This is a genomic window from Acinetobacter sp. 1294243, assembly GCF_000588015.1.
Taxonomy (GTDB): domain Bacteria; phylum Pseudomonadota; class Gammaproteobacteria; order Pseudomonadales; family Moraxellaceae; genus Acinetobacter; species Acinetobacter pittii.
Map to the genome: position 1 here is coordinate 1 of NZ_JFXG01000013.1, position 94,542 is coordinate 94,542.

A 94,542-nucleotide genomic window follows, 5' to 3' on the forward strand; every position below is an offset into this window, starting at 1 on the left:
AGAGAATTGAAGAACAACTTGTGTGGATTTTTACTGGTTGATTAATCGAAATAATTTTCATTGATTGATTGGTTTAAATTACTCGAAGTTTATTTGAGCGAAATTTAAGTCAGTAATTGATGAGCCAGAATTGGTACCTTGTCTTTAAATAAGGTACAAAATGATTTTAACTGAAGAGTTTGATCATGGCTCAGATTGAACGCTGGCGGCAGGCTTAACACATGCAAGTCGAGCGGAGAGAGGTAGCTTGCTACTGATCTTAGCGGCGGACGGGTGAGTAATGCTTAGGAATCTGCCTATTAGTGGGGGACAACATTTCGAAAGGAATGCTAATACCGCATACGTCCTACGGGAGAAAGCAGGGGATCTTCGGACCTTGCGCTAATAGATGAGCCTAAGTCGGATTAGCTAGTTGGTGGGGTAAAGGCCTACCAAGGCGACGATCTGTAGCGGGTCTGAGAGGATGATCCGCCACACTGGGACTGAGACACGGCCCAGACTCCTACGGGAGGCAGCAGTGGGGAATATTGGACAATGGGCGCAAGCCTGATCCAGCCATGCCGCGTGTGTGAAGAAGGCCTTATGGTTGTAAAGCACTTTAAGCGAGGAGGAGGCTACTTTAGTTAATACCTAGAGATAGTGGACGTTACTCGCAGAATAAGCACCGGCTAACTCTGTGCCAGCAGCCGCGGTAATACAGAGGGTGCAAGCGTTAATCGGATTTACTGGGCGTAAAGCGCGCGTAGGCGGCTAATTAAGTCAAATGTGAAATCCCCGAGCTTAACTTGGGAATTGCATTCGATACTGGTTAGCTAGAGTGTGGGAGAGGATGGTAGAATTCCAGGTGTAGCGGTGAAATGCGTAGAGATCTGGAGGAATACCGATGGCGAAGGCAGCCATCTGGCCTAACACTGACGCTGAGGTGCGAAAGCATGGGGAGCAAACAGGATTAGATACCCTGGTAGTCCATGCCGTAAACGATGTCTACTAGCCGTTGGGGCCTTTGAGGCTTTAGTGGCGCAGCTAACGCGATAAGTAGACCGCCTGGGGAGTACGGTCGCAAGACTAAAACTCAAATGAATTGACGGGGGCCCGCACAAGCGGTGGAGCATGTGGTTTAATTCGATGCAACGCGAAGAACCTTACCTGGCCTTGACATAGTAAGAACTTTCCAGAGATGGATTGGTGCCTTCGGGAACTTACATACAGGTGCTGCATGGCTGTCGTCAGCTCGTGTCGTGAGATGTTGGGTTAAGTCCCGCAACGAGCGCAACCCTTTTCCTTATTTGCCAGCGAGTAATGTCGGGAACTTTAAGGATACTGCCAGTGACAAACTGGAGGAAGGCGGGGACGACGTCAAGTCATCATGGCCCTTACGGCCAGGGCTACACACGTGCTACAATGGTCGGTACAAAGGGTTGCTACCTAGCGATAGGATGCTAATCTCAAAAAGCCGATCGTAGTCCGGATTGGAGTCTGCAACTCGACTCCATGAAGTCGGAATCGCTAGTAATCGCGGATCAGAATGCCGCGGTGAATACGTTCCCGGGCCTTGTACACACCGCCCGTCACACCATGGGAGTTTGTTGCACCAGAAGTAGCTAGCCTAACTGCAAAGAGGGCGGTTACCACGGTGTGGCCGATGACTGGGGTGAAGTCGTAACAAGGTAGCCGTAGGGGAACCTGCGGCTGGATCACCTCCTTAACGAAAGATTGACGATTGGTAAGAATCCACAACAAGTTGTTCTTCATAGATGTATCTGAGGGTCTGTAGCTCAGTTGGTTAGAGCACACGCTTGATAAGCGTGGGGTCACAAGTTCAAGTCTTGTCAGACCCACCATGACTTTGACTGGTTGAAGTTATAGATAAAAGATACATGACTGATGATGTAAGCTGGGGACTTAGCTTAGTTGGTAGAGCGCCTGCTTTGCACGCAGGAGGTCAGGAGTTCGACTCTCCTAGTCTCCACCAGAACTTAAGAGAAGTTCGGATTACAGAAATTAGTAAATAGAGATTTCGGTCTTGGTTTATTAACTTCTGTGATTTAAGTATCACGGTATTAAGCATGACCTGACGAAGGCGTGTTTATTCATTAACAGATTGGCAAAATTGAGTCTGAAATAAATTGTTCACTCAAGAGTTTAGATTAAGCAATTAATCTAGATGAATTGAGAACTAGCAAATTAACTGAATCAAGCGTTTTGGTATATGAATTTAGATTGAAGCTGTACAGTGTTTAAGTACACAAACAACAGATAGTAGCGATGAAGAATCGCACGGACAACACTCACTTGTAGGTGTTGACGACTGTTTGGGGTTGTATAGTCAAGTAATTAAGTGCATGTGGTGGATGCCTTGGCAGTCAGAGGCGATGAAAGACGTGATAGCCTGCGAAAAGCTCCGGGGAGGCGGCAAATATCCTTTGATCCGGAGATTTCTGAATGGGGGAACCCACCTACTTTAAGGTAGGTATTGCAACATGAATACATAGTGTTGCAAGGCGAACGAGGGGAAGTGAAACATCTCAGTACCCTTAGGAAAAGAAATCAATTGAGATTCCCTCAGTAGCGGCGAGCGAACGGGGATCAGCCCATTAAGTTATGTGTGTTTTAGTGGAACGCTCTGGGAAGTGCGAACGTAGAGGGTGATATTCCCGTACACGAAAGGGCACACATAATGATGACGAGTAGGGCGAGGCACGTGAAACCTTGTCTGAATATGGGGGGACCATCCTCCAAGGCTAAATACTCCTGACTGACCGATAGTGAACCAGTACCGTGAGGGAAAGGCGAAAAGAACCCCTGTGAGGGGAGTGAAATAGATCCTGAAACCGCATGCATACAAGCAGTGGGAGCACCTTCGTGGTGTGACTGCGTACCTTTTGTATAATGGGTCAGCGACTTATATTCAGTAGCGAGGTTAACCGTATAGGGGAGCCGTAGAGAAATCGAGTCTTAATAGGGCGTTTAGTTGCTGGGTATAGACCCGAAACCAGGCGATCTATCCATGAGCAGGTTGAAGGTTGGGTAACACTAACTGGAGGACCGAACCCACTGTCGTTGAAAAGCCAGGGGATGACTTGTGGATAGGGGTGAAAGGCTAATCAAGCCTGGTGATAGCTGGTTCTCCCCGAAAGCTATTTAGGTAGCGCCTCGGACGAATACCATAGGGGGTAGAGCACTGTTTCGGCTAGGGGGTCATCCCGACTTACCAAACCGATGCAAACTCCGAATACCTATGAGTACTATCCGGGAGACAGACTGCGGGTGCTAACGTCCGTAGTCAAGAGGAAAACAATCCAGACCGCCAGCTAAGGCCCCAAAATCATAGTTAAGTGGGAAACGATGTGGGAAGGCATAGACAGCTAGGAGGTTGGCTTAGAAGCAGCCACCCTTTAAAGAAAGCGTAATAGCTCACTAGTCGAGTCGGCCTGCGCGGAAGATGTAACGGGGCTAAAACTATGTGCCGAAGCTGCGGATTTGACATTAGTCAAGTGGTAGGGGAGCGTTCTGTAAGCCGATGAAGGTGTATTGAGAAGTATGCTGGAGGTATCAGAAGTGCGAATGCTGACGTGAGTAACGACAAAACGGGTGAAAAACCCGTTCGCCGAAAGACCAAGGGTTCCAGTCCAACGTTAATCGGGGCTGGGTGAGTCGACCCCTAAGGCGAGGCCGAAAGGCGTAGTCGATGGGAAATTGGTTAATATTCCAATACTTCTGTGTAATGCGATGAGAGGACGGAGAAGGTTAAGTCAGCCTGGCGTTGGTTGTCCAGGTGGAAGGATGTAGGTATGTATCTTAGGCAAATCCGGGGTACTCTATACTGAGATCCGATAGCAAGCTGTACTTGTACAGTGAAGTGGCTGATACCATGCTTCCAGGAAAAGTCTCTAAGCTTCAGTTACACAGGAATCGTACCCGAAACCGACACAGGTGGTCAGGTCGAGTAGACCAAGGCGCTTGAGAGAACTCTGCTGAAGGAACTAGGCAAAATGGTACCGTAACTTCGGGAGAAGGTACGCTGTTGTTGGTGATGGAACTTGCTTCCTGAGCTGACGACAGCCGCAGAAACCAGGCCGCTGCAACTGTTTATTAAAAACATAGCACTCTGCAAACACGAAAGTGGACGTATAGGGTGTGATGCCTGCCCGGTGCTGGAAGGTTAATTGATGGGGTTAGCGTAAGCGAAGCTCTTGATCGAAGCCCCAGTAAACGGCGGCCGTAACTATAACGGTCCTAAGGTAGCGAAATTCCTTGTCGGGTAAGTTCCGACCTGCACGAATGGCATAATGATGGCGGCGCTGTCTCCAGCAGAGGCTCAGTGAAATCGAAATCGCTGTGAAGATGCAGTGTACCCGCGGCTAGACGGAAAGACCCCGTGAACCTTTACTGCAGCTTGACACTGAACTTTGACCTTACTTGTGTAGGATAGGTGGGAGGCTTTGAAGTTGGAACGCTAGTTCCAATGGAGCCGTCCTTGAAATACCACCCTGGTAATGTTGAGGTTCTAACTCTGTCCCGTTATCCGGGACGAGGACCGTGTCTGGTGGGTAGTTTGACTGGGGCGGTCTCCTCCTAAAGAGTAACGGAGGAGTACGAAGGTGCGCTCAGCGTGGTCGGAAATCACGCGTAGAGTATAAAGGCAAAAGCGCGCTTAACTGCGAGACCCACAAGTCGAGCAGGTACGAAAGTAGGTCTTAGTGATCCGGTGGTTCTGTATGGAAGGGCCATCGCTCAACGGATAAAAGGTACTCTGGGGATAACAGGCTGATACCGCCCAAGAGTTCATATCGACGGCGGTGTTTGGCACCTCGATGTCGGCTCATCTCATCCTGGGGCTGAAGCAGGTCCCAAGGGTATGGCTGTTCGCCATTTAAAGAGGTACGCGAGCTGGGTTTAGAACGTCGTGAGACAGTTCGGTCCCTATCTACCGTGGGCGCTGGAAATTTGAGAGGATCTGCTCCTAGTACGAGAGGACCAGAGTGGACGAACCTCTGGTGTACCGGTTGTGACGCCAGTCGCATCGCCGGGTAGCTATGTTCGGAAGGGATAACCGCTGAAAGCATCTAAGCGGGAAGCCTACCTCAAGATAAGATTTCCCTAGGAATTTATTCCTCTAAAGAGCCGTTCGAGACTAGGACGTTGATAGGTTGGATGTGGAAGCATAGTGATATGTGAAGCTGACCAATACTAATTGCTCGTGAGGCTTGACTATACAACACCCAAGCAGTTGTATATGAAGCATCAATCGATTCATAAACATGCAAAGCAACTTGATTTAGTTATACTACTAGCTAAAATGAACAACGAAAAATCAGACCAATCAGCCCATCTGTAAAGATTTGGAAAACGCAACGTATCACACAGTGAATAAAACGAAGCAAGTATCCATACCAGTTGTGCTGGCGACCATAGCAAGAGTGAACCACCTGATCCCTTCCCGAACTCAGAAGTGAAACCTCTTAGCGCTGATGGTAGTGTGGGGTTACCCATGTGAGAGTAAGTCATCGCCAGCTCATTATTCTAAACACCCCCGTTCTAACGAATGGGGGTGTTTCTTTTATTGCCCGGAATTTATACCTATAATTCTTTATATGATTATAATGGAAGAAATTCATATCAAGTCTAATAAGGATATAACATGTCTACCGATCAACAATTCCCAACACCCAATAATTTAGGTATCGCAGTTTATTCAAATAATGCAGAAGCTATTGGTAATACTCCTTTAGTTCGTATCAACCGTTTAATTAAAACTGGTGCAACTGTATTAGCGAAAGTGGAAAGTCGTAATCCTGCCTTTTCTGTGAAATGCCGTATTGGGGCTGCACTTATTGCAGATGCAGAAAAAAGAGGTGTGTTGAAAGAAGGCATGCATATAGTTGAACCAACTAGTGGTAATACGGGGATTGCATTGGCTTTTGTTGCGGCGGCGAAGGGTTATCCAATTACTTTGACTATGCCAGCTAGCATGAGTCTTGAACGCAGAAAAGTATTAAAAGCTTTAGGTGCTAATTTAGTTCTAACTGAACCGGCGAAAGGGATGAAAGGTGCGGTTGATGAAGCGGTACGATTAGCAACTGAGCAGCCAGATGTTTATTTTTTGCCACAACAATTTGAAACCCCAGCCAATCCACAAATTCATGTGGACACAACTGGCCCAGAAATTTGGCAAGCAACAGGTGGGCAGGTTGATATTTTAGTTGCTGGCGTAGGTACTGGAGGTACGATAACTGGTATTTCTCGTTATTTTGAACAGGTCCAAAATAAGCCATTGTACTCAGTAGCAGTTGAACCTGCTGAGTCTCCAATTATTACTCAAACTAAAAGTGGTGAAAGTATTACGCCTGCACCCCATAAAATTCAGGGGATTGGTGCAAACTTTATTCCAAAAAATCTTGATTTAGATTTGGTTGATGAAGTCTTACCAGTGAATAGTGAAGAAGCAATTCAATGGGCGAGAAACTGTGCAACTCAAGAAGGTATTTTGGTAGGTATCTCAAGTGGAGCTGCCTTGGCTGCTGCAGCTAAAATTGCAGAGCGTCCTGAAAATGCTGGTAAAACAATAGTTGTTATTCTTCCTGATAGCGGAGAACGTTATTTATCTTCTGTTTTATTTGAAGGTTTATTTGACGAATAAAATTAACTATGTAAAAAAGCCCATTAATAGATGGGCTTTTTTTATTTGATCTGAATTTATAATGCACTTTTTAAAGTTTTCTGATGACGTTTCACAGATCGAGCATATTTTTTTGCTTTGTGTCGTGTCCAGAAGCTTCGCTCATATCCAGTTGGTCCCACATTATAATAAGCTGTTGCCTTGAACCAACTATCAGCTGACTGATAATAGTGATTTAAGATATAAGCACCACATTGAATATTAGTGGTTTCATCATATAAATTCCCCGCACAAGTTTGTTGCCAATAACTTGGAATAATTTGAGTTAAACCGACGGCGCCAGTAGGAGAGCGAGCATTACTATTGTAACTAGACTCTTGCCTGATGACTGCTGCGAGTAAAAGAGGGGGGACATTATATTGGTCAGCACTTTGAATAATCATTGGAGATAGCCGATTGGCTGTACTCGCTGGAACAGAATAAGCTTTTTGTAAGCCAGACGAGAGTTTATTGGAGCGCCAAGAAAATGAGCCACTATTCGGTCCTAAGCTTGTACACCCTGTCATTATTGTCATCAATGCAATAATAAAAAATTTGAGGCTAAGGCGGTGTAATTCTGATGGTTCAAAATGATCTTGAGCTAAAGATGAGGTAAGCAAAATACAAAACCAATAATCAAATTTCAAATGAAATGATGGTATTCAGCTGTACTTATCGGATCAATATAAGTTCTGTTGCTCAGCACATCTAGAAAGTAAGAATTTTGTATAATTAAAATGAAAAAACCCCGACATCCTGTCGAGGTTTCTTCGTATTCAGCTTTATGTAGTTAACTCCTGTCAACTACCGCTTCCTGCGTTCTTATTCTTCTTCAATGAGACATCCTGTCTCTCTATGATTTATATACTATGAAAAAATACTAAAGCTGAATATCCGCAAATCACCGCAAGTTTTGTACGTTTTAACTTACAGTCGTTTTTTTTCAACTTTCTTAGATATGATGTCGACTAATTTTTGGGCTATAGGAGCACAAATCAATACACTTGGGAAAGCTAATATCCATGCAATGATCCAAGCCGATAACCATAATGAAACGAAGTGATGATTTAGCCCTACAGCCTTGAAAGTTGAAATACCTGAAACTATAAAAGACATCATTCCTGATAAAATTAAGAGGAATAAAAGTTTCTGTGCTTTCATGGCCTTATATTCCTTGATAAGCATTTAAGGTCAATGCAAAATTTTCTCCAAATTGTTGAGCAGTTTTAATATCTCCTTCATCAAAACCATCTGCATTACTGCCATGTTCAGCTTGAGCCATTAAGCCTGACCATGAACCGAGACGGTTGGCTGCTTGCGTATAAGGAATGCCTTTGTGCTGTTCAGGCATGATTGGATTACCGACCCATAACATGCCGTGTTGCATACAAAAGGTGAAAATCGAAATTAACGTCGATTGTTTATCACCAGCAGGAAGGGAGGAAACGGTAAATCCAGCCGCTAATTTTCCTTTAAAACTTTGTTTTTTCCATAATGGACCAGTTGCATCCATGAGTTGTTTTAATTTGGAAGATACACCACCTAAATAAGTGGGGGAGCCCCAAATTAAGCCGTCATATTGGATAAGAATTTCTGGGCTGTTGATAATATCTTCGGCATTGAGTAAATCTGCTCTCATATTTTTATGGCTCAAAATACCAGTTTGAATTTGCTGAGCAATAAATTGGGTGTGACCTTGGCGACTATGGTAAATAATGGCAACAGTTTTCATGGAAATTTCCCTTTATTTAAATTTGAAATAGTTTTGCAGTGAGATATAAACCACAGCCAAAAACACTATGGTTCAGCAAACTTTTCAGACAGTTCAAAAAAGGATGAGGTGTTTTTGATGAGGCAAAACCACTACCCATAGCTGGTTGCATAATAAAAAAAGGAATGAGAACGGTGATCAAACCAAACAGTAGTGCTGAGTAAAACTGAGGGTGGTCGAGCCAAGTCGAACCTACAATGAAGAGAAAGCTCAATGCGAAGATAATCCCGACACTATAGTGAGCAATCCAGCCTAATAAATATTCCCCCTTTATTGGGGTACTTTTAGCAATAGATTGATGGACGAGTTTTCCTTGAAATATCCAGCCCACCCAACGTCCAAGAAAGGCAAAGTTTAAAGTCGGGGCCTTAAATATTTTTAGTATTAACAGCCATATATCCATAACGATGGTTGCACCAATACCAAGACATAAAGCTTGAAAGAACAGAGTGGATGTATTCATTTTTACACCTTGCTTTTATACGTATGAAACGTGATAAATTTATTGTGCAAATTAAAGTTCACTTGAAGTCAAGAGGGTATTATGGATATTGGTGAAGTCGCTAAGAAGGCAAAAGTCACAACGGCTACCCTACGCTTTTATGAAGAGAAAGGATTAATTAAATCGATAGGGCGGCAAGGCTTACGTCGACAATATGGCAAACAAGTAATTGATCAACTGGCATTAATTGCTTTAGGTCGTGCTGCAGGATTTTCTTTAAATGAAATTGCCACAATGTTTGGGCAAGATGGTAAGCCTGATCTTGACCGTCAAAAACTAAAAGATAAAGCTGAACAATTAGAGCAAATGGCAAAGCGATTGCATTTTATCAGCCAGGGATTAGAACACGCTGCTGTATGTCCTGCTGAAAATCATATGGAATGTCCAACTTTCCAAAAATTTTTAAAAGCAGCAATTGCTGGAGAATATCAGCCAACAAAACTTTAAGCAGTTTTTAGCGAAGAGGTCTAATTTTTGAAGTTGTATTAAATAGTTGGTCTTGTCATATTTTCGCCATAAAGATTTCATCTTTTTGAAGTAAAAACTTCATATAAGCTTGATTAAATTTGCTTAATTTTTTATCAACTGTATAAAACCATGAGCAAAAAAACATTAGCGGTATTATTATGCTGTGCCAGTTTAGGATTGGCGGCATGTAATGATGATAACGACCAAGAACAAACTTCACCTACTGAAAACGTTACCGAACCAACCTTAATTTCTTTTGCTAAATTACCTGTAGAAACTTATGCTGCTGGTCCAGACTCTGGTGCATATGTGAAAGGTGCAAATGGAATTTATCCTCCATTTAAAGGTCAACCTGTACAAGGCTTTTCTGCTGCATTAAAAAATGAAGATGGCAGTTATATGGCAATGGCCGATAACGGTTTTGGAACTCAAGATAATTCAGCAGACTTTTTACTTCGTATTTATAAAATAAAGCCTGATTTCAAAACTAAAGCTAAAGGCACGAGCCAAGTTACTGTACAAAGCTTTATCCAACTGCGTGATCCGAATAAATTAATTCCATTTAATATCATCAATGGTAATACACCTGAGCGTTTATTAACGGGCGCTGATTTTGACCCAGAGTCGATGCAGCGTACTAGTGACGGGACCTACTGGATTGGAGATGAGTTTGGGCCTTATTTACTTCATTTTTCAGCAAATGGTGTGTTATTAGATGCACCGATTGCTCTGCCAAATCCGTTACATCCGACTCAAGAATTACGTTCACCACAAAATCAGTTTAATAAAGCACAAATTAATTTTGTAGAACCTCTAGTTCAACAAAGTGGTGGTTTTGAAGGAATGGCGATTTCGCCAGATGGGCAGTATCTTTACCCTCTTATAGAAAAGCCAATTAAATCAATTCGAGAAACGGAAAGACAGTTGCTGATTTCGCAATTTGATGTGAAGAAAAAAGTGTATACAGGAAAATATTATTGGTTCCAGTTAGACAGCAAGGCAACCAATATTGGTGACTTCCAACTCTTTAATGATAAAGAAGGAATTATTATTGAACGTGATGCGACTCAGAACAATTTAGGTGGATATAAAAAATTAATCCGTATTAAATTGAATGAGTCAGGTCAGCTAGTAAGCCGTGAAGATTTAGTCGATTTAATTAAAATTGCTAACCCGAATTTGTTGTATGGCACAGCTAGAGCAGGGGATATTGGTACGGGGGAGGTTTTTGCTTTTCCATTTGAAACCATTGAAGATGTAATTATTGAAAATGGCACAACGCTGACGGTTTTCAATGATAATAATTTCCCTGGTTCGACAGGACGTAACGCAAAACTGGCTGACGATAACGAGATTATTCAAATTCGTTTGCCAAAAGCTTTGTTCTAAGCTCTATAAATAAAAATTAAAACTGCGGCGGATTTTGGTCCGCCGTATTTATTACAAGAATAAAATATTGAGTAAAGTTTAATCAAATTAATTTCTATATCGTTGTTTTCGCATGTTTTATAAACAGGGAAAATGAATGAAATTCATGTTAAAATGATCGGCTTTCATCTTTAGATGTCTCTCCTTCATCTGCTAGCCGAGATTCAAAAGCCATGTCTACCGCTTATACCATGCAAACTGCGCCAAAAGCGCTGTTTGATTACGACAAATATTGGGCGTCGTGTTTTGAACCAGCGCCATTTTTGCCGATGTCACGAGAAGAAATGGACCAACTCGGCTGGGATGCGTGTGACTTTATTTTAGTCTGTGGTGATGCTTATATTGACCATCCATCATTTGTATCAGGTGTGATTGGACGTGTGCTTGAGGCACAAGGTTTCCGTGTCGGAATTATTGCGCAGCCAGACTGGACCAATGTTGAAAGCTTCCGAGTTTTAGGTAAGCCAACAATTGCTTGGGGTGTAACCGCAGGTAATATGGATTCGATGATTAACCGTTATACGGCAGATCGTAAAATCCGTTCGGATGATGCATATTCTCCAAATAATGAACCAAATAAACGTCCAGACCGCGCAGCAACAGTTTATTGCCAACGTTGTCGAGAAGCATTCCCTGATGTACCTGTGTTATTAGGTGGTATTGAAGGCAGTTTACGCCGTATCGCACACTACGATTATTGGTCAGATAAAGTCCGTCGTTCGATTTTGATGGACTCAAAAGCTGATTTGCTGATGTATGGTAATGGTGAGCGTGCCATTATTGATGTAATGCATCGTTTGGCTAAAGGTGAGAAAATCCACGAGATTACAGATGTTCGTGGTACGGCATTTATTATTAATAAACATAACAAAGCATCAAAAGCAAAGTTTGTTGAAGTTGCGAGTAATGATGTAGATACGGTTGGGCGTGTTGATCCAATTATTAACCCATATGTCATGACAGAAGATATTGATGGCTGTGAGGTTGAAAAAGAAAAGGGTAACTCTTTAGCTCAGTATCAAAATTTCCAAAAAGAGATTGTTGCAAATCCCATTGTGCGTGAAGGCGACAAACTTGATGACGACACTCAAATCGTTCAATTAAAGCCAGCACCGTCAAAAGCAATTAAACACAAATTACCACCACGAGAGTTGGCGGTTATTCGCTTACCTTCTTTTGAAGAAGTGGCAAATGATCAAGTGCTTTATGCGCATGCAAACCGTATTTTGCACCTTGAAACCAACCCTGGTAATGCTCGTGCACTCGTTCAACGCCATGGTGAACGAGATGTGTGGATTAACCCGCCTCCAATTCCTCTAACTACGGAGGAAATGGATTATGTGTTTGATTTACCTTATGCACGTTTGCCACATCCTACTTATGGTGATGCGCGTTTCCCTGCATTTGATATGATCAAATTCTCGGTCAACATTATGCGTGGCTGTTTTGGCGGCTGTACATTCTGTTCGATTACAGAACATGAAGGTCGTATTATCCAAAACCGTTCGGAAGATTCGATCTTACGTGAGATTGAAAAAATCCGTGATACGGCACCAAACTTCACCGGTATTATTTCAGATTTAGGTGGCCCAACAGCAAACATGTACCGTTTGCACTGTAAAGATCCTGAAATTGAGAAAAACTGTCGTAAACCTTCTTGTGTATATCCGGGTGTTTGTCAAAACTTGCATACGGATCATGCACCTTTAGTACAGCTTTACCGTAAAGCGCGCGCAATTAAAGGTGTGAAGAAAATTCTGATTGGTTCTGGTCTGCGCTATGACCTTGCGGTACTCAACCCTGAATATGTAAAAGAACTAGTACAACACCATGTTGGTGGTTATTTAAAAATTGCTCCTGAACATACCGAACAAGGTCCGTTATCTAAGATGATGAAACCGGGTATTGGTACGTATGATCGTTTCAAACAAATGTTTGACCGTTTCAGTAAAGAAGCAGGGAAAGAGCAATATTTAATTCCTTACTTTATTGCTGCGCATCCGGGTACTTCAGATTATGACATGATGCACCTTGCAATTTGGTTGAAAAAGAATGGTTTCCGTGCCGATCAAGTACAGACGTTCTATCCATCGCCAATGGCAACTGCAACAACCATGTATTATTCGGGCAAAAACCCGCTTGCTAAAGTCGCTCGCTATACTGAAAAAGTTGATATTGTAAAAGGCGAGAAACGCCGTCGTCTGCATAAAGCATTCTTGCGTTATCATGATCCAAACAACTGGCCATTACTTCGTGAGGCCCTAAAAGAGATGGGGCGCGCAGATTTAATTGGTAATTCGAAGCAGCATTTAATTCCGACTTATCAGCCAAAAGGCACAGAAGGGGAATATAAGTCTGCTCGTAAGAAAAATTCGTCTGCAGCAGGTGATTCGGTTAAACGAAATAATCAGCAAACGAATAATCATTCGAATCAAAAGCGTCCACAAAAAGGACAGGTTCTAACGCAACATACTGGTTTACCTCCTCGTGAAACAGGTGAGAAAAGACCGTTTGGTGGGAAAAGTAAACCTAAATCTAAAGTTCGTGGATAATGATAAAACAGGCTCTTAAATAGAGCCTGTTTTGTTTTTTATGACTCTATTTAAATCGTATAATGAGATTTTCGAGGATTTAAAGTACAAAAAACGTAACGAATAATGATAAATAACCAAAATCTGACGAGCTGCACTTGATTGTTATTGATTCTATGATTATAAATAATGTGAGGGTGGCTAAATTTAAGCCAAGCTTGATAACTACAAGTGAAATTACTAAGTGAACCTTTTAAAAAACGGCTGTGTCGTTATCAATTAAAACAAAGTGTGATCTAGCAAAATCATTATAAAAAACTTAAAGGATTAGGCCCATGTATTATTTAATCACGATCTTATTATTATTTCTGGTTGTTGTTATGGCAGTGAAAAGTCTGTCACGAAGGCATCAACATGATAGTGCTTTAAAGCGCCGTGCAGTGTTAACTAGCCATGAGCAAATGACCTTAACCAGACTACAAACTGTTTTGCCCAAATTTACCGTATTAGCGCATGTATCTTTTGATGCACTTCTAACTACAAAATACGCGCATACACGTCGTAAATATCAAAATATGTCAGCTGATTTTGTTGTGCTTGATCAAAATTATCAGGTAATTGTAGTCGTTGTTCTAGGGGAAAACGGTTTACGCCGAGCGCATCAACAATATGAGCGTCGCCTATTACAATTGGCTGGCTATCGTGTGCTTCATTATAGTAGTGTGCCTGATTATCATGACTTAAGAAGAGACTTATTGAGTCCTGAATCAGAATTAGCAACTTTGCATGCGACACCCCAGCTAGAAAGAATGTCAAATGCTTTTGTGAAGCCTTAAAAATTCGACATTAGCGCAACTAATCTGAGAGCTCATTTAAGAATATCTTAATAAGATGCTGAAATTCAAAATTTTAAAATTACTAAAAAATTGAGCAATATCACCTAAGATATTGCTCAATTTTACATGGATTTATAATTATAAAAATTATGGAAGTACCGCAACAACCGTCATTTCTACAAGTACATCGGGTGCATAGAGTTTTGATTCTACACATGTACGTGCTGGTGGGTTCCCTTCGCTAATCCATCCATCCCAAACCGCATTCATTGCTGCATAATCTTTTTCAATATCTTTTAAAAAAATCATGACAGAAAGAATATGGGTTTTATCAGTTCCAGCTTCTGCCAATAGACGGTCAATATTATCTAAAGTTTGTTGAGTCTGCCCTGTGACATCTGCGCTTGTATCATCGGCGAGTTGCCCAGCTAGGTGTACCAAATTACCTGAAATCGCAACTTCGCAGTAGCGTGAAGTAACGTGTAAACGCTTTACCGTCATAAAAATGCTCTAAAGTGGCTTTATTTAATAGTTTTGATTTTATGAAGAGTTGCTAGGTCGGTGCAAGCAAGTAGAAAAGAATTTCAGTAGATTATTGTGAGGAAGGGATATCTAAGCCATGTATCAGAAGAGCCCTGCAATATTCGGATTTGGTCGTCACGCCAATCACAGGACGATATGCCGAAAGTAAAGGTTGCTTTGGCATGTTGCAAATACATGGGTAATGAATATGCGTTGATTAGGTTACTCTAAAGTTTGAGTAAAAGGGAGCCTATTTTGTTCAAAAGTTGCTCTTTCGGGTAAAAATTAATCAGTCACCAGAGGTTAAGTTGGAAGTCATCGGCTTGCGTTTGTAATTGATAAACGCCTATACCAATCAGGCGAAACTGGAAATGTTCGGGTATCTGCATTTCATTTAACAATAAAAATAAAACTTGGATTAGGTCCTGTAGCGACTGGATCGGTCTTTTAAAGCTTTTACTATGTTGTAGAGTCTGAAAATTCTTGAGTTTAAGTTTGATATTCACACCACGTGCATTGAGTTGCTTTTTCTCTAGGGTTTGCCAGACTTTTTCAGCTAATCCCTGCCAATAGGGCTGACATTGAGCCAAAGTAAAATCACTGTCAAAAGTGGTCTCTTTCGAAATTTGTTGGCGAGCTCTTTCAGCTTGAACAGGTCTATGGTCAATGCCCTGAGCATATAGATAGAGTTGTTGTCCATATTTACCAAAGTGGTGAACCAAAACAGCTTCTTCAATTTTTTGTAAGTCACCTAAAGTATGTAGCTGAAGCTGTTGTAATTTTTCCTGAGTGACTTTACCCACGCCTGGAATCTTTTTAAGCGGAAGGTCTTGAATAAAAGTAGCAACTTGCGAAGGTTTGATTACACATAAGCCATTAGGTTTGTTCCAATCCGAAGCAATTTTTGCAAAAAATTTATTTGGTGCTACCCCAGCCGATGCAGTAAGCCCAGTTAATCGAAAAATATCTTCCCGAATTTGCATGGCAACTTCAGTTGCACTCGCAATTTGTTTTAGATTTTCAGTGACATCCAAATAGGCTTCATCTAAAGATAAAGGTTCAATAAGTAGCGTATATTGCTGAAAGATTGAGTGAATTTGAGCGGAAACCGTACGGTATTTTTCAAAATTTGGTTCAATAATGACAACTTGAGGACATAGTTTTCTTGCCTGACTCATCGACATAGCAGAACGCAAACCAAATTCACGGGCAGGGTAGGAGGCAGCAGCAATCACAGCTCGCGGATGATGCGAAGAAATAACGACGGGAAGATGCTTTAGATCAGGACGCTCTCGCAATTCGACCGATGCATAAAAGGCATCCATATCGATATGAATGATTTTGCGCATATTATTGTGCTTTCACGATGCCTTGCTGCTGTAAAAAATGATGCCATTCTTTGACTGAACCCTCATAAACATTTAAGTCTACTGGTTTTGTCATGCCTTCAATTTTACCTTGATTACTATGCTGCCAAAAGAGCCATTTTCTTTTGTCTTTCAGCTCAGGTTTTCCTTCGTAATCTCTGACCCAAAGTGGTGTATTAGGGAAACTTCCTATTAATACAATGTGGTAAAAAGTTTTGGAAATATAAAAGATGGGCTGTTTGCCATAATGCTGTTTTAAGCGATCATGCATGATGCCTATTTCTTTAAGTAATTGTTCTTTGGTGTGCGCATTAATACAGTTACCGTCATATTCTAGATCGATAACAGGAGGAAGGGCATCGGCTTTGTTGGGTACAGTCGCAATAAAGTTATCCGCTTGTGTTTTTCCATCACGGCATAGACGATAAAAATGATAAGCACCTACATGAAACCCATGTTCACGTGCCTTGAGCCAGTTTTCCTGAAATTTTGAATCTTTGTAATCGCCGCCTTCGGTCGCTTTTAAATAGACGAATTGGAATTTTTCCGGTGATATTTTTTTCCAGTTAATATCACCTTGATGATGAGAAACATCGAACCCTTGCACCGGATAGTCCTGCGCAACTGCTTTTTGTTGATAGAACAGACCAAAATAAGCTAAGACTCCCATAACACAAGCTAAGCCAATTCCGATTAGGGTATTGTGCCGTGATGTGAAAAAAGTTTTAGCCAGTTTGCTCATTCAAAACTCGTTAAAATTTGAAGTCGACATCATAGCGTGATTCGCGAGCGAGAAACCATGCTAAAAATGCAACTGCTTATACAGGCGTATCCTTTGGAATTTGCCAGAAAATAAATGCAGTAATGACATTGATACAACCGAGGCAAATTAAAGTGACATGGAATGCAGTGGTTACATAAGCTGGGCCATAATAATTGGTAAATACGTTAATGAGTGTCCCTGCCAGTGCCACGCCAATACTCATTGATAGCATCATGATCATTGATAGAAAACTATTACCGCTACTTGCATCTTGTTGAGGCAAATCTTTCAAGGTCAATGTGTTCATGCCAACAAATTGCAGTGAATTTAATGTGCCAAATAAGAAAAAGTGTAAGGCTCTAAACCAAGTTGGAGTATCGACGGTCATGATTGCAAAAGAGGCAATACATAATCCAACAAGTGTTGTGTTGATGAGTAAAAAACGTCGATAGCCAATTTTCTGAATAATAGGTCTGACAATTGGCTTTGAAAATAATGAACCCAAGACCAAGGGAATCATCATTAAACCTGCAATAAAGGGTTCAAAACCAAAAGCAACTTGTAGCATGAGTGGTAAAACAAAAGGCAAAGCATTACCACCAAAGCGAGCAAAGAAATTACCTAAAATACCAATCGCATAAATTTTGTTTCTAAAGAGTCGGCTGCGGAATAATGCATTTTGATGAGTATGTGAATGATAGGCATACCAAAGTGTTGCGATTATTCCGACGACTAATAATGAAATGCTAAACCATTTTGAATATTCAGGTGAGGCTAGGTGTTCTATCCCTAAAGACCATCCAATCATGGCCACGACTAATAAGATAAAGCCACCCAAATCGAATGTTTTGACTGAGGGTTCTTTTACATTTGGCATGACTTTTAGTGTCATTAATATGCCAAGTATGCCCATAGGAATATTAATCAGGAAAATCCAATGCCAAGTTGCAACTTCAACTAACCAGCCACCTAAAGTTGGGCCCGCCAACGGTCCGAGTAAACCTGCAAGGCTCATTAGACTCATTGCAGCTAAAAATTGAGTTCGAGGAATAATTTTTAAAAGTGATAGTCGACCTACAGGAAGTAGTAAGGCGCCGCCCACACCTTGGATAACGCGGAAAAATAAGAGTTCATTGAGACTTTGTGAAAGTCCACATCCTAAAGAAGCCAGAGTAAAAATGACGATTGCCGACAAGAAAATACTTCTGACACCAAAGCGGTCTGCTAACCAGCCACTTAAAGGAATACAAGCGGCAACCGATAATACATAGGCCACCACTACGCTGTGCATGCGTAAAGGATCTTCATTGAGATGATGAGCCATTGCAGGAATAGCGGTATTTACAATCGTTGTGTCCAAGGCCTGCATAAAAAAGCCAATAGAAACCAAAAGAACGAGTAAGCGATATTCGGGTTGCAAGGCTTGGTGAGTCGGCGTGGCATTCATAACATTTAAAAATTAACGTTTTGATCTAGTGTAAAACAAATTGAATTTAAAAGAAGTAAGTCAATGTTGAATACCTCTTTACAAAATCTAAGTGCTTATGAAGGCAACGGTGAAAATAGTTAAAACAAAAAAAGCGGCAGAACCGCTTTTTTAAATAGAGTAGGGGGACAACTAGACAACAAATCTTTTTGGCATTTTTAAGTTTTTAATGACGTTATAAATTTGATCGACCTCTTCGCATACAATTAATTTAGCTCGGTGCTGAAGGGGAAGGAAACCTTCTTGAACTGCATGGTCTAATTGGGCGATCAATGCATTATAAAAGCCATTTACGTTATATAAAATCATCGGCTTTTGATGTTGGTTGAGTTGGCCCCAAGTGGCTATTTCCAATATTTCTTCAAATGTTCCTAGACCACCCGGTAACGCAATAAATGCACTTGCGCGCTCTGCCATCATGGCTTTGCGTTCGTGCATGGTTTCTACGACATGTAATTCAGTTAGTCCTGCATGTGCGACTTCATAATCAAGCATAAATTCAGGGATCACCCCGACAGCCTCTCCACCATTTGCGAGAACGCTATCTGCGACTTGTCCCATTAAACCGATACTTGCACCGCCATAGACTAAACCGAAGCCTTGTTCAGCAATTCCGTGAGCAAGTTCAATTGCTTTTTCTCGGTAGATTGGGTTATTTCCTGCACGTGAACCACAATATAATGCAATAAGAGGTTGTTTTGTTTTTACAGCTGTTATTGGTGAATCATTTACTGCCATTGTTAATACGCTATTCATTGCTTTATTTTCACCTTATCACGTTCATATTTCTTGTCTACACTAAGCAAAAGATATGACAACTTTATAAGCAGATTTATAAGAAAGATTCATGTTTTGTATGGGTTTGGTGAATGCTGGTTATGTACAAATAAAAATGATGAATTTATGTTAAATCTTGCCTATACTAAAAAATCGTTTAACAACATATGAACAAATATGGGTAGTGGTTGTAGTCGCTCCGTTTTAATTTCTTGTCTTAAAAAAACATTTTCCCCCCTTTGTATAGGCGCGCCTGTTGTGTTGCCAAATAAAGATAAAATTCAAACAACACAGGAGCAGGATCAATGATCTTTGAATGGATGTCTGATCCCTCTGCTTGGGTGGGTTTAGCAACTTTAATCGTTCTTGAAATTGTATTGGGGATCGATAACCTCGTTTTTATCGCAATCTTGGCTGAGAAATTGCCGCCCGAGCAACGAGCTAAAGCACGTATAGTCGGTTTGGTGCTCGCCTTGGGAATGCGTCTTATACTCTTAGCCTCGATTGCTTGGGTTGTGACACTAACTGAACCACTTTTCCATATTTTTGACCATCCTTTCTCTGGTCGTGATCTGATTTTGTTATTCGGTGGTGTGTTCTTATTATTTAAAGGCACCATGGAATTGCATGAACGGATGGAAGGAAAACAACTTCATAAAGAAGATAATCCTGTTCATGCTGCATTCTGGATGGTTATTGTCCAGATTGTTGTGCTTGATGCTGTATTCTCGTTAGACAGTGTGATTACAGCTGTAGGTATGGTGAAAGAGCTGTCAGTGATGATGGTTGCGGTTGTTATTGCTGTCGGAATCATGTTGTGGGCATCAAAACCACTCATGGACTTCGTCAATAAACATCCAACAGTTGTCATTCTGTGTCTTGGCTTCTTGATGATGATCGGTTTCTCTTTGGTGGTGGAAGGCTTTGGTTTCCATATTCCGAAGGGCTATTTATATGCTGCAATTGGCTTCTCGGTTTTGGTAGAAGTTATCAATCAGAGCATGCGTCGCAATCAGGAAAAGCTAGTTACCACTACAGATTTACGTTATCGCACTGCCTCTGCGGTTTTACGTATGTTAGGCAGTAAAAATAGTAGTTCTTCAGATACTCAATCTTCTGATAAAGAAGATGTATTAGCGACGCAAGCTTTTGCTGATGAAGTTTTTGACGAAGAAAATGGTGCTTATCACAGTGTGCTTGTACAAGGTGTGCTTGGTTTATCAGAGCGTCCTGTAAAATCTGTTATGACTCCACGCCCTGAACTTGAGTGGATTGACTTAGACGATGAACCTGAAGTTTTAAAAGAACGTTTAATGTCGATGACACATTCTCGTTTGATCGTTGCACGCGGTGAACTTGATAATATTGAGGGTATTGCACTTACGCATAAAGTTTTAAACAACTTTATTGAAACAGGTGTAATTGATTTCCAAAAGCATCTACGTGAACCTGTGATTGTGCATGAAAATGCTCAAGTGCTTATGGTGATGGAGCAATTGCGTCAAGCACCTTTACAAATGGCGATCGTATTAAATGAATATGGTTCCATCGAAGGTATCGCAACACCAATTGATATCTTAGAAGCGATTGCTGGTGAATTCCCTGATGAAGATGAGTTAGACGCTGCTGCTGAAAGCTTGGCAGACGGTTCATTAATGCTTGAAGGTTCAACTGATATTCGCCATGTATCACTTTTATTAGGTCGTGATCTCGTTGACGAAAGTGAACAGTATTCAACTTTATCGGGCTACCTGTTATTCCATTTAGGCCGTTTACCGGAAAATGGTGAAGCTGTTGAGGCAGACGGTTATCGCTTTGAAGTGATTACGATGGAAGGTCATAAAATTGAGAAAGTTCATATTGTTTCTATCGAGCAAGATGAATCAAAAGATTAAATGACGTTTTAAGTCTAGAAACATCATAAAATAGCTCAACTCTGAGCTATTTTTTATTTGAGAAACACCAAATGATCCAACAAACTTGTCCATGTGGAAAAGGCAGCTATACACAATGTTGTGAGCCTTTACATTTAGGCACAGCCAAAGCACTAACGGCAGAGCAGCTTATGCGTTCACGTTATAGCGCTTTTGCATTACAGCAAATCGATTATATTGTGCAAACGACTGCTTTAGGTCAGCAAACAGCACTAGATAAAGATGCCATCGCAGAGTGGAGCAAACAAAATCAATGGTTGGGTTTAGAGGTGGTTAATGCCAACGAAAAATTAGATAAAACCCACGCACAGGTTGAGTTTAAGGCTCACTATCATGATGGACAAAAAGCCCAAATTCATCATGAGGTTTCACATTTTGTTTATCACCAGCAAAAATGGTTTTTCCTCGACCCAACGGTCGATATGCACGTCACAATGAAACAACCTTGTATATGTGGTTCAGGAAAAAAATTTAAGCAATGCTGTGCACAATTTCTGTAAGTTTATCTTAAAATACGCCCACTGTTTGGCCTGAGGGAAAGGGCAATGTTACTCACCGTTATTTATATTATTGCGATTACTGCGGAAGCCATGACAGGTGCATTGTCTGCTGGTCGACGGAGTATGGACTGGTTCGGTGTCGTACTGATTGCCTGTGTGACTGCTTTAGGTGGTGGTTCGGTGCGAGATGTATTGCTTGGCCACTATCCTTTAACTTGGGTAAAACATCCGGAATACTTAGTTCTGACCTGTTGTGCTGCATTTGTCACGATTATTATTGCCAAATGGATGCGTCATTTACATAACATCTTTTTGGTGCTCGATGCATTAGGCTTGATTGGTTTTACGATCATTGGTTGTCAGATTGCCCTACAAATGGGACATGGTTTTGTCGTGTCGGCAGTAGCAGGGGTGTTGACTGGAGTATCTGGCGGTATTTTACGTGATATTTTATGTAACGATGTCCCGTTCGTTTTCCGCCGAGAACTCTATGCGAGTATCTCTTTTGTGGCAGTCATCTGTTACTGGGTTTGTCAGGATTTAGGATTAAGCCTAGAGTTAACAGTCATTTCAACTTTAATTTTTGGCTTTACCTTGCGTCTGATTGCGATCTATTTTGGCTTAGAAATGCCTAAATTTATTTATAAAGATGATGATGCAGAATCGGCTTCTTCAACTGACGAACATTAATCATGCAGAATTCGATGTGAGCATGATATAACAATTAAATATATTGTCTTGCTCACTTATTTTTTCCAGTAGAGTTTTTCCTATGGATCTGGTTTCACGTATACAAAATCTTCCAATTGGCAAATTTCACTACACATTACTGTGGGTGGTTGGTTTAGGTTGGATGTTTGATGCGATGGACACCGGTATCATTGCTTTTATCATGACAACGCTTGTTAAAGACTGGGCATTAACGCCAGCAGAAAGCGGTTGGATTGTAAGTATTGGTTTTGTAGGGATGGCTATTGGAGCTGTTTGCTCAGGAGCTTTAGCAGACCGCTTTGGCCGCAAGACAATATTTGCTATAACCATGGCGATCTATAGCATTGCGACTGCCTTATGTGCCTTTGCTCCAGACTTAAAGTGGTTATTAATTTTTCGTTTTATTGTTGGTCTTGGACTTGGTGGACAGTTACCCGTTGCAGTGACATTGGTGAGTGAATATATACCTGCACATGTACGTGGTCGTTTTATTGTCCTCCTCGAAAGTTTTTGGGGTTTAGGCTGGTTAGTTGCTGCACTCATTTCTTATTTTATTATTCCTAAATTTGGTTGGCACATTGCATTTCTTATGGGTGGCCTCCCACTGATTTATATTTTAGTAATTTGGAAAAAACTCCCTGAATCCATACCTTACCTGATTAACCGTGGACGTGTTGAAGAAGCACATGCATTGGTTCAAAAATTAGAAGCTCAAGCAGGCGTTCAAATTGTTCACCATATTGAAGTCGTGCCTGTAGCCATGCGACAAAAAGTCTCTTTTAAACAACTTTGGAGTGGTCAATTTGCTCGCAGAAGCTTAATGCTTTGGCTCATCTGGTTTGGAATTGTGTATTCCTACTACGGGATCTTTACGTGGCTGCCAAGTTTATTAGTGAAACAGGGCTATGACATCGTTAAATCTTTTGAATATGTTTTGCTTATGATTTTGGCGCAGCTACCAGGCTACTTGGCAGCGGCATGGTTTGTAGAGAGATTGGGTAGAAAAATTACACTCGCTGCATTTATCGGTTTTTGTGCCTTGTCTGCATATTTCTTTGGACAAGCCGACAGTGTAAACAGCATTATGTTTTGGGGTTGTCTCATGTCCTTCTTTAATTTGGGTGCATGGGGAGTGTTATATACCTATACACCAGAGCAATATCCAGCCAACATTCGGGCTTTTGGTTCGGGCTGGGCATCGGCAATGGGCCGTTTAGGTGGAATTTTGGCGCCGATAGTCGTCACTCATATGATGGTTTCCAAAAATGGGTTTAGCCATGTTTTTATGATGTTTACTATTGTTTTACTTTTGGTTGCAGCTGTAATTTTAATATTAGGTGAAGAAACCCAAGGTAAAAGACTAGAGTCGATAGGCCTCTAGTTTTGCCTAACTTTATAGCAAGTAACTAAAAATATAGAGAGATGAGACATAATTTGACGCTCAGGTGACAGAGTCCCTCTTGTGTCTGTAACATAGCCCACTTAGCATAAGACTCACTTAAAATAACGACTGATTTGGAAGATAAGCTGACTATGACCAGCCTTGCGCATCAAGCGACAGAAAACCGCTCTGTAGCCGAATTTACTGAACAGGCTTACCTGAATTATGCCATGTACGTCATTATGGACCGTGCATTGCCACATATCAGTGATGGCTTAAAACCTGTACAGCGCCGTATTGTCTACGCCATGAGCGAGTTGGGCTTAAAAAGCAGTGGTAAGCCAAAAAAATCGGCCCGTACTGTAGGTGACGTACTAGGTAAATATCATCCGCATGGTGATTCGGCATGTTATGAAGCCATGGTGTTGATGGCTCAGCCGTTTAGTTATCGCTATCCTTTGATTGAAGGTCAAGGGAACTGGGGTTCACCAGATGATCCTAAATCGTTTGCTGCGATGCGTTATACCGAGGCAAAACTTTCTGCCTACAGTGAGTTATTACTAAGTGAGTTAGGACAAGGCACGAGTGAATGGCAAGATAACTTTGACGGTTCATTAAAAGAACCGATTACCTTGCCAGCACGAGTTCCTAATATTCTGCTGAATGGTACAACTGGTATTGCGGTTGGTATGGCGACTGATATTCCGCCACATAATTTGCGTGAAGTGATTAAAGGAACAATTGCCTTAATTCGTAATCCGCAAACATCAGACGAGAAATTGGCTGAATATATTCCAGCGCCAGATTTACCAACCAAAGCTGAAATTATTACTCCGCCTGAAGAATTACTCAAAATCCAGACGACTGGACGTGGTAGTTACCGCATGCGAGCGGTTTATACCATCGAAAAAAATGAAATCGTGATTACCGAATTGCCGTATCAAGTATCGGGTTCTAAGGTGATCACTCAAATTGCCGACCAAATGCAGGCCAAAAAGCTACCATTAGTGGTGGATGTGCGTGACGAGTCGGATCATGAAAACCCAACACGACTCGTGATTGTACTTCGTTCTAACCGTATTGATGCTGAAGCGGTGATGAGCCACTTATTTGCTACTACCGATTTAGAATCAAGCTACCGCGTTAATTTAAACATGATTGGTGAGGATGGTCGTCCTCAGGTTAAGTCGATTCGACGTATCTTGCTTGAGTGGATTGAGATCCGTAAAAAAACGGTTACTCGCCGTTTGGAATATCATTTAAACCGAATTGAAAAACGCCTGCATATTTTGGCAGGCCTTTTAATTGCTTATCTCGATATTGATACAGTTATTCGTATTATTCGTGAAGAAGATCAGCCTAAACCTGTATTGATGGACCATTTCAAAATTGATGAGATACAAGCAGAAGCAATTTTAGAACTCAAGTTACGCCATTTAGCAAAACTTGAAGAGATGGAAATCCGTCAAGAACAGGATGAGCTCTCAGCAAAAGCAGCGATTATTCGTGAGCAATTAGAAAACCCAGAATCTTTAAAAAACCTGATTATTGGCGAATTAAAAGAAGACGCGAAAAAGTTTGGTGACGAACGCCGTTCTCCAATTGTTGCACGTGCTGAAGCTGTTCAAATTAGAGAACAAGATTTAATGCCGGCTGAAGCAGTAACAGTGGTTTTATCTGAAGCGGGATGGATTCGTGCTGCAAAAGGTGCAGATGTTGATGCAGAGAATTTAAACTATCGTGCTGGTGACCAATATTTAAGTCATGCGGTGGGTAAAACCAATCAACGAATTTATTTCCTCGATGAGACAGGGCGTAGTTATGCCTTGCCTATTAGCAGTCTGCCATCAGCAAGAGGTTTAGGCGAGCCATTAAGTTCAAAACTTGCTCCTGCAAGTGGAGTTGCGTTTATTCAGGTCTATTTAGATGATGAAGAGTCAGAACTTATTGCTGCTAGCTCATCAGGTTATGGTTTTAAAACTCAAGTCAAACAGTTAGATACCAATGCCAAGGCAGGGAAAAGCTTCTTGTCGGTACCTGAAAAGTCAAAAGCACTACCGTTAATATCTGCCCAAAACATGACACATTTGGCTGTACTCAGCTCAGCAGGTCGACTCTTGATTATTGATTTGTCAGAACTGCCAAATTTAAATAAGGGTAAAGGTAATAAGTTGATACAACTTGAAGCGAAAGAGCAGATTTTATCCATGACAACCCTGAACTTAGATGAAATAATTCAGGTGGTTGCAGGTCAACAACATCTAAAACTAAAAGGTGATGATCTACAGAAATACATGGGTAAACGAGCTTCAAAAGGTCACCTCTTACCACGTGGATATCAAAAAGCAAATAAACTGTTGATTCAGAGATAAAGCTAGCGTCGGGCAACATAAATACGCTATATATGGCAATAAGTTCAAGCAATGAACTGAACTTATTGGTATTGGATAACGATTAAAAGGACAGCAATTTGGAGTACGCAATTTGTACTCCATGCAAAAAATTTGGCAGGGTCAAATTGTCAAAACTTCTGTCTCATAATCTTGTTCGAAAGTGTCATGAATGTGCCAATAAGTTTTAAATATGTTCTGGCACCAAGAAGCTAAAGAATAGCTGGGGCATTGAATAACAGTTATTACTAAGGATTACGAATCGGAGATAATGGCATTATGGAAAAGATTTGGTTTGCAGAATACCAAAAAACAGGGATTCCAGAAACAGTAGCATTGCCTGCGGAAAATACCTCTCTTGTTGATATTTTTGAGAGTAATTTCCAAAAATTTGGTTCTCGTGATGCCTTTATCTTTATGGATAAAGCGATGTCATTTAACGAGTTGGAACTTGCAAGCCGTAAGTTCGCGACCTATTTGCAAAATTTGGGGTTAGCAAAGGGAACTCGTGTGGCAGTGATGATGCCAAACGTATTGCAATATCCTGTAGTTGCATTAGCTGTGTTACGTGCAGGCTTAGTATTAGTGAATGTAAACCCACTTTATACTGCGCGTGAGCTTGAGCATCAATTAAATGACTCGGGTTCAGAAGTACTCGTGATTATCGAAAACTTTGCCAGTGTTTACCAAAGCATTTTAGGTAAAACTCCTGTGAAGCATGTTGTAGTTGCGACAGTAGGAGATATGCTTGGTACGCTTAAAGGTACATTAGTAAATTTTGTATTACGTAAAGTACGTAAGCAAATTCCTGCTTGGAATATTCCAGGGTACGTTAAATTTAATACAGCATTAAATAAAGTAAGTCCGAGTAATTATAAGCGTCCAAATTTAACTTTAAGTGATACTGCCGTGCTTCAATATACGGGTGGTACTACAGGTGTTTCAAAAGGTGCGGAATTAACACATCTTAATTTGGTTGCCAACCTTTTACAGTGTGATGGTATCTTCCAAAGTAAATTTGGTGCAAATGATGGTGCTAAAGGCGACCGTATTGTTTGCGCATTACCGCTTTATCATATTTTTGCGTTCATGGTTTGCGCGATGTACGGTATGTATAAAGGTCAGGCAAATATCTTGATTCCGAACCCACGTGATTTACCAGCGGTAATTAATGAATTACGTAAATATCAGCCATCATTCTTCCCAGCAGTAAATACATTATTTAATGCTTTAGTAAACAATGAAGAATTTAAACAACTTGACCATAGCAATTTAAAAATGGCGATGGGCGGTGGTATGGCAGTTCTACCTTCTACAGCAGAAGCGTGGAAGAAGATTACTGGTACAACCATTATTGAAGGTTATGGTTTGTCTGAGACTTCTCCGGTAGCGACTGCAAACCCTCCTGCATCTACTGAATTTAGCGGCACTATTGGTATTCCGTTACCTTTAACTGAAGTTGCTATTTTAGATGATGACGGTAAAGAAGTTGCCTTAGGTGAGCAAGGTGAAATCTCTATTCGTGGTCCTCAAGTCATGAAAGGCTATTGGAAGCGTCCTGATGAGACTGCGAAAGTCATGACTGCAGACGGTTTCTTCCGTACTGGTGATATCGGCGTTATGGATAGCCGTGGATATACTAAAATTGTAGACCGTAAAAAAGATATGATTTTGGTTTCTGGCTTTAACGTTTATCCAAGCGAAATCGAAGAAGTTATTGCTAAACATCCAAAAGTATTGGAAGTTGCAGCAATTGGTGTTCCTGATGAAAAATCAGGTGAAGTGCCAAAACTCTTTATCGTGAAAAAAGATCAAAGCTTAACGACTGAAGAAATTTTGAACTTTGCTAAAGAAAACTTAACAGGTTATAAACGCCCTCGTTATGTTGAGTTTATGGATGAATTACCTAAATCAAACGTAGGCAAAATCTTACGTAAGGACTTACGTAAGCCAGCCTAAAAAGTTAATAAAAAAGCGCCTTAGGGCGCTTTTTTTGTTTTTACATTTTGTTGTGGCTTTTCATAAACCAGCGGTCTATGTAAGGACGACCAATTCCTACCATCCCAACAAAAACTAGCATTGTGCCCAATTGCAAACGCAAATGAGTTAAATCGAGCTGACCATAACTTAAATAATTATCTACTAGGCAATATAGGGTAATCACAATTAACCAATGCCATAAAGGAAGCCGTTTAATACCGACTGCAATAAAAGTAATTGTTAAAATAACAAAGGTGCCCAATGTCGATTGCCAATTTAGATTTGCACAAATCACACTCAATAAAAAAGCGACAATAGGAAATACGATTTTTAATATACGGTCTACCTGAAGCTGATTTTGTTTTTGCTTGTCTAAGACGTCAAACAATTCTTTTTGATCAGGTTGTTGCATACATGGCCCTATTAATCAGTGATGACAAGTGATTGCATAAAATTTCAGGTAAAAACGCAATGTTATGATAGCATGATCAACAGTATTTTCAGTGATGGATGGCACTATGCAGGGCATCAGCGGCATTATCTATATTATTTTAGTGGCATGTTTGCTGCCATACGCATTTACCGTAATTGCAAAATTTACAGGTGGTTTTCAGCCCGTCGATAATCAAAACCCAAGAGCTTTTTTGGCTAAAACAACAGGCCTTGCTGCTCGCGCTAATGCCGTACAACAAAATAGCTTTGAAAGCCTACCTTTATTCTTAACTGCTATTTTAATGGCTGAATATATGGTTGTTCCGGAATATTTTATTCTGAGATTAGGTTGGGCATATATTATTTTAAGAGTTATTTATGGTATTTGCTATTTAAGTAATTGGGCAACTTTGCGCTCGATTGTTTGGTTCTTATCTATATTGTGTCCAATCTTATTACTTGTGGTCACGATTAAACTGACTTGAGTGTCATTCTGTCATCATTCATATCAACTTTCGCGTGTGCCCATTGTATAATCGGCATCATTTTGATGATATCCACGCTATAATCGAGTGGATTTTACATCTGACTTCATAACGAAAGAGTATTGATATGAGTTACAGCAATATCCCAGCAGGTAAAGATGCGCCAAATGACATCTATGTCATTATTGAAATTCCTGCAAATGCAGCACCAATTAAATATGAAATCGATAAAGATTCTGATGCATTGTTCGTAGACCGTTTCATGGGTACAGCAATGTTCTATCCAGCGAACTATGGTTATGTTCCAAATACTTTGTCTGAAGATGGCGACCCATTAGACGTACTTGTTGTAACTCCTCATCCTGTTGCTGCTGGTTCAGTCATTCGTTGCCGTCCAGTGGGCAAATTAAATATGGAAGATGACGGTGGTATTGATGCGAAATTAATCGCTGTTCCACACGAAAAATTATCTCCACTTTATAAAGATGTGAAGGAATATACAGATCTTCCTCCGTTATTGATTAGCCAAGTTGAGCATTTCTTCAGTCACTATAAAGATTTAGAACCAGGTAAGTGGGTAAAAATCAGTGGTTGGGAAGGTGCTGATGTTGCTAAAGCCGAAGTATTAAAAGCAATTGAAGCTGCTAAATAAGCTTTAATTTATAAGCTCAGAATGTCTCAATTGATATTTTGAGCTTAATAAAAAACCTACATCTGTTACCAGACGTAGGTTTTTTTATGCTTGATAGATTTGTGAATTAGAATAATTTCACAGGAATATCAAGGAATAAACGCCATTCATTGGTATCACCAATGTACGCACCTTGGTATGAGTCGCTTGCACGATAATACGAGTTACGGATACGGAGGCTTGCATCTTTAGCGAAACCACTTTGAACTGTGTATTTCACTTGGTTAAAGAACTCACGTTCTTGAGCATCATCAGTTACATTTTTAACTTTGATGTCCCAACCATATACAAATGCAGTTGTCCAGTTTAGACCAGGTAATACACCTAATTTACCAAAATCGAGACTGTACTGGATTTGTGCAGATTTTTCATCATTACCGATGAAGTCAGACATGTAAGAGTTTGGCAAATAGATACTTTGGAAGCCGTCAGCATTTTGACCATAGTCATAACCAACATTACCGCTGTTTTGTTGGTAAGCAACCATGATGTTATGTGGGCCCGTATTATAAGCCGTAGAGATAGCCCAAATGTTATTTTGACGATTAGATAGATCATCAGTAGTTTGAGAATAAGTAAAAGCACCTTCATCAAACTTAGTATGATAACCGCTGAAATCATATGTTAATGAACTGTCATTCGCCAATGGCTGTTTAAAGTTCACATTTACATAATGGCGATCAAGCTTATTCTTGCTGTCTAAACCATAGTAAGATGCATTTAAATTATCATCAAACTTGTATTTAGCACCCCACACAATTGCACGATCAAGACCCTTACCATTTACGTCAGCATCGGTATTGATTTGATCAGACATTTGGTTTTTAGTAAATTTACCAGCAACAACTTCAAGATTCTTGATTTCATGGCTAGTTAATAAAGTACCTGTAAAATATTCAGGAACCATACGTCCAGTATTACTTGCAAGAACAGGTAGGTCGAGTACTTGAGTACCGTAACGTACTGTTGTATTCGAGAAACGTGCTTTAACGCTACCACCACCACGAGCCCAGTGATCATAAGCGGAGCCATCATTATGTAATGGGATCATTTGGTTACCGGCATTTTTATTTTCACCGATCTTAAATGAACCATCACCCACAGCGCCAACACCGAAACCAATAATACCAGGGGTAAAGCCAGAATCAATACTTACAATTGCTGATTGAGCAAATGAGCTAGTATCTTTTGCGCCCTGTTTTTTATCACGGTTGATGTAACCTGTACGGAAGAGAATAGAACCGTTCGCATCTTCAACAAATCCTTTTGCCTCACTTTGCTCGCTTGCCTGAGCTGAGGAAATTATTGCCGCAGAAATGAGAACTGCTAATGTAAGTTTTTGTGCTTTTAGCATATTTAAAGAACCTCATAAAAACGATAAATCCTGTGCCTTGTTATTGTTCAGGGCCTAGGATTTCCATCAATTGTATAAGTAATCTGTAAAAAAGATATATTTTTGTTCATTTTATTTTATATATGCTATGCAGGATTTGATTAATGTGGTAGGGGTTGTTTAATAAATTTATAATTCGTCTTTTATACTTAATCTATTGTTTAAAATAAAAAAAGTAATTTAATTTTTAGTGGATTTTTACCATTTATTTTGTATTTAAAGTTCAAAAAATAGTTGATTCTTGTGTTCATTTTTTACTCTTTTTTGTTGGATATGTTTACTTTTTAATCTTATTTTAAGTTTCTTTTTTCATCACTTTTATTTTTATACCCTTTAAATTGTTACTATATAACGTTATTTTAAAAATGGAATGTACAAAAATAGATCACTACAGGCGGATAACAAAATATGTTTAGATTGATCAAATTTAGTGCAATAAATTGCTTGTATTTTGTGCACTACTCTTTTTATCCATATTATTGCTTAAAAAAGACCCAAAATAGTACATCTACTTTAAACAAGTAATAAATAAACAAATCCAATGAGTAGAAATGCGCAATCACAGATCAATACAAGCATTGTCTTCCAGAAATTTACATACTTTTTATATCTCGCCTCTAAGATTAAATAGAAAATTTATGTGCAACAAATGAATACTTCACGCCTCGCTCATTAATTTCCGATAAGGGATTTTCGTATGTTTAGTATTTTTTATCGCATAAGAATTTTATTTTATCGCTATGTTTTTTATGGATATATTTTTATAAAAATTACCCAGAAATTTTATAATAAAGTGAGTTTGATCTCAAAATTAATGAAGAGAACTGATAGCAAATTCGTACTTGGCACAGCAATTGCTAAAGCTCAAGTAACACAATTTGTTTAATTCCTATAAATCGTGCGTTCATTGTGGGGGAGATCAAAATGATGAAATTTGCACTTAAGGCAGTAACTCTTGGTATCTTTGCAGCAGGGTCAACTATGGCTATGGCTGAAGATGCTCCATCTTTTTATGGAATCACGGCAACAGGTAGTGTGGCAGCGACCACAGACTACCGTTTCCGTGGTGTTACCCAATCGTCAAATAACCCAGCTATTCAAGGTGGGTTCACCTTTTCTCATAAGTCAGGTGCTTATGTTGCGCTTTGGGGGTCAAGCGTAGACTTTAATACACCTGGCGTTTCAACTGAAACCGATATCTCTTTAGGTTATACAAATACATTAAAATTGTCTGATACGCTTGCACCAACGTATGATGTGGGTGTAATTCATTATGGCTATATTGGTTCTGACTCAAAATTTACTAACCCATACAATGGTGATACTGGCTTCGACTTCACCGAATTTTACGGAAAATTAACGTTTGCAGACTCTTTATTTAAAGGTGATGCACTTAGTGTGGGCGTAAGCTATTCAGATGATTACTGGGGCCACTCTGATGAGTTCTGGTATTTCAACGTCGGTTATTCAGCACCAATTGCAGACACAGGATTTACTGGACTTGCTTCAGTTGGTTATAACAAACTCAAAAACAAAGACTCTTTACTTGTAGTTGCGGGTGGGCCAGGTGAAGACGATAGCTATATCGATTATAAAGTTGGTGTGAATTATAACATCTTGGGTATTATTGCTGAGCTAGATGTTGTTGGTACAGACATTAGTACTTCTGGTATGACTGATGCTGGTAAGAAACCTTATGACACGGGCTTGGTGTTTAGTTTAACTAAAACATTCTAAGTTTGAGTTTTAAAAAAGCGGGTGAGTAACCCGCTTTTTTTATTAGTTTTCTATTTCAGAAAGTAGCTGTTTTAACTGGTTAAGCTCAATATCCGTAGCTTTAGATAATGGCTTGCGTGGGAAGCCCGCAGAGACACCTTTTAGTTGTAAACCAGTTTTAATCGTTTTAGGTAAACCACCATTTACAATAAAGCGTAGTAAAGGAAGTTGCTGATAAAATGAATTTTGGGCTTGTTCTAACTCACCATTTTTTACATGTTCAATAAGCTGTTGAGGTCGTTGACCTAATAGGTTTGGTGCTGCTGTACACCAGCCGCTTGCTCCCGCACATAAAGCTTCTAAAGCTAGAGGGTTACACCCGTTATAAAATGGGAGTTCTCCTTTTGATAGCTCATAAATCTTATGCATGCGCTGAATATCACCGCTACTTTCTTTCACCATCGTAATATTTGCAATGCTATTAAACATATGCACGATTAATTCTGGAGACATATCAACACCGCTAGTCGCAGGGTTGTTATAAATCATAATTGGTAGTGTGGTCTCTTGGGCAATTGCTTGATAATATTCAAAAATATCTTGGTCTGTTAGCTTCCAATAAGATATAGGAATCACCATGAGTGCATCTGCACCGTAGCTTTGCGCGATTTGGGCTTTTTTAATGGCTTGATCAGTCGTGAGTTCTGAAATTCCAATAATGACAGGCACGCGTTTATTAATACTTTCAATTGAAGTTTTTGCGACTAAGCACCATTCATCCCATTCAAGATAAGCGCTTTCGCCTGTACTGCCTAAAGGCGCAATCGCATCGCAGCCATTTGCAATCAGCAAATCCAGCATTTGTTTCAAAACAGGAAGATTAATGGTGTTGTCATCAGAAAATGGGGTAACAGGGTAGCCAATAATGCCGTTTAGTTTCATGGTCGAAATCTCTTTTTAAATACAGTCAGAATGTTTTTTCAAAGCTTTACGTGCGTAGTAGGCAAAGTTCACTTTGTTACGTTTATCGATAGAAACCCAGTCATGAGCTTCTGTTGCTAAATCATGTGGGATCGGCTGGATTTGTCCGGCAGACATCGCTAGCAGTTGCAGTTGAGCTGCTCGTTCAATTAAAAGAGCCAAGTTGCAGGCTTCTTCAATGGTTTTTCCTGTAACCAGTTGGCCATGGTGAGACAATAAAACAGCACGGTTTTTACCCAGCGCAGAAGAAATCAAAATACCTTCTTCATTGCCCACAGGAACACCTGGCCAATGACCTACAAATGAGCAGTCTTCGTAAAGTGCGCAGACGTCCATTTGGGAAATCATAAGTGGAACCTGTAGCATCGATAGAGCCGCTACATGAGTCGGATGCGTATGGATAATGCAGTTCACTTCTGGATGTTCTTTATAAATCCATGTATGAAAACGATTAGCTGGGTTTGCCATTCCTTCTTGATTGATGGGTTCTAAATCTTGATTTACCTCAAGTAAATTTGAGGCAGTAATTTCATCAAAACCTAAACCAAAACGTTGGGTAATAAAGGACTCTTTATTTTCACTACGGCAGGGAATTTGGCCTGCTAAACCAGCATCATGGCCATGGTCAAATAAAATACGGCAAGTGAGTGCAAGCTTTTGACGATCAGTTAAATCTGAGTCACTAATCCACTTTTGCATATCTTGCTGTGCGTGTTGCATCAGGTCTTGTTTGTTTACAGCAGCAGTCTTCATCTCTTCTCCAGTCCAGTTGACCAAATTAAGTAGGTGAAGGCAGAATAGAAAATAGCTGGATGAATCAATACATCCAGTTTTTATAAGTTGTATGGTCCAGATGGGGTGGATATGCTAAGACCTTGGCAAGTACATTTTCGTATCGATGAAAGAGAAGAAAAAACGGTTTTTCTAAAACTGACTAACTTGATTAGTCAGGAAATTTTAAGTGGCCGTTTAGTGCAGGGGACTATGCTGCCAGGGTCTCGTAGCCTGTCAAAAGAACTAGGAATTAATCGAAAAACCGTACAAGCAGTCTATGAAGAATTAGAAGCACAAGGATGGCTTGTGACCCTTCCCCGGAAAGGCACATTTGTGGCGGATGTTTTGCCAGAAAAACAGCTTCAAATAGAGCCAGTATCTGAGCGAAAAGTTAATGATAAACCAATCACTCAAGAAGTGATTCAACGCCCACATAACGATGGTGTGCCAGATCCGAGGCTTATTCCCTACGAACTATTTTCGCGGGCATACCGGCATGCACTGATTAAAATTACGCAAAACCAGTACATGGGATATGGTGACCCACGAGGGATGGTTGAGCTAAGACAGGCTTTACAACAAATGTTGTCAATGGAATGTTTTATGAATGTTGCTGAAGATGAGATTTGTATTGTACGTGGTAGTCAAATGGGAATTTTTCTTGCCTCTCGAGCATTACCCAATCGGCAGGGAGTTATCGTTGTTGAAGAATTATATTATCCATCTGCTTTTAAAGCATTTCAGTCAAATGGCTTTCAAGTGGTTTCTGTTAAATTAGATGAACAAGGTATTGTCATTGACGACCTAGAACGGATTTTACAAGAGCACTCAGTTGCTGCCATTTATACAACTCCGCATCACCAATATCCTACAACTGTCACCATGGCCATGTCTCGCCGTCTTCAACTCTTAGAGCTTTCAAAAAAATGGGGGTTTTATATTATTGAAGACGACTATGACCACGAATTTCATTATGACAGCCGGCCTATGCCACCCTTAGCAAGTTTGCCTCATTCTGAATTGGTCATTCATGTGGGCTCATTATCAAAGGTCTTCGCACCCGGTATTCGCTTGGGATACGTCGTGGCATCGTCAATAATCATTCAATCGATTACAGAAGATATTCTATTGATTGATCGGCAAGGCAATAACATTACGGAACTTGCTTTAGCAGATTTAATGCAGCGAGGGGAAATCAAGCGGCATATCCGTAAAATGAAAAAAATATATCAACTACGCCGTGACCATGCCTTAGCTGAGTTCCATCGAGTTTTTGCTGAGACTGTTCAGATACAACCACCTGCAGGTGGAATGGCCTTATGGGCGAAATTCCAGAAAGCATTTACTCAAGATCAGCTTATAAAATTAAAAGAACTTAACATTGATACAGAGCATAAGTTTAAACAGGAAGAATGTACTAATCATTGTATCCGTTTTGGCTTTGCGGCTTTATCAGAGAAAGAAATTACTTGCTTAATTGAGACTTTAAATGGAGCTTTTAATAAAAGAACAGCGGACTCATAATCCGCTGTTTTATTTTAAGAAAGTTCACTCTAATTCATTTCTACATTTTTGAATCTCTGAGACAAAGGTAAGCAGAAAGGGAGTAATTTGTGACTTATATTTTTCGGTTTGTAGCATCTCGCTAATTTGTTCAGGAGATTTGCCGATGAGAGAAATCCTTAAAAATAAATCTTCAAAGAAATTGCTACTAACAGTCGACAATACTCTTCTTAAAGAAACTAGCATGTCGTCGCCGCGGCTAGATGCATGAACCAGAACAATAGGTATATCTATAATTTCGGTACGGGAAACCATCCAATCAATTGCATTCTTGAGACCATCTGGAATACAACGGATATATTCTGGACTTGAGATGATAATGCCATCTGCATCAGAAACAGATTTGATGAAATCTTCCACTACAGTAGGCGTTTTTTCTCCTTCATTATCTGGAGAAAAGACAGGCAGATTATTAATATGATCAAAAACTGTCAATTCAATGTCGGACGGTGCTATATCCTTCATTGCTATTAATAGAGCAGTATTTGTAGATTCTTTTCTTGCACTACCTGAGATAGCCAAAATTTTCATAGCATCCTCTTTACTTCTATTAATACATAGGGAGTAATAAATTCTCTTATTAATAACTTCTATAAATATTAAAAAAGCGGACTCATAATCCGCTGTTTTTATTTTAAGAATGATTGCCTCGATAAGAGAGCGCTTCTGTAAGATGAGGACTTTGGATCATCTCACTTTGCGCCAAATCGGCAATGGTACGAGCAACCCGTAAAACACGATGATAAGCACGAGCCGACAGATTCAAACGTTGTTGAGCCATTTCAATCATTCGTTGAGAAGTACTATCAAGTACAGCATATTGCTCAAGTTGTTTCGGTGAAAGTGCTTGATTTAAACAATCTTGTCTTTGCATTTGTTGTTCATAAGCATAAATCACACGCTGTCTTACAGCCGTAGAGTCTTCAGCAGGTGTTGGATCTTGCAGTTCCTGAGCTTTTAAAGGCGGTACATCAATATGTAAATCGATACGGTCAAGTAATGGTCCCGATATACGGTTTTGATAGCGCTTGATACTCTCTGGCGAACATTGGCAACGGCTGTCTTGATTAAACGCATAACCACATGGACAAGGGTTCATTGCTGCAATGAGCTGAAAGTTTGCAGGATAAGTAATTTGCCGAGCTGCACGTGAAATAATGATTTCTTTTGACTCAAGCGGCTGACGTAAGACCTCTAGAACTTTTCTATCAAACTCAGGGAGTTCATCTAAAAACAAAACGCCTAAATGAGATAAGGTAATTTCACCCGGTTTAGGATGCGAGCCGCCCCCAACTAGTGCAATGGCTGATGCTGTATGGTGGGGCGCGCGAAATGGACGCTGACCAAAGGTATGCGGTGTATTTGAAATAGAATAAATACTCGCGACTTCAAGCGTTTCCTGATTAGAAAGCGGTGGCAAAATTGAAGGAAGACGTGAAGCGAGTAAAGTCTTACCTGTACCTGGTGGTCCTTTAAAGAGCAGCGAGTGCCCGCCTGCGGCGGCAATTTCTAGTGCGCGACGTGGACGTAGCTGACCTTTTACATCTGCCAGATCAAATTTATAAGGCATTTGGTTTGAGGTCGTTGCAGGTTCAATCGAAGATAGTGATTTCATGCCCAAGAAATGATCACAAACTTCTTTTAAATGGCTCACTGGATAACATTCAAGATTCGGTAAATGGCTAATATCCTGACTGTTATCGAGAGGTAAAAGCATTTTATGCTTGGCCTGTTGACATGCCATTGCCAAAGTTAAAGTGCCTGACACTAGCCTTACATGGCCATCTAAAGCTAATTCACCAATTAATTCAAAATCTTCGGCGCAGTTTTCTGGGAGCTGGCCAGAAGCAATTAAAATACCTACAGCAATAGGTAAATCTAGACGTGAACCATCTTTGGGCAAATCTGCTGGTGCAAGATTAATGGTCAATCTTTTAGTTGGAAATTGAAATCCACTATTAATAATGGCTGAGCGAACCCGGTCTTTACTTTCTCTTACCGCCGCCTCTGCTAGGCCGACAATAGTAAGAGAAGGTAAACCTTGACTCACATGTACCTCAACTTCAATCAGAGGCGCATGTAAACCTAAAAGTCCCCGTGTATAAATTTTAGAAAAAGACATCTTATTGTTCCATTATGGTGCTTCATTTTTAATCGTTGTAAAGTATAAATGCGCTACGTTGGTGCTTATTTTTTATTCTTTAAAGTTTCTTCTAACAAACTTACTTGTTTTTGTAGCTCTTCTAAACGTTGATTGGCTGATTGAAGTGCAGTCTTTTGACGGTCGATCTCTTGTTTGGAAACAAGATCCAACTTTTCAACCGCTTCATTTAATAATGCACGTAAATTTTTTTCCAAATCTTTTTTAGGCTCATCAATTTGTTCCAGAATGGCCTGTAGCAAAGTTTCTAGCATGAAATATCCAAAGTGTTGTATTACCTTATGCTTTACAGTTTAACACTGCTTAAGCGCTGGATATAGGTTTCAATTTTTTTAGTGCAAATAGATCATTAAATCAGCATATAACACTACTGAAAATTCATTTTATTTTTGATAGCTCATCTACATCTTGCTCACTAAATAGGTTATAAAGAAAGTTCATGCAAAAGATTCATTTCCCTCAACCTTTGAAATATTGGCATGAAAATTGAACATAAAACCTTACTGGTGAAAAGAAGCCGAAGGAAACAAACATGAAGCTTGTAACTGCAATTGTAAAACCGTTTAAATTGGATGACGTGCGTGAAGCACTCTCTGACATTGGTGTACAAGGGATTACCGTAACTGAAGTTAAAGGTTTTGGTCGTCAAAAAGGGCATACTGAACTCTACCGGGGCGCGGAGTATGTGGTTGATTTCTTACCTAAAGTAAAAATCGAGATTGCGATTAGTGATGAAATGGTCGACGCAGTAATTGAATCAATTACACGTGTCGCAAGCACTGGAAAAATCGGCGATGGTAAGATTTTTGTGACTAACCTGGAACAAGTAATCCGTATTCGTACGGGTGAAACTGGACCGGATGCTGTCTAAATTGGCACAAAGCTTGCTGAGTAGAAAATAACTCGCAAATGAGGTTGGGGGACACGAATGAAAAAAATGCTTATGGCGCTCAGTCTATCAGGCGCTCTTTTGGGTGGTACTGCCGTTTGGGCAGAAGAAGCTGTAACAACGCCAACATCGGAAGTTGCGGCTGCATCAACATCTCCAGCTACTGCAACTACTGCAGAAGCACCAGTTGCTGAAACTCCAGCAGCTCCAGCACCGGCACCTACGCTTGATACAGGTGATACCTCTTGGATTTTAGTTTCAACCGCATTGGTTCTATTAATGACCATTCCGGGATTGGCATTATTCTACGGCGGTATGGTACGTAAAAAAAATGTACTCAGTACGATGATGTTCAGCCTTTCAGCTGCAATCTTGGTAAGTTTGCTGTGGGTGATTGCTGGTTACTCAATCGCGTTCTCTGGCACAGGTGCATTTTTTGGTGATTTGTCTAAAGCAATGCTAAACGGGGTAGCGTTTGATGCATTAAGTGGGACAATTCCTGAAAGTCTCTTTGTTATTTTCCAAATGACTTTTGCCATTATTACAGTGGCGATCCTTAGCGGTTCTATTGCAGACCGTATGAAATATTCAGCTTTCATGGTGTTTATTGCAGTTTGGGTGCTCGTTGTTTACGCACCAATTACCCACTGGGTGTGGGCTGCAGATGGCTGGTTATTTAAAGCAGGCGCATTAGATTTTGCTGGTGGTACAGTTGTACATATCAACTCAGGTGTTGCAGGTCTAGTTGCTGCTTACATGCTTGGAAAACGTATTGGCCTTGGCCGCGAATCTATGGCTCCGCATAACCTGACTTTAACTGTAGTGGGCGCAAGCTTACTTTGGGTGGGTTGGTTCGGCTTTAACGGTGGTAGTGCTCTAGGCGCTGGTGCTCGTGCAAGTATGGCAATTTTAGTGACTCAAGTTGCCGCTGCCGCTGCTGCATTCTCTTGGTTAGTTGTTGAACGTATGATCCGTGGTAAAGCATCTGTATTAGGCGGTGCTTCTGGTGCGGTAGCTGGCTTAGTTGTGATTACACCAGCAGCAGGTTTTGTTGGGGTAGGCGGTGCTTTAGTGATGGGCCTTATTGGTGGCGTAGTGTGCTTCTGGGGTATTACAGCACTTAAACGCTTACTTAAAGCCGATGATGCTTTGGATGCGTTTGGTTTGCATGCGGTAGGTGGTATTGTCGGTGCGATTTTAACTGGCGTATTCTACAGTGACGAAATTATTAAAGCAGCCAACGTTGCATTAGCTCCAACATTCGCTGGCCAATTATGGGTACAAGTTGAAGGCGTATTGGCAACCATGGTTTACAGCGGTATCGCGACTTTCGTTATTCTTAAAGTGATTGATCTTGTGATTGGTATTCGTGTTAATGCTGATGATGAACGCATGGGTCTGGATTTAAGCCAACATGGCGAACGTATCGAATAATTCGTAATATATTCCAATCAAAAAAACAGTCTTCGGACTGTTTTTTTGTCTTATAGAATGCTGGTTCTGTAAGTGTAGAAATTTTGCTACACTAGGTCAAAGTAATCGACCCTATAAATCCGCTATGCATTGTCCATTTTGCAACGCCGCAGATAGTAAAGTCATCGATTCACGTTTAGCCGCCGAAGGCTGTCAGATTCGTCGACGTCGTGAGTGTGTAAGTTGCGGTGAACGTTTTACCACTTTTGAAAGCTATGAAGTGGTAATGCCCCGTGTGATCAAATCGAATGGAAAAAATGAACCTTTCGATGAGGCCAAATTACGTCGTTCGTTAATGCATGCTTTGCAAAAACGTCCGGTCACACAAGAGCAGATCGAAACAGTTTTAAGTGATATCCAGTTGCAGATTCGCCGTTTAGGTGAGCGTGATGTGAAATCCAGAACGATTGGTGAGATTGTCATGCAATCTTTATTTGCACTTGACCACGTTGCCTATGTTCGTTTTGCTTCGGTTTATCAAGACTTTCAGGATGTTGAAGCGTTTCGCCGCCAAATTGAGCAAATGCAACAACGTGAGCACTAATCATTTGAGATTTTTATGTCTGAGTTAAAACAAGATCAATACTGGATGCAGCAAGCCATTGAACTTGCCAAACGAGGACTATATTCGACCAAGCCTAATCCAAATGTTGGTTGTGTGATTGTCAAAGATGATCAGTTAATTGGCCAAGGTTTTCATCCTAAAGCGGGTCAGCCACACGCAGAGGTTTTTGCCTTACGCGAAGCGGGTGAACATGCACAAGGTGCAACAGCTTACGTTACGCTTGAACCATGTGCACATTATGGCAGAACCCCTCCTTGTGCCGAAGCATTGGTAAAAGCCCAAGTTAAAAAAGTAGTGGTTGCTTGTCCTGATCCAAATCCATTGGTGGCGGGGAAGGGGGTTCAGATTTTGGAAAATGCCGGAATTGAAGTAGAAGTTGGCATTTGTGAAGATTTAGCATCAAAACTTAATCAAGGTTTTTTAAAGGCAATGTCTACAGGCATGCCTTATGTACGTTTAAAGGTAGCCTCAAGTTTAGATGGACGTACTGCAATGGCATCAGGTGAGTCGAAGTGGATTACCGGTTCGGCTGCACGCCAAGATGTACAACATTGGCGTGCCATTTCTGGAGCAGTGATTACAGGTATTGAAACTGTGATTGCAGATGATTGTCAGCTTAACGTGCGTTCACTCAATAATTTTGATATCGAGACAGTTGCTCAGCCAAAACGTGTCGTTTTAGATCGCCAAGGACGTTTACCACTTAACGCTAAGATCTTAGAAAATCCTGAAACTGTGATGGTAATGGGGCCGTATCGTCAAGAACTTGCTGATTTAGGCGTGATACAATTAGAAATTCAGCCTTTAAAAATGCTGTTACAGACCCTATCTAAGCAACATCAAATTTATGATGTGTTGGTTGAAGCTGGCGCAACATTGTCTACTGCCTTTTTGCAAGAAGGTTTGGTGGACGAATTGATCAGTTATATTGCCTCGACCTTATTGGGGAAAAGTGCAAGGGCCATGTTCAATGCAGAATTTGAATATATGGCAGAGCAACTTCGTTTTACACTTCTTGATGTGACACAAATTGATCAAGATATACGCTTAAGGTTAATCCCTACGCAAGAGAAAGTATGAATTCAGAGCCTTCGGTTTATCACAAACGTCGTCATGCAGCCCGTACGACAGACGAATATCTTTTCCATCAGCTTGTGCCGTACTTGGGTAACAAGCGCCGATTGCTCCATCTAATTTTAGAAGCCCTTGAAATTACAGGGACACTGAATAGCAAGAAAAAGAATCCACCGATTTTTGCCGATTTCTTTGCCGGCAGTGGCGTTGTATCTCGTTTAGCACGTCAAAATGGTTACCGAGTCATTGCAAACGACTGGGAACCTTATAGTCATGCTTTAAATCATGCGATTTTAGCCTGTGTAGATGCACCTGCTTTTAAAGAATTAGGTGGCTATCAAAAGGCAATCGATTATTTAAATCGCTTACCTGAAGTTAAAGGTTGGGTAACGCATAACCTTTGCCCACGTAACGATGATGTATACGATCCAACCCGTGACCGTTTATTCTTTAAACGCCGTAACGGTATGCGTATCGATGCAATTCGTCAGCAGATTGCAACATGGCAGGCACAAGGTGCAATTAATGATGTAGAGATGAGTGCTTTGCTTGCGCCATTGCTCTATTCAGCTAGTTTTGTCAGTAACACGAGTGGTGTATTTAAAAGCTTCCACCAAGGGTGGGGCGGACGTACTCAAACTGCGTTAGAACGAATTGAATCATTACTTTGGTTAACCCCGAGCCGTTTTTGTGAGATTGGTGATCGCAAACGTCCGGCTGCTGAAATGTGGTGTGTAGATTCACAACATCTAGCAAATCAAATGAGTGGTTTTGAGGTTGATGTTGCCTATCTCGATCCACCATATAACCAGCACGCATATAGTAGTAATTACCATGTTTTAAATGCATTAACTTTATGGGATCAGGTGGATTTACCTTCACCGGATACCAAAGGTTATAAGAGTGGTATTGATAGAGCATGGCGTAAAGAACGCCCAAGTCCATATAACTCTTCTAAACATGCAAAAGATGCGTATGAGAAATTACTTTCAACGATCAATGCACGCTATATTCTGACCAGCTATTCAACTGATGGTAATATCGAGCCGAAAGATTTACTTATGGCCAATCTGGAACGAGGCAAAGTGACCTTGTTAACACAAGATGTTCCGCGTTATCGAGTGAGTAAACAACGACAGTCTGAACGTGCACGGGTGCTTGAGTTTATTGTGATTACTGATACTCATGCTAAGTCAGGACCACCATTACGTCAGTTATTAGGCCAGCTTTACCACTTCGCCGAGCTAGGTGGTGTAGATACCTCAGGCAATAGTACACAGCTCGCACTTTGGTAAGCGCTGCAATTTAAGCAGTGTAAAAAGATTTGGAGATTGAGCCATGTTTACAGGCATCATTGAAAGTTTAGGTAAAGTTGAAAGCCTGCAAAGTGTAGGTGGTGATGTACGTCTACGTATTCAGACAGATCTGGATATGTCTGATGTACATTTGGGTGATTCGATTGCAACCAATGGTATTTGTCTTACAGTGATTGAATGGGGCGATAACTGGTACGCGGCAGATGTTTCTCGTGAAAGTTTAAATCGAACAACATTGGGTAACTGGAAAGTTGGGCAACGTGTCAATGTTGAAAAGGCAATGTTACCGACAACGCGCTTTGGCGGGCACATTGTAAGTGGTCACGTTGATGGCGTAGGTGAAATTACCGTAGTGCGTGAAGATGCTCGTTCAATCTATTATGAAGTTACAGCACCGACAGAACTTGCTAAATATTTGGCGGAAAAAGGTTCTGTAACCGTTGACGGAATTAGCTTAACGATTAACCACTTACGTGGAAATATTTTAAGCTTGAATTTGATTCCGCATACCGCAGAACGTACCAATATTGGAACATGGCAAGTAGGCAGTAAGGTCAACCTTGAAGTCGACGTGTTGGCGCGTTATATCGAACGTTTATTGCTAGGTGATAAAGCAGCTGAACAAAAAACTGAGTCAAATATTAGTATGGCTTTTTTAGCTGAAAATGGTTTTTTAAAATAAAAGCCAGATCATCAAAATAAAAAAACCGGACATATGTTCCGGTTTTTTTATTTTTAAAAATTAATGCTTGGTGAGTGTAACCGAATGTGTGCCAACCCATGGTTTAGTATGCTGAGTGCTTGTAATTGAAAACTCACCTTTTTCCGACGCTCGTGTCAGCAAGATTGAAAGCGAATTAAAGTCGTTATGACTCATATAAAGTTCTTGTGCTGAAAATGTCCATTGCTCACCCTGATTAAGCTGCTCAAGTTGCTTTGAAATCTGATGCGGAATGTCCATTTCTTACCCTCATTAATTATCTTAAAAACGCTACTTTCTATTCTCATAATCAATTGATCTACAAAAATAATATTTATGTCTATTTTGTGACATATAGGTGTCAGTTTTATGACAGAAGAAGTTTTACAACATTACTTCTCTATTTTTTCATCAGAAAACTTAGAGTTCTTTAAAATATATTCAATTTCTTCTTGAGCTGCCGAATGTAGTTTGGCTCGGAAAGCCGTTATAGACTCTTCAATTAAGTTTTCAGCTTCAAGTTCTAAACGAATGCGTAAACTTTCAAGCTCAGATAAGATTTGATCATCGGTGATACTAAGTTTTACGCCAGCAGAGTAATTGACGGCTGGGGTTTCAGGGTTTTTCTGATAACGTGCGGTTTGTTCTGCAACTTCTTGTTCTAAATGACTACGTAATGTCTGTAATGTTTCAGTTTGTTCATTAAACTTGCGAATTTCGTCTGCTTGCAACTCCGCAGCATAAGCAGCTTCTGATGCACGTTTATCAGCAAGTGCTTTTTCTAAAGCGAGTTGACGACGGATACGTGCTTGCTCAATAAGCTCTGCCTTAAGGTCCGCGTAAGCTTGTTCAATTTTTTGCTGTGATTCTAACTGCGCTTTTTCATCATTTAAAACCCAAAGCTGAATAGGGGTTTGTGGTTCTAATAGGTCGCAAATACGTGCCAGATCTTGTTGATAGGCATGACGGACAGCTTCAGGCGCATTTAACCATCTTTTTTTAAAATCTTGCCCGACATTTAATGCCACCATGCTTCTCCTTTGTTCAACAGTATTTACATTTTAGCGCGTTATAATTTAAAGGTCCGCGGTTCTATACCCAAACGGCGATACATTTTAAATTTTTCTCGGCCAATTTGCTTGGCTGTTTCATTATTTTCAACAATTTCTATAATGTGGCTAAAATGATCAACTTGTTCAAGTGCATGATTGTTAAAATTAAATACTAACAAGCCTTGTTCAAGCGGTTGTTTAGCCGAAATACATACAGCAGCTTCAGCTTGGTCAATGCCATGCGCAATGAAACTTGCAGGGTCGAAATCCCATAATCTTTCATCAAGAGTTTGTTGTAGCTGCACATCTGGGCAATACCACCAGATTTTAGGATGCTTCTGCAAAATCTTTCGGCATAAACGGCAAGCACTATCGACTTGCCGTTCTTCACTGGTTTCAAACAGATAAAAATTAACTTTAGCCATTCGTATTTACACGATTCGCTAAAAATTGCATGAGTAATGGTACTGGGCGACCTGTTGCACCTTTAGCTGGACCAGATAACCATGCTGTTCCTGCTACATCTAAATGAGCCCAACGGTACTCACGTGTAAAGCGCTCAAGGAAACATGCTGCCGTAATTGCACCGCCGTATGGACCGCCAATATTTGCAATATCAGCAAATGGTGAATCAAGTAATTCCTGATAATCCTCAATCACTGGCATACGCCATACACGGTCAAATGATTGCTCACCCGCTTGTTGAAGTTCAGCTGCTAAAGCATCATCTGGTGAGAACAAACCACTCAGTACTTTACCTAAAGCGACTACACATGCACCAGTTAATGTTGCGATATCAACCACAACTGCTGGATTGAAGCGTTTGATATAGGTCAATGTGTCGCACAGTACCAAACGACCTTCTGCATCGGTATTTAAAATTTCAACTGTTTGTCCGCTCATGGTTGTCACAATATCACCTGGGCGAGTTGCTTTACCTGATGGCATGTTTTCTGCAGCTGCAATTGCTCCAACGACATGAATAGGAAGTCTTGCCTCGCATAGCGCGCGAATAGTACCTAGTACAGAGGCTGCACCGCACATATCGAACTTCATTTCATCCATGCCTAGGCCTGGTTTTAAAGAAATACCGCCTGTATCAAAAGTAACGCCTTTACCAACAAGCACAACAGGCGCTTGATCGATTCCAGCTTGGTATTCGAGTGTTACGATACGACCCGGACGTTCAGATCCTTTGCTGACTGCAAGAAAAGCATACATACCTAAATCAGCCATTTGCTGTTCATTTAAGACAGTTACTTTGAGTAAGTCAGGGAATTCTGCAGCTAAAGCTAATGCTTGTTCTGCCAAATATTCAGGGAAGCAAATGTTACCTGGACGGTTTCCAAGGTCACGTGCATACGACTGACCAGATTGTACGGCATGCACTAAAGCCAGTTGTTTTTCATCGAGGCTCGTTGTTGAACTAATTAAATCAACCTGTTGTAACACAAATTCATTTTTTTTCGATTTAAACTCATCATAACCATAAGCTGCTTGAGTTAAGCTTAAAGCGAATAAATAATGGTATTCGACAGGTAACGCAGCAATATCAATTGCGATATGCTTAAATTTATTTTGTGTCGATTTGATAATGGTTTGGGCAAGTTTAGCGAGCTTAACCGCATGAAGTTCGGCTGTTTTTCCTAAGCCAAGTAATTGGCTATGAGGTTGATTTGAAACTTGCCCGAATAAAGGCAGAGTTTCATTGAAGTTGCCTTTGAATTGGGTGGCAGTAAGAACGCTTTCTAGGTTATTGATTTGATATGTGTTGATGTTGCTTTGTAGCTGTTCTGAATCAACTAAAACCCACAAAGATTCATTAGATGTCTGTTCGGGAAAAGTTGTATAAGTTGTAAATTTCATGGCTGCCGTGATTGCCTATAGAAAGTTATGTTGGATTAAAACATTGAAACACTTTCAAGCATAGCGTTGCAATGTGCGGTTTTATATTTTTAACATTCGGGTAAACTAGCACACGTCCCGATTAGCCTTTTGGAAGTATTACTTTGATTATTCGGCGTTATCTCGTCAAGCAAGTTGTCTCTACCTCATTGGTGGTCATTTCTTTACTGACCTTAATCATGATGGGTGGTCGTCTGATCAAATACTTTGGTGTGGCGGCGCAGGGGCGTTTAGATGCCAGTATCTTATTTAGCATCATTGGATATCGTTTACCTGAATTTCTAACACTCATTTTACCATTGGGTTTTTTCATTGGTTTAATGTTGGTGTTTGGTCGTTTATATGTTGACCATGAAATGGCTGTATTAAATGGTAGTGGTGTAAGCCGTCATCAATTAGCACGATTACTCATTCCAATGACGCTTGTTTATATGGTTTTTCAGTCTGTGCTTATGCTCTGGATGACGCCGTGGGGACTACGTGAGTTTGAAAAACTGACAACAACACAAGCTGTTCGGACAGGTTTCGATTTGGTTCGACCAAGAGAGTTTATTTCCTCTGGGCCATATACGATCTATGCAGGTTCATTGTCAGAAGACCGAAAGAATTTGAAGGATATTTTCTTTTATCAACGCGCTGCTAAAGAAGATAAGCCAGATGTTATGATTTTGGCAAAGGAAGCGACTCGTGTAGAAGTTGCAAATGATACCGCCAATGTCGTTGATCTGGTACAAGGTCGTCGCTATGAAATATTCCCGGGACAACCAAAATATACACAAGCAGAGTTTCAGTCTTATCGTCTACGTTTAGAAAATGACAAAGATGTTAAGTTTGAGAGTGGCGATGTAGAAGCACTATCAACAACAAAACTCTTTTCAAAAACGAATGATCCAGTCATCAGAAGTGAGTTGGGATGGCGTTTATTTGGGCCATTCACGATTGTTATTGCGTTAATGCTATCAGTGGCATTGTCTGAGGTGAGTCCACGACAGGGCCGTTATTACCGTCTTATTCCGGCGATTTTTATTTTTTCCAGTCTGATCGTATTAATGATTGCAATCAAGACTCGTATTAGTAAAGAAGAACTCGATATTTGGGCTTATCCTGCCGTGTTGGTTGTGTATGGCGTTGCTGCTGCCTTATTCTCACGAAAGCAGAAGTTGGGACCAAAAATCAAGAAACAGATCAAGCGAGTGAAATTATAATGTTAGCACGTCGAATAGTCGCCAAATATGTGACGAAAACCACTGCGCTTGCGATGTTTGGCACCACAGTTGTTTTGTCCATTCTTCAGGTCTTATTTACATATCTTGGCGAGTTGGGTGAGCTCAAACCAGACTATAACGCATGGCAAGCTCTCGTCTATGTTTTGTGGGGAGCTCCTCGCTATCTCTATGAAATTTTACCTATCTCTGCCTTGATTGGTGCTGTGATTGGACTAGGCTCATTGGCAACGAGTAGTGAACTCATTGTTATGCGTTCAGTGGGTGTTAGCTTATGGCGTATTGTTGGTTGGGTTATGCGCTCAGCTTTACTGCTTATTATTTTGTCGTTTGCTTTAAGTGAATGGGTTATTCCTTATACCAATGAAAAAGCACAAAGTGTTAAAAGCCATCGTTCAGTAGCTGCTTTAGGTGAAGTTAAAGGCTATTGGTCACGTGAAGGGCAGCGATTTATCTATATCGACTATGCTAACTCTCAAGGCAATTTAAGAGACATTCAAGTGGTCGACTTTGACCAGAACTATTACTTGCAATCATTAATTAATGCTCAGCAAGGACAGTTTATTAAAAATGGTCAATGGGCTTTGAAAAAAGCTGAACAAATGGACATTTTGGCGGCAGGCAATGCCATCAAAACTGACCATGAAGAACAATCACTTGCTTTAGCATTACAGCCTAAATATGTGCATATGGTGACTTTAGATCCTGAAGATTTATCGCCAAGCCAACTGATTAGCTTTATGCGTTATATGGATGAATATAGTCAGGTACCAAAGACTTACCAATTAGCTTTCTGGCAAAAAGTTGCTTCGCCATTTTCACTCATTGCATTAGTTCTAGTGGCGTGTTCTTTTATTTTTGGACCGTTACGCCAACAATCAATGGGTTTCCGTTTGGTGATCGCATTGTTTATTGGTTTGAGTTTCTATTATTTGCAAGATTTCTTGGGTTATGCGAGCTTGGTTTATTCCCCATCTCCAGCATGGTTCGTACTTGTGCCTATCTTGCTAATGTTTGGTGCCGGAAGTTATTTGCTTTACCGCGCTCGCTAGAAATAAGTGATATTTATGGTTTTCATCAATCGCGGATATTGGTGAAAGCCATAGGAATAAATAGAGTCTTGACCGAAAATTCGGTAAGATATTGTGACGAAATTGTAGACAAAAGAGAAATTGATTATGACGGATGCAACTGCTGGCAAGATCCCTCACGTTCTGGTCATTATGGATGGTGTTGGACACCGTGAAGCGATTGAAGATAATGCTTTTCTTGCAGCAAAAACACCAAATTTGGCGGCAATGAAAGCCAAGCATCCGAATAGTCTAATTTCTGGTTCAGGTGAAGATGTTGGATTGCCTGATGGGCAAATGGGGAACTCTGAAGTCGGCCATATGAATCTTGGCGCTGGCCGTGTGTTATATCAAGATTTTACCCGCATTACTAAAGATATCCGTACTGGTGACTTCTTTAAACATGAAGTGTTGATCGACGCTGTTGAAAAAGCCAAAGCTGCTGGCGGTGCTGTCCATATCATGGGGCTACTTTCAGAAGGTGGCGTCCATTCACATGAAGATCATATTGTGGCGATGTGTGAACTTGCATTAAAACGCGGTGCAAAAGTTTATTTGCATGCTTTCCTTGATGGTCGTGATACACCTCCACGTAGTGCTCAGCCGTCTTTAGAAAAATTAGATGCATTATTTGCTCAATATCCGGGCCAAGGCCGTATCGCAACCATGATTGGTCGCTACTTTGCAATGGACCGTGACAACCGTTGGGATCGCGTTGAGCAAGCTTATCGCTTGTTGACCGAAGGTGAAGCACTTCGTACTGCGCAAACAGCGGTTGAAGGGTTGGAATTGGCTTATGCAGCCAACGAAAATGATGAGTTTGTAAAAGCGACTCGTATTAGTGATATTGCTAAAGTTCAAGATGGTGATAGCGTTGTATTTATGAATTTCCGTGCTGACCGAGCTCGTGAAATTACTCGCGCATTTGTAGAGAAAGACTTTGCTGGTTTTGAACGTAAAGTTGTACCGAATCTTTCTAAATTTGTGATGTTAACGCGTTATCAGGCAAGCATTGATGCACCAGTTGCATATATGCCAGAAGCCCTTAAAAATTCATTGGGTGAGTATTTATCTTCTTTAGGTAAAACCCAGTTACGTATTGCTGAAACTGAAAAGTATGCGCATGTGACATTCTTCTTTAGTGGTGGCCGTGAAGATGAATATCCGGGTGAGAAACGTATTTTAATTCCGTCTCCAAACGTGGCGACATATGACCTTAAGCCTGAAATGAGTGCTTATGAAGTCACTGATGAGTTGGTTAAGGCAATTAATTCAGGTGAATACGACTTATTGGTTGTGAACTATGCAAATGGTGATATGGTCGGTCATACAGGTGTATTTGATGCTGCGGTTAAAGCAGTTGAAGCGGTTGATACTTGTTTAGGTCGTGTCTATGAGGCAGTTATGGCGAAAAAAGGCCATATGCTCATTACTGCTGACCATGGTAACGTTGAACAAATGCAAGACTATGAAAGTGGGCAAGTGCATACTCAACATACAACCGAGCTTGTGCCGTTTATCTATGTTGGTCCAACACAAGCAACAATTGCAGAAGGTGGTGTGCTTGCAGACGTAGCACCGACAATTCTCAATTTAATGCAGATTCCTGTTCCTGCCGAAATGCAAGGACGTAATCTGATTACACTATCTGCATAAGTTAAAGGTGATTGGATGCTGCAACACATTAAATATAAAAAACTTATTGTAAGTATGTTGCTGTGTTGCAGCCAATTTACCTTTGCAGCGCCAGTTGTAAAAGAAAAAATGTCACCTTTGCATTCGGATTCGGAAGAACCGGAACATAGCTATGCAGAGGTGCCGATCGAGTCGATTCAACAGTTTGTGCAAATCTATGGAATTGTTCGAGATAACTACGTTGATGTGAAATCTGACGATGCCTTGTTTCAACAAGCCATAAAAGGGTTAGTGAGTGGGTTAGATCGTTATTCGCGTTATTTATCGGCAGAAGAATATCGCCAACTGATTCAATACACAGAGGGTGATCTTGCATCAGTTGATTTTGCATTAAGCCCTGAATCACATGCTCATAAATGGATGATTCGTGATCTTAAAACCGGTTCTGATTCCTATAAATTAGGTTTGAGAAATGGTCAGACGATTCTCAAAATTGATAACCAAGATTTAAAAAATTTAAACCAAGATCAGGTGCTTGGACTACTTTACGGTTCTATAGGAAGTACACTTCAAGTACAAGCAGAAGAGCTAAACGGAAACATTAACTTAGTCCGTAATAAAAAAATAGAAACCGATATAGAACCTGTAATGTTACATAATCAGGTGCTCGTACTCAAAATTAGAGTATTCCAACAAGACACTGCTAATGAAATTAAAAGATTAATTGAAGAAAACAGTTCTCCACGTTTAAAGGCTGTTTTAATCGATTTGCGAAACAATCCGGGTGGGTTGTTATCGGCAGCAGTTGAGTCAGCAGATTTATTTTTAAATAACGGAATTATTGTTTCGACCAAAAGCCGTTCGGAAGGTAACCAGCAGTTTCAAGCTTTGCCCGGTAATGAATTCCAGAATATAAAACTGGGTATATTAATTAATCACCGCTCTGCATCGGCGGCAGAAGTTTTTACTGCGGCCATGAAAGAACACCAGCGTGCTTGGGTGATGGGTGAAAAAAGTTATGGAAAAGGTGTAGTACAAAAGCTATTTCCTTTGCCAAGTGGGGCGGCTCTACAGATGACGGTCTCTCATTACTACACGCCAAATGGCAATATGATTGAAGGTCAGGGTATTCAACCTAACCAGACCTATCCATTACCTGCAGAAATGAAAGAAGACGTATATTTAGAGCGCGTTGCAGATTTATTCCTAAAGAGGAAGTAATTTTTATACTTCCTCTCCCATTTCAGTATCTAAGCCAAACTTTTTTAGTCGATAGCGTAAAGAACGGAATGTCATTCCTAACTTTTTAGCCGCTAAAGTTCGATTCCAATGCGTCATGTTCAGAGCATTCAGTAAAATATCTTTTTCGATATTTTCTAAGTAGCGTTCTAAACCTTCCATTGGAAATTTTGGGTGAGTCTGAACAGCCGGTGTTTGATTTAGTTGTTTCGTTACGATTTGCGGGCTCACGCTACTGCCTCTAAGAGGAGGCGCTAAGTGTGTTAAATCAATGGACTCATCATCACTTAAAGTAATAGCCCGTTCAATCATATTTCTTAATTCACGAACATTACCCGGGAAGTCTTGCTGCAATAAGTAAGTCTCAGCGCTCGCCTTTAATTGCTTGCTTGAAATTCCCCATTCCGTACAAACCTTTTGAATAAAATGATTGGCCAATAGCAAAATATCTCCACCACGGTCACGTAGTGGCGGCAACATAATATCCATAACATGAATACGGAAAAATAAGTCCTGACGGAATTTACCTTGTTGAACTAATAAATCTAAGTCTTGGTGACTGGCACTGATTACTCGAAAATCAACATCAATTTCCTGATCTGAACCTACAGGGCGAATCTTTTTCTCTTGTACTGCCCGAAGCAATTTAACTTGCATACTTAAAGGCAATTCGGCAATTTCATCTAAAAATAAACTGCCACCGTGTGCTGATAAAATAAGACCTTGTTTATCTTGAGTCGCGCCAGTAAAGCTCCCTTTTTTATGCCCGAAAAGTTCACTTTCCATGAGCTCAGTTGGGATTGCTCCACAGTTAATTGCAATAAATGGTCCTTCACTGCGGTTGCTTAATCGGTGAATCAGATTAGCAACAACTTCTTTACCCGTACCAGACTCGCCTGTAACAAATACAGGAGCTTGGGAGCGGGCTATTTTTTTAATAGCTGTCCGTAAGTTTTGTATAGGTGGTGAACGCCCAATTAATAAGTCATTTTCTAATGTTGTTTCACCGAACTCATGCTCTGGTTTTGGCTGGTTGAGCGCCTTTTTTAACAATTGATCTAAGTGAATTTGGTTAATAGGTTTGCTGACAAAATCAAAAGCTCCCGCTTTTAATGCTGCAATTGCAATATCCATATTGCCGTATGCAGTTAAGACTGCAATGGGAGTGTATGGGTAAGTTTGAGAAACATGTTGAACCAATTCTAAACCACTACCGTCAGGTAGATTTAAATCGGTCAAGCATGCATCGTAATGAAACTGAGTAAAAAGCTGTTTGGCCTGTTCAACCCGATAAGCAAGATGTGTCTTAATCCCCATTCGTGCAAGAGTCATTTGCATTAACAGGCACAAATCTTCTTCATCGTCTACAAGCAAAACGAGTGGTTGCTGTTCTGCCATTTCCCCAAAAACCTAATAAAAAATCAATATATTATTGGGCATTCTATTCTGAAGCATGCCCCTTGTTTTTGCTCTACATAAGTGAGCTTTGCATGGTTTGCCTCACAAAAACTATGAGACAAATATAATCCTAAACCAGTTCCATTAATTTCGGTACTAAAAAATGGTTTAAATAATTGAGATATATCACGTTTTGAAACACCTTCACCGTAATCGATCACATCAATATAAATTTTATTTGTTTGTGAATGGATATTGATCAGAACATAGGGAGAGTCGGGTGCATTGTGGCGTAGAGCATTCCTAACAAGGTTAATGAGGACTTGTCTGAGTTGCTTTTCATCAAACAATAGCTTTAAGGATAAATCAGAACTTTTAAGCTGGATCGTATGTTTAACATCAGATAAATCTTCATCTAATAACGTTTTTATGAAGTCGTTTAATTCGATCTGGATTGGGTGCGTTCTTTCACTGCGGGCAAGTCCTAAGGTGTCTTGAACAATACTATCAATGCGTTTCGTTTGCTTACCAATCATATTGCGCAAAGTGTTTTGCTGTTCCGCATTACTATCTTTGAGTAATTCATTTGCTTGAACAATGGCCGCAAGAGGATTACGGATCTCATGGGCAATACTTGCTGAGAGTTGTCCTAAAGCGGCAAGTTTGAGTTGTTGAGCTTGCTGATTAATCTGCTGCGCATCTTGTAAGATGAGTAGTGTTAATGTTTGCTGTGGCACCAAAAGATGTTGCACTTTAATATTAATAGAATAAGCCGACAGTCGGGACTCAAAAATAAATCGATCACCTTCTTTTAGGTTATCAAACTTAAGAATTTCAAATAAGTCAGCATGCCATTTTGCTAAAGAATATTTTTCACTGGCAAATTGAGGTGGAATTCCTAAAAGAGAGCAGGCGGCTGGGTTACTTAAAACAATGTCATAGTTTTCATCTAGAACTAAATAGCCCTCTTCAATTTGTTCCAAGATATAACGGTTAATATTTTGTAGTTGATAGAGTTCTATTGATTGATGGAAAGTTAGTGCTTCAAGTAATTTAAAGCGCTGGACCGCAATTTGTCCGATTCCATGTACTACAAAAAACAAGAAGGCCAATAAGGCGCTATTACCAATCGTATTTAAATTATTGTAGTCAAATAAACTGCCAACGAAGCGTTGATAAATAACCGCAATGACTGCAAGTAATGTTATGAGCAAAGACATTCTTGCGCTAAGTAAAATGGCCGAAGTAAATATGGCAATCACATAGAGCAAGCTGAGTTGAAGATTTGGTTCACCTACAGAAAATGTAAGTAAACTCAGACAGATAATATCAACTACAAAAAATAAAATGAGCTGCCTTGTTGCCTGAGTTGAAATAAACTTAAAACATAAAAGTTGAAGAAGGCTTAAGAGCGAATAGCCGAGTAGTGTGTAAGAATATAAAGTGGGTTGTTGTAGACTATTGTCGATTTGAGCATCGGTTAAAACCAAAATAATATTCAGGCTAACCGCAATAATAAGGCGATATAAACCATACCACGTGCCCAAACGAAATATCGTATGGGACAAGGATGAGTTTACGGGAAATTGCATGTAAGTCTGATTAAGGTTTGATCAGACCGTAACGAATCGCGAGATGAGTTAGCTTAACATCACTATCAATGGCTAGCTTTTCAAAAATACGGTAGCGGTAAGTATTCACTGTTTTGACACTTACAAAAAGTTTGTCTGCAATTTCTTGAGCGCTAATACAATTTACAACCATCATTGCAACTTGCATTTCTCGTTCAGAGAGAGAATCAAAAGGTGATTGCTGTGTATCGGATAAATAAGAACTTGCTAATTGCTCCGCAATATCGGCACTAAAGTATTTGCCACCTTGCATCACTTTATTAATCGCCCGAACCATTTCGGTAATTGGAGCACCTTTGGTGATGTAACCTTTAGCTCCTGCTTTAAGCAAAAGAGAAGGGTAAGGTTCTTCTGCTAAGCCACTGACTGCAATCACTTTTGTATCTGGTGCGGTTTGTAGTAAACGGCGGGGTGTTTCTACGCCACCGATGCCAGGCATGTTGACATCAAGTAGAACAACTTGAGGATGTTTCTGACGAACAATAGCAATTGCTTCTTCACCCGATTCGGCTTGTCCAATGACCTCTACATCGGCATGATCTTCTAACATACGGCAGATACCTGTACGTACAAGTTCATGGTCATCCACAACTAAAACTGTAATCAAGAAGACCTCCTTTCTTTCAAAAAACAAGTTTTTTGTTACATAAAGCAAAATTAGCTTGCAATGGAATGACAAAATTAGCAATCCTATTCTTATATAGTGAGCGAATAGTTGTGCACAATTGTGTCGGTAAAAGCGTTATACCTTATCCCTCAAATGTAAGGCATAATTATAGTAAGCGCAAATGTGTATCACCCTGAGTCGAGTATTGTGCCGTGAAAAATTCTAAAAAGTCTTTAATGCATGTGCTAAGCATGTCTATTTTGCTTAGTTTGAGTTCAACAAGCTTTGCAGAACTCGTCAATAACCCGTCCTCAGGGAATAGTGGTACTGCAAGCTTAAATTGGTCAGCAGCGGATGCTAGTCAACTTTTAAATGATGAAGATGATGAACCAACTCCGCAAGGTTCAACATCTGTAACTACAACTTTGCGTGGCAGTAATGCGCCAAAAGTTATTAGCTCTACACCTAGAGTTGCTCCAATCCGTGATACGTCTGGTTACAATGCCCAGCCGAGTGTAAGTGCTCGAGCTGCACTTGTGATGGACGCGCAAACTGGTGAAGTGCTCTACAGTAAAAATACCAACGCTTCTGTACCAATTGCATCTATTACAAAAGTGATGACAGCGGTTGTAACGGCGGATGCCCGTTTAAACATGTCTGAAGAAATTACACTCGAGCAAATTGACTTTGCTGGTGCTGGTGGGAAAAATTCTAGCTCTACCTTACGTGTTGGCGACAAGATGAACCGTGCAGAAGTTCTTTTGTTTGCTTTAATGAAATCTGAGAACCCTGCAGCGGCTGCCTTAGCACGTACTTATCCAGGTGGTCGCCCTGCATTCGTAGCTGCAATGAATGCTAAAGCTCGTGCTTTGGGTATGAATTCGACTCACTATTATGAGTCAACTGGTTTAGATCCGCGTAATGTGTCTTCAGCACGTGACTTAGGAATTTTGGTAAGTACAGCTTCTCAATATGGCTTGATTCGTCAATTCTCAACCACACCGACTTATGATTTTAACTTGGGTTATCGCGTGTTGAAATCTAATAATACCAATGCTCTAGTGCGTAATGGTGGTTGGAATATTAACTTGTCTAAAACTGGATATATTAATGAAGCAGGTCGCTGTGTTGTAATGCACACGACTGTAAACTCACGTCCGGCAGTCATTGTATTACTGGGTGAACCAAGTACACAGGCACGTAATAATGATGCAACTAACTTATTGGGTTGGTTAAGTAATTTACCAAAACGTATTTAAATTCAATATTCTAAAAACGCTTCTATCAAGAAGCGTTTTTTTATAGCTATAAAAAAAGACATAAAAAAAACGGCTGTTTAAGACAGCCGTTTTTGAAAAATCAGATCTTACATATTAGATAAAATCGAATCTTTTACTTGGTCCATTGTTGCATCAATTGACAACATAACTGCATCAGCACATTGTTTGATTGCAGTGTCAGGATCTTTCAAGCCATTACCAGTTACTGTACATACAATTACAGAACCTTCAGCAATTTTACCCGCTTTAATATCACGAATCGCACCGCCGATAGAAGCAGCAGACGCTGGCTCAACAAATACACCTTCATACATAGAAAGTAAGCGTTGAGCTTCTAAAATTTCGCTGTCTTGAAGTTCATCAAACCAGCCTTTAGAGTCACGTACTACAGCTTTTGCATGGTTCCAGCTCTGTGGATTACCAATACGGATTGCAGTTGCAACAGTTTCAGGGCTTTCAACTGGAGCGCCACGTAAGAATGGAGCTGCGCCAGAAGCTTGGTAACCTACCATAGTTGGTAAACCTTCTGGTTTTGGACCAGTGAATTGATCAGTAGCAGCATCATAAATCACTTGTTCAAACTGATCAGCAGGCTGGTTTGCTACAGCTTCTGTATAGCCCATCCAGTGAGCTGTGATGTTACCTGCGTTACCTACAGGTAAGCAGTGGTAATCAGGTGCACGGCCTAAAGCTTCAACGATTTCATAAGCAATAGTCTTTTGACCTTGCAAACGGTAAGGGTTGATTGAGTTTACAATCGTTACAGGCGCTTGATCAGCGACTTCTTTTACAAGACGCATACCATCATCAAAGTTACCACGAATTTGCATAGTGATCGCACCATACATCATCGCTTGTGCCATTTTACCCATCGCAATTTTGCCTTCTGGAATCAAAACAAATGCTTTGATACCTGCACGTGCAGCATAGGCAGCAGCAGCAGCAGAAGTGTTACCAGTAGATGCACAGATAATCGCTTTAGAGCCTTCTTCAACCGCTTTGGTTACAGCCATGGTCATACCACGGTCTTTAAATGAACCAGTTGGGTTTAAGCCCTCGTATTTCACATAAATTTCAACATCTTTGCCAATAATACGTGGAATATTCTCAAGTTTAATGAGTGGGGTGTTGCCTTCACCCAGAGAGATAGCACGAGTAGTTGCCGAAACTGGCAAACGGTCACGATAACGATCTACAAGACCAGTATAACGATTGGCATTAGACATGATGGTGTTCCAATTAGAGGTGAAGCGGGAGAGGGAATCTTTCCCTCAACCTGATTAACTATCGAGCGATTCTAAACGAATTCTTACGATTTCGCCACGAATTGCAGGTAATGCTTGAATTTGTGCAAGAGCATCATCCATTTTTGATTCAACGATTGGATCGGTCAGAATCACGATTGGAATAAGGTCTTTTAAACGAGATTGTTGCATGATCGCATCAATACTAATTCCAGCGCGACTTAAGATGGTAGTTACATCTGCAAGTACGCCAGTTTGGTCTTCTGCATTTAAGCGGATGTAATAACCTGTGGTCATTTCTTCACGGCTTAAAATTGGCACATTGGTTAATGCTTCAAAAGCCAACTGAGGAATTGTGCCTGCACCGTCTTCGGTATAAGAGATGTCACGGACAATATCAATAACATCAGCAACAACCGCAGAAGCTGTAGGACCTGCGCCTGCACCCGCGCCGTAATAGAGTGTTGGACCTACGGCATTTGCCTGAACTAAAACAGCATTTTTAACGCCGTTTACATTCGCAATCAGCTGTTCATCTGGAATGAGTGTTGGGTGAACACGTAACTCAATACCTTTTTCAGCACGACGTGCAATACCGAGATGTTTAATGCGGAAACCAAGATCTTCTGCATATTTCACATCTTGTGCAGTGATTTTGCTGATACCTTCGGTATAAACCTTATCAAATTGAAGAGGAATACCAAACGCACAAGACGCTAAAATGGTAAGTTTATGCGCAGCATCGATACCTTCAACGTCAAAAGTTGGGTCTGCTTCTGCATAACCGAGTTCTTGAGCTTCTTTTAATACATCATCAAATGCACGACCTTTCTCACGCATTTCAGTCAGAATAAAGTTACCTGTACCATTAATAATACCTGCCAACCATTCGATATGGTTTGCAGCAAGACCTTCACGGATCACTTTAATAATTGGAATACCGCCAGCAACTGCTGCTTCATAAGCAATTTGCACAGCATTGTCTTCTGCTGCTTTAAATAATTCATTGCCATGTTCAGCGAGTAACGCTTTGTTTGCAGTCACGACTTGTTTGCCGTGTTTGATCGCTTCCATGATAACTTCGTAAGCAGGGTGGATCCCACCCATAACTTCTACAACTACATCAACGTCTGGTTGACGAACGATGTCAAGTAAATCGGCGCTTTGTTTAATCCCTTCCAATTCAAGATCTGGACGAGGGCGGCGTGTTCCAACGTGGGTAATTTGAATTTCTCGACCGGTGCGACGTTTAATTTCAGCGGCATTTTCTTGTAGTAGTTTAAGGGCTCCTCCACCTACGGTTCCTAGACCGAGTATTGCCAGGCGAACTGGTTTCACGTCACACTCCATTCATCATTTAATCATTTAGTTGAAGCTAGATCATAGCTAAAAAAAACGCCAGACTCTAGCGCTTTTAGTGCTTGTTCAATGAATTAGAGTGCGATGTTTGGAAAAGAAGAGTAGATCAGTCTTTAAACAGAGGTTGTTTAAATATTAATTATTGAAAAAACAAAGCGCTGCAATCAGAGCAGCGCTTTTTAAAAGAGATAGATGATTAATCATTCACCAGCTTAAAGGATGTTATTTATCCAGACGTTTAATTAATTCATCCGGTGTTAGGTATCCACCTAAGTACTCGCCATCAACATTGTAAATAGCTGGTGTTCCATTTACACCCATGTTTAAGCCAAGTTGATATTGTTCTCGAACAGGGCTTTTGCATTGAGCAGGTGGGATATTAATACCTTGTACTGCTTGATTAAATGCAGCTTTACGGTCTGCACTACACCATACAGCCTCCATAGTCGGCATAAACTGTTCACCGCGTGGCCAAGCGATATAGCGTACCTCAATACCTTTTTCATTAATTTCAGGTAAATGCTCATGTAATTTATGGCAATAAGGACAGCTTGCATCGGTAAACACATAAATCACATGTTTAGCCTTACCACCTTTAGCTGGGTAGACAATCAAATCTTCATTTTTTAAAGCAGCAAGATGCTTCTTGTTTTCTGAAGCTTGAAGATTATCGCCAATATTATGCAGTTCTTTACCGCCTAAACGAATGACATCACCTTGAATCAGGTATTTGCCATCACTGGTTGTATAAATCGACGTCATTCCTTCGAGATTTACCCAATATAAGTTAGGCACTTCAGTAGGCTTGATATCTAGAATTTTGGCGTTGATGTTTGCATTCTTAAATTGTTTTTGCAAAGTTTCAATTAAACGCTGTTTAGCATTGCGTTCAATGATGGTTGAAGCTTCCCCAGTAGCAGGTGCGGTCGCAGTGAGCGCATCTTCTTTTTGTGGTTTGTTTTCTTTAGAACAAGCACTGAATAACAGGCTAGAGGCCAACGCACAGGCAAGAAAAAGTTGAGATCGGGTAAAAGACATAGATAACCCTTATTTCATCAGTATTTATAGTCAGAAGCTGCTAAGCATAACAAAAAATCTAGTGTGTATTGTTAAAACTTTCTTAACCTTTGTGAACGAAATCAATTGATTGTTGGGTGTATTTAAAATAATAAGTTTTAAATTTTTTAACCTCTAGGATGATGTTTTTCATGCAATTGTTGCATTCTTACTTGTGCTACATGTGTATAAATTTGAGTAGTTGATAGGTCACTATGGCCCAGTAACATTTGCACTACGCGTAAATCGGCGCCGTGATTAAGCAGGTGTGTTGCAAAGGCGTGACGTAAGGTGTGAGGTGAGAGTTCAGCTTGAATATTGGCTTGAAGCGCGTAACGCTTAATGGCATACCAGAAGTTCTGACGGCTCATAATCCCGCCATGCTGAGTTAAAAAGAGGTAGTCGGTTGAACTTTTATAAAGTTGAGGTCGAGCATCCTGTAAGTAGCGTTCTACCCATTCACAAGCAAATTGCCCTAGCGGGACCAAACGCTCTTTATTACCTTTACCGGTAATTCTTAAATAACCTTGTTTTAAGTTAATAAGCTCTAGGCGTAAGTTCAGCAGTTCTGAAACACGTAAACCACATGCGTAAAGGACTTCAAACATGGCCCGATCACGTAAACCAAGTGCTGTATTAATGTCTGGAGCCTGAATCAGTGCTTCGACATCTTCCTCTGATAAATCTTTGGGTAAGGCTCTGCCAATTTTTGGAGAATGATGGGTTGCTACAGGATTATCGCTTCGTAATTTCTGTTCACGTAAAAATTTGTAAAACTGACGTAGGGCAGATAAGCAGCGGGCAATCGAGCGCGGGCTTTTTCCAACTTTAGTCAACTCAATCAAAACATCAGCGATATTATCACTTGTCCACTCTGGAAGAAGTGATTTTTTATGAAGTTCGCTGCATTGAATAAGGTCAGATAAATAAGCATTACGTGTATGTGGACTTACCGTCTGAGCAACGAGATAGTCACGAAAACCTTGTAAAAAGCTCAAATGTTCAGGAATTTGAACAGGGCTTGGAATACGCGGTTTTTTATTCAACATACACTACATCCTCTAAACCTTTGTACTTTAAAAGAAACTTTAAGGTTTGTCGATTAAACTGAATAAGAAGTGAAATTTAACCTTATTTGGTAATTATTCTCATTTATATGTATACTATTAAAAAAGGTTTAGGATCGGATGCGGTGCGTTTATCAGCTTTAAAAGTGAAGCAAGCGGCGACCATCACCAAAGTGAATCGGATAGAAGTAGAGTCCGAGCAGCAAGATTTGGTCGCAATTCGTTTGGAAAGTCTGGGCTTTGTACCGGGCACACGAGTGGAAGTGATTACCAAAGGTGTTTTTGGTGGTGATCCGATCTTGATCCAAATAGGCTTTACTCGTTTCGCTTTACGTAAAGCAGAAGCGGAAAAAATTGAAATTCAAGTAGAAGAAGGAGTACCCGCATGAGTGATGCGTTACGTATTGCCCTTGTGGGAAACCCTAACTGTGGTAAAACCTCTCTTTTTAACCATTTAACCGGAACTCGACAAAAAGTTGCAAACTATGCAGGCGTAACGGTCGAGCGTAAGGTTGGTCATTTTCAGTTGCCTTCAGGTCGAGCTGTGCGTGTACTTGATTTGCCGGGTACATATAGCCTTAATGCAACCAGTCCTGATGAAGTAATTACCCGTGATGTTTGCTTGGGTAAAATTGCAGAAGAAGGGCAGCAAGATGCCTTTTTATGTGTGGTTGATGCCACTAACTTAAAATTGCATTTAGGGCTAGTGCTCGAAATGATCGAGTTAGGTCGTCCGATTTTACTTGTACTGAATATGATGGATGAAGCGCGTCGTCGTGGCATCCAAATTAATACTCAAAAGTTGTCTCAACGTTTGGGCGTACCCGTTGTTGAAACAGTGGCTGTTCGTAATGCGGGTATTGAAAATCTATTACATGCCCTTGATCAAGAAAAATACAGTGTGCCACAAACTGAACTGAGTGGTTTAACTGGAACTCATCATCAAAAAATCGATATGATTTTTAAAGATGTGGTTCATTATGTTGATCAGGGAGATAAGCGTACTGATTTTCTAGATCGAATTTTCTTACATCCGGTTTTAGGCCTACTTAGCCTTGCCATCATGATGTTTATTGTGTTCCAAGCAGTGTTTGCATGGGCAGCTCCATTCATGGATGGTATTGAAGGCTTCTTCGGCTGGCTTGGGGAGGTAGTGGGAACTGTGATTACCCAACCACTACTGCATAGTTTGGTTGTTGACGGAATTATTGCAGGCGCGGGTGGCGTAGTTGTGTTCTTGCCACAAATTTTGATCTTGTTCTTCTTTATTTTAGTACTCGAAGAATCAGGCTATTTACCGCGTGCAGCATTCTTGCTTGATAAATTAATGTTCCAAGCTGGTTTAAGTGGCCGTGCCTTTATTCCTTTACTTTCGAGCTTTGCTTGTGCAGTACCGGGAATTATGGCAACGCGTAGTATTAGTGACCCTCGTGATCGTTTTACGACCATTATGGTTGCGCCTTTAATGACTTGTTCGGCACGTTTACCTGTCTATGCCTTGCTGATTGCTGCCTTCATTCCAGAGAAAATGGTCTGGGGTATTTTCAATCTACAAGGTTTGGTGCTTTTCGGTCTGTATATGGCTGGTATTGTGAGTGCGCTTTGTGTTTCATTTTTAATGAAATTCTTTCAAAAAGATAAGTCTCAACATGCTTTACTGCTAGAGCTACCAAGTTATCGTTTCCCTGATTTAAAAAGTGTGGGAATCGGTTTATTGGATCGTGCAAAGATCTTCTTGAAACGCGTCGGTGGAATCATTTTTGCGCTCTCTATTTTGCTTTGGTTCTTGTGTACTTTTCCGCAGCCACCAGAAGGGGCGACATTACCTGCCATAGATTATAGTTTTGCAGGTATGCTTGGGCATCTTATACAACCTTTATTTGCTCCAATTGGTTTTAACTGGCAAATCTGTATTGCTTTAATTCCAGCTATGGCAGCTCGTGAAGTGGTAGTTGCGGCATTAGGTACAGTTTATGCCCTGTCTGCAACAGATGATGATGCTGTGGCACAAGGTTTGTCACATCTGATTAGTGCAGATGGAACAGGTTGGTCTTTGGCAACAGGTTTATCGCTTTTAGTGTGGTTCATTTATGCTCCACATTGTTTGGCAACATTGGCAACGGTACGCCGTGAAACAGGTTCATGGAAACATGTTGCAGCTATGACTGCATATCTGTTTGGTTTAGCTTATTTTGCATCGTTTGTTACCTATCAAATTGCTTCCCACTATTGGGGCTAAGGCAATAAAGGAGGTTGTATATGGTTCAATATCTGATTATTGCGGTTTTAGTGATTTGGAGTGCTGTAGTTGTTTTTAAGAAAGTATTTCCGAAAACAGCAAATTTAGTCTTTTCTTCACTCTCTGCATTTTGCGAAAAGCAGGGTTGGGCAACTTTGGCAAAGTGGCTTAAACCGAAAATGACCTTTGGTTGTGCTGGCGGTTGTGGTTGTTCAAGCGAAGATAAACCTACGAATACAGTTCAAGAAATTAAGCCGATTAAATGGCAGTAGATTCAGTATTTCTTGTTTCGTTTAAAAAGCCATCATATTGATGGCTTTTTTACGCAATGACACAAAAAAAGATGAATAAAGTTCAAACTGAAAAAGCATTCAAAACAGCAAAGTGCTAACATTTTTGCCATTCTGTCGATTGATAAATTGTGGGGCAAAAATGTTAATACAACGTGGTGGGTTAAAAGTTGTAGCAGGCTTGGGAATATCAGGCGTTTCTGCTGTAAATTTCTTGCATGAACAAGGCTACCAAGTTGCAGTAACAGACTCTCGTCCCACGCCACCAGGGTATGATCAGATTCCGGCAGGAGTAAAGACAAGTTTCGGTCAACTTGATCAAGAATTATTATTACAAGCAGAAGAAATTATTTTAAGTCCAGGCCTTGCACCTCAATTACCGGAAATTCAGGCAGCTATTGCTAAGGGTATTTCTGTGGTAGGGGATATTCAATTATTACGCCGTGCAACCGATGTGCCTATTGTGGCTATTACTGGCTCTAATGCGAAAAGTACAGTAACGACTTTAATTGGCTTAATGGCTAAAGATGCGGGTAAGAAAGTTGCTGTAGGTGGCAATCTTGGACGCCCAGCTCTAGATTTATTAAAAGATCAACCTGAGTTAATTGTACTTGAGCTATCAAGTTTTCAGCTAGAAACCACGTCTCACTTAAATGCTGAAGTTGCTGTGGTTCTCAATATGAGTGAAGACCACTTAGATCGTCACGGCAATATGTTGGGTTACCATCAAGCAAAACACCGTATTTTCCAAGGCGTTAAAAAAGTAGTATTTAACCGTGATGATGCTTTAAGTCGTCCTCTTGTTCCAGATACCACGCCAATGCAAAGCTTTGGTTTAAATGCACCAGATTTAAATCAATATGGTGTTTTAAGAGATGGTGATGGCATGCTTTGGCTTGCGCGTGGTTTACAGCGTTTAATTAAAAGCTCAGATTTATATATTCAAGGCATGCATAATGTAGCAAATGCTTTAGCTTGTCTCGCATTAGGTGAGGCAATAGGCCTGCCTATGGAATCTATGCTTGAAACCTTAAAACAATTTAAAGGCTTAGAGCATCGCTGTGAATATGTAAAGACTGTGCATGATGTACGTTATTACAATGACTCTAAAGGCACTAACGTTGGCGCTACGCTTGCAGCGATTGATGGTTTAGGCGCTGCCATTGAAGTGAAAAAAGGTAAGGTTGCCTTGATTTTAGGTGGGCAAGGTAAAGGTCAGGATTTTGGCCCATTACGTTCTTCTATCGAAAAATATGCCAAAGTTGTGGTATTGATTGGTGAGGATGCTCCGGTTATTGAACAAGCAATTCAAGGTGCAACCAAAATTTTACATGCAGCAACGCTTAAAGAAGCTGTAGAGCTGTCTCAACGTGAAACTCAGGCCGAAGATGTGGTGTTGTTATCACCAGCATGTGCAAGTTTTGATATGTTTAAAAGTTATAATGACCGTGGTCAGCAGTTTGTTGCCTGCGTCAATTCGTTGGTTTAAAGAAAACATGATTAGGAATGTAGTATGGCAGGGTTAGCTCAGACCACAATCCAGAAAATCAATCATTGGTATGAACGGATATTGCCTAAATGGCCAGCGGAAGTGACGCCACGTAATGTCCTGATTTTCTGTGTCGTTGCATTATTGTGTATCGGTTCCGTGATGGTTGCATCTGCTTCGATGCCCTATGCTGAATATATGCATGAAAACCCGTTTCACTATGTGATTCGTCATGGTATTTCGATTGTCGCTGCGGGTGTGGTGGCTTATTTGACCTATCGAATATCACTAAATACGTGGTTTAAAAATACCTTCCCGCTGTGGTTATTAACTATGGTTCTGTTGCTTGCTGCTTTGGTGGTGGGTTCGGAAGTCAACGGTTCTACACGTTGGATTAAGATCGGTGGTTTTACCTTGCAGCCAACCGAGGTTGCCAAAGTCATGATGGCAATCTTTACCGCAGACTACGTTGTACGCCGTGCCAAAGAAGTTCGTACTCATTGGAAAGGCTTATTGCGTTTAAGTGGGGTTATGGCAATCACGGTTGGTTTAATTATTGCTGAGCCTGACTTGGGAGCAACTGTCGTTATTGTCATGATGATGGTTGGGGTGTTCTTTTTAGCGGGTGCGCCGCCAACTCAGTTCTTAATCATGCTTGGCGCGATTGTCACGGGTATCGTGTTTTTGATCTTATTTGAACCATACCGTTTCCAGCGTTTGATCTCGTTTACTGACCCATGGGCAGATCCATTAGGTGTAGGTTATCAGTTATCAAATGCACTAATGGCTTTTGGTCGTGGTGAATGGTTTGGTACAGGCTTAGGTCACAGTGTACAAAAACTATCTTATTTACCTGAAGCGCATACTGACTTTATGTTGGCAGTGCTAGGTGAAGAATTTGGTTTCGTGGGTATTTCTATTGTTATTGGCTTTTCTTTCTTGATGCTGGCATGTTGTATCAAAATTGGTCACCGTGCTTTGAAACATCATTACCTTCGTGCAGGCTATTTAGCTTACGGTATTAGTATTATTTTCTTGCTCCAGATTTTGGTAAATGCGGGCATGAATATGGGTTTAATGCCGACGAAAGGTTTGACTTTGCCATTCATTAGTTATGGTGGTACGTCTTTAATGATGTGTGCGGCGATGATTAGCTTAATCTTAAAGATTGATGCATCAACACAAGAAGTCAACCCAGAACGAGAAGAGTCAAACTTCTAATTGAGTATTTAGAAGTTTAAAAAGCCTGATTTGATATCGGGCTTTTTTATTATTTATAGATATGTTCCGCTGAGCTCTTGTCCATGAGGAATCAAATCAACATTCCATTGTGCTACAGCCTGTTTGAGCATCAATCTAGGTTGATCTAAATCAACGTTGGGTTGTCCCAAGGCCAGTATTGCTTTTTGAAGTAATTCAGGCGCTTTTGATAAATCGAGTGCTTGGGCTAGATTTTGTTTAGAGAGCTTTTGCCCTTGGCCATTCATTGCAAGGGGAAGGTGCATATAGCTTAGTTGAGGATAACCTAGAAGCTGACCTAACCAAATCTGACGTTCGGTGTTATCTAATAAGTCCGCGCCTCGAACGACATGGGTAATACCTTGTAGATAATCATCCACAACGACCGCAAGTTGATAGTTAATAATTCCATCACGGCGCTTAAGAACAAAATCTCCAAGATCATGTTGTAGATTGGAGCAATGACGTCCTTGTAATCGGTCATCAAAACAGATCTGCTGATCTTGAACTTTTACCCGAATCGCTTGACCTTGAAAATCAAGATTGAGATCGCGGCAAGTACCTGCATAGATTGCATTTGAACCAAGCATTTTGCGCGTACATTGACATGCATAGATAAGACCTTCTCTTTTGAGTTGGTCTAATACGCTTTCATAAATGTCTAAACGATTTTTTTGAAAGATGATCTCTGTATCGGGTTCGAACTGGAAGGCTTCAAGTGATGTGAGAATATGCTCTTCACTGCCGGGATAAATACGAGGAATATCTGTATCTTCGACACGAACTAGCCATTTGCCTTGATGGGCTTTTGCATCGCAATAGCTGGCAACAGCAGTAATGAGTGATCCAAAATGCAAAGGGCCGGTTGGCGATGGCGCAAACCGACCTGAGTATGAAAAGCTAGGCTTTTCTTGAGTAGCTACAGCGGTCATATTAACCGTTATTTTGCTTCTCTTTAATTTCTGCCAAAGTTTTGCAGTCAATACATAACGTTGCAGTTGGACGCGCTTCTAAACGACGTAAGCCGATTTCAATACCACACGTTTCACAGAAACCGTAGTCTTCATTCTTAATAGCTTCCATAGATTGTTCGATTTTACGAATTAACTTACGTTCACGGTCACGTGTACGTAATTCAATTGCAAATTCTTCTTCTTGGGTAGCACGGTCGTTTACATCTGGCAGTGCAGTTGATTCGTCTTGCATCGTATTTAAAGTACGATCAACTTCAGACATTAATTCAGCTTTCCATGCTTGCAGAATTTGTCGGAAATGCTCGAGCTGTCCTTCAGACATGTACTCTTCATTTTTCTTAGGTTGATAAGGTGCAATACCAAATAAACTTGCAGTTGTGCCTATGTCAGAAGTTTTAGGTTTCACTTTACGTGCACGTTTTGCAGAAGCTTTGTCACCTTCCACTACAACTTCTGTATGTTCATCCAAAACTTGGTTGTGGTTGTCATTCGCCATAATAGGGCATTCCTCATCATACACGTATTATCTATACGCAAAAAATATGGTGATATGCAAGTGTTTTTATAGAAAACCATCGATGGGATTTTCCCATCGGGTCGTCATCATATAGATTTTTCCTGCAAGATGATAGTCATTCCGACCCGTAAATATTTTCAAAACGTGTTTACCCCAGTCATAATTATATATAAGCATATAAGAAATAGGGCTAATAGCCTGAAATATCAGTGTTTATATGGCCTTGAAAATTTTCAAGACGGAAGACTTCGGTTTCAAAACTACCATCGTTTTTTAGACGAATGTAACGGTAGCCGGGAGCATTTTGATCTAAAGCAAAATCATTACTAAACGGTTTAAACTGCACACTTGTTGATGGAGTCGAGAAAAATTCGATCCCTTGCCAAGTGTTTATTGAGTCCTGATGAACATGCCCGCAGACTAAAGCTTTTACATTTTTAAATGGAGCCAAGGTAGTAAGCAAGGCATTAGAATTTTGTAACTTGTGATGATCAATCCATTTTGACTTCATGGCAAAAGGATGGTGATGACAAGCCAGCAAAATCGGGTTATCTGCATACTCTTCAAGTAAATTCGTTAAGCTGTCTAGCTGTTCTGCTGATAGATGTCCATCAATATGACCTTTTACCGCACTATTTAATAAAATAACTCGCCAGTTCCCTAAGCAAATAACTACAGGTTCCTGATGATTCTCTTTGTGCAATGGGAAATGATCAATATTGTCATGATTACCTAAGGTCTGAAAAAAGGGCAGCCCCAAGGTTTGCATATATTGAATATAACGGTTGTAGGTAATAGGCGTTGGTGCCTGAGCTAGGTCCCCAGTATGGATAATTGCATCAATTTCAGGATGTTTATTAAGTATCTGTTGAATAATGGCATGAAAGCTTTCTTCAGGATTCATACCCACAAATTCTAAATGCGGATACTCCAATAGGTGGGTATCGGTAATTTGTATAATGACATGGTCTTTTTGTGAAAGTGTTGAGACTTGAAAAGTCACCGTCCTACCTCTTCGGGTTTATTATCGTTTTGCTGTGTTGGGCCAGCCATTGTAATGCCATAATGACAGGAGCATTTCTTAAACGTCCGCTGTCGAGTAGAGTCTGGATTTCACAATAATTAAATAAGTGCAGTTGAATATTTTCCCCCTCATCATCTACGCCAAATACACCCCCTTCAGCGGGTAATGCAGTTTCAGCAACATAGAGATGGAATAACTCTGAGCAAGCACCAGCTGACGGGTAAAAGCTAAATAGATGCTCTAAATCTTGAACTTCGCAACCTGATTCTTCAAGGCTTTCGCGTCGAATGCAACTTTCTGGTGATTCATCACCATCTAACACGCCTGCAATTATTTCCAGCTGCCATGGGGATTGAGAGTCATCTAAAGCCCCAACACGGAACTGTTCAATCAGTGCAAACTGTTGTTTTTGATCGTTGTAGAGTAGTACACCAGCTGCTTCAGGCCGATGAACGAGTTCACGCTGCAATACATGAGTATATTCAGATTGATTAAATAGACGATGTCGAAGGCTGACTTTTTCAACTTGAATAAAACCACGGAATAGAGATTCACGTGATGTTACTTCGACATCTTCAGATGTATAACTTGGACGTTCAACAATACTCATGATTCGGTCAGGACGAAATCTATTTATTTCATCCTAACCGAGAATCAGGGCTAGGCAAGTGTTTTTTTTGAATATTTACACTTTATGATACAGTTTTTGACCTTGTTCCTGATAAACCTCTTTCATCGCTTTGAGGCCTTCTTCAACCTCTGAATCGTTATTGGTGAGGTTGTTGGCATAGTCACGTACATTCTGAGTGATTTTCATTGAACAGAATTTTGGACCACACATTGAGCAGAAGTGTGCAGATTTATGAGCTTCTTTTGGTAAGGTTTCATCGTGCATACTACGTGCTGTATCAGGGTCTAGACTTAGGTTGAACTGATCATCCCAACGGAATTCAAAACGAGCTTTTGATAAGGCATTATCACGTACCTGTGCACCTGGATGTCCTTTCGCAAGATCGGCAGCATGTGCTGCAAGCTTGTAGGTAATAATTCCGTCTTTAACATCTTTTTTGTTTGGTAGACCCAAATGCTCTTTCGGTGTGACATAGCAAAGCATTGCTGTGCCGTACCAACCAATCATGGCTGCACCAATTGCAGAGGTAATGTGGTCATAACCTGGAGCAATATCGGTCGTTAAAGGCCCAAGTGTATAGAATGGTGCTTCTTTACACACTTCTAGCTGAAGGTCCATGTTTTCTTTAATCATGTGCATTGGTACGTGACCAGGGCCTTCAATCATGACTTGAACATCATGTTCCCATGCACGGTGAGTCAGTTCACCTAATGTTTTAAGTTCGCTGAACTGTGCTTCATCATTTGCATCTTGAATACAACCCGGACGTAAACCATCACCTAAGCTAAATGAAACGTCATAAGCTTTCATGATTTCACAGATTTCATCGAAATGTGTGTACAAAAAGTTTTCTTCATGATGCGCTAGACACCACTGCGCCATGATCGAACCACCACGAGATACAATACCTGTTAAACGGTTTGCTGTAAGTGGTACATAGCGAAGTAATACACCTGCGTGAATAGTGAAGTAGTCAACACCTTGTTCAGCTTGTTCAATTAGTGTGTCTTTGAAGATTTCCCAAGTCAGGTCCTCTGCAACACCATCAACTTTTTCAAGTGCTTGATAGATTGGCACGGTGCCGATTGGAACAGGTGAGTTACGGATAATCCATTCACGTGTTTCATGGATATTTTTACCTGTAGACAAGTCCATAATGGTGTCGGCACCCCAACGGGTTGCCCAAGTCATTTTCGCAACCTCTTCGTCAATTGAAGAGCCAAGCGCTGAGTTACCAATATTGGCATTAATTTTAACCAAGAAATTACGACCAATAATCATTGGCTCAAGTTCTGGGTGGTTAATGTTGGCAGGAATGATCGCACGACCTTCAGCAACTTCTTGGCGAACAAATTCAGGTGTAATTTCTTTTAAGTTTTTTGCACCAAAATTCTGACCAGCATGTTGACGCATATCAACACCTTCACGCTGGCGTTGATTTTCACGAATTGCAATATATTCCATTTCAGGTGTGATGATACCTTGCTTGGCATAGTGCATTTGAGTGACATTTTTGCCTGCTTTAGCACGGCGTGGATTTTGAATATGGGCAAAACGAATATCAGCGGTACGAATGTCTTTTAAACGTTCCTGACCAAATTTTGAGGTCAAGCCAGAAAGTACGTCAGTATCGTTACGTTCTTCAATCCAGTTTTGGCGAACTGAAGGTAAACCTTTGTCTAAATCGATTTGAACATTTGGGTCGGTATAAACACCTGAAGTGTCATATACCATAACAGGAGGATTATGTTCACCGCCAAGACCGGTAGGCGTGTCGGTTAAAGAAATTTCCCGCATTGGAACCTGAATGTCAGGGCGAGAGCCTTCAATATAAACTTTTTTAGAAGCGGGTAAGATGCGAGTTAAATCTTTTGCATCTTGTTCATGTTGTGCTGAAATTTCAGCAGAAGAAAGATTCGTTAACTGGTTCATCACATGATCCTTATGAATAACATCAACGAATCAAGCACGACCAAAAACGATGGCGGATTTATCTTTGCTAGATAAATTTAAGGCTGTAAGTTTTCAGATGGCTTGATTCCTACGCAGGTCTTAACCTGATCAGGTTCAACGGTACTTGTGATCAAACTTGTGTTGCGATAACACGGAATTTACACAATCTCAGCGAGCTATTACTCGCGCTCCGTCAAGCGATTTAAAGACTAACATGTTTTAGGTTGGCTGGCATTGTCAATTTGTATCTATACAAACCGCATCCATATGGCAGTCACGATAGACTTCCGTGTTCCATGGCGAATCAAATTTTAAGAGCTGCTCAAGTTGTTCATGAGTCATCTGATAATTTGATTTTTTATCACCATTTTTATCAGTTAAATCTATTTTAAATTGCTTATTGCGCTCATCGATAGGCGTAGCAATAAACTTAAGAAACAGTTGAGCAGGTTTGGCTAAACTCGACTCATTTTGTGTAGAGAGAAACCGAATTTGCTGAAGCGCATCTTTATCAAACCATGTATTCGGTGCATATTCATCTGACACGGGCGTGTTGTCTAAGCCAAAGAAAATAAAATAACGATATTCATTAAATAGTAGTTTTGCATCATCAATAAAGTGGCTCTTTGGATACTTTTGAATAAACTTTTCCCAAAATAATGCGCGTTCAGTGAGCTCTTTCCATGAAATAGCCAACGCACCATCATTATAGAAAATATTTTGATTGTCTTTCGCCATACGAGTTAAAAACTCTTTTTGGTCCGCGGGTAAGGACTTAGAAAAAACGTCAACTAAATAGCTTGGCTGACGTCGATAGGTAAACATGCCCTCACCTTGATAGAGAAGTTCAATGTAGGCTTGGCCTTCATGTTGAAGTAAATATTGATCACGCGGGCTAAGTTGGTCGAAGAGTTTTTTCTGGGTTTGGATGACCTTTTTAAGGTCTTGTTTCTGTTCTAAAACGGCATAGCCAAATGCTTCAAAAGCTCTCCCTGTTTTTTCAGTGTAGTCTTGTTTAAGAAAACGTTGATACATCGCAGTTGAAGCATCAATAAGCTTAAGCTGCTCATCATTTTTTAAAGAGGGAACACAGCTTTTAAGCTTTTCATTAATTTGATTTAAATCTTCTATTTTGCTGTTTTGGTTGATTTTCTGCGTAGCAGCCATAATTTGTAAGCAACTGCTGTCTTGTTTTTGAGTAGCCTTTTGTTCAGTTGGTTTTTGCTCTTTAGATACAGCCTGATGTTGCTCTGATGTTTTATTACATCCAGCTAAAAGTAGTGCGCTGCACATACTCATCATTAGAACTTTTTTCATCATTGTTTTTTTATCAAAGTGAATATTGCTCAAATTATAACTCGGAAAAAGATTGCATCATTGTTAGAAATCTTTATTATTAGGTAGGTCGGTCTACTTAAATTAAAGCTATGAATGATAAAACAGCAAGACAGAAAATTCTCGATGCAGCAGCAACCTTGTTTTATAACGATGGCATTACTGCAACAGGAATCAATTCAGTTACGGCTAAAGCCGATGTCGCTAAGATGTCGCTTTATAATAATTTTTCTTCAAAAGGCGATCTTGTTGATGCCTATATTGCTGCACGCCATCAAGAGTGGCTCGATCTCTATCAAAAGCGTTTAGCAAAAACAAACACAGCTAAAGAAGCCATTTTGGCTGTGTTTGATGCCTATCAGGACCATGCAGAATTTGCCTACGAAAAAGGGTTTCGAGGCTGTGGGTTATTGAATGCTGCCGCAGAGTTTCCAGCGAATAGTGCAGGGCGTAGTTCTGTAAGGCAGCATAAAGAAGAAGTGGAAGGTATTGTTGCTGAGCATTTAAAAAAATTAATACCAGACTCACAGCGCGTTAACTATGTGGCCACGCAGCTTTCTTTTCTTTTAGAGGGTTCTATGGCACGAGCAGGTTTAGAAGGAAACAGTCGTCAACTTCTATTAGCAAAACAAATGGCAGAAGATATTTTAAATAGAGAATGCCTACATGATTAGCCTCATTAAAAATAGTAGCTATGGGGGCACAATTGCGATTTTGGTTGCTTCTGTTTTGTGGGGAACAACAGGTACGGCGGCAGCATTTGCACCGACACTTGGCCCACTCGCTATTGGTGCCGTAGCGATGGGCGGTGGAGGACTTTTACAAGCTTTGGTTGCATCACGAGCAATACGCGAAAACCGTCAGTTTATAAGGGAAAATCTTTCAATACTGCTTTTAGGGGTAGCGGCGGTTGGTATTTATCCTTTAGCTTTTTATTCCTCAATGCATTATGCGGGCATTACGATTGGCACCGTTGTTTCAATTGGTACCGCTCCATTAATAGCAGCAATTTTAGAGCGATTTTTTGACCGCAAAGCTTTATCGGCTATCTGGTTTCTAAGTTTTGTGTGCGGTGTGCTTGGTGTAAGTATGTTATCGATGGGGGAAAGTCATGCGATCCAAGAGAGTACAAATCAATGGAATAAATTCTTCGGTATTTTTCTTGGGCTTGTCGCAGCTACAACTTATTCACTTTATTCATGGGCCGCAAAAAGATTAATAGATCGGGGTGTTGCCTCTAAAGCTGCAATGGGCATGATTATGGGTGGTGGGGCAGTTATTTTGCTTCCTACTTTGTTGGTTACAGGTGGAGGGTTATTGCATAGCTCAACCAATTTACTTGTGGCTGGTTATATGATGCTGATTCCTATGTTTTTGGGTTATTTACTTTTCGGTTTTGGATTAAAAACAGTAAATGCCAGCAAAGCGACGACCTTAACTTTATTTGAACCTTTAGTGGCTGCGATTTTTGCCATCGTTTTGGTGGGTGAGCATGTTTCATGGCTGGGTTGGATAGGCATGTTGCTGATTTTTATTTGTATTTTAATCTTGTCAAAAACTAAGAACGCTTAAAAAACTAAAACTTTTAATGGCTTGAGTTTGATTTGAATTTTTCTTAGTCTTAAAGGCAAGTTTTATCGTTGATTTGAACAATGAAAATAAAATTAATGGTCGCTGTTGGCCTTTGGAGTTTTGCATCTTCGAGTTTTGCTCTAGATTTGGTTGAAGCTTATGAGCGCGCAAAACAAAATGACCCAACGTGGCAAGCCAATCAACAACAATATGAAGCAGATCAACTGAACTTAGGCTTAGCAACGGGGGCGTTATTACCTACTGTCACATTGTCTGGAAACATTACCCGTAATCGACAAACTGTAAAACGTTCAAACTTTCCGGGTGTTGATCAAGAAGGCCTGTCAGATGCTTTGGTAAGTAGTACGTCAACGACTCGACAAGCGACTCTCACTGCACGTCAGCCATTATTTCGAATGGATGCTTGGGAAGGTTATAAACAAGTTAAAACTTCGGTTGCACTTAGTGAAATCACTTTAAGGCTGCAAAAACAAGATCATGTTTTAAATGTGGCAGAAGCCTATTTTAATGTGTTGCGTCAGCAGGCTCTGAGTGTTGCATACTTACAAGAAGAAAAGGCTTTGCTTGAGCAGCTTAATATGATGAATGCCAAACTCAAAGAAGGTTTAGTGGCACGTAGTGATGTGAGTGAAGCAAATGCTCAATATCAAAATGCTAGAGCCAATCGTATTTCAACCAATGTTCAATTACTTTTAGCCCAAGAGCAGCTTTCTGAATATATCGGTTCTTATCAAGATAAACTCGCTGTACTGCGAAGTGATTTTAATTTTCAAAAGCCTTATCCAGCAGAGCTTAATGACTGGCTTTCTTTGGCACAGCAAAAAAACTTAAAGATCCAGCAAGCCCGTTTACAGCAAAAATATAGTGAAGACCAGCGCCGTGTCGAAAAGGCAGCACTTTATCCTCAAATAGATGCTGTGGCGAGCTATGGGTATACTAAACAAACACCAGAGACACTCATTTCGACTGACGGAAAATTTGATCAGGTCGGTGTAGAAATGAATTGGAATTTATTTAATGGTGGACGGACCCGAACATCAATTAAAAAAGCCACTGTAGAAGCCAGTAAAGCGCAGGCACAACTTGATGCAGCCATTCGCCGTGCCAATGTCGATGTGAAAAGTGCGTTTATGCAGGTCGACACAGATCAAGCCAAACTTGAAGCAAGAAAGGCTGCAATGGATTCATCTTCTTTGGTTTCTCAAGCTTCAAAAGCGAGTTATAACGAAGGCTTGAAAAGTATGGTTGATGTTTTATTGGCGCAGCGTAATGCTTTTTCTGCAAAACAGGATTATCTTAATGCTCAGTATGACTATTTATTGAATGTGCTTCGTTTAAAAGCTGCGGTAGGCCAGTTAGGCGAAAAAGATCTAGTCGAGCTTAATAGCTGGTTAACTTATCAGTAATTAAATGCTTTTATCTGAAATTTAATTTTGTCATAAAAACTTAATGATTGCTGTGTTTTAATGCTCAATCATTTTATTCCCGCGCCATCATGTTGGAGGCTTCCCTTGAGTCCGAGTAATCCGGTGTTAAGCCATCATATTTCTTCTCAATTTAATGAAGATTTGCAAGATGTAAACACAAAGTTTATGACCATGGGTGGCTTGGTCGAACAGCAGGTTGCAAATGCAATTCATTCTTTACTTGATACCGACGCAAATTTAGCGATTGATGTTCAATTTAAAGATAATGCAGTCAATCAATATGAACGTGATATTGATGAAGGCTTGACGTTGATTTTGGCGCGTCGTCATCCGGCAGCGATTGACTTACGTATGGTGATTGCCATGAGCAAAGCCAATACTGACCTTGAACGCATTGGTGATGAAGCAGCGAAAATTGCCCGTATTGCACAAAATCTGTGTGAAGAAGGTGGATCACCACGTGGCTACATGGAAACACGTCATATTGGTAATCAAGTTCGTGTCATGATTCATGATGCACTTGATGCTTTTGCACGTTTAGATGCAGATCAAGCTTTACGTGTACTTTTAGCTGATGCTGACATTGACCGTGAATATCAATCAGCAACACGTACATTAATGACTTATATGATTGAAGACCCGCGTCATATTGCTCGTGTAATTAATGTCATGTGGGTTTTACGTTCATTAGAGCGTATTGGCGATCATGCACGTAACATTGCTGAGCAAGTGATTTATATGGCGAAAGGCTTTGATGCTCGTCATACAAAAATTGAAGAAATTGAAGCCAAAGTCCACGAAAAGTAATCTTGAGCTGAAATATTTAAAGGCCTTGTTTAAAACAAGGCTTTTTTGTTTTTAAAAAATAATAGATAAAAAAATGTCCCGAACTTTGGGGGGAAGTTCAGGACAGAAAATCAAGTGCATAAACACGACAGGGATCGTGTTCTTCTTGCTATAGAGTGATATTAAGTTCTTCACCTTTTGATGTCATGTAGAGTCCTGTGCGCTCTATGTAAGGCTTTTTATGTTTGTGTAAGTTTCACGTAAAAAAAGGCGGATCTATGTATATAGACCCGCCTTTTTAATGATGAGTAAGCTAAAACAAACCGATTATTCTGGTTTCCAGCCTTCAGCTTTTTCTACGCTTTCATCATTATTGAAGAATTTCTCACGTTGTTCTTCCAGAAACTTTTTAGCTTCTGGTTCAAACACGTTTAAACGCTTTTCATTAATGAGCGTAGTTTGATGCTGTAACCATTCTTGCCATGCTTGTTTAGAAACATTTTCAAAAAAATCTTGGCCTTTAGCACCTGGGAAAGGAGCGAAGTCTAAACCTTCCATTTCCTTTTGATATTTACGGCAAAATACTTGGCGACTCATGTTTTATCCTTAAGCGTATAACTGTTCTAAACGTGTATGGGCACGCGCAATTGCAGCTTCAACCTGTTTTGGAGAAGTTCCACCAATATGATCACGAGCATTTACAGAAGCTTCTAGAGTTAAGGCTTTGTCAAACACATCTGCTGTAATTAAGTCAGAGAATTGCTGTAATTGCTCAAGTGTGAGTTCAGATAAGTCTTTTTCTTCCGCAACACCTAATGCAACAGCTTTACCTACAATTTCATGCGCATCACGGAACGCAACGCCTTTTTTCACTAAGTAGTCAGCAAGGTCAGTTGCAGTTGAGAATCCACGAAGAGCAGCTTCACGCATGATTTCAATATTTGGAACCAATGCAGGAATCATGTCTGCAAATGCCATGAGTGAACCACGAACCGTATCGATTGCATCAAATAAAGGTTCTTTGTCTTCTTGGTTATCTTTGTTGTATGCCAATGGTTGACCTTTCATGAGCGTAAGTAAGCTAATTAAGTCACCAAATACACGGCCAGATTTACCACGAATAAGTTCTGGAACATCCGGATTCTTCTTCTGTGGCATGATTGAAGAACCAGTACAGAAGCGGTCAGGAATATTCACAAATTTGAACTGTGCAGAAGTCCAAAGAATAAGCTCTTCTGACATACGTGATAAATGCATCATAATAAGTGCAGCCGCCGCATTAAATTCGATGGCAAAGTCACGGTCAGATACAGCATCAAGAGAGTTTTCAGATACAGCTTCAAAACCTAAAAGTTCTGCTGTATAAGCACGGTCAATCGGATAAGTTGTACCAGCAAGAGCAGCTGAACCAAGTGGCATGCGGTTAACACGTTTACGGCAGTCTTGAAGACGTTCAGTGTCACGTACTAACATTTCAAACCATGCTAACAAGTGATGACCAAAAGTCACAGGCTGAGCAGTTTGTAGGTGTGTAAAGCCTGGCATAATTGTATTTACATTTTTGGCAGCCAAGCCTAACAAGCCTTTTTGTAAACGTTCTAATAATTTTAAAATATCATCAATTTCGTCGCGCAGGTAAAGACGAATATCAGTTGCAACCTGATCGTTACGGCTACGGCCTGTGTGTAATTTTTTACCTGTAATGCCAATACGTTGAGTCAAACGTGATTCAATGTTCATGTGAACATCTTCAAGATCGATGCGCCACTCAAAGTTTCCAGCCTCAATTTCTGAGCGAATGGTGCTTAAACCTTCAATAATGTCATCGCGTTCTGCTTCTGTGAGTACGCCAACTTTCGCAAGCATGGTAGCATGCGCAATCGAACCAGCGATGTCTTGCTTATAAAAACGTTGGTCAAACTGAACAGAGGCGGTAAATTCGGCTACAAAAGCGTCCGTCGCTTCAGAAAAACGACCACCCCACATACCTGAGGTTTGGTCTGGGGTTACTGAATTAGGGGGATTTGAAGATGTGGTCATGGTGGCTCAGTAAAATAAAAAAGAGTATATCACTTGCCGAAGCTCAACAAACAAAGTTGTTTCCTACAGCATACCGAAATCAAAATTCCTCCTATTTTTTTACGAAAAGCGGGCGTTGGCAACACTTATTCGAATTAATTATCGCAAGTAATGTTTTGGCACTGGTTTTGGCATTGGCTGAAGCGCAGTCTTGGCAAGCCTTAAGCGGGGGAAGGCTTTTTCAATACATCGTTTTTATTAACTGGGTAATATTGTCCTTTTTTGCATTGGTTGAACGCTTTCAAGGTTTTTTTAGCAGCTTACGTCAAGAATTTGCTTTGGCTATTGGTTTTGTCATGCTGCAAAGTATTGTTGTTTTGACCACTTTAATCAGTAATTTTTTTCAGTTTAGTCTTTTAAATAAACATGCTTCTTTAACGCAGGACTGGAGTGTTTATTTTACCAATGTACCTTTATATCTAAGCTATGGAATATTACTCGGGGCTTTCTGCTTACGTTATTTATATGTCAGGGAACAATGGTTGCATCAGCAATATGCCGAGTTAAATGCCCGTATTCAGGCCATGCAAGCACGAATTCATCCTCACTTCTTATTTAATAGTTTAAATAATGTGGTGAGTTTAATTGCGATAGATCCAGATAAAGCAGAAAGCATGCTCATCAGTTTGTCGCGGTTATTTCGCGCGAGTTTCCAAGAATTAAAATTGGTGAGTCTGCATGAAGAAATCGAGCTGAGTAAACAATATTTAATGATTGAACAGGTCCGTTTGGGAGAACGTTTAAAAATAGACTGGAAGATCGAGCTTTCATCTGTGCAATTAAAACAGATCACTATTCCTTTATTGACATTACAACCCTTGTTAGAGAATAGTATTTTTCATGGGGTAGAACCAATGATGGGTAAAGCAACCATAGGGGTATTGGTTGAAATATTGCAAAATCAGGTCAGTATAGTCATTACCAACCCATATACAGACGATACAATAAATTCACGGAAAGGGCATGGAATCGCTCTTGAAAATGTTAAGCAGCGCCTGAAAGCGTATTATGGGAACACCGTTAGATTTCAGGTTTATAAAGGTGAAGCTTTATATACCACTATTATGAGCTATCAATATCAAACAAAATAATAAGTCAGTCAGAGTTAACCATAAAAAAATGGACCAAGTTAACGGTGACAAGGAGGATGAATGAAGGTGCTAATTTGTGATGATGAACCACTTGCAGTGGAGCGTTTATCACGTTTAGTTTCAAAGATGGGACATGAGGTTGTATCAACGGCTCATCATGGACAAGAGGCCTTGGAACAGGCACGGCTTCATCAACCGGATGTAATCTTACTTGATATTCAAATGCCAGGTATGAATGGGCTTGTCTGTGCAGAACAGTTAAGTCAGCTAAATCCTCGACCTGCGATTGTATTTTGTACCGCCTACGATCAGCATGCATTGGAAGCTTTTAAAGCTCAGGCTCAAGCATATCTTCTTAAACCGATTGATCCAGTTGAACTTGAGCAAGCTTTAGGTCAGTTAACCCAACTTACTCAAGCACAACTCAATGCATTACCGAATTCTGAGCTTTTACAAGATTTAAAAACACAGCGTCATCAAATTGCCGCAAAAACCTATCGCGGGGTTGAACTGATTCCTGTTGAAAATATCTATTACTTTTTAGCAGATCAGAAATATGTCACTGTGAGACATAAAAATGGCAGTGTATTAATAGATGAAACATTAAAAGAGCTTGAAACCGAATTTGCAGATCAGTTTATTCGTATTCATCGAAATGCATTGGTTGCAGTTGCATATTTAGATGGGCTGGAACTGATCAGTTCGGGTCAATATCAGGTTAGATTGCGAGGCCTTGATGAAAGACTTTCAGTGAGCCGTCGACATTTGTCTACGCTTAGAGAGCGAATTCATCAGCTCTAAATTTAAAAGAGTTATCTTGGACTTGCGAGATTTTACTTGCAATTTTAAGGGATCAAGTTAAGTTTAGGGTGTATTGTTTGACCAGCCCATGCTTGAATTTATGAAAACCTTGAAAATTGCTACACGACAAAGCCCACTTGCTCTTTGGCAGGCAGAACATATTCGTGCCCGTTTAGAGGAGCTTCACCCTGATTTAACGGTGGAACTGGTTAAATTTGTCACGCAGGGCGATAAAATTTTAGATACGCCTTTAGCAAAAATTGGGGGCAAAGGGCTGTTTGTTAAAGAATTAGAAGCAGCACTTTTAGATGGGCGTGCAGACTTAGCCGTACATTCAATGAAAGATGTCCCAATGGCTTTGCCTGAAGGTTTAACTTTAGCAGTAATTTGCGAACGTGAAGATCCGTTAGATGCTTTTGTTTCAAATCAGTTTGAAAAATTCGCTGATTTACCACAAGGTGCAAAAGTCGGTACATCAAGCTTGCGTCGAAAATCTCAGATTTTAAAACAACGTCCTGATTTGCAAATTATTGACTTGCGTGGAAATGTTGGCACACGTTTGGCGAAGCTAGATGAAGGTCAATACGATGCGATTATTCTGGCCAGTGCTGGTTTGAAGCGTTTAGGTTTGTCAGAACGTATCCGTCATTGTTTGACACCAGATATTAGTTTGCCTGCTGTGGGACAAGGTGCATTGGGTTTAGAGTGCCGTGCAGCTGACCAAGATGTATTGGCTTTAATTCAACCTTTATTACACGAAGAAACTGATGTTTGTGTACGTGCTGAACGTGCATTTAATGCCTATCTTGAAGGTGGTTGTCAGGTCCCAATTGCAGGTTATGCCACACTACAAAATGGTCAAATCCATATCGAAGGTCGTGTTGGAAGCCCTGATGGCCAAACATTATTACGTGCTGAACTAACAGATGAAGCCAATAATGCTCAGCAATTGGGTGAAAACCTTGCTCGAAACTTACTTGATCAAGGTGCTGGCGAGCTATTAAAGGCCCTCTACTAAACCATGTTGTTTATTAATACTCGACCTGATACGCGTGCAGCTGAATTAACAGAAGCTTTGCAAAATGAAGGTTATCAGGTTGAGTCTTTACCCCTTTTAGAGCTCGTTGCAAAACCCTTTTCTGAACACTTACTTCAGCTTTACCAACAGTTAATTAAGGCGCAAGCTGTTGTGGTCGTCAGCCCAACCGCTGTTGAAGTGGGTATGGAGTATTTAGTAAAAAGCGGTTTAAAAGTTAGCGATTTAAAGCATATTCAGTGGATTGCTGTAGGGCAAGCAACAGCCAATTGTCTAAACGAATATGGAATAGAAGCACATATCCCAGATGTTGAAACTTCTGAAGGAATGTTGAACCTACCTATTCTGCACAATATGCAACAGACGGGTAGTGTGGCTTTTTGGCGAGGAGAAGGTGGACGCCAATTTATGATGGAGACCTTGCAACAACAAGGAATTGAGATTTTAAATTTTGTTCTATATCATCGGCAATGCCCAGAAGCTTCATATTCTACATTCAAACATCTGACACAGAATTCAAATTATAATTTAAATAAATGGCTCGTCTTAATTACCAGTGAAGCGAGCTGGAAATATTGGTTAGAGCTTTGTTCAAAAAATAATGTACAACCTGATGGTGTATATCTGGTTTTAGGACCTCGTCTTTTTCAAATTGTTAAAGAGTATCGCGATCAGCAACAGGCTCATTTTCACATTATTCAACTTGAAAATTTATCGCCTTCGGGGATGATTCATCACATTCAGGCATTATAAGGATTCGTATGAGAAAACTTGTTTCTATCATCATTTTACTGGGCGTAGCTTGGTTGGCTAAGCTCAGTTACGATATGTGGCAAATTTCTCGTACTGTTCCCGAGCTTAAACAAAGTCTGCTGCAATCAGAACAGCACTATGCCAATTTAAATGATCAATTGGTTGCTTTACAGCGACAGTTGCAGAATCAACCCGTAAGTACAGGGAATAAAACGAGTTCAGTAGCTCAACCAGATGCTCCACCGACAGGTATTGCACCTACAGTTTTAATTAAACAAAAGTTAGATTTAATTCAATTTGCGATTGATCAGCAGCAGTTGATTTATGCAGTTGATCAATTAAATCAGTTACAGCAATCGCTTGTACACTATGAAATTGCTCCTGCATTGCAGCATAGCTTGAATCAATCGCTCGAGCAGGATAAACAGGCAGTTCAACAGTTCACTTTGGCTCAAAATCAACGTCATCAATTAATCGATGATTTATTACAGAACATTGATAAGAATATTCAACAAGCCTTAGCCCAGCCTAAACTTGAAATGGATCAATCCGAGACTGTGTCTTGGTGGGAAAAGTGGTTCCGTATAGAAAAAGTAGAAACGCCGTCTATTAATTTAATGAGTCGAAGCGTTGTGCTTAAAGAAGTGCAATTAAGATTGTTGATTGCCGAACAGGCACTCAATCAAGGAAAAATGACTGAGTATCAAAATGAGTTGCAATCTGTGATGCAAAAGTTAGATGAAATGCCTGATGCAACCAGTCAGCAGTTAAAAAAACGTATTGCTAAAGTGGCACATTTATCTGTGGTGCCAGTTCCTAAACTCTCTACACTTGGGCTAATCGGCTCATAAGGAGGATATATGAAACACCTCCTGTGGGTTTATTTCGTAATCAGCTTAATACTCTTTGCAGCCCTAGCTTTATTTAGTTATGGCTATGGAATGGGGTATGTCTATATTTACTGGCGACAATTGCAGCTGCAAACAAATGTCTGGGGATTAACTCTTACTTTTGTAGTGATGAGTTTTATTGCTCAACTCTTGTGGCTGTGGATTAAACGTTATTCATCTCGTGAACAAAGAAAAAGTGAAAACATCTTCCAGTTTAAAAACCTTCATCCCTATGAACAATTAGGTATTGTTTGGTTATTAGAAGCGGCCGAAGATCAACGTGTATTTATTGAACGTGTTTTTACTCAATCAGGGCTTTTAAAAAATATTATTGATGCCAAGTTTCTGGTTTTAAGTGGGGACTATCCAAAAGCATTGGCTGCTCTCGATCAATCACCACCGATGGCATTTGAATTGGCAGAGTTACAGCGAATTGAAATCTTTTTAGCCGAAAATGAAGCCGATCGTGCATTAACTCATCTCGAATTTTTATATCAACACCAGTTATCACCGTGGTTACAAGAAATAGAAACTGCTTACCAGCAAAGATTAACGGCTTTATGGGGGCAATTAGCGCTGCAACATCCATGGGTATATTTACGTTCTATGAAATACGGTTTGCTAGATGCAGAACACCGTGATTTATGGTTACAGCAGCTTCTTCAGCAATTTGACCAAGCGTCTATCGATGACTTACATGCCTTACAGCAACGTTATTTGGATTTAGAGTCTGAGATTCAAACTCGACCTTATAGCAGTAAGTTATTATGGCTAAAACTATTAGCACGTATGCCAGATATGAGCATGCAGCATGCGGCCTTAACGCTACATTTGTTAAAAGAGCAGTTTGACCCAGAAGTGTTTTATCTATGGTTTCAGCAACAGTTGCTTAAACAAGTTCCAGACTATGCCGATGTTGAAGAAAAAATTATTCAATTTGAAAATCAATATATGAATTTGCCAGTTTTAACCTTTGCAAAATGGCATGTCTATATGGCAACTGGACGTCAAACAGAAGCTGAAACATTATTATCATTATATCAAGATAATATTTTAATGAGCTATTTACGTATTAAGTCTACGCTTAAAGAAGATGACGTGTTAATCAAACAGTTAAATCTAATCTTTGAAAATGATGCAAATTTTTTAAAGTTTAAAATATGAGGTAAAAATGAAAGAACTGTCTGTCTACCCAATAATATATGAACAGAAAGTAGCGTGGGGAGATATGGACGCTTTCGGTCATGTCAATAATGTACAATATTATCGATATATTGAAAGCTCACGTATTTTATATATGGAAGCAATCAATATATTAACCCCACATTTATATACCGTTGTAGCTTCAAGCCAGTGTAAATATTTAAAGCCTGTTTTTTATCCTGACGTATTGAAAGTTGGTGTTCGCGTGGAAGAGCTCCGTAATAGCGCATTCCGTATGGCTTATATATTGTGGAGTGAAACCCAACAACAAATAGTCGCTACTGGTGAAGCTGTTATGGTATGCGTAGATAAATTAACAGAACGGAAATGTGAAATACCACAGGAAATAAAACAAAAAATTATTGAGCTAGAAAAATCAGTTGGGCATGACTTAATACATTTATCTTAAATAAATATTAATAAAATATATTTCATTTATAATTGGTAATGTAATTAAAAGGTAATTTTTTTGGTTATTCTGATGAACACGGCTTTCAAACTATTGCTTATTGAATAGATTATAAATAATATTGGTCTTGATTTTATGTTTTTAAATTTTGTCTGTATTATTTTGAATTGTCTGTAAGACTGGAGTATTTATTAATGAAACCGGATATCAGTGAATTATCTGTTGAAGAGTTAAAGCGCTTACAAGAAGAAGCAGAAGCTTTAATTGCAAGTAAAAAAGATCAAGCAATCGAAGATGCTTATAATCAAATTATCGAGATTGCTGAAAATGTAGGTTTCAGTGTTGAACAACTTCTTGAGTTTGGTGCTCAAAAACGTAAGAAAACAACTCGTAAATCTGTTGAGCCTCGTTACCGCAACAAAAACAATGCTGAAGAGACTTGGACTGGTCGCGGTAAACAACCACGCTGGTTAGTTGCTGAAATTGAAAAAGGCGCAAAACTTGAAGATTTCTTAATCTAATCAAATTGCCATTTTTAAAAGCCAAGCAAATTTGCTTGGCTTTTTTATTGATAAAAATATCTCAAAATTTTGCTATGAATATTATTTAAAAATTGAGTGTTTAAATTGCTCTTTAAATGAATTGTTGAGATCAAATGTGCATTTAGTTCATTGAGCGTCAAGTTTTCATGATTTTGTCATACGTTCAACTTATAGTCTTAATATCGAAGCCAAGCCTGATTGCTTGGTTTTTTTATATGAAGTGAATTGGCGATGTTGAAAAAGTATGCATAATGTCAGACTAGGGAGCTACTCTCAAAATAAGGACGATAATTTGCATGTTGGTAAGGCTGAATGAAGAAAAAGTCTAAGCAATGGAAGTGGTGGTTTTTTGCCCTCATTGCATTTTTAATTTTTATTATTTTACAGATCCCGGCGACGTGGCTTATTTCTAAATTTTCAAAGAATAATCAAACTCTACACAATGTAAGTGGAAATATCTGGCAAGGCCAAGCAGATTGGCGGCGTGGTACTTTGAGAGGCTCGATTCATTGGAAAACTAGACCTCTAGACCTGTTTTTATTGAGGTTCGCTGCTGATGTAGATATCCATAGTGGAAATACCCAATTATCTGGGGTAATGGGCTATGGTGTAGGGAAAAAAGTAATTGTAAAGGCTATGAATGGTCAGGTAGCACCTGAAACATTAAAACAAATTGTGAATTGGCAATGGCCTGCGAACAGCATTCAACTGAAAGATATTGAGTTTAATTATAAGAAAGAGCAGGGGTTCGCAGCAGTTGATGGTCAATTACATTGGGGTGGTGGTGCTTTAATTTATAATATTGGTGATCGTCAAGACCGTATGAATATGCCTTCTTTAAATGGGCAATTAACGGATCAGAATGGACAATTACAAGTTGATATACGTGATCAACGCAGTCAAAAAATGGCGAATCTTTTATTAGATGCCAACATGATGCTTGATGTACAGCTTACCCAAAGGTTATTACTGAATATCCCATCTTATGATGGAAAAGCTGGTTTAGATACGTTTGTCATTAGTTCTCGTCAACCCTTAATACAAGGGGGTAACTAATGAAAGTATGGATTGAAAAATTACAGCAATTACAGTGGCAAAAATTAGACCGGTTAAGTGTAGTTGTATTTGCCTTTTTGGTTTTATGGTTGTGTTGGAAATTAGCTTCATTATTTTGGTGGGTAATTGCTCCTCCTCAAATGATGCAGTTTGATCGAGTCGAGTTAGGATCACAGCAGCCGCAAACTCCTAACATTAGTAATTTTTCGCTTTTTAATGAACCTTCAGCCAATGCGGCTCAGGAAAATGTCAACCTAGAATTACAAGGCGTAATGCTGGGCTATCCGAACCGTTTTTCTTCGGCTGTTATTAAGCTAGATAATATTGCTGACCGATATCGTGTAGGAGAAACAATAGGTTCTACCTCTTATCAGTTAGTAGAAGTTTATTGGGATCATGTGATATTGCGTCAAGGTAATGGAAGTACTCGTGAACTCCAGTTTAAAGGTTTGCCAAATGGTTTGTATCAGCCTATGACACCAGATGCCTCACAGCCAACTGCTACTGCGCCTCAATCATCGGCACCTGTTAATACGGCTCAAGAGGCGTTAGGACAGGCCATTCAGCAAATGCAAGGCAACCGTGAACAATATCTACGTGACATGGGTGTTAGTGGGAACTCCAGTGAGGGTTTTGAAGTTACAGAACGTACACCCACTGCGCTTCGAAATAAGTTAGGTTTAAGGCCGGGTGATCGGATTGTTTCTTTAAACGGTCAAACGGTTGGGCAGGGACAAACGGATGTGCAGTTACTTGAACAGGCTCGCCGAGCTGGGCAAGTGAAAATAGAAATAAAACGTGGTGATCAAGTGATGACCATACAACAAAATTTTTAGTGATAACACGTCACCATAAGAGTTAGGAATTATCGCAAGTTATGGCTTTATTGAATCATCAACGTCCACTTTGGGCATTACTTGCAGCAGCCCCATTGATTGCGACAGTGAGCAGCAGCGTCTATGCCCAAACATGGAAGATCAATTTACGTGATGCTGACTTAACTGCTTTTATTAATGAAGTGGCAGACATTACGGGTAAAAACTTTGCAGTAGATCCACGAGTGCGTGGTAACGTCACAGTAATATCGAATAAACCCCTCAATAAAAATGAAGTTTACGACCTATTCCTTGGGGTCTTAAATGTGAATGGGGTAGTGGCAATTCCTTCGGGTAACACTATTAAGCTGGTTCCAGATAGCAATGTTAAAAATTCGGGAATTCCTTACGACTCGCGAAATAAATTGCGTGGTGATCAGATTGTTACCCGAGTCATTTGGCTTGAAAATACCAATCCTAATGATTTAATTCCAGCACTTCGTCCATTAATGCCGCAATTTGCACATATGGCTGCAATTGCAGGGACTAATGCACTGATTGTTTCGGACCGTGCGGCAAATATTTATCAACTTGAAAATATTATTCGTAATCTAGATGGTACTGGCCAGAATGATATTGAGGCAATAAACCTTCAATCGAGCCAAGCGGAAGAAATCATTACTCAACTTGAGGCCATGAGTGCTACGGGAGCATCTAAAGATTTTAATGGTGCACGTATCCGTATTATTGCAGACAATCGAACCAATCGTATTTTAGTTAAGGGTGATCCTGAAACGCGTAAGCGTATTCGCCACATGATTGAAATGCTGGATGTGCCTTCGGCCGACCGTTTAGGTGGTTTAAAAGTTTTTCGATTGAAATATGCAAGTGCAAAAAATTTATCTGAGATTTTGCAAGGCCTCGTAACAGGACAAGCTGTTTCTTCGTCAAATAGTAATAACAGTTCTTCTAATTCATCGAATCCGATCAATAATTTGATGGGTAATAACCAGAATTCCAGTTCAAATACCTCTGGTTCAAATGGTAGTTCAATTTCTACGCCATCTATTAATTTAAATGGTAATTCGAACAATAATAATCAGAACAGTATCTCTAGCTTTAGCCAAAATGGGGTAAGCATTATTGCGGATAATGCCCAAAACTCGTTAGTGGTTAAGGCAGATCCTCAATTAATGCGCGAAATTGAATCTGCTATTCAGCAGCTTGATGTTCGTCGTCAGCAAGTTCTGATTGAAGCTGCGATTATTGAGGTTTCAGGTAAAGATGCCGATCAATTAGGGGTGCAATGGGCACTTGGTGACATTAATAGTGGTATTGGTCTAATTAACTTTACCAATGCAGGTTCAAGTCTGGCTTCATTGGCAGCAGGTTACTTAACTGGCGGTGCTTCTGGTTTGGGAAGTGCAATTGGAGCCGGTAGTTCAATTGCATTAGGGAAGTATAAAGAGGGTGCGGATGGTTCTCGCCAGCTTTATGGAGCTTTAATTCAAGCTTTAAAAGAGAATACAGCTTCTAATTTATTGTCTACCCCCTCTATTGTAACGATGGACAATGAAGAAGCTTATATTGTTGTCGGTCAAAACGTTCCATTTGTAACAGGATCGGTCACTACAAACAGTACGGGGATCAACCCATACACCACGGTTGAACGTAAAGATGTGGGGGTGACATTAAAAGTTATACCTCACATAGGTGAAAATGGCACAGTTCGACTTGAAATTGAACAAGAAGTTTCAAATGTTCAGGCGAGTAAGGGGCAGGCTGCCGATTTGATTACAAACAAACGTGCTATAAAAACAGCTGTATTGGCTGAGCATGGACAGACAGTAGTCTTGGGTGGCTTAGTATCTGATGATGTTGAATTTAACCGTCAAGGTATTCCTGGGTTAAGCAGTATTCCATACTTAGGTAGATTATTCCGCTCGGATACTCGAAGTAATGTGAAGCGTAACCTTCTTGTTTTTATCCACCCAACAATTGTGGGTGATGCAAATGATGTGCGCCGTTTGTCTCAGCAGCGCTATAGCCAGCTTTATAGCTTGCAATTGGCTATGGATAAAAACGGCAATTTTGCAAAACTGCCTGAGCAGGTTGATGATGTCTATAATCAAAAGATGACACCACCTAGTATTGCCTCTCAGCCGAAAAACTATCAACAGGTTCCTTCAGGTGGAAAAACCTCGACGGTAACTACACCTGTAGCCGTAGAGCCAGCAGTGCAAAAGCAAACTTTACAGTTACCTGATCCTGAAGTTAATCGTACTAAAAATACAGTAACAACAACGACACTGCGCCCAAGCACAGCACAGTAGTAGCATGTTATGATTGATAAAAAATGAATAGGACATACGCATGACTTGGAAACTACAAGCAATTACTGGTGAAATTACTGGCCAAGAAATTAATGTTGATCGTGATATGTTGGTAGGGCGTCATCAAGATGCCGATGTATTGTTGCAAGCTGCTGAAATTTCACGTCGCCATGCTGCATTGCTTCTAAAAGATCAAGCACTATGGGTGCAAGACCTTAATTCATCGAATGGCACATTTGTAAACGATATTCGTATTGAGCAAGAAAAGCAGCTACATGATGGTGATATTGTTCAGTTTGCTAGTTTTAAATTTTCTGTACTAGCGCCTGCACAGAAAATCACGGAATTACCTGAAATTGTAGCCGAGCCTGTACATACGACATCCTCTCCAGATTTAAGCGATCAAGGAATGCCGAGCCTTGCAGAGCGCGCTGCAGAAGTCGAAGTTCGTCGCGATGGTACGCCGCAGAATATTTCTATTCCAAAACCTGCACCTATTCCAGAAGGTGTGGATATCAATGCACAACAGCAAACGCCTATTGCTTTTGATGAGCCAGTTTCTCGTGTTGCTGAAGAAAAAGAGCAACAAAAGAATGCCTCAGTTGGTTTAATCACTATTATTATTTTAGTAATTTTAGCTGTATTGGCATGGTTATTCTTTAAATAATCCGTTGCTGCTTTTACAATCAAGGCATGCTAAACGCATGCCTTTTTAATTTTGAGTAGAAAAAAGATGTCTGTTGCACAACTAAGTAAGCGCGATTTAATTTTATTTGATCTAGATGGGACGTTGGTTGATTCTGCTGCTGATTTGTATCGGTCTATGAATTTAAGTTTAGAGGCGCTAAGTTGGCCATTGGTAACAGAAGTCCAAATACGAGAATGGGTGGGTAAAGGAGCTTCAAAACTCTGTGAAAGTGTTCTGCTTCATATTTTTGGAAAATTAGATCCTGAACAACATAAAGTCTTATTACAAAAATTTATTGATATATATAGTGTAGAACTCTGTGTAAATACTCAAATTTATCCTGGTGTAACCGAGTTTTTAAAACATTGTAAAACTTTGAACATACAAATGGCATGTGTTACCAATAAGCCTGTACAACTTGCCCAAGGTTTGCTTGATGCTTTACAGCTCTCTCCATATTTTCAAGTCGTACTTGGCGGGGATAGCCTACCTGAGAGAAAGCCTCATCCATTGCCATTATTGCATTGCATGCAAAGCCTAAAAATATCTGCTTCACAATCATTAATGATTGGCGATTCAAGTAATGATATTGAGGCTGCGCGTCGTGCTGGAATTGATTGTATTGTGGTTAGCTATGGCTATAATCATGGAGAAAATATCTATGATTGCCAACCTCAGCAAGTTGTTGATAGTCTTGCTGAGTTAATTATCTAATGAATGAAATGGAGATCAGAATGAATAAGCGTATGGTTTTTCGATGGCGTGTCTAAACCGAATCTAGAAAAACACACTTTTAAATCGAAACCATATTAGAGAAAATTCATGACAACATTAGCGCAATTTGAGCAACTCAAGGCTGCTGGTTACAACACGATTCCAGTTTATCGCCAACGCTTAGCAGATACAGAAACCCCTTTATCTGTTTTCGCTCGTTTTAAAGACCACACGCAAGCTTATTTATTTGAGTCCGTCGAAGGTGGCGAAAATTGGGCGCGCTATTCTATGATTGGTTTAGGTGAGTCGACGGTTTTCTCATGTAATGCAGGTGTTCTGTCTATACAACATGCTGATGGTTCAATTACTCAACAAGATTGCCAAGACCCATTTCAGTATATTCGTGAATTTCAGAAGCAATTTAAAGTGCCATCTGCTGAGCTCTTGCCAAACTTACCAAGTTTTACTGGCGGATTAGTGGGTTATTTAGGCTATGATGCAGTCCGTTATATCGAGCCGCGTTTAAAGAATGTTCCTACAGCTGACCCAATTACATTGCCGGATTTATGGTTAATGCTATCAAAGACAGTCATTGTTTTTGATAACCTTAAAGATACTTTATTTCTAATTGTGCATGCGGATACAGAGCAGAGTAATGCTTATGAAGACGCTCAGCAAAAATTAGATAAATTGGAACAGTTGTTAGCTACTCCAGTTAGTTTGCAAGCTAAGCCGCATACACCTCCACATTTTGAATCAATTACTGGTAAAACGAAATTCTTAGAGACAGTCGAAAAAGTTAAAGAATATATACGTGCTGGTGATGTGATGCAGGTTGTTCCAGGGCAGCGTATGGTTTCTGATTTCGATGGGGAGGCTTTACAGGTTTATCGTGCTTTACGTCATTTAAACCCATCGCCTTATTTATTCTTGGTACAAGGACAAACGATTACTGATAAAAAGCCATTCCATATTGTAGGGTCGTCGCCAGAAATTCTTTCTCGTTTAGAAAATGGTATTGCGACAGTGCGCCCTCTTGCAGGTACTAGACCACGTGGAAAAACTAAAGAAGAAGATCTTGCTTTAGAAAAAGACTTACTTTCTGATGAAAAAGAAATCGCAGAGCATTTAATGTTGATTGACCTTGGCCGAAATGACGTTGGGCGAGTTTCTAAAATAGGTAAGGTCCAAGTAACGGATCAAATGGTGATTGAACGCTATTCACATGTCATGCACATTGTCTCAAATGTGCAAGGCGAAGTTCGTGACGATATCGATGCGCTAGATGTATTTAAAGCAACTTTCCCAGCAGGTACTTTATCGGGTGCACCAAAAATTCGTGCAATGGAAATTATTGATGAAGTTGAGCCTGTGAAAAGAGGTGTGTTTGGTGGGGCAGTGGGATATTTAGGATGGCACGGCGAAATGGATATGTCGATTGCAATCCGTACTTGTGTTATTCGAGATAAAAAGGTCTATGTACAGGCTGGAGCAGGTCTGGTTGCGGACTCAAATCCTGAATCTGAATGGAATGAAACGCAAATAAAAGCTCGCGCAGTGATCAAAGCGGTTGAATTATCATCAAACGGATTGATTTTATGAGTTTTTAGCGGTTTTTTTAAAAAAACCGCTTGCATCGTTTGGAAGTTTTGCTAAACTGCACACCGTTCCGATACGAAACGTACGAAACACTAAGAAGAGCCGGCATAGCTCAGTTGGTAGAGCAACTGACTTGTAATCAGTAGGTCCACAGTTCGAATCCGTGTGCCGGCACCATCTTAAAGGTGTGTAGTTGTGAAGTAAAGAACAACACTGAAATAAGTGTGATATGGTGAGATTCCCGAGCGGTCAAAGGGGGCGGACTGTAACTCCGCTACGAAAGTTTCGAAGGTTCGAATCCTTCTCTCACCACCATTAACTTCGATTGAAGTGGTATATATGCCAACACAGTGCGGGAGTAGCTCAGTTGGTAGAGCGGCAGCCTTCCAAGCTGCATGTCGCGAGTTCGATCCTCGTCTCCCGCTCCATCGAAGGATAATCGCTCTTATAGCTCAGTGGTAGAGCACTCCCTTGGTAAGGGAGAGGTCTCGAGTTCAAATCTCGATAAGAGCTCCAGATACAGTTTAGTAGATTTTCTACAAAGATTTAAAAAGCAGGCTTATTAGTCTGCTTTTCAAGTATTGGGTGTTTGATTTTTTAGGCGATATGTCGATGCTGAGTTTTTGCTCAGAATTGTGTTCGACGTAAACGAGGACTATAAACATGGCTAAGGCTAAGTTTGAACGTAATAAGCCACACGTAAACGTGGGCACAATCGGTCACGTTGACCATGGTAAAACAACTTTAACTGCTGCGATTGCAACAATTTGTGCAAAAACTTACGGCGGTGAAGCGAAAGATTACTCACAAATCGACTCAGCACCTGAAGAAAAAGCACGTGGTATTACAATTAATACTTCACACGTAGAATACGATTCTCCAATTCGTCACTACGCGCACGTTGACTGCCCGGGCCACGCCGATTACGTTAAAAACATGATTACTGGTGCTGCTCAGATGGACGGCGCGATCCTTGTGTGTGCTGCGACTGACGGTCCAATGCCACAAACTCGTGAACACATCCTTCTTTCTCGTCAGGTTGGTGTACCTTA

86 protein-coding genes, 6 tRNA genes, 3 rRNA genes, 1 pseudogene and 1 riboswitch are annotated in these 94,542 nt (G+C 40.3%); of the genes and pseudogenes, 61 read left to right on the forward strand and 35 right to left on the reverse strand.

All coding sequences use genetic code 11. The annotated features are described in order from the left end of the window. Nucleotides 1-167: 167 nt before the first annotated feature. From J655_RS18670 to cysK, 6 genes are all read left to right on the forward strand, one after another. Nucleotides 168-1,705, forward strand: a 16S ribosomal RNA gene (locus tag J655_RS18670). A 59-nt stretch (nucleotides 1,706-1,764) separates the two neighbouring features. Beyond that, nucleotides 1,765-1,841 (forward strand) — tRNA-Ile (locus tag J655_RS18675). A 55-nt stretch (nucleotides 1,842-1,896) separates the two neighbouring features. Next, a tRNA-Ala gene (locus tag J655_RS18680) sits at nucleotides 1,897-1,972 on the forward strand. A 352-nt stretch (nucleotides 1,973-2,324) separates the two neighbouring features. Then, nucleotides 2,325-5,215 (forward strand): 23S ribosomal RNA (locus J655_RS18685). 186 nt (nucleotides 5,216-5,401) lie between these two features. After that, nucleotides 5,402-5,516: ribosomal RNA gene (gene rrf / locus J655_RS18690) — 5S ribosomal RNA — on the forward strand. The 16S, 23S and 5S rRNA genes sit together here with 2 tRNA genes alongside, the layout of an rRNA operon. A gap of 125 nt (nucleotides 5,517-5,641) precedes the next feature. Next, entirely contained in the window at nucleotides 5,642-6,640 is a 999-nt protein-coding gene (gene cysK / locus J655_RS18695) for a cysteine synthase A (protein ID WP_032052762.1), read from the forward strand. 56 nt (nucleotides 6,641-6,696) lie between these two features. On the opposite strand, the gene J655_RS0104690 is transcribed toward cysK, so the two are convergent. The 4 genes from J655_RS0104690 to J655_RS18710 all read right to left on the reverse strand — a co-directional run bounded on the left by J655_RS0104690 (nucleotide 6,697) and on the right by J655_RS18710 (nucleotide 8,892). Beyond that, on the reverse strand, nucleotides 6,697-7,305 hold the full coding sequence (locus J655_RS0104690; protein WP_014208138.1) for a lytic transglycosylase domain-containing protein: 609 nt from the start codon (nucleotides 7,303-7,305) through the stop codon (nucleotides 6,697-6,699). A 280-nt stretch (nucleotides 7,306-7,585) separates the two neighbouring features. Then, complete coding sequence (locus J655_RS18700) at nucleotides 7,586-7,819, reverse strand: DUF2798 domain-containing protein (RefSeq protein WP_005065652.1); 234 nt, start codon at nucleotides 7,817-7,819, stop codon at nucleotides 7,586-7,588. Nucleotides 7,820-7,823: 4 nt separating this feature from the next. Beyond that, nucleotides 7,824-8,390 carry a flavodoxin family protein gene (locus J655_RS18705; RefSeq protein ID WP_005803991.1) on the reverse strand — a complete coding sequence of 189 codons (567 nt, stop codon included), beginning with the start codon at nucleotides 8,388-8,390 and terminating at the stop codon, nucleotides 7,824-7,826. A gap of 16 nt (nucleotides 8,391-8,406) precedes the next feature. Then, the gene (locus tag J655_RS18710) at nucleotides 8,407-8,892 is read right to left on the reverse strand and encodes a DUF2938 domain-containing protein (protein ID WP_005803994.1); all 486 of its coding nucleotides are present in this window, start codon (nucleotides 8,890-8,892) and stop codon (nucleotides 8,407-8,409) included. 81 nt (nucleotides 8,893-8,973) lie between these two features. Between J655_RS18710 and J655_RS18715 the strand changes: the two genes are divergently transcribed. The 4 genes from J655_RS18715 (at nucleotide 8,974) to J655_RS18730 (ending at nucleotide 14,194) form a co-directional block, all read left to right on the forward strand. Then, on the forward strand, nucleotides 8,974-9,378 hold the full coding sequence (locus tag J655_RS18715) for a helix-turn-helix domain-containing protein (protein ID WP_000350995.1): 405 nt from the start codon (nucleotides 8,974-8,976) through the stop codon (nucleotides 9,376-9,378). 150 nt (nucleotides 9,379-9,528) lie between these two features. Further along, nucleotides 9,529-10,788: an esterase-like activity of phytase family protein gene (locus J655_RS18720; RefSeq protein ID WP_005803998.1), complete on the forward strand. Its 1,260-nt coding sequence runs from the start codon at nucleotides 9,529-9,531 to the stop codon at nucleotides 10,786-10,788. Between the two features lie 212 nt (nucleotides 10,789-11,000). Beyond that, nucleotides 11,001-13,379 (forward strand): YgiQ family radical SAM protein, encoded by a 2,379-nt coding sequence (locus tag J655_RS18725; RefSeq protein ID WP_005804000.1) that lies wholly within the window; start codon nucleotides 11,001-11,003, stop codon nucleotides 13,377-13,379. Nucleotides 13,380-13,693: 314 nt separating this feature from the next. Then, nucleotides 13,694-14,194: a DUF2726 domain-containing protein gene (locus J655_RS18730; RefSeq protein ID WP_002121669.1), complete on the forward strand. Its 501-nt coding sequence runs from the start codon at nucleotides 13,694-13,696 to the stop codon at nucleotides 14,192-14,194. A 147-nt stretch (nucleotides 14,195-14,341) separates the two neighbouring features. On the opposite strand, the gene J655_RS18735 is transcribed toward J655_RS18730, so the two are convergent. Continuing rightward, the gene (locus tag J655_RS18735) at nucleotides 14,342-14,695 is read right to left on the reverse strand and encodes a RidA family protein (RefSeq protein ID WP_005804002.1); all 354 of its coding nucleotides are present in this window, start codon (nucleotides 14,693-14,695) and stop codon (nucleotides 14,342-14,344) included. Nucleotides 14,696-14,888: 193 nt separating this feature from the next. Between J655_RS18735 and J655_RS25585 the strand changes: the two are divergent. Next, nucleotides 14,889-14,951, forward strand: a pseudogene (locus J655_RS25585) (hypothetical protein); the annotation flags it as partial. 58 nt (nucleotides 14,952-15,009) lie between these two features. Here the strand turns inward: J655_RS25585 and dinB are convergent. The 4 genes from dinB to J655_RS18755 all read right to left on the reverse strand — a co-directional run bounded on the left by dinB (nucleotide 15,010) and on the right by J655_RS18755 (nucleotide 19,088). Further along, complete coding sequence (gene dinB / locus J655_RS18740) at nucleotides 15,010-16,065, reverse strand: DNA polymerase IV (protein WP_032052764.1); 1,056 nt, start codon at nucleotides 16,063-16,065, stop codon at nucleotides 15,010-15,012. Between the two features lies 1 nt (nucleotide 16,066). Beyond that, nucleotides 16,067-16,825 carry a GH25 family lysozyme gene (locus tag J655_RS18745; protein ID WP_005804007.1) on the reverse strand — a complete coding sequence of 253 codons (759 nt, stop codon included), beginning with the start codon at nucleotides 16,823-16,825 and terminating at the stop codon, nucleotides 16,067-16,069. 76 nt (nucleotides 16,826-16,901) lie between these two features. Beyond that, the gene (gene mdtD / locus J655_RS18750) at nucleotides 16,902-18,293 is read right to left on the reverse strand and encodes a multidrug transporter subunit MdtD (RefSeq protein WP_005804008.1); all 1,392 of its coding nucleotides are present in this window, start codon (nucleotides 18,291-18,293) and stop codon (nucleotides 16,902-16,904) included. A gap of 171 nt (nucleotides 18,294-18,464) precedes the next feature. After that, complete coding sequence (locus J655_RS18755) at nucleotides 18,465-19,088, reverse strand: TIGR00730 family Rossman fold protein (protein WP_005804010.1); 624 nt, start codon at nucleotides 19,086-19,088, stop codon at nucleotides 18,465-18,467. A gap of 326 nt (nucleotides 19,089-19,414) precedes the next feature. On the opposite strand from J655_RS18755, the gene J655_RS18760 reads away from it, so the two are divergent. From J655_RS18760 to J655_RS18785, 6 genes are all read left to right on the forward strand, one after another. Then, a complete protein-coding gene (locus J655_RS18760; RefSeq protein WP_005804011.1) occupies nucleotides 19,415-21,004 on the forward strand; it encodes a TerC family protein in 1,590 nt (529 codons plus the stop codon). 71 nt (nucleotides 21,005-21,075) lie between these two features. Beyond that, nucleotides 21,076-21,543 carry a YchJ family protein gene (locus J655_RS18765; RefSeq protein WP_005804012.1) on the forward strand — a complete coding sequence of 156 codons (468 nt, stop codon included), beginning with the start codon at nucleotides 21,076-21,078 and terminating at the stop codon, nucleotides 21,541-21,543. A gap of 45 nt (nucleotides 21,544-21,588) precedes the next feature. Then, nucleotides 21,589-22,233: a trimeric intracellular cation channel family protein gene (locus tag J655_RS18770; protein ID WP_002121256.1), complete on the forward strand. Its 645-nt coding sequence runs from the start codon at nucleotides 21,589-21,591 to the stop codon at nucleotides 22,231-22,233. 82 nt (nucleotides 22,234-22,315) lie between these two features. Next, complete coding sequence (locus tag J655_RS18775) at nucleotides 22,316-23,635, forward strand: MFS transporter (RefSeq protein WP_005804015.1); 1,320 nt, start codon at nucleotides 22,316-22,318, stop codon at nucleotides 23,633-23,635. Between the two features lie 152 nt (nucleotides 23,636-23,787). Continuing rightward, complete coding sequence (parC, locus tag J655_RS18780) at nucleotides 23,788-26,007, forward strand: DNA topoisomerase IV subunit A (RefSeq protein WP_005079495.1); 2,220 nt, start codon at nucleotides 23,788-23,790, stop codon at nucleotides 26,005-26,007. Between the two features lie 297 nt (nucleotides 26,008-26,304). Beyond that, entirely contained in the window at nucleotides 26,305-27,984 is a 1,680-nt protein-coding gene (locus J655_RS18785) for a long-chain-fatty-acid--CoA ligase (RefSeq protein ID WP_002121274.1), read from the forward strand. Between the two features lie 40 nt (nucleotides 27,985-28,024). On the opposite strand, the gene J655_RS18790 is transcribed toward J655_RS18785, so the two are convergent. Next, nucleotides 28,025-28,417 (reverse strand): hypothetical protein, encoded by a 393-nt coding sequence (locus J655_RS18790; RefSeq protein ID WP_005065679.1) that lies wholly within the window; start codon nucleotides 28,415-28,417, stop codon nucleotides 28,025-28,027. Between the two features lie 106 nt (nucleotides 28,418-28,523). Here J655_RS18790 and J655_RS18795 point away from each other — a divergent pair, with 106 nt between their 5' ends. Together J655_RS18795 and ppa are read left to right on the forward strand one after the other, a co-directional pair. Next, nucleotides 28,524-28,922 (forward strand): MAPEG family protein, encoded by a 399-nt coding sequence (locus tag J655_RS18795; protein ID WP_005065682.1) that lies wholly within the window; start codon nucleotides 28,524-28,526, stop codon nucleotides 28,920-28,922. A 127-nt stretch (nucleotides 28,923-29,049) separates the two neighbouring features. Next, nucleotides 29,050-29,574, forward strand: a complete 525-nt coding sequence (gene ppa / locus J655_RS18800; RefSeq protein ID WP_002121243.1) for an inorganic diphosphatase — start codon at nucleotides 29,050-29,052, stop codon at nucleotides 29,572-29,574. 106 nt (nucleotides 29,575-29,680) lie between these two features. Here the strand turns inward: ppa and J655_RS18805 are convergent, their stop codons facing one another. Beyond that, nucleotides 29,681-30,967, reverse strand: coding sequence for an OprD family outer membrane porin (locus J655_RS18805; RefSeq protein ID WP_002121245.1), 1,287 nt, complete (start codon nucleotides 30,965-30,967; stop codon nucleotides 29,681-29,683). A 736-nt stretch (nucleotides 30,968-31,703) separates the two neighbouring features. Between J655_RS18805 and J655_RS18810 the strand changes: the two genes are divergently transcribed. Then, nucleotides 31,704-31,892 carry a hypothetical protein gene (locus J655_RS18810; RefSeq protein ID WP_002121272.1) on the forward strand — a complete coding sequence of 63 codons (189 nt, stop codon included), beginning with the start codon at nucleotides 31,704-31,706 and terminating at the stop codon, nucleotides 31,890-31,892. A gap of 38 nt (nucleotides 31,893-31,930) precedes the next feature. Further along, nucleotides 31,931-32,743, forward strand: a complete 813-nt coding sequence (locus J655_RS18815; RefSeq protein ID WP_017481901.1) for a TorF family putative porin — start codon at nucleotides 31,931-31,933, stop codon at nucleotides 32,741-32,743. A gap of 42 nt (nucleotides 32,744-32,785) precedes the next feature. Here J655_RS18815 and J655_RS18820 read toward each other — a convergent pair whose 3' ends face one another. Both J655_RS18820 and J655_RS18825 read right to left on the reverse strand, forming a co-directional pair. After that, a complete protein-coding gene (locus J655_RS18820) occupies nucleotides 32,786-33,664 on the reverse strand; it encodes a dihydrodipicolinate synthase family protein (RefSeq protein WP_032052765.1) in 879 nt (292 codons plus the stop codon). Nucleotides 33,665-33,679: 15 nt separating this feature from the next. Further along, the gene (locus J655_RS18825; RefSeq protein ID WP_031968948.1) at nucleotides 33,680-34,456 is read right to left on the reverse strand and encodes an aldolase; all 777 of its coding nucleotides are present in this window, start codon (nucleotides 34,454-34,456) and stop codon (nucleotides 33,680-33,682) included. A gap of 111 nt (nucleotides 34,457-34,567) precedes the next feature. On the opposite strand from J655_RS18825, the gene J655_RS18830 reads away from it, so the two are divergent. Further along, the gene (locus J655_RS18830; protein ID WP_005804027.1) at nucleotides 34,568-36,001 is read left to right on the forward strand and encodes a PLP-dependent aminotransferase family protein; all 1,434 of its coding nucleotides are present in this window, start codon (nucleotides 34,568-34,570) and stop codon (nucleotides 35,999-36,001) included. Between the two features lie 24 nt (nucleotides 36,002-36,025). On the opposite strand, the gene J655_RS18835 is transcribed toward J655_RS18830, so the two are convergent. The 3 genes from J655_RS18835 to J655_RS18845 all read right to left on the reverse strand — a co-directional run bounded on the left by J655_RS18835 (nucleotide 36,026) and on the right by J655_RS18845 (nucleotide 38,455). Next, complete coding sequence (locus tag J655_RS18835; RefSeq protein ID WP_032052766.1) at nucleotides 36,026-36,571, reverse strand: NADPH-dependent FMN reductase; 546 nt, start codon at nucleotides 36,569-36,571, stop codon at nucleotides 36,026-36,028. 103 nt (nucleotides 36,572-36,674) lie between these two features. Continuing rightward, nucleotides 36,675-38,162, reverse strand: coding sequence for a YifB family Mg chelatase-like AAA ATPase (locus J655_RS18840; protein ID WP_005804030.1), 1,488 nt, complete (start codon nucleotides 38,160-38,162; stop codon nucleotides 36,675-36,677). A gap of 65 nt (nucleotides 38,163-38,227) precedes the next feature. Next, nucleotides 38,228-38,455: an accessory factor UbiK family protein gene (locus J655_RS18845; RefSeq protein ID WP_002121136.1), complete on the reverse strand. Its 228-nt coding sequence runs from the start codon at nucleotides 38,453-38,455 to the stop codon at nucleotides 38,228-38,230. A 278-nt stretch (nucleotides 38,456-38,733) separates the two neighbouring features. Here J655_RS18845 and glnK point away from each other — a divergent pair, with 278 nt between their 5' ends. The 6 genes from glnK to J655_RS18875 all read left to right on the forward strand — a co-directional run bounded on the left by glnK (nucleotide 38,734) and on the right by J655_RS18875 (nucleotide 44,200). Beyond that, nucleotides 38,734-39,072, forward strand: a complete 339-nt coding sequence (glnK, locus tag J655_RS18850; RefSeq protein ID WP_000780326.1) for a P-II family nitrogen regulator — start codon at nucleotides 38,734-38,736, stop codon at nucleotides 39,070-39,072. A gap of 57 nt (nucleotides 39,073-39,129) precedes the next feature. After that, entirely contained in the window at nucleotides 39,130-40,524 is a 1,395-nt protein-coding gene (locus J655_RS18855; RefSeq protein ID WP_005804034.1) for an ammonium transporter, read from the forward strand. A 124-nt stretch (nucleotides 40,525-40,648) separates the two neighbouring features. Further along, entirely contained in the window at nucleotides 40,649-41,107 is a 459-nt protein-coding gene (gene nrdR, locus J655_RS18860) for a transcriptional regulator NrdR (RefSeq protein WP_000543541.1), read from the forward strand. Between the two features lie 15 nt (nucleotides 41,108-41,122). Then, entirely contained in the window at nucleotides 41,123-42,208 is a 1,086-nt protein-coding gene (ribD, locus tag J655_RS18865; RefSeq protein WP_005804038.1) for a bifunctional diaminohydroxyphosphoribosylaminopyrimidine deaminase/5-amino-6-(5-phosphoribosylamino)uracil reductase RibD, read from the forward strand. Beyond that, complete coding sequence (locus J655_RS18870; protein WP_002121221.1) at nucleotides 42,205-43,497, forward strand: DNA adenine methylase; 1,293 nt, start codon at nucleotides 42,205-42,207, stop codon at nucleotides 43,495-43,497. The genes ribD and J655_RS18870 overlap by 4 nt, the downstream gene beginning before the upstream one ends. Nucleotides 43,498-43,540: 43 nt before the next feature. Next, nucleotides 43,541-44,200, forward strand: coding sequence for a riboflavin synthase (locus tag J655_RS18875; RefSeq protein WP_002121149.1), 660 nt, complete (start codon nucleotides 43,541-43,543; stop codon nucleotides 44,198-44,200). Between the two features lie 60 nt (nucleotides 44,201-44,260). Here J655_RS18875 and J655_RS18880 read toward each other — a convergent pair whose 3' ends face one another. From J655_RS18880 to J655_RS18895, 4 genes are all read right to left on the reverse strand, one after another. Then, the gene (locus J655_RS18880; RefSeq protein ID WP_005804040.1) at nucleotides 44,261-44,479 is read right to left on the reverse strand and encodes a hypothetical protein; all 219 of its coding nucleotides are present in this window, start codon (nucleotides 44,477-44,479) and stop codon (nucleotides 44,261-44,263) included. A gap of 131 nt (nucleotides 44,480-44,610) precedes the next feature. After that, nucleotides 44,611-45,249 (reverse strand): hypothetical protein, encoded by a 639-nt coding sequence (locus J655_RS18885; RefSeq protein ID WP_005804042.1) that lies wholly within the window; start codon nucleotides 45,247-45,249, stop codon nucleotides 44,611-44,613. Between the two features lie 38 nt (nucleotides 45,250-45,287). Beyond that, the gene (locus tag J655_RS18890) at nucleotides 45,288-45,695 is read right to left on the reverse strand and encodes a DNA polymerase III subunit chi (protein WP_005804044.1); all 408 of its coding nucleotides are present in this window, start codon (nucleotides 45,693-45,695) and stop codon (nucleotides 45,288-45,290) included. Beyond that, on the reverse strand, nucleotides 45,688-47,136 hold the full coding sequence (locus J655_RS18895) for a leucyl aminopeptidase (RefSeq protein ID WP_005804047.1): 1,449 nt from the start codon (nucleotides 47,134-47,136) through the stop codon (nucleotides 45,688-45,690). The genes J655_RS18890 and J655_RS18895 overlap by 8 nt, the downstream gene beginning before the upstream one ends. A 143-nt stretch (nucleotides 47,137-47,279) precedes the next feature. Between J655_RS18895 and lptF the strand changes: the two genes are divergently transcribed. The 4 genes from lptF (at nucleotide 47,280) to J655_RS18915 (ending at nucleotide 52,324) form a co-directional block, all read left to right on the forward strand. Next, entirely contained in the window at nucleotides 47,280-48,380 is a 1,101-nt protein-coding gene (gene lptF, locus J655_RS18900; protein WP_002121169.1) for an LPS export ABC transporter permease LptF, read from the forward strand. After that, the gene (lptG, locus tag J655_RS18905) at nucleotides 48,380-49,450 is read left to right on the forward strand and encodes an LPS export ABC transporter permease LptG (RefSeq protein WP_002121203.1); all 1,071 of its coding nucleotides are present in this window, start codon (nucleotides 48,380-48,382) and stop codon (nucleotides 49,448-49,450) included. Before lptF ends, lptG begins: the two co-directional genes overlap by 1 nt. A 126-nt stretch (nucleotides 49,451-49,576) precedes the next feature. Continuing rightward, nucleotides 49,577-51,124, forward strand: a complete 1,548-nt coding sequence (gene gpmI / locus J655_RS18910; RefSeq protein WP_005804050.1) for a 2,3-bisphosphoglycerate-independent phosphoglycerate mutase — start codon at nucleotides 49,577-49,579, stop codon at nucleotides 51,122-51,124. A gap of 15 nt (nucleotides 51,125-51,139) precedes the next feature. After that, nucleotides 51,140-52,324: a S41 family peptidase gene (locus J655_RS18915; RefSeq protein ID WP_002121269.1), complete on the forward strand. Its 1,185-nt coding sequence runs from the start codon at nucleotides 51,140-51,142 to the stop codon at nucleotides 52,322-52,324. A gap of 3 nt (nucleotides 52,325-52,327) precedes the next feature. Here J655_RS18915 and J655_RS18920 read toward each other — a convergent pair whose 3' ends face one another. Genes J655_RS18920 through J655_RS18930 form a run of 3 tightly spaced genes read right to left on the reverse strand, consistent with a single transcriptional unit; the run spans nucleotide 52,328 to nucleotide 55,978 of the window. Further along, the gene (locus J655_RS18920; protein WP_032052767.1) at nucleotides 52,328-53,740 is read right to left on the reverse strand and encodes a sigma-54-dependent transcriptional regulator; all 1,413 of its coding nucleotides are present in this window, start codon (nucleotides 53,738-53,740) and stop codon (nucleotides 52,328-52,330) included. 23 nt (nucleotides 53,741-53,763) lie between these two features. Next, complete coding sequence (locus J655_RS18925) at nucleotides 53,764-55,332, reverse strand: sensor histidine kinase (RefSeq protein WP_005804055.1); 1,569 nt, start codon at nucleotides 55,330-55,332, stop codon at nucleotides 53,764-53,766. Nucleotides 55,333-55,342: 10 nt separating this feature from the next. Next, entirely contained in the window at nucleotides 55,343-55,978 is a 636-nt protein-coding gene (locus tag J655_RS18930; protein ID WP_032052768.1) for a response regulator, read from the reverse strand. Nucleotides 55,979-56,190: 212 nt separating this feature from the next. Between J655_RS18930 and pbpG the strand changes: the two genes are divergently transcribed. Further along, complete coding sequence (gene pbpG, locus J655_RS18935; RefSeq protein ID WP_005804058.1) at nucleotides 56,191-57,237, forward strand: D-alanyl-D-alanine endopeptidase PBP7/8; 1,047 nt, start codon at nucleotides 56,191-56,193, stop codon at nucleotides 57,235-57,237. Between the two features lie 107 nt (nucleotides 57,238-57,344). On the opposite strand, the gene thrC is transcribed toward pbpG, so the two are convergent. From thrC to xerD, 4 genes are all read right to left on the reverse strand, one after another. Beyond that, complete coding sequence (gene thrC / locus J655_RS18940) at nucleotides 57,345-58,484, reverse strand: threonine synthase (protein WP_002048893.1); 1,140 nt, start codon at nucleotides 58,482-58,484, stop codon at nucleotides 57,345-57,347. A gap of 54 nt (nucleotides 58,485-58,538) precedes the next feature. Next, nucleotides 58,539-59,840, reverse strand: a complete 1,302-nt coding sequence (locus J655_RS18945; RefSeq protein WP_002121263.1) for a homoserine dehydrogenase — start codon at nucleotides 59,838-59,840, stop codon at nucleotides 58,539-58,541. A 243-nt stretch (nucleotides 59,841-60,083) separates the two neighbouring features. Then, nucleotides 60,084-60,899 (reverse strand): DsbC family protein, encoded by an 816-nt coding sequence (locus tag J655_RS18950; RefSeq protein ID WP_005804062.1) that lies wholly within the window; start codon nucleotides 60,897-60,899, stop codon nucleotides 60,084-60,086. 146 nt (nucleotides 60,900-61,045) lie between these two features. Then, a complete protein-coding gene (xerD, locus tag J655_RS18955; protein ID WP_005804064.1) occupies nucleotides 61,046-61,966 on the reverse strand; it encodes a site-specific tyrosine recombinase XerD in 921 nt (306 codons plus the stop codon). A gap of 143 nt (nucleotides 61,967-62,109) precedes the next feature. Here xerD and J655_RS18960 point away from each other — a divergent pair, with 143 nt between their 5' ends. The 5 genes from J655_RS18960 to ftsW all read left to right on the forward strand — a co-directional run bounded on the left by J655_RS18960 (nucleotide 62,110) and on the right by ftsW (nucleotide 67,223). After that, on the forward strand, nucleotides 62,110-62,373 hold the full coding sequence (locus tag J655_RS18960) for a FeoA family protein (RefSeq protein WP_001991212.1): 264 nt from the start codon (nucleotides 62,110-62,112) through the stop codon (nucleotides 62,371-62,373). Continuing rightward, nucleotides 62,370-64,223, forward strand: coding sequence for a ferrous iron transporter B (gene feoB, locus J655_RS18965; protein ID WP_005804071.1), 1,854 nt, complete (start codon nucleotides 62,370-62,372; stop codon nucleotides 64,221-64,223). The genes J655_RS18960 and feoB overlap by 4 nt, the downstream gene beginning before the upstream one ends. A 20-nt stretch (nucleotides 64,224-64,243) precedes the next feature. Then, nucleotides 64,244-64,495, forward strand: a complete 252-nt coding sequence (locus J655_RS18970; RefSeq protein ID WP_005804073.1) for a DUF6587 family protein — start codon at nucleotides 64,244-64,246, stop codon at nucleotides 64,493-64,495. Between the two features lie 160 nt (nucleotides 64,496-64,655). Beyond that, nucleotides 64,656-66,002, forward strand: coding sequence for a UDP-N-acetylmuramoyl-L-alanine--D-glutamate ligase (gene murD, locus J655_RS18975; RefSeq protein WP_005804075.1), 1,347 nt, complete (start codon nucleotides 64,656-64,658; stop codon nucleotides 66,000-66,002). 24 nt (nucleotides 66,003-66,026) lie between these two features. Continuing rightward, nucleotides 66,027-67,223 carry a putative lipid II flippase FtsW gene (gene ftsW, locus J655_RS18980; RefSeq protein WP_032006839.1) on the forward strand — a complete coding sequence of 399 codons (1,197 nt, stop codon included), beginning with the start codon at nucleotides 66,027-66,029 and terminating at the stop codon, nucleotides 67,221-67,223. Between the two features lie 53 nt (nucleotides 67,224-67,276). On the opposite strand, the gene gluQRS is transcribed toward ftsW, so the two are convergent. The 6 genes from gluQRS to J655_RS19010 form a co-directional block, all read right to left on the reverse strand. After that, nucleotides 67,277-68,173, reverse strand: a complete 897-nt coding sequence (gene gluQRS / locus J655_RS18985) for a tRNA glutamyl-Q(34) synthetase GluQRS (RefSeq protein WP_005804078.1) — start codon at nucleotides 68,171-68,173, stop codon at nucleotides 67,277-67,279. A 1-nt stretch (nucleotide 68,174) separates the two neighbouring features. Beyond that, nucleotides 68,175-68,711, reverse strand: coding sequence for an RNA polymerase-binding protein DksA (gene dksA / locus J655_RS18990; RefSeq protein WP_002121205.1), 537 nt, complete (start codon nucleotides 68,709-68,711; stop codon nucleotides 68,175-68,177). Nucleotides 68,712-68,922: 211 nt separating this feature from the next. Beyond that, nucleotides 68,923-69,735 (reverse strand): 3',5'-cyclic-AMP phosphodiesterase, encoded by an 813-nt coding sequence (gene cpdA / locus J655_RS18995; protein ID WP_005804080.1) that lies wholly within the window; start codon nucleotides 69,733-69,735, stop codon nucleotides 68,923-68,925. Nucleotides 69,736-69,739: 4 nt separating this feature from the next. Then, nucleotides 69,740-70,366: an NUDIX domain-containing protein gene (locus J655_RS19000; RefSeq protein ID WP_005804081.1), complete on the reverse strand. Its 627-nt coding sequence runs from the start codon at nucleotides 70,364-70,366 to the stop codon at nucleotides 69,740-69,742. A 75-nt stretch (nucleotides 70,367-70,441) separates the two neighbouring features. Beyond that, nucleotides 70,442-72,319 (reverse strand): phosphomethylpyrimidine synthase ThiC, encoded by a 1,878-nt coding sequence (thiC, locus tag J655_RS19005; protein ID WP_002121180.1) that lies wholly within the window; start codon nucleotides 72,317-72,319, stop codon nucleotides 70,442-70,444. 89 nt (nucleotides 72,320-72,408) lie between these two features. Beyond that, a riboswitch (TPP riboswitch) is annotated at nucleotides 72,409-72,543 on the reverse strand. Between the two features lie 34 nt (nucleotides 72,544-72,577). Continuing rightward, nucleotides 72,578-73,660: a hypothetical protein gene (locus J655_RS19010; protein ID WP_199944197.1), complete on the reverse strand. Its 1,083-nt coding sequence runs from the start codon at nucleotides 73,658-73,660 to the stop codon at nucleotides 72,578-72,580. Between the two features lie 107 nt (nucleotides 73,661-73,767). Here J655_RS19010 and J655_RS19015 point away from each other — a divergent pair, with 107 nt between their 5' ends. The 4 genes from J655_RS19015 (at nucleotide 73,768) to phoU (ending at nucleotide 77,502) form a co-directional block, all read left to right on the forward strand. Then, a complete protein-coding gene (locus J655_RS19015; protein WP_005804086.1) occupies nucleotides 73,768-74,349 on the forward strand; it encodes a TetR/AcrR family transcriptional regulator in 582 nt (193 codons plus the stop codon). Next, nucleotides 74,342-75,247, forward strand: coding sequence for a DMT family transporter (locus tag J655_RS19020; protein WP_005804088.1), 906 nt, complete (start codon nucleotides 74,342-74,344; stop codon nucleotides 75,245-75,247). Before J655_RS19015 ends, J655_RS19020 begins: the two co-directional genes overlap by 8 nt. A 95-nt stretch (nucleotides 75,248-75,342) precedes the next feature. After that, nucleotides 75,343-76,674 carry a TolC family outer membrane protein gene (locus J655_RS19025; RefSeq protein ID WP_025464141.1) on the forward strand — a complete coding sequence of 444 codons (1,332 nt, stop codon included), beginning with the start codon at nucleotides 75,343-75,345 and terminating at the stop codon, nucleotides 76,672-76,674. Between the two features lie 105 nt (nucleotides 76,675-76,779). Then, entirely contained in the window at nucleotides 76,780-77,502 is a 723-nt protein-coding gene (gene phoU / locus J655_RS19030; protein WP_000075183.1) for a phosphate signaling complex protein PhoU, read from the forward strand. Between the two features lie 306 nt (nucleotides 77,503-77,808). On the opposite strand, the gene J655_RS19035 is transcribed toward phoU, so the two are convergent. Continuing rightward, nucleotides 77,809-78,078 (reverse strand): oxidative damage protection protein, encoded by a 270-nt coding sequence (locus tag J655_RS19035; RefSeq protein ID WP_000089995.1) that lies wholly within the window; start codon nucleotides 78,076-78,078, stop codon nucleotides 77,809-77,811. A 9-nt stretch (nucleotides 78,079-78,087) separates the two neighbouring features. Next, nucleotides 78,088-79,521 (reverse strand): argininosuccinate lyase, encoded by a 1,434-nt coding sequence (argH, locus tag J655_RS19040; RefSeq protein ID WP_002121138.1) that lies wholly within the window; start codon nucleotides 79,519-79,521, stop codon nucleotides 78,088-78,090. Here argH and J655_RS19045 point away from each other — a divergent pair. From J655_RS19045 to J655_RS19135, 19 genes are all read left to right on the forward strand, one after another. Then, nucleotides 79,512-80,651, forward strand: a complete 1,140-nt coding sequence (locus J655_RS19045; RefSeq protein ID WP_032052769.1) for a sensor histidine kinase — start codon at nucleotides 79,512-79,514, stop codon at nucleotides 80,649-80,651. The two genes, argH and J655_RS19045, sit on opposite strands and share 10 nt — an antisense overlap. A 60-nt stretch (nucleotides 80,652-80,711) precedes the next feature. Further along, nucleotides 80,712-81,452 carry a LytR/AlgR family response regulator transcription factor gene (locus tag J655_RS19050; RefSeq protein ID WP_032052770.1) on the forward strand — a complete coding sequence of 247 codons (741 nt, stop codon included), beginning with the start codon at nucleotides 80,712-80,714 and terminating at the stop codon, nucleotides 81,450-81,452. Nucleotides 81,453-81,552: 100 nt separating this feature from the next. Continuing rightward, nucleotides 81,553-82,470, forward strand: a complete 918-nt coding sequence (gene hemC / locus J655_RS19055; RefSeq protein WP_032037675.1) for a hydroxymethylbilane synthase — start codon at nucleotides 81,553-81,555, stop codon at nucleotides 82,468-82,470. A 3-nt stretch (nucleotides 82,471-82,473) separates the two neighbouring features. After that, nucleotides 82,474-83,241, forward strand: coding sequence for a uroporphyrinogen-III synthase (locus J655_RS19060; protein ID WP_032052771.1), 768 nt, complete (start codon nucleotides 82,474-82,476; stop codon nucleotides 83,239-83,241). 8 nt (nucleotides 83,242-83,249) lie between these two features. Beyond that, a complete protein-coding gene (locus J655_RS19065) occupies nucleotides 83,250-84,092 on the forward strand; it encodes a hypothetical protein (RefSeq protein WP_032052772.1) in 843 nt (280 codons plus the stop codon). 9 nt (nucleotides 84,093-84,101) lie between these two features. Then, nucleotides 84,102-85,295 carry a membrane protein gene (locus J655_RS19070; protein WP_032052773.1) on the forward strand — a complete coding sequence of 398 codons (1,194 nt, stop codon included), beginning with the start codon at nucleotides 84,102-84,104 and terminating at the stop codon, nucleotides 85,293-85,295. 7 nt (nucleotides 85,296-85,302) lie between these two features. Then, nucleotides 85,303-85,743 carry an acyl-CoA thioesterase gene (locus J655_RS19075; protein ID WP_032052774.1) on the forward strand — a complete coding sequence of 147 codons (441 nt, stop codon included), beginning with the start codon at nucleotides 85,303-85,305 and terminating at the stop codon, nucleotides 85,741-85,743. A 194-nt stretch (nucleotides 85,744-85,937) separates the two neighbouring features. After that, nucleotides 85,938-86,264: an H-NS family nucleoid-associated regulatory protein gene (locus J655_RS19080; protein WP_000801427.1), complete on the forward strand. Its 327-nt coding sequence runs from the start codon at nucleotides 85,938-85,940 to the stop codon at nucleotides 86,262-86,264. 333 nt (nucleotides 86,265-86,597) lie between these two features. After that, complete coding sequence (gene gspN, locus J655_RS19085) at nucleotides 86,598-87,341, forward strand: type II secretion system protein N (RefSeq protein WP_016144128.1); 744 nt, start codon at nucleotides 86,598-86,600, stop codon at nucleotides 87,339-87,341. After that, a complete protein-coding gene (locus J655_RS19090) occupies nucleotides 87,341-88,177 on the forward strand; it encodes a type II secretion system protein N (RefSeq protein ID WP_032052775.1) in 837 nt (278 codons plus the stop codon). Before gspN ends, J655_RS19090 begins: the two co-directional genes overlap by 1 nt. 41 nt (nucleotides 88,178-88,218) lie before the next feature. After that, entirely contained in the window at nucleotides 88,219-90,489 is a 2,271-nt protein-coding gene (gspD, locus tag J655_RS19095; RefSeq protein ID WP_014208195.1) for a type II secretion system secretin GspD, read from the forward strand. Between the two features lie 40 nt (nucleotides 90,490-90,529). Then, entirely contained in the window at nucleotides 90,530-91,156 is a 627-nt protein-coding gene (locus tag J655_RS19100) for an FHA domain-containing protein (protein WP_032006822.1), read from the forward strand. Between the two features lie 66 nt (nucleotides 91,157-91,222). Then, a complete protein-coding gene (locus J655_RS19105) occupies nucleotides 91,223-91,891 on the forward strand; it encodes a phosphoglycolate phosphatase (RefSeq protein WP_005079407.1) in 669 nt (222 codons plus the stop codon). Between the two features lie 108 nt (nucleotides 91,892-91,999). Continuing rightward, entirely contained in the window at nucleotides 92,000-93,493 is a 1,494-nt protein-coding gene (gene trpE, locus J655_RS19110; protein WP_032006821.1) for an anthranilate synthase component I, read from the forward strand. A 98-nt stretch (nucleotides 93,494-93,591) separates the two neighbouring features. Further along, nucleotides 93,592-93,667 (forward strand) — tRNA-Thr (locus J655_RS19115). Between the two features lie 54 nt (nucleotides 93,668-93,721). Continuing rightward, nucleotides 93,722-93,805: transfer RNA gene (locus J655_RS19120), tRNA-Tyr, on the forward strand. Between the two features lie 37 nt (nucleotides 93,806-93,842). Beyond that, nucleotides 93,843-93,918 (forward strand) — tRNA-Gly (locus tag J655_RS19125). 13 nt (nucleotides 93,919-93,931) lie between these two features. Next, a tRNA-Thr gene (locus J655_RS19130) sits at nucleotides 93,932-94,006 on the forward strand. A gap of 147 nt (nucleotides 94,007-94,153) precedes the next feature. Then, nucleotides 94,154-94,542 (forward strand): GTP-binding protein (locus J655_RS19135; protein ID WP_032052761.1); only part of this gene is annotated, 389 nt, incomplete at its 3' end.

Coding starts and splice junctions, on each gene's coding strand:
- cysK (WP_032052762.1), top strand. CDS start 5,642: ATGTCTACCGATCAACAATTCCCAACACCCAATAATTTAGGTATCGCA.
- J655_RS18700 (WP_005065652.1), bottom strand. CDS start 7,819: ATGAAAGCACAGAAACTTTTATTCCTCTTAATTTTATCAGGAATGATG.
- J655_RS18705 (WP_005803991.1), bottom strand. CDS start 8,390: ATGAAAACTGTTGCCATTATTTACCATAGTCGCCAAGGTCACACCCAA.
- J655_RS18710 (WP_005803994.1), bottom strand. CDS start 8,892: ATGAATACATCCACTCTGTTCTTTCAAGCTTTATGTCTTGGTATTGGT.
- J655_RS18715 (WP_000350995.1), top strand. CDS start 8,974: ATGGATATTGGTGAAGTCGCTAAGAAGGCAAAAGTCACAACGGCTACC.
- J655_RS18720 (WP_005803998.1), top strand. CDS start 9,529: ATGAGCAAAAAAACATTAGCGGTATTATTATGCTGTGCCAGTTTAGGA.
- J655_RS18725 (WP_005804000.1), top strand. CDS start 11,001: ATGTCTACCGCTTATACCATGCAAACTGCGCCAAAAGCGCTGTTTGAT.
- J655_RS18730 (WP_002121669.1), top strand. CDS start 13,694: ATGTATTATTTAATCACGATCTTATTATTATTTCTGGTTGTTGTTATG.
- J655_RS18735 (WP_005804002.1), bottom strand. CDS start 14,695: ATGACGGTAAAGCGTTTACACGTTACTTCACGCTACTGCGAAGTTGCG.
- dinB (WP_032052764.1), bottom strand. CDS start 16,065: ATGCGCAAAATCATTCATATCGATATGGATGCCTTTTATGCATCGGTC.
- J655_RS18745 (WP_005804007.1), bottom strand. CDS start 16,825: ATGAGCAAACTGGCTAAAACTTTTTTCACATCACGGCACAATACCCTA.
- mdtD (WP_005804008.1), bottom strand. CDS start 18,293: ATGAATGCCACGCCGACTCACCAAGCCTTGCAACCCGAATATCGCTTA.
- J655_RS18755 (WP_005804010.1), bottom strand. CDS start 19,088: ATGAATAGCGTATTAACAATGGCAGTAAATGATTCACCAATAACAGCT.
- J655_RS18760 (WP_005804011.1), top strand. CDS start 19,415: ATGATCTTTGAATGGATGTCTGATCCCTCTGCTTGGGTGGGTTTAGCA.
- J655_RS18765 (WP_005804012.1), top strand. CDS start 21,076: ATGATCCAACAAACTTGTCCATGTGGAAAAGGCAGCTATACACAATGT.
- J655_RS18770 (WP_002121256.1), top strand. CDS start 21,589: ATGTTACTCACCGTTATTTATATTATTGCGATTACTGCGGAAGCCATG.
- J655_RS18775 (WP_005804015.1), top strand. CDS start 22,316: ATGGATCTGGTTTCACGTATACAAAATCTTCCAATTGGCAAATTTCAC.
- parC (WP_005079495.1), top strand. CDS start 23,788: ATGACCAGCCTTGCGCATCAAGCGACAGAAAACCGCTCTGTAGCCGAA.
- J655_RS18785 (WP_002121274.1), top strand. CDS start 26,305: ATGGAAAAGATTTGGTTTGCAGAATACCAAAAAACAGGGATTCCAGAA.
- J655_RS18790 (WP_005065679.1), bottom strand. CDS start 28,417: ATGCAACAACCTGATCAAAAAGAATTGTTTGACGTCTTAGACAAGCAA.
- J655_RS18795 (WP_005065682.1), top strand. CDS start 28,524: ATGCAGGGCATCAGCGGCATTATCTATATTATTTTAGTGGCATGTTTG.
- ppa (WP_002121243.1), top strand. CDS start 29,050: ATGAGTTACAGCAATATCCCAGCAGGTAAAGATGCGCCAAATGACATC.
- J655_RS18805 (WP_002121245.1), bottom strand. CDS start 30,967: ATGCTAAAAGCACAAAAACTTACATTAGCAGTTCTCATTTCTGCGGCA.
- J655_RS18810 (WP_002121272.1), top strand. CDS start 31,704: ATGTTTAGTATTTTTTATCGCATAAGAATTTTATTTTATCGCTATGTT.
- J655_RS18815 (WP_017481901.1), top strand. CDS start 31,931: ATGATGAAATTTGCACTTAAGGCAGTAACTCTTGGTATCTTTGCAGCA.
- J655_RS18820 (WP_032052765.1), bottom strand. CDS start 33,664: ATGAAACTAAACGGCATTATTGGCTACCCTGTTACCCCATTTTCTGAT.
- J655_RS18825 (WP_031968948.1), bottom strand. CDS start 34,456: ATGAAGACTGCTGCTGTAAACAAACAAGACCTGATGCAACACGCACAG.
- J655_RS18830 (WP_005804027.1), top strand. CDS start 34,568: ATGCTAAGACCTTGGCAAGTACATTTTCGTATCGATGAAAGAGAAGAA.
- J655_RS18835 (WP_032052766.1), bottom strand. CDS start 36,571: ATGAAAATTTTGGCTATCTCAGGTAGTGCAAGAAAAGAATCTACAAAT.
- J655_RS18840 (WP_005804030.1), bottom strand. CDS start 38,162: ATGTCTTTTTCTAAAATTTATACACGGGGACTTTTAGGTTTACATGCG.
- J655_RS18845 (WP_002121136.1), bottom strand. CDS start 38,455: ATGCTAGAAACTTTGCTACAGGCCATTCTGGAACAAATTGATGAGCCT.
- glnK (WP_000780326.1), top strand. CDS start 38,734: ATGAAGCTTGTAACTGCAATTGTAAAACCGTTTAAATTGGATGACGTG.
- J655_RS18855 (WP_005804034.1), top strand. CDS start 39,130: ATGAAAAAAATGCTTATGGCGCTCAGTCTATCAGGCGCTCTTTTGGGT.
- nrdR (WP_000543541.1), top strand. CDS start 40,649: ATGCATTGTCCATTTTGCAACGCCGCAGATAGTAAAGTCATCGATTCA.
- ribD (WP_005804038.1), top strand. CDS start 41,123: ATGTCTGAGTTAAAACAAGATCAATACTGGATGCAGCAAGCCATTGAA.
- J655_RS18870 (WP_002121221.1), top strand. CDS start 42,205: ATGAATTCAGAGCCTTCGGTTTATCACAAACGTCGTCATGCAGCCCGT.
- J655_RS18875 (WP_002121149.1), top strand. CDS start 43,541: ATGTTTACAGGCATCATTGAAAGTTTAGGTAAAGTTGAAAGCCTGCAA.
- J655_RS18880 (WP_005804040.1), bottom strand. CDS start 44,479: ATGGACATTCCGCATCAGATTTCAAAGCAACTTGAGCAGCTTAATCAG.
- J655_RS18885 (WP_005804042.1), bottom strand. CDS start 45,249: ATGGTGGCATTAAATGTCGGGCAAGATTTTAAAAAAAGATGGTTAAAT.
- J655_RS18890 (WP_005804044.1), bottom strand. CDS start 45,695: ATGGCTAAAGTTAATTTTTATCTGTTTGAAACCAGTGAAGAACGGCAA.
- J655_RS18895 (WP_005804047.1), bottom strand. CDS start 47,136: ATGAAATTTACAACTTATACAACTTTTCCCGAACAGACATCTAATGAA.
- lptG (WP_002121203.1), top strand. CDS start 48,380: ATGTTAGCACGTCGAATAGTCGCCAAATATGTGACGAAAACCACTGCG.
- gpmI (WP_005804050.1), top strand. CDS start 49,577: ATGACGGATGCAACTGCTGGCAAGATCCCTCACGTTCTGGTCATTATG.
- J655_RS18915 (WP_002121269.1), top strand. CDS start 51,140: ATGCTGCAACACATTAAATATAAAAAACTTATTGTAAGTATGTTGCTG.
- J655_RS18920 (WP_032052767.1), bottom strand. CDS start 53,740: ATGGCAGAACAGCAACCACTCGTTTTGCTTGTAGACGATGAAGAAGAT.
- J655_RS18925 (WP_005804055.1), bottom strand. CDS start 55,332: ATGCAATTTCCCGTAAACTCATCCTTGTCCCATACGATATTTCGTTTG.
- thrC (WP_002048893.1), bottom strand. CDS start 58,484: ATGTCTAATGCCAATCGTTATACTGGTCTTGTAGATCGTTATCGTGAC.
- J655_RS18950 (WP_005804062.1), bottom strand. CDS start 60,899: ATGTCTTTTACCCGATCTCAACTTTTTCTTGCCTGTGCGTTGGCCTCT.
- xerD (WP_005804064.1), bottom strand. CDS start 61,966: ATGTTGAATAAAAAACCGCGTATTCCAAGCCCTGTTCAAATTCCTGAA.
- feoB (WP_005804071.1), top strand. CDS start 62,370: ATGAGTGATGCGTTACGTATTGCCCTTGTGGGAAACCCTAACTGTGGT.
- J655_RS18970 (WP_005804073.1), top strand. CDS start 64,244: ATGGTTCAATATCTGATTATTGCGGTTTTAGTGATTTGGAGTGCTGTA.
- murD (WP_005804075.1), top strand. CDS start 64,656: ATGTTAATACAACGTGGTGGGTTAAAAGTTGTAGCAGGCTTGGGAATA.
- ftsW (WP_032006839.1), top strand. CDS start 66,027: ATGGCAGGGTTAGCTCAGACCACAATCCAGAAAATCAATCATTGGTAT.
- gluQRS (WP_005804078.1), bottom strand. CDS start 68,173: ATGACCGCTGTAGCTACTCAAGAAAAGCCTAGCTTTTCATACTCAGGT.
- dksA (WP_002121205.1), bottom strand. CDS start 68,711: ATGGCGAATGACAACCACAACCAAGTTTTGGATGAACATACAGAAGTT.
- J655_RS19000 (WP_005804081.1), bottom strand. CDS start 70,366: ATGAGTATTGTTGAACGTCCAAGTTATACATCTGAAGATGTCGAAGTA.
- thiC (WP_002121180.1), bottom strand. CDS start 72,319: ATGAACCAGTTAACGAATCTTTCTTCTGCTGAAATTTCAGCACAACAT.
- J655_RS19010 (WP_199944197.1), bottom strand. CDS start 73,660: ATGATGAAAAAAGTTCTAATGATGAGTATGTGCAGCGCACTACTTTTA.
- J655_RS19015 (WP_005804086.1), top strand. CDS start 73,768: ATGAATGATAAAACAGCAAGACAGAAAATTCTCGATGCAGCAGCAACC.
- J655_RS19020 (WP_005804088.1), top strand. CDS start 74,342: ATGATTAGCCTCATTAAAAATAGTAGCTATGGGGGCACAATTGCGATT.
- J655_RS19025 (WP_025464141.1), top strand. CDS start 75,343: ATGGTCGCTGTTGGCCTTTGGAGTTTTGCATCTTCGAGTTTTGCTCTA.
- J655_RS19035 (WP_000089995.1), bottom strand. CDS start 78,078: ATGAGTCGCCAAGTATTTTGCCGTAAATATCAAAAGGAAATGGAAGGT.
- J655_RS19045 (WP_032052769.1), top strand. CDS start 79,512: ATGTGGTCATGGTGGCTCAGTAAAATAAAAAAGAGTATATCACTTGCC.
- argH (WP_002121138.1), bottom strand. CDS start 79,521: ATGACCACATCTTCAAATCCCCCTAATTCAGTAACCCCAGACCAAACC.
- J655_RS19050 (WP_032052770.1), top strand. CDS start 80,712: ATGAAGGTGCTAATTTGTGATGATGAACCACTTGCAGTGGAGCGTTTA.
- hemC (WP_032037675.1), top strand. CDS start 81,553: ATGAAAACCTTGAAAATTGCTACACGACAAAGCCCACTTGCTCTTTGG.
- J655_RS19060 (WP_032052771.1), top strand. CDS start 82,474: ATGTTGTTTATTAATACTCGACCTGATACGCGTGCAGCTGAATTAACA.
- J655_RS19065 (WP_032052772.1), top strand. CDS start 83,250: ATGAGAAAACTTGTTTCTATCATCATTTTACTGGGCGTAGCTTGGTTG.
- J655_RS19070 (WP_032052773.1), top strand. CDS start 84,102: ATGAAACACCTCCTGTGGGTTTATTTCGTAATCAGCTTAATACTCTTT.
- J655_RS19075 (WP_032052774.1), top strand. CDS start 85,303: ATGAAAGAACTGTCTGTCTACCCAATAATATATGAACAGAAAGTAGCG.
- J655_RS19080 (WP_000801427.1), top strand. CDS start 85,938: ATGAAACCGGATATCAGTGAATTATCTGTTGAAGAGTTAAAGCGCTTA.
- gspN (WP_016144128.1), top strand. CDS start 86,598: ATGAAGAAAAAGTCTAAGCAATGGAAGTGGTGGTTTTTTGCCCTCATT.
- J655_RS19090 (WP_032052775.1), top strand. CDS start 87,341: ATGAAAGTATGGATTGAAAAATTACAGCAATTACAGTGGCAAAAATTA.
- gspD (WP_014208195.1), top strand. CDS start 88,219: ATGGCTTTATTGAATCATCAACGTCCACTTTGGGCATTACTTGCAGCA.
- J655_RS19100 (WP_032006822.1), top strand. CDS start 90,530: ATGACTTGGAAACTACAAGCAATTACTGGTGAAATTACTGGCCAAGAA.
- J655_RS19105 (WP_005079407.1), top strand. CDS start 91,223: ATGTCTGTTGCACAACTAAGTAAGCGCGATTTAATTTTATTTGATCTA.
- trpE (WP_032006821.1), top strand. CDS start 92,000: ATGACAACATTAGCGCAATTTGAGCAACTCAAGGCTGCTGGTTACAAC.